This is a genomic window from Humitalea rosea (assembly GCF_003253705.1).
Lineage (GTDB): Bacteria > Pseudomonadota > Alphaproteobacteria > Acetobacterales > Acetobacteraceae > Humitalea > Humitalea rosea.
In genome coordinates, this window is sequence record NZ_QKYU01000014.1 from 57,672 (window position 1) to 145,947 (window position 88,276).

The window sequence follows — 88,276 nt, forward strand, 5'->3', positions numbered from 1 at the left end:
GGCGACATCCAGCACCGGGATGACGCTGACGCGCAGCTTGGTCAGGTTCTGGCCAAGCAGCGGCGGGGCGGCGAGCGGCAGGGCAGCGAGGGTGAGCGCGGCGCGGCGGGTGATCTGGGTCATGGGCGGGTTCTCCTCATGGGACATCATGGACGAAGCGCCGGCTGCCAATGCAGGGCCCGGCGTTCGACGAACAGGAACAGGCCGTTCAGCGCGAGCCCGACCACGGCCAGGATGACCAGCCAGGCATACATCTGCCGAATGAGAAAGCTGCGCTGCATGTCGAGGATGAGGAAGCCGAGCCCCCCCTGCCCCGTCAGCATTTCGGCCAGCACCGCCAACACCAGCGCAAGGCCGAGGCTGATGCGCATCCCCGCCAGGATGAAGGGCAGCGCCGCGGGCAGCACCAGATGCAGCAAGGTATGCGCCGGCCCCCAGCCATGGGTGCGCGCAGCATCGAGCATCACCCGATCCACCCCACGCACGCCCTGCAGCGTGTTCACCAGCACCGGGAAGAGCACGGCGAGCGAGACCGAGGTGATCTTCATCGTCTCGCCGATGCCGAGGAACAGCATCAGCGCCGGCACCAGCGCCGCCTTGGGAATCGGGCGCAGCAGTTCCACCAGCGGCTCCAGCAGCCGGAACGCCGCCGGGAACCAGCCCATCGCGAGCCCCACGGCGATGCCAAGCACGCTGCCGATGGCAAAGCCGGCAAAGACCAGGCGCAGGGTCGCGAACAGCGGCTCCAGCACCTCCCCCGATTCCAGCAGCCCCCAGAGCACCGGCGCGATCGCCGAGGGCGCAGGCATCAACGCGCGGCGGATCAGGCCGGCATTCACCGCCGCCTCCAGCCCCGCCAGCAGCAGCGCCAGCACCACGAGGCCTGGCCAGATCCGGCTAAGCTTCATGGCGCGCCAGCAAGGTGTTGAGCAGTTGGTGCCGCAATTGCAGGAAGCGCGGCAGCTCGCGCGTGGTGACCGGATCGCGCGGGCGGGCAATGCCGACCTCCAGCAACTGCGCCACGCTGGCCGGGCGCTGGGTCAGCACGGCGATGCGGTCGGCCAAAGTGATCGCCTCCTCCACATCATGCGTCACCAGCAGCACCGTCAATTGGCGCCGCGTCCATATGTCGAGGATCAGCGCCTGAAGGTCGAGCCGGGTCAGCGCATCCACCGCGCTGAAGGGCTCGTCCATCAGCAGCATCGCGGGCTCGGCCGCCAGCGCGCGCGCGATGGCGACCCGCTGCTGCATGCCGCCCGACAATTGCCAGGGGAAGTGGTCGCCGAACCCCGCGAGCCCGACCTGGCCCAGTTGCACCTCCGCCACATCGCGTGCGCGGCGGCGGCCGAGGCGGTGTTCCACGGCGAAGCCGACATTGTCGCGCACATTGCGCCAGGGCAGCAGCGAGCGGGTGTATTGCTGGAAGACATAGACCGCTTCCGGCGGTGGCGCGGAAATACGGCGGCCGGCGATGCGGACCTCGCCCGCACTGACCGGCAACAGCCCGGCCGCCATCTGCAACAGCGTGGATTTGCCGCAGCCGGAGGGGCCGAGCACCGCCATGAACTCACCCTGCCGCACCGCAAGCGAGACGCCATCCATCACCCGCGCCGGCGGACCGGAACGGCTGGGGAAGTCCTTGGTAACGGCGTTCAGTTCCAGGAAATCCACGATCGCTCCTGACCTGTTCGCCGTGTACTGCGCCCCTGTCGCGGGCCGGGTCTGTCGCCCGGCGCCGTTTCCTCAAAACAGTTCGAAATACTCGCGGTGTTCCCAGGCGGTCACCTCTGCCTCGAAGCGCGCGATCTCGGCGCGCTTGATGCGAAGGAGGTAGTCGATGAAGCCGCTGCCGAATTTTTGCCGCGCGACGGTGCTCTGCGCCAGGGCCTCGACGGCCTCCGCCAGGCTGCGCGGCAGCATCGCGGCCTCAGTTTCATACGGCGTATCGGCCGAGGGGCCGGGGTCGCGTTTTTCCGCGATGCCATCCAGCCCGAAGGCCAGTTGCGAGGCGAGATAGAGATAGGGATTCGCCGCCGGCTCTCCGACCCGGTTTTCCAGCCGCGTCGCGGCATCGCCCGGCGTGCCGAGCGCGCGCACCATCACGCCGCGATTGTCGACGGCCCAGATCGCGCGGTCCGGCGCCAGCGAATAGGGCCGGTAGCGGCGATAGCCGTTGATGGTCGGCGTCGAGAAGACCGCGGCCGCGCGCGCATGGTGCAGCAGCCCGCCGAGGTAGTGCATCGCCGTCTCCGACAGCAGCGCGCCATTGTCGCCGATGAACGCATTCATGCCCGTCGCGCGGCTGACCAGGGACTGGTGCAGATGCCAGCCGCTGGACATGACATTGGGGATCTTCGGGCGACACATGAAGGTCGCGTGGTAGCCATGCCGCCGCGCGACCTGCTTCACCGCCGAGCGGAACAGCATCATCAGATCGGCCGAGGCGAGGCCCCCCTGCGCCTGGAAGGTGAATTCGACCTGGCTCGGCCCGTATTCGACCTCCATGGAGCGCAGCGGCAGGCCGAGCGCCTGCACCTCGCGCCGCAGGATCTCCAGCGCCGGATCAAGCTGGTCGTAGCGCAACTCAGTCAGGTAGTTGTAGCCCTGGGTCAGCAATTCCACATCCGGCGGCGTGCCGGGCTGGCCGGAATCCTCGGGCGCGAGACGAGGGTCGAGCAGCTTGAAGAGATGGAACTCCACCTCGATCCCGGCGATGTAGTCGAAGCCCGCCGCCTCGGCCTCGGCGATGATCCGCTTCAGCAGCCCACGGGTGGAATGGGGCACCACGCGGCCATCAGGAAAATGCGCCTCGCAGAGCATCCAGCCGCTGTGCGGCGCCCAGGGCAGCACATGGAAGGTCGAAGGGTCGGGGATGAGCAGCACATCGGCGCCGCCCTCCATCGCCTTGTCGCCAAAGGCGCCGCCGGCGGTGAAGACCGGGAAGACGGTGCGGTGCGAGGTATCCTTCAGCAGCAGGGTCGTGGTCATCGCCACGCCCTCGCTCAAGGTGCGCTTCGCCTCGGAGGCGACGATCGTCTTGCCGCGCAGCATGCCATGCTGATCGGGGAAGACGAGGCGGATGACGCCGAGTCCGGCCGCCTCGATCTGGCGGAGGACATCGGCACGGGCGGCCTCGCTGTGCAGCCCGTGGCGTTCGGAAAAGCTCACTCCGCGGCGAGCGCCGGAGGAGCCCAGGGGGCGGCGCCGCGGCGGCGGGTCACCGCATCTTTCCAGTGCTGTTCCCAGATCGCCTTCGGCGCCATGCCATCGATGGTGCCGGGGCCGGTCAGGCTGGCGGTGGCCGCATCCTGCATCAGCGCCGGGCGGCGGCCCTCCTCGATCGCGGCCATGGCGCGCAGCAGCAGGCGGCGATTGGCGGCGATGGCCTTGTCGGTGCTGGCCAGATGCTCACGGGTGCGGTCCTGGATCTTGCCCTGCGATTCCACCGCCCATTGGTCGTGGGTGTTGATGTCCTCGCCCATGCCCGTGTAGGTCGCGCTGGCCTGCTCCTCGGCATCGAAGCCGTAGTCATCGTGCCGCCCGCGCTTCGGCAAATAATCCGGCAGGCTGTAGGAGGCGAGGCGCTGGCCACGCATCGCCGCATGGTCCACCGGACCCGCGAAGCTCGTGAAGATCGCGATCCAGTAGCAGCTCTCATCATCCACCGGCATGTGCCACTGGGTGATGGTCATCTCCGAACTCATCGGGATGACGAAGGCCTGCGGGAAGAACAGGTTCGTCACCCGCACATGCATCGTCGCATCGTTGATCTCGCGCAGCGCGAACAGCCGCAGCCCGTAATCGGTGTTCTCCACCTCGATCCGCGGGCGGGAGAACTCGCGCAGCACATAGGTCATCGGCAGGTCGGAGCCATCCGAGGTCGCGCGGAACTGCTTGCCATAGGCATCGGCCGCATCGCCGTCATCGAAGAAGCGATGCAGGAAGGAGGCATGCGCGGGGTCGATGCCGACCTCCAGCGCCTGCAGCCAGTTGCAGTCGATCAGCCCCTTGAAGGCGAAGGTATGTGTGGCCGGTGCCGCGAAGCAATCGAAGGCGGGAAAAGGCGGCGCCTCGCCCTCACCGAGGTAGGCGAAGACGATGCCGCTGCGTTCCTCGACCGGATAGGCGCGCTGGTGGATGCGGCTGCACAGCGTGCTGCCCACCGGTTCGGCCGGCGTGTCGAGACAGGCACCCGCGGCGTCGAACAGCCAGCCGTGGAAGGGGCAGCGCAGCCCGCCATCCTCCAGCCGTCCAAAGGCCAGGTCCGCGCCACGATGCGGGCAGTCGCGATCGAGCAGGCCAAGGCGCCCCGTCTCGTCCCGGAACAACACAAAGTCCTGGCCAAGCGCGCGCACCGCGCGCACCGGGCGCTTGGGGTCCAACTCGTCGAGCAAGGCGATCGGCTGCCAGTAGTGGCGCAGCACGTGGCCGCCCGGCGTGCCCGGGCCAACACGCGTCAGGCGCTCATTCTGTTCGGCGGAGATCATCGCGGGTGCCCCCGGTAAACGACGGTCGGAATAACAGCTGTTCGATGACCGAACACTTGTGCGATATTAGCAATCGCCGCGCGGCAGGCGCAAGCCTCCCATGCGAGGAGAAGTGGGCAAAAAGGAACGCAGACCATGGCGCGGCTTCGCCCGCAGGACGCCGAACGCCGGCGGGCCGCGGGGCCGGATTTCCTTGAAGCGCTGGCACGCGGCCTCGCCGTGCTGCAGGCCTTCGGCCCGGAGCGGCGGCAAATGACGCTGGCCGAGGTCGCGCGCGTGGTGGACCTGCCGCGCGCCACCGCGCGCCGCGCGCTGCTGACCCTGGCCCAGCTTGGCCATCTGGAGACGGATGGGCGGCTGTTCCGCCTGACGCCGCGGGTACTGCGGCTCGCGGCCGGCTACCTCGGCGGCAATGGCGCCTCCACGATCCTGCAACCGCGCTGCGAGCGGCTGAGCCTCGCGATCGGCGAACCCTGTTCGGCCGCGGTGCTGGATGGTGAGGAGATCGTCTTCATCGCCTATGGCCAGCCGACGCCGATGCTGAACGTCACCACCATAGTCGGCTGGCGCCTGCCGGCCTTCTGCACCGCGCTCGGCCGCGTGCTGCTCGCCGGGCTGCCGGATGCGGAGCTTGAGGCCTTCCTCGCCAGGCTGCGGCCCGAGCCAGTGACGCGGCTCACCGAACTCGACCCGGCCGCGATCCGCGCCCAGGTGCTGGAGACGCGGGCGCAGGGCTTCGCACTCGTGGATCAGGAGGCGGAGATCGGCTTCCGCTCCCTCGCCGTGCCGCTTCGGCGCTACGATGGCCGCGTGGTCGCGGCGCTGAACCTCGGGATGCATACCGAGCGCGGCTCGGCGGTGATCCTGCACGAACGGGTGCTGCCCTTGCTGCGGGCGGAGGCGGAGGAGATCAGCGCGCAGCTGGTGTGATCTCGTCCTCAGGATGAATTTCTCTCATCCATCACTGAGTTCTTCTGGTTTGACCCCGCCCCGGCCGGCCGTGAGTGTAACACGTCGAAGGCGGGGGCAACGGGCTCTCGCGGCTGATCGGCGGAGCCCCCATGACCGAACCCAACGCCACGACTCCCGAAATCCCCGTCATCGACCTCGGCGCCTTCCTCGCCGGCGAGCCAGGTGCGGCCGAGGCCACCGCGGCCAAGTTGCGCGAGACCTGCGAGACGGTCGGCTTCATGTACATCAGCAACCATGGTGTGCCGCAGGAGCTGATCGACCGCACCTTCGCGACCGCCGCGGCCTTCCATGCGCAGCCGATCGAGAAAAAGATGGAGCTGATGGTCGACAAGGCCATGCAGGGCTATCTGCCGATCCGCGGCAGCACCTCGCGCGCCTCGGCGATCGTGACCAACCCGGAGCCGAACGAAAACGAGGCCTTCTTCATCAAGCGTGAGGGCAAGGACGCTGAGGAGAGCAACCGCTGGCCCGACCTGCCCGGCTTCCGTGAATCGGCCCTCGCCTATTACGCGGCGCTTGAGACGCTGGCGCAGAAGATGCTGCCGCTCTACGCGCTGGCGTTGGACCTGCCGGCCGACTACTTCGCCGAAAAATGCGACGCGCCCTTCAGCACGCTGCGCCTTAGCCATTATCCGCCGGTGAAGGCCTATGCCGAGAACCAGTTCGGCATCGCCCCGCACACGGATTCCACCTTCCTCACCCTGCTCGCGCAGAACAAGGTGCAGGGCTTGCAGATCCGCCGCCAGGACGGCGTCTGGATCGACGCGCCGGTGATCGAGGGCACCTTCATCGTCAATACCGGCGATATCCTGAACCGCTGGACCAATGGACGTTTCCTCTCGACGCCGCACCGCGCCTTCAACGTCTCCGACCAGCCGCGCTACGCCATTCCGTATTTCTTTCATCCAAATGCGAACACGCTGGTGGAATGCCTGCCGAGCTGCGCCATCGAAGGCGAGGCCCCGCGCTTTCCTGCCCAGACCACGGCGGAATACATGGCCTGGTTCCGTGGCCGGAACTACGATCACCTGCGCAAGGCCGAGCCGGCCATCGCCGCGGAATAAGGTTGCCTATCCGGCCCGGCACAAAGCCTGGGCCGGCATCTGTTCGGCGCAACGACGCCAAAGCCACGCCCCACACGGCCTTCCAGATGCAGCCCACAGCTTTGATGGAGAGGCCCGTTATGATTCTGCGCCGTATGGCCCGCGCGCTCGCGCTTGTGCCGATTGCCCTGTCCGCGGCCCTGGGGGCCGCGCGGGCGGAGCAAACCCTGCGGGTGTCGCTGAACACCGAACTTCAGGTGCTCGACCCGATCGTCACCACGATCAATGCGACCCGCGTCTTTGCCTACCTCGTCTACGACACGCTCTTCGCGATCGACGCCGATGGGAACTACCAGCCCCAGATGGTCGATACCTACACGATCAGCGACGACAGCCTGACCTATCGCTTCCATTTGCGCGACGGGCTGGAATGGAGCGATGGCAAGCCGGTGACGGCCGAGGATGCCGTCGCCTCCATCCGCCGCTGGGCGCAGCGCGAGGCCTTGGGCGTGCAGATCATGCGCGTCGCCGAAAGCCTGAACGTCATCGACGCCCGCACCTTTGAGCTGAAGCTGCGCGAGCCCTATGCCTATGTCCTCGAAGCGCTGGGCAAGCCTGGTCACACCATCCCGGTGATGATGCCGGCGCGGCTGGCCAATCTGCCTGCCTCCGCAGCGGTGCCCGAGGTGGTCGGTTCCGGCCCCTTCCTGTTCGACCAGGCGGGCTGGCGGCCAGGCGAGCGTGCGACCTTCCGCCGCAACCCGCGCTACCACCCCCGCGCCGAACCCGCCTCGGGCCTCGCCGGTGGCAAGGTCGTGCATTTCGACCGGGTCGATCTGATCTCGATGCCTGACCAGGCGACGCGCGTCGCAGCACTGCAGGCCAATGAGATGGACTTCCTGGAGATCATCCCGGCCGACTTCATCGCGCCGATGCGGCGCAACCGGAACATCACCTTGGCCCAGCCGAGCGGCGCCGGGCAGATCATGGCGATCATCGGCCTCAATCACGCGCAGCCGCCCTTCAACAATCCGCTGGTCCGCCGCGCAGCACAGGCGGCGGTGATCCAGGAGGAGGTGGTGGCCTCGATCGGGCTGCCGCCGGAGATGTACCTGAACTCCTGCGAATCCCTCTACATGTGCAACACACCGAGCCAGTCCAGCGCCGGCGCCGCGATCTTCCAGAATGCGGGGACCGAGCGGGCGCGCGCCTTGTTGCGTGAGTCCGGCTACAACAACGAACCGGTGGTGTTCCTGCATTCGCAGAGCTCGGCGCTGCTGAACCCGATGGGCCTGGTCATCGCCGACCAGATGAAGCGAGCCGGCTTCAACGTGCAGCTGGCGACATCGGATTACGCGACCGTCGCCCAGCGCCGCTTCAACCGTGGCCCGGTCAACGAAGGCGGCTGGAGCGTCGTCAACATCATCTGGAATGGTGTCGACCTCGTGAACCCGCTGGCCAATCCTGGCGTCGCCTACAACTGCGCCGATTATTCGGGCTGGACCTGCGATGAGCGCCAGACCGAGCTCATCACCAAGCTGGCCCGCGCGCGGACGGCGGAGGAACGCGCCAAGCTCGCCGACGAGTTGCAATTGGCCTTCCACGACAACGTCAACTACATCCTGGGCGGCCAGTTCTCGGCCCCGGCCGCCTATCGGGCGGAGCTGCAGAACGTGATCGAATTCCCGATCGCGGTGTTCTGGAACATGTCCCGCCGCCAGTGAGCCGCCCGCCGGGGCTCAGCGATCGCGCTGGCGATCGTTCTGGGCCTCGGCGAGCAGCCAGTCGCGCAGCAGCAGCGTCGCCTGCGCCTTCTCCGGCGCGGGCGTCGTATAGACGAGCCAGTCGGGCTCCTCGGTCAGTGCGACATCGAACAGCATGACGAGCCGGCCGGTCTGCAGATCCTCCGCGACCAGGTTCGCGAAGAACAGCATCACCCCCATGCCCGAGACAGTCGCGATATAGGCGAGGTTCATATCCTCGAACTTGATGCCCCGGCTGGCATCGACCTCCGGGACCTTGGCCAGCCGCAGCCAGCGCCGCCAATCGCCCTTGCGCTTGCGCGAATGGATGAGGCTGTCCGGGTCGAGCTGCGCGGGCTGGGTGATCGGCCCGCGGCCGGCGAGGTAGCGTGGGCTGCACACCGCAACGAGCCGCCCATCGAACAGCCGCGCCGGCTCCGTTTTGGCCAAAGGCGCCGCGCCATGGGTGATGGCGAGGTCGAAGCGCCTCGGCTGCAACGCCGGCGGCGGCCCGCCCTCGGCGGACAGCTCCAGGGTGATCGAGGGGTGACGTGCGGCGAGCCGCGGCAGCCGCGGCACCAGCCAGCGCATGGCAAGGTTGGTCGAGGCATAGACCCTGAGGTTGGCCGGGTCGTTCGCGGCGAAGAGCACCCGCGTGTCATCCTCCATCCGCCGGAACGCCTCGGCGAGGGAGCGTTGATAGGCCTGGCCGCGTGCGGTCAGCGTGACCTCACGGTGCTGCCGATCGAACAGCCGGGCGCCGAGAAACTCCTCCAACTGGCGGATCTGGTGGCTGATCGCACCGGGGGTCACCCCCAGCTCCTCGGCGGCGATGGTGAAGCTCAGGTGCCGACCAGCCGCCTCAAAGGCGCGCAGGCTGCGCAGGGGCGGCAAGCGGGTGACGATGGGGGCGGCTCCTTCGATGAAGGGGCGAGTATCGTCGCCTTGGCGCAGGCATCAACGCGCAATGCGTGGGGGTCAGGATAAAACCCCTGGCCCCCCATGAAGGCCATCAGCCCGGCAGGATGAAACGCCGCGCCTGATCATCGTAGTCGGCATAGCCCAAGGTCGTGCGAAGCTCCGGCGGAGGCATCGCGCTGGCTGCCTCCGCCGCGCCGGCGGCCAATGCCGCGAGCCCGGCCTTCATGCCCGCCGCCACAGGTGCGAGCAGCCCGGTCGGGTAGGTGCCGATCTTGAAGCCCAGCGCGGCGGCTTCCGTCTGCGACGGCGTCGCGCGCGGGGCGCCGGGGGAGAGGACGGCGAAGGACGGCCGCCCGGCCGCGGCGGCCACAGCGCGCAGAACCTCGGCGTCATCTGCGGGGGAATCGAGGAACAGGATATCGGCGCCCTCCTCCACGAACATCTCGATCCGCACGACCGCTTCATCGATGCCCCGTGTCGGGCGGCAATCGGTCCGCGCCAGGATCAGGATGCCGGACTCCTTGGCCGCTTCCACCGCTGCCCGCAGCTTCATCCGGGCCTCCTCCCGCGGGAGGCAGGGCTTGCCAGCCGCGGTCAGCGCCCGAGGGGTGATCTTGTCCTCGATCAGGATCGCGGCGGCGCCGGCGCGGCCATAGGCGCGCACCGTGCGCTGTACGTTCATGGCATTGCCGTAGCCATGGTCGCCATCGGCCAGCACCAGCAGGTCCGGCGCGGCGCCGCGCACCATGTTGAACGAGTCCATCATCTCGCCGAAGGAGATCAGATCGAGGTCCGGCCCGCCGAGGCGGCTGGCCGCCACGCAGGACCCGGAAAGGAAGGCGGTGCGGAACCCGGCGTTGGCTGTCAGCTTGGCGCTCAACCCGTCCCAGACGGCCGGCATCACGACAAATCCAGGTTCGGCCAGCAAGGCGCGCAGGCGGTCAGGGGGGGTCATGGCGTTTCCTCAGAATGATGTCTTGGCGTGACGGTATCGCCATCGCGGCTCCTCACCAAGACACCCCGGCCGGGGGATTTTCGTATGCGGGCCACCCTGTAGCGCCTTCTGCCGGGCATGCCGGTTCTCCGGGCGAGGCAGGTTGAGATGGCTGCGCAGTGTCGCCCCTTCATACTCCGCCCGAAACAGGCCGCGATTGACCTCGGGCGTGGCTTGCCGCACCTCCATCGGACAGGCGAAGGTGAGGAGACGCGGTTGGCAGTGACCAAGACGCCTGCTGAGCGGCCCTGGCCACTGGCTCAGCGGCCAGGCTTCCTTATCCGACGCCTTCACCAGATCCATGTGGCGCTTTTCACGCGCAACTGCGCCGAGTTCGGAATCACGCCGCTTCAGTACAGCCTGCTGGGCGCGCTCGCGCGCCGGGGGGAGGCCGATCAGACCACCTTGGCCGAGGATGTCGCGCTCGACCGGACGACAACCGCCGGCGCAATCCGGCGACTGGAGACGCGCGGCCTGGTTCGTCGCACGGTCTTCGCCGATGACAGGCGCGCGCGACTCTGTGCCTGTACCGAGCCAGGGCTGGAATTGCTCGCGGCAATCGAACCCTCGGCGCGCGCGGCGCATGACGAAACCTTGGCCGGCCTCAGCGCCGCTGAGCAGAAGGTCTTGGTGGCGTTGATGCGACGGCTCGTGGCGGCGGCCGGCTGAGACCAGCCGGCATCGACCCGTCGCTGCTCGGCTCGGCGTACTCCGGCAAGGATGCCGCAAACAGCGCCATATGCCTCAATACCGGAGGCAGATCCCGCGCGCCCTGGCACATGCCCGGGTCACCCGCGGCTCACACATGGTTGGTGCGCGCGGCGGTGCCAGGGCATGACGAGGGCTATGGCCATGGCATGTGTGGCGGGTAGCGCAAATCGTTCTGTCATCGGCGATGATGACGCAATGGCCCGGCCGCGCTCCTCGGGGCGGCGTCGCCCGTCAGAGGCGTCCGCCGACTTTGACGTGCTGCACACCAGCCTTCCAAACGGCCAGGGAAAGTGCACTGCGAAACATTGGCACGAATTGTGCTTTCCCGACTTGTGAAGTGTGCGCGATAAATTATCGAGTATGCGTGATAATTGAAGGCTCGTCCGACATCTCTCGGCGGGTCCCAGCGGGGGCTAGGACATGCGGGCGTCGAGGGACATCGCGACTGTCGCAACAAGAGGCGGGGCTGTCGTGCTTGGCGGGTGGCCCTGCTCCGCGGCGACAAGATCCCTGACCCCGCCACGGCTCCCGGCCATCGGCCGCATCACGAGCGTGTCCCCACCGACGGGACGCTGAGCCCGGACGCATGTTTGACGAGAGAGGCGCCATGCACATCACATTGTCGATCAGCGGCCACGGGCACCATCCTGCGGCCTGGAGGGTCTCGCCCCTCGTCGACGAGCCAGGCGGCATGCCGCGCTATGAGGCGCTGCTGCGCCGGGCCGAGGCCGCGCTGCTGGATGGCGTGCTGTTCCTGCCGCCACGCGGCGGCCCGGCCGCCTTGATGTCGGGCGGCCAGGATGTGCTCCAGTTCGACACCTTGCCGCTGATCGCCGCGATGATCGCGCACACCGGGCGCCTCGGCCTGGGGGCGACCGTCTACATGGCGCATACCCAGCCCTTCCACACGGCACGTGCCTTCGCGGTGCTGGACAATCTCTCCGCCGGCCGCACGGCCTGGATCGTCGATCTGGAGGGAGAGGATCAGCAGGAGGCGGATTTCGGCCATGTGCTGCCGAGCCTGAGCAGCGCCGAACGGTACGACCGAGCGCGCGAGTATATCGACGTTGCCATGAAGCTCTGGGACAGTTGGGAAGATGATGCGGTCATCGCCGACAAGGCGGCCGGCATGTTCGCCCTGTCGGAGAAGATCCACCCCATCCACCACGTCGGCACATACTTCTCGGTGCGCGGCCCGCTGACCGCGGTGCGGCCGATTCAGGGACATCCGGTCGTCATCATGCGCGATGCCTCGGATGCCGGGCTCGCCCTGGCCGCGGCATCGGCGGATGTGTTCCTCGCCGATTGCGGCGATCCGGCGCAGGCAAAGGCCTTCGCAGCCAGGCTGCGCGGCATGGTGGCGAAGGCGGGCCGGTCGCCGGATGCGCTGCGGATCCTGGTGAATGTCGCCCCGATCCTGGGTGACAGCGATGCGGAGGCAAAGGCGCGCGGCAATCGGCTGGATGCGATGGCACCCACAACGGGCGATCCGGTGTGGCGCTTTGTCGGCACGGCCGCGGCGTTTGCGGCAGCGCTGTCCAACTGGCGGGCCGCGGCGGGGATCGACGGCGTCAACATCCTGCCCGCCGTGCTGGCCGAGGATGGCGAGCGCCTGATCGCCGATGTCATGCCGATCCTCCGGCAGCAGGGGCTGGCCCGCACCAGCTACGCCGGGAGCACGTTGCGCGCGCATCTGAACCTCGCGAAGCCCGCCAGCCGCTTCGCCGAACAGGCCGCAGCCGTCCTGCTCGAACACCAGGGGGCGGGAGACAGCCGATGACCAGGCAATTGCACCTCGGGCTCTTCATCTATCCGGGCGGCCATCACATCGCCGGCTGGCGCCATCCGAGCGTCACGGCAGCAGGGCTGAGCACGCTCGACTTCTACCGGACAGCGGCGCAACTCGCCGAGCGCGGCAAGTTCGACCTGTTCTTCGTCGGCGACACGCTGTTCACCCGCGAGCGCGACGGGCGCTTCTTCGGGCGGCAGGCGATCTCCAATCTCGACCCGGTCTCGCTGCTCTCGACGCTGTCGTCGGTGACGGAACGGCTGGGCCTCGTGGGCACGCTTTCGACGACCTATCACGAGCCCTATGCCATCGCTTCCAAGTTCGCGACGCTGGACCATCTCAGCCGTGGCCGCGCCGGATGGAACGTCGTCACCACCTGGGAAGACAAGGCCGCGCTGAATTTCAGCCGCGACCGTTCCATGGAGAAAGCGGATCGCTATATCCGCGGCCGCGAGTTCATCGATGTCTGCACGGCCTTGTGGGATAGCTGGGATGATGCGGCCCTGCTGCGCGACCAAGCCACGGGCCAGTTCTGTGACCCGGCGCTGATCGACCGCATCGATCACCGTGGCGACAGCTTCACCGTGCGCGGCCCCTTGCGCCAACCACGCCCACCGCAAGGCTGGCCGGTGCTGGTGCAGGCCGGCGGATCGCCGCCGGGGCGGGACTTCGCCGCCGCGGTGGGCGAGGCGATCTTCACGGCCCAGAGCCGGATCGAGGAAGCCCGCGAGTTCCGCTCCTCGACCCATGCCCGGATGGCGGGCTATGGCCGCCGGCCGGAGGAGGTCGTGATCATGCCCGGCCTCTCGCCGCTGCTTGGCTCGACCGAGGCGGAGGCGCTGCGGCTGGAACGGGAGACGGGCGACCTGGTGCATCCTGACGTCGGGATCTGGATGTTGAGCGAGAACCTGAATTTTCCCCTCTACGAACGCGACCCGCACGATCTCCTTCCGATCGAGGAGATCCGGCGCGTCAAGAAGCCGACGGCAAACGCCGACACGCTGCTTTCTGAGGCGGCGCGGCAGAAGCTGACCATCGATGGGGCAGCCCGCTTCATCGCCCGGTCGCGCGCGCACCAGAACTTCGTGGGAACACCGGAGCAATTGGCCGATCTGATGGAGCTGTGGCTGAAGGAAGGGGCCTGCGATGGCTTCAACCTGATGCCGCCCTACTTCCCCGACCAGCTCGCGGTCTTCGTCGACCAGGTCGTGCCGGTGCTCCAGCGTCGGGGCCTGTTCCGCAAGGAGTATGAGGGCACCACGCTGCGCGAGCACCTTGGCCTCGCCAAACCGGTGCGCGGACAGTTCCAGCGCCGACTGGCGCGGAGTGCTGCGTGACCGCTGGCATAGCGATTGCTTTGTTTCACCAAGCAACGGCGCTGCAGCCGCCCAGGCTGTCTTCGCGTGATTACCAAGCATGCTTGATAATTTGCCGGCGCCTTGGCCGGCAGGATTTCATCCGATTGACCGCGACGGATGGCCGCGCGGGATGACCTCAAGCCGGCCGAGAGAGAGTACCCGATGCCTTACGAGACCATCCAGATCGATCACCTCGATGCCGTGACGACGATCACCCTTTCGCGCCCCCCGGTGAACGCGGTGACGGTCACGCTGCTGGAAGAGGTGCTCGCCGCGTTCGACGCGCTGGAGAGCCGTGACGAGACGCGTTGCGTGGTGCTGACCGGTTCCGGCACCAAGGCCTTCAGCGCCGGTGCCGATCTCAAGGCGTCGGCACGGACATCGCAGTCCAGTACGCGGTTTCGCGATCTTGGTCGTGCGGTGGTGGACCGGCTCGAAAGCTTTCCCAAGCCCGTCATCGCCGCCATCCAGGGCTGGTGCATCGGTGGCGGCTTCGCGATCGGCATGGCCTGCGATGTGCGCCTTGCCGCCTCGACGGCGCGGTTCCGCACGGGCGATGCCTATCTCGGCGTCATCCCGAGCTGGGGCATGAGCCTGACACGGCTGACCCATTTCATCGGCCGCAACCGCGCGCTGGATCTGCTGATCCTGGGCGAGGATCTGAACGCCACGCAGGCCCATGAGATGGGGCTGGTCTCACGCGTCATCCCCGAGGCGGAGTTCGTGACCGAGGTCGCGCGCATCGCCAAGCGGGTCTCCGGCGGCGCGCCCATCACCTTCAAGGCGATCAAGGAAACCGTGCGGGCGCAGTATGTCCATTCGCCGGGCGCGGCCCAGGCGCTGGAGACGCATTGGTCCGAGATCGGCGGCAAGTCCGAGGACATGCGCGAAGGCATCGCCGCCTTCAACGAGAAACGCCAACCCGTCTTCAAGGGGCGCTGAGATGACCGTCTTCGATACCCCCGCGACGCGGGAGCTTCAGGCGGCGGTGGCCGAGGTGGTGCAACGCGTGATCGCGCCGATCTCCGCCGCCACCCCGCCCGGCACCAGGCTGACCGCCGAGCAGATGCGGACCTGCCTGCGCGCCTTGCAGCCGCTCGGCTACCTCGGCAGCACCATCCCGCGCGACTTCGGTGGCGCCGGGCTGAGCTACGTCGAATACGGCATGCTGCTGGAGCAGGTGGCGAAGGGGCCGGTCCTGTTCGGCGAGGTGGTGCCGCCGCGCACCATCAACTACCTCGGCACCGCCGAGCAGAAACGCCGCTGGCTGCCGAAGCTTTTCTCCGGTGACTGGATCGCCACCGCCGCGATCACCGAGCCGCAGGCGGGGTCCGACATGCGCGCTTTCACCACCACCGCGGTGCTGGACGGCGATCACTACGTCGTCAATGGCCGCAAGCGCTGGCTGAAGCTCGGCAGCGTCGCCGATCTGATGACGCTGATGGTGGTGGACCCGGCGAGCGGCGGCCTCAGCCGCCTTGTCGTGGAGCGCGACATCTCCCCCTGGGTAAGCCGCGACATCGACACCGTGGGGCTGCGCCAGCTTTCGCTGGCCGAGGTCACCTTCGACGGCACCCGCGTCCCGCGCGACAGCATCCTCGGCGAGGCCGGCGCCGGCGGTGAGCAGTTCCATCGTGGCATCGAGGCCTCGCGCGGCTTCATCGGCATCCAGGCGGTGGGGATCGCGAGCCATGCGCTCGACCGTGCCCTGGCCTATGCGCGGGAGCGCGTGGCCTTCGGCCGCCCGATCGGCAAGTTCCAGGCGATCCAGATCGTGCTGGCCGATGCGGCCACGCGGCTGCAGGCGGCGCGGCTGCTTTGCTTCAACGCCCTCGCGATCCTGGACAGCGGCAAGCGTGCGCCGCGCGACGTCTCGATGGCCAAGGTCTTCGCCGTGGATACCGCGCTCGCCGTCTGCCAGGCCGCCATGGAAAGCATGGGCGCCTGGGGGACGGCGGAGGAGGCGGAGGTCGAACGCTGCTGGCGCGACGCCGCCATGCTTTCCGCCATCGATGGCACCGCCGGCATCCAGCGCCTGATCATCGGGCGCGAGACGCTCGGCATGTCCGCTTTCCTCTGACGGAGCCCGTCATGGACACGATCCCCCCCCTGTCGTCGCCGCCCTGGGTGAAGCCCCGCCTGTCGATCCGCCAGATCCTGGAGCCGGCCTCGATCGCCGTCGTCGGTGCCTCCGACAGCCGCGCGAAGTTCGGGGGGCGGATCATGTACCACCTCGTCCACCACGGCTTTGCGGGCGACCTCGTGCCGATCAACCGTGGCCGGCCAGAGGTGCTGGGCCGCACCGCCTATGCGACGCTCGCCGATGTGCCGACCCCGCCCGAGGTCGCCATCCTGGCGGTGCCCGGCGAGACGCTGGTGCAGAATGTCGCCGCCGCCGCGACGGCCGGCGTCGGCTGCTGCGTCATCATCTCGACCGGCTTCGCCGAGGCCAGCGAGGAAGGGGCGGCCATGCAGGCGGAGATGGTGGCGATCGCGCGCCAGTCGGGCATGCGGATCGTCGGCCCGAACTGCATGGGGCTGATCGTGCCGCATCATCGCATGCCGCTCTGCTCCTCGGTGGTGCTCGATACCGATCGGCTGCTGAGCGGCTCGATCGGGCTGATCAGCCAGTCGGGGGCGCTGATGGTTTCGGTCTTCGACCGCGCCAGCACCGATGGGATCGGCTTCCGGCACTGCGTCTCGCTCGGCAACCAGGCGGATCTGGAGATCTGCGACTTCCTGGAAGTGATGGTCGAGGACCCGGAAACCAAAGCCATCTGCCTGTATGTCGAGGGGCTGAAGGACGGTGCTCGCTTCCGTGCCGCCGCGGCCGCCTGCCAGGCCGCCGGCAAGCCGCTGCTGCTGGTCAAGACCGGGCGGACCGAGGCCGGGGTGAAATCCGCACGGTCCCATACCGCAAGCCTCGCCGGCTCCTACGACGTGTTCGAGGCGATCTGCCGGGAAACCGGCGTGGTCCTGGCGCGCGATCCCGACGACATGGTGCGGGCGGCCAATATCCTGGTGCGCCATCCGGGCGCGCGAAGCCCGGGCGGGGTTGGGGTCTATTCCACCTCGGGTGGCGGCGCCGGCATCGCCTCGGACCGCGTGACCGAAATCGGGCTGGGGATGGCGGTGCTGTCGGAGGCGACGCGGGCGCAGCTTGGGGAAATCCTGCTGCCGCCCCAGGCCGACAATCCGATCGACCTCGGCGGCCGCAAGGCGCCCGACAGCCTGGACATCACCAAGCTCGCGGCGGACATCCTGCTCGCCGATCCGGCCGTCGCCTATGGCCTCGTGGTGCTGACCTCGATGCCCTTCTTCGCCGAAAAGACCCGGCTGATCGGGGAGGTGGCCAAGGCCTCGCCCAAGCCCTGCTTCCTGGCGCTGACCCCAGGGGCCGCGGCCGACCGCCCGCGCGCGGCCCTGCGCGAGGTGGACCAACCCTATTTCGACCGCTTCGAGGATGCGCTGCGGGCGATGGAGCTGGTCGCGCAATTCGACCGGCTGCGGGCCGAGGCGAGCCCCATGGCGCTGCGCCCCGCGGGCCTGCCGGCAATCCCGGAATTGCCCGATGGTGTGGCGACCGAGGGCGAGGTGAAGGCCGCCCTCGCCGCCTATGGCGTGCCGGTGACGCGGGAGAGCTTCGCCGCGACCCCCGAGGCCGCCGGTAAGGCCGCTGCGGCCCTTGGCTTCCCGGTGGTCCTCAAGGCCGTCTCACGCGACATCGCGCATAAGAGCGACGTGGGGGGCGTAGCCCTCGGCCTGCGCGATGCTGGCGCGGTCGCGGCGGCCGCGGTCGCCATGCAGGCGACCGTCGCCGGACATCTGCCGCAGGCGCGGATCGATGGCTTCAGCGTGCAGGAGATGATCAAGGGCGCGGCCGAGGTGATCATCGGCGCCCGGTACGATCCATTGTTCGGCCCGGTCGTGCTGGTCGGCCTGGGCGGCACCATCGTCGAGATTCTCAAGGACGTCGCCATCGCCCCGGCGCCCGTCGCGCCGGAGCGGGCGCTGCGGATGGTGGAGTCGCTCCGCCTCGCGCCGCTGCTGCAAGGCGCGCGTGGCATGCCGGTGCTGGATGTGCCGGCGATCGTCGATGCCGTGGTGCGGATAAGCTGGCTGGCCCACGACCTCGGCGGCAGGCTCATCGAGTTGGAGGCGAATCCGCTCCTGGTGCGCCCCGTTGGCCTCGGCCTCGTGGCCGTCGATGGCCGAGCGACCCTGGTCGGCTGAGCATGGACGGCGCCGACGGCCACTCCCTGCCCGTGATGCCGCAGGCCGCGGCAGCGGCGCCGCTGTTGCAGGTGCGCGACCTGTCGGTGTCCTTCGCCGGCGAGGCCGGCATCATGCCCGCGGTTCGCGGCGCGAGCTTCGACGTGCCGGCCGGCGGATGCCTCGGCATCGTCGGAGAATCCGGCAGCGGAAAAAGCGTCAGCTCCCTCGCCATCATGGGGCTGTTGCCGCCGCAGACGGCGCGCATCACCAGCGGGAGCATCCTGTTTCAGGGGCGCGACCTGCTGGCGATGTCGGCGAGCCAGGTGCGCAGCCTGCGCGGCAGCGCCATCTCGATGATCTTCCAGGAGCCGATGTCGTCGCTGAACCCCGCCTTCACCATCGGGGACCAGATCATGGAGGCGATCCAGGCGCATGAGCGTGTCAGCCGGCGGGAGGCGCGCGACCGTGCCATAGGGCTGCTGCGCCAGGTGCGTATCCCGGCGCCGGAACGCCGCTTCAGCGATTACCCGCACAAGCTTTCGGGCGGCATGCGGCAGCGCGTGATGATCGCGATCGCACTGGCCTGCGAGCCGAAGCTGCTGATCGCCGATGAGCCGACCACCGCGCTCGATGTCACGGTTCAGGCCCAGATCGTCGAGCTGCTGCGCGACATCCAGCAGGAGCGCGGCACGTCGATCATGCTGATCTCCCATAATATCGGTCTCATCGCCGGCCTCGCGGACGAGATTGTCGTGATGTACGCTGGCGGTGTGGTGGAACGCGGCGCCACCGCGCGCGTCATCGGCCACCCCGAGCACCCCTATACCGTCGGGCTGCTCGGCGCGGTGCCGCGGGCGGAGCCGGGCGACCACCCTCTGGTCGGGATCGACGGCGCTGTGCCGGATCTGCGCCACCTGCCGCCCGGCTGCGTGTTCGAGCCGCGCTGCCCCTTCTCCGCCGCGCCCTGCCGGCAGGACGAGCCCGCGCTGCGTTCGCTGCTGCCTGGGCACCTCGCCGCCTGCCACATGGCGCCGCTGGACGCTGTGCCATGAGCGCGGCGCGGATTGCCCCGGTGAGCCCTCCGCCGCTGCTGCGCGTGGCCGGGTTGAGCAAATATTTCGACGTGGGCGGCCTGTTCCAGCGGCGCGGCCGGCTGGCCGCGGTCGATAACATCTCCTTCGACCTGGCCGAGGGCGAGACCCTGGGCCTCGTCGGTGAAAGCGGCTGCGGCAAGTCCACCACCGGGCGGCTGATCCTGCGCCTGATCGAGGCCAGCGCCGGATCCGTGGCCTTTCGCGGCGAGAACCTGCTGAAGCTCGATGCGACAGCCATGGGCTCGCATCGGCGAAACCTCCAGCTGATCTTCCAGGACCCGTTCAGCTCGCTGAACCCCAGCATGACCGTGCATGAGATCATCGGCGAGCCGATGCATGTGCATCACATCGATGCCGGGTCGGGAATCACGCGGCGCGTCGCGGAGCTTCTGCAGATGGTCGGGTTGAATCCCGCCCATATGGCGCGCTACCCGCATGAATTCTCGGGGGGCCAGCGCCAGCGCATCGGCATTGCCCGGGCGCTGGCGCTGTCCCCGCAGCTGATCGTGTGTGATGAGCCGGTCTCGGCGCTCGATGTCTCGGTGCAGGCGCAGATCCTGAACCTGCTGCGGCGGTTGCAACAGGACATGCGGCTTGGTCTGCTGTTCATCTCCCATGATCTGATGGCCGTGCGCTACATCGCGCATCGCGTGGCGGTGATGTACCTCGGCAAGCTCGTGGAGGTCGCGCCGACCGATGCGATCTTCGCCGCACCGCGCCACCCCTATACCCGCGCGCTGCTCGATGCCGTCCCGGCGCCGGAGCCGGAACGCCGCGCGCGCCTCGTGCTCGACGGCGACCTGCCGAGCCCGCTGGATCCGCCGACGGGCTGCCATTTCCATCCCCGTTGCCCCTTCGCCACCGCACGCTGCGCGACGGAAGCGCCGGCCTTGGTGGCGGATCCGGCGGGCCATGCGGTGGCCTGCCATAACTGGCGTGAGATTCCGGCCTGGTCCGGTCTCAGCCCCGCACTCACCCGGCCTGTTGAGCCGCGCCTGGCCCGGCTGCTGGAACGGTTTCGTCAGCCGCCGATCCTGCCGGTCGATCACCCCTGACACCATCACAAGGACAGGATGAATGATGCATAAGCTCCGCCTTCTCGCCGTCATTGCTCTGGCCACAGGCTGGGCCTTCGGCGCTGCCGCCCAGGGCACCTTGCGCATCGGGATCAATGAGGACCCCGATGCGCTCGATCCCGCCACCAACCGCCTCGCCAGCGGACGGCAACCGCTGACCGCGATCTGTGACAAGCTCTTCGATGTATCCACGGATCTGGATCTGGTGCCGCAGCTCGCGGAGAGCTACGTCGTCGCGCCGGACGGGATGTCGGTCACGCTGAAGCTGCGGCCTGGCGTCACCTTCCATGATGGGGAGCCGATGAACGCCGAGGCGGTGCGCTTCACCCTGGAGCGGAACGTGACGCGCACCGGCTCGCTGCGTCGGTCGGAGCTGACGGCGCTCGATCATGCCGAGGTCGTCGATCCGCTGACCCTGCGCCTGGTCCTGAAGGAGCCACAGAGCAGCCTGCTGCTGATCAACCTGGCCGAACGGGCGGGGATGATCGTCTCGCCCAAGGCGTCGGAGGCGCTCGGGGATCGCTTCGGCACGGCGCCGGTCTGCGCGGGACCCTATCGCTTCGTCGAACGCGTGCCGCAGGGGCGCATCGTGGTCGAGCGATATGCCAATTACTGGGACAGGGCGATGCAGGGCCCCGATCGCATCGAATACATGCCGATCACAGATTCGACGGTCCGGATTTCCGCGCTTCGCTCGGGAGAGTTGCAGATCGCCGAGCGCCTGACGCCGACCGACCTGCCGCAGCTTGACGCTGATCCCAACGTCAATGTCGTCTCAGCCCCCGACCTCGGCTACCATGTGATTCGCCTGAATACCAACAACGGGCCGCATGGTGCGTTGCTCGGCCGCGACGTGCGTATCCGCCAGGCAATCAACCTCGCGATCGATCGCAACGCGATGGTGCACGCACTGTTCGAGGACAAGTATACCGCGGGCAACCAGTTCGTGAATCCGTCCAACCCGAATTACGACACCAGCCATCCGGTGCCGGAGCGCGATGTCGCCGCATCCCGCCGCCTCCTCCGCGCGGCCGGTGTGCCGAACCTTACCTTCACTTTGCTGGTTCCGCCGGAGCGGGAGCGCCAGGAGGCCGCGCAGTTCATCCAGGCCATGCTGAGCGAAGCCGGCATCACGATGAACCTCGAAACCCAGGAAAACGCGACGATGCTGCAGAACGGCCGTCGCGGCCAGTTCGAGGCCCTCTTCACCTTCTGGAGCGGGCGCCCCCATCCGGATGGGAACGTCTTCACCCACTATAGCTGTACCGGGCCGCAGAATGACTCGAAGTACTGCAATGCGGCACTTGACGAGATCCTGGTGAAGGCACGCCAGACCGACGACGCCGCCGAACGCCAGCGGCTGTACCGGAGCGCCAATGCCATCCTGGCCGAGGAACTGCCGAGCCTGATCCTGTGGCACCGCCGAACCTTCACCGGCGTCAGCACACGTGTCCGTGGCTTCGTGCCGCATCCGGACAGCACGATCCGCGTCCGCGGCATCACGCTGCAGTAGCCGCGCCACGCTTCGGATCAACGAGGAGACCCGTCCATGCGCTTTCTGATTTTCTTCGGTCAGCGCCTGGCGCTCGCGGTGCCCACGGTACTGATCCTGAGCGTGCTCGTGTTCCTCCTGCAGCGCCTGCTGCCGGGGGACCCTGCCCTGGCGATGGGCGGGGACGAGATCGACCTGCAAGGACTTGAGGAGATCCGGCACAAATACGGGTTGGACCTGCCGATCCACCTCCAATATTTCCGCTGGCTCGGCAGCGCCCTTGTCGGCGATCTCGGCATCTCCCTTCGCAACAGCATGGGTGTGACCGAATTGCTGCTGGGCAAGCTCGTCATCACGCTCCAGCTTGCCTTCGCGTCGATGATCATTGCCGTGGTGGTCGGCATTCCCCTCGGCGTCCTCGCGGCGTCCCGTCATGGCACTTGGCTCGACACGGCGACGAGCGCCGTATCCCTTACCAGCATCTCCATCCCGCATTTCTGGTTGGGGATCCTTCTCGTCCTGGCTTTTTCGGTGAACCTGCAATGGTTCCCCTCCTCCGGCTACGTGCCGTTCTGGGAGGATCCACGGCGGAGCGCGATGGGCTTTGTTCTGCCTTCGATCGTGCTCGGGACCGGCATCGCCGGTGTGCTGATGCGCCATACGCGCAGCGCGATGTTGCAGTCGCTCGGCGCGGATTACGTGCGCACCGCCCGCGCCAAGGGGCTGAGCGAGCGGCGGGTGGTGCTACGGCACGCGCTGCGCAACGCGCTGGTGCCGGTCGTCACGCTGGGTGCGATCGAATTCGGCCATCTGCTGGCCGGCGCCGTCCTGACCGAACAGATCTTCTCCATCCCCGGCTTCGGCAAGCTGCTGGTCGATGGGGTGCTGTATCGCGACTACGCGGTCGTGCAGGGGTTGGTGCTGGTCTCGGCGGTGCTGTTCATCCTCGTCAGCCTGACGGCCGATGTCCTCTACTTCGTCATCAATCCTCGGCTGCGGGGCTGAACCATGGCCAGCGTGACACAGACCCCCGTCTTCGTGCGGCCGGAAAGCCGGCTGCGCCGGGTGCTGCGCCGCCTTGCGCGGCGCCGCGTCAGCCTGGTCGCCGGCGCCATCGTCCTGTGCTTCATCGCGATGGCGCTGCTCGCGCCCCTCATCGCGCCCTATGACCCGACCAAGGCAAGCTTCATGCTGGTGCGCAAGGCACCATCCGCCGCGCATTGGCTTGGCACGGACGAGGTGGGGCGCGACGTGCTGTCCCGCATGATCTGGGGCGCGCGCAGCTCGTTGCTCGCCGGCGCCATTCCTGTGGTTGTCGCCCTCCTGTTCAGCGTGCCGCTCGGCGTCATCAGCGGCTATGCCGGCGGCGTGCTCGACATGGTCGTGATGCGCGTCACCGATGCCATGCTCGCGATCCCCTTCCTGATCGTCGCGATCACGCTTGCGGCTTTCCTCGGTCCTGATCTGAAGAATGCGATGCTGGCCATCGGTATCGCCTCGCTGCCGGTGTTCGTGCGTCTCGCACGCGCCGCGGCGATGAGCATCAGGGCTGAGGATTACGTCGAAGCCGCGCGGGTCATCGGCAGTTCTCACCTGCGCATCGCCTTTCGCCACATCCTGCCCAATATGCTCCCCCCCCTGCTGGTCCAGGCGAGCGTCATGGCCGCCGCGGCGATCATCGCGGAGGCGTCGCTGTCCTTCCTCGGGCTGGGCCAGCAGCCCCCGGCGCCATCCTGGGGCAGCATGCTCAATGCGGCGCAACGGCATATGGCGGCCGCGCCCTGGATGGCGATTGCCCCAGGCGCGATGATCTTCGTGCTGGTCATCGCACTGAACATCTTCGGCGACGGGTTGCGGGACGCGCTCGATCCCAAACGCCGCTGACACCCCCAACAAGAGGAGACGTCCATGAGCATGGTCCTTACACAGCCGGTCACGGGCCCCCGGGCCTGGCGCGGCGCCGAGCTGGGCCAGGATGGTCCCTGGCTGCTGGAGCTGACCCCCGCCGAGCAGCGCGAAATCGCCATCGCCCTGGCCCATGCCGTGCGGACCGGGACACCGATGTTGCATTGGCAGGAGGCGACCTTCCCGCTCGACGGGCTGCGCGAAAAGCTGCGCGCCATCGCGCACCAGCTTCGCGATGGCCTGGGCTTCACCATCCTGCGCGGCCTCGACATCTCCAACTACTCGGATGAGGAGGTCGGGATGATCTATTGGGGCCTCGGCCTCTACCTCGGCGAACCGCTGGGGCAGAATCCCAAGGGTGATCTGCTTGGCCATGTCTTCGACCAGGGGCGCAAGTATGGCGGCCTGGACGTCCGCGGCTACGAAACCAGCGCCTATCTGCCCTACCATACCGACAGCTGCGACTTCCTGGGGCTGATGTGCCTGCGGCAGGGCCTGTCGGGTGGGCTAAGCAGCCTGGTCAGCTCCGTCTCCGTGCACAATGCCATCCTGGCCGAGCATCCCGAGTATCTCGGCCTGCTCTACAACGGCTTCTACTACATCCGGCGGGAGGAGGCGCTGGGCGGCAAGGGCGTGTCCGAGGCGCCGGTGCCGGTCTTCGGCCAGACGGACGGGATCGTGAGCTGCCGTTACCTGCGCAACCAGATCAATGCCGGCGCGGTGAAGCGCGGCGTGCCGTTGACGGCGATGGAGACGGAGGCGCTCGACTTCCTCGATGCCCAGACGCAGCGGGAGGATCTGCGGTTGGATTTCATGCTGCGGCCCGGCGACATGGAATTCTGCAACAACTACACCGTGCTGCATTCGCGCACCGAATTCGCCGATGGTCCGGAGCGCAGCCAGCAGCGCCACATGCTGCGCCTTTGGCTGAAGTTCCATGAGCGCTGGCCGGTCTCCGAGCATTTCGCCGAGCATCGTGGCTATGTGCTGACCGCGCGCGGCACGGTCCTGGCTGAGGCCTGAGGGCGAGGGGCGGTCGTCCGCCTCGGTGCCGCCCCAGCTCCGTCTCGGCTCGACAGGCGGCTGAGGCGGACACTGCCTGAGCGCCTGGGAGAACGCGGTGTAGCGCATCGGTTTGGAGCGGTTGGCGTCGGTTCATCCCCGCGTGCGGGGGGAATGCACGTCGCGACGTGATGCCGGGCCACGGCTCCACGGTTCATCCCCGCGTGTGCGGGGAACGCGCGCGTTCGGCACGCGCCCCGGCGCGGAACGCCGGTTCATCCCCGCGTGTGCGGGGAACGCACCCTGGCAGCTAGCGGGAACCAGCCGAGCGCCGGTTCATCCCCGCGTGTGCGGGGAACGGGTCGTGTCCCCGGTGGTGGTGTAGGAGGTCCAGAGCCTGGGGCGCGTAGCGAAGCCCCTGGCTGAGCGGAGCGGAGCGCCCCCGGGCGGCCACCGCGGTGATCTTCGGTAGGGTTGGGTTGCTGAGACCTGCAACCCCAAGCCTTGGATCGACCACGATGACCGACGACAAGATCGCCCTGCGGGACCTCCTGGAAAAGGGCTCCGACGCCACCTTCCTGCGCGAGATGATCGGATTTGCCGCCCAGCGCCTGATGGAGTTGGAGGTGGGCGAGGTGACCGGCGCCGCCCATGGCGAGCGCAGCCCGGAGAGGCTGCTGCAGCGCAACGGCTACCGGGACCGCGACTGGCAGACCCGGGCCGGCACTGTTGAACTGCGGATCCCCAGGCTTCGCCGCGGCTCCTACTTCCCGGCCTTCCTGGAGCCGCGCCGGACAGCTGAGAAGGCGCTGACGGCGGTGATCCAGGAGGCCTACGTCCAGGGCATCTCCACCCGCTCGGTGGACGACCTGGTCCGCGCCATGGGCATGGAGGGCATCAGCCGCAGCCAGGTCTCGCGCCTCTGCGCCGAGATCGACGATCGTGTGCGCGACTTCCTGACCCGCCCCATCGAGGGCGATTGGCCCTATCTCTGGCTCGACGCGACCTACGTGAAGGTCCGCGAGGCAGGCCGCATCGTCCCTGTCGCGGTCACCATTGCGGTGGGTGTGAATGCCGACGGGCGGCGCGAGGTGCTCGGCATGGCCCTCGGCAGTTCGGAGGCCGAACCCTTCTGGCTCGATTTCCTCCGCACCCTCAAGCGCCGCGGCCTGGCGGGCGTGAAGCTCGTCATCTCCGACGCCCATGAGGGGCTGAAGGCGGCCGTGACCAAGGTGCTGCGGGCCACCTGGCAGCGCTGCCGCGTCCACTTCGCCCGCAACGCGCTCGCCCATGCCGGCAAGACCCAGCGCCGCATCGTCTCCGCCTGGATCGGAACCGCCTATGCCGAAGGGGACGCCGCCGCGGCCCACGCCCAGTGGCGCACCGTCGCCGACCAGCTCCGCCCCAAGGTGCCCAAGCTCGCAGCCCTGATGGACACCGCCGAGGAGGACGTGCTGGCCTATATGCACTTCCCCGCCGCACATCGGGCCAAGTTGCACAGCACAAACCCGATCGAGCGGCTGAACGGGGAAATCAAGCGCCGAACGAATGTCGTCGGCATATTCCCCAACGAGGCCGCCGTGCTCCGCCTCGTCGGGGCCATCCTGCTCGAGCAATCCGACGAATGGGCCACCCAGCGCGCCCGCTACATGACCCTGGAAACCATCGGCTCCGTCAGCAACACTGCCCCCGTCAGCCTGTCCGCCGTGCCAGCCTGACGCGGCGGCCCAACCCGCCGAGGATCATCGCTCCTACACCACGCGATGGGACACGATCGGGGAACGCCGGGGTGGGCGGCGGAGATGGCTGCTACAATCCGGTTCATCCCCGCGTGTGCGGGGAACGCGCGGTGGGCCAGACCGGCACCCAAGGCAGCGCCGGTTCATCCCCGCGTGTGCGGGGAACGCACCGCGCTAATGGAGACCAGGCGCTGGAAATCCGGTTCATCCCCGCGTGTGCGGGGAACGCGGATATGGATGAGGAAGGTCATACCCAAGTTCCGGTTCATCCCCGCGTGTGCGGGGAACGCGCGCGGCCGGCGCCGGCCGTAGAGACGGAGACCGGTTCATCCCCGCGTGTGCGGGGAACGCCGCGGCTCGTAGGCGCGGCCCTCGGCCATCTCCGGTTCATCCCCGCGTGTGCGGGGAACGCACAGAGTAGAGGCGGCCGTTCTCGGCATCCAACGGTTCATCCCCGCGTGTGCGGGGAACGCCAAGCTCAGCAGGTCGAATGTCACGGATATCCCGGTTAATCCCCGCGTGTGCGGGGAACGCGTCACGCGCTCGTAGGTATCGGTTCCGAGCATCGGTTCATCCCCGCGTGTGCGGGGAACGCGAGCAAGCTCCACCGTTGAAGGTCGATCTGTCCGGTTCATCCCCGCGTGTGCGGGGAACGCGCCTGAGCGATGGCCGACCTGCAGAGCATCACCGGTTCATCCCCGCGTGTGCGGGGAACGCAGGCGATCGGCCGCGATGCCTCCAGGCTGGCCCGGTTCATCCCCGCGTGTGCGGGGAACGCGTGTTCCTGGGCAAGGGCGATGCGATCTGCGTCGGTTCATCCCCGCGTGTGCGGGGAACGCACGATGGCGCGGACGGTCGGATCAGCCAGGGCCGGTTCATCCCCGCGTGTGCGGGGAACGCACGGCGTTTGTGTGGGCGATTGCGGCACTCGGCGGTTCATCCCCGCGTGTGCGGGGAACGCTTCATGCACCGCGACGCGGCGGCCGGAGCTGTAGGTTCATCCCCGCGTGTGCGGGGAACGCAAGGGGCGCCCGAAGTTCAGCCGCGCCGGTGCCGGTTCATCCCCGCGTGTGCGGGGAACGCAGCTCCCGCATGGCCCGTTCCTGCGCCAGACGCGGTTCATCCCCGCGTGTGCGGGGAACGCGCGGCGCGGTTCCTTTACCTGCAAAGGACGGCCGGTTCATCCCCGCGTGTGCGGGGAACGCGTGGTGCTGCTGATCGAGCCGTTGATCTGCAGCGGTTCATCCCCGCGTGTGCGGGGAACGCGCTAACCCCGGCTTCGTCGCATCGCACCCCACCGGTTCATCCCCGCGTGTGCGGGGAACGCTTCCCAGGTTCCTAGCCGGACCTGGGATTTTTCGGTTCATCCCCGCGTGTGCGGGGAACGCGCGCAAGCCTATGCCGTGGGGATGCTCCGGGCCGGTTCATCCCCGCGTGTGCGGGGAACGCCACCGCGATACGGCTGGGGAGGAAACGAAAAACGGTTCATCCCCGCGTGTGCGGGGAACGCGTGGCGGCGCGGGCCTGGGCTTCACCCTTCTCCGGTTCATCCCCGCGTGTGCGGGGAACGCACTCTGCTCGACCGTAAATGAGATCGCGATGACGGTTCATCCCCGCGTGTGCGGGGAACGCGAAGTGCGTGCGGCCCTTCGGCTGGCGGGGTGCGGTTCATCCCCGCGTGTGCGGGGAACGCAGAGTCGGCGGAGGGCATGCATCCCGGTGCACCGGTGCATCCCCGCGTGTGCGGGGAACGCGGCGGCGACTTCTTCTGCCGCAAGTTTTGGGTCGGTTCATCCCCGCGTGTGCGGGGAACGCCTCGATCGCCCACTGACGCAGCGCCAGTTGGTCGGTTCATCCCCGCGTGTGCGGGGAACGCGAAGTGCGCGTGCGCGGCTACGACGATTCCTACGGTTCATCCCCGCGTGTGCGGGGAACGCCCCGAAGGGGCGGATCAGGTTTCCCTCTACGCTGGTTCATCCCCGCGTGTGCGGGGAACGCACCCCACGAGTGCCCGATGTTGGGTAGTCTGCCGGTTCATCCCCGCGTGTGCGGGGAACGCCAGGGCGAACCGATGAACGAAGGAGCGGCAACCGGTTCATCCCCGCGTGTGCGGGGAACGCGCGCTGATCGAGATGGTGAAGGGATTCGAGAGCGGTTCATCCCCGCGTGTGCGGGGAACGCGCCCGGCCTAACCTCCCCCGCCTCATCGAATGCGGTTCATCCCCGCGTGTGCGGGGAACGCCGTCAGATGCCGGTCGAAAATCTCATCGGCAGCGGTTCATCCCCGCGTGTGCGGGGAACGCGCGCCCGTTATGGCCCGACCAGGCGATCTCTTCGGTTCATCCCCGCGTGTGCGGGGAACGCGGGGAGTTCCCACGCTGGAATCTGTCCGGCGGCGGTTCATCCCCGCGTGTGCGGGGAACGCTTGGTAAGGGATGCCTCTACGGGCGCAAACCCCGGTTCATCCCCGCGTGTGCGGGGAACGCGACCCCATACCTCTGCCCGCAGATCAGCGCCGTGGTTCATCCCCGCGTGTGCGGGGAACGCGCTCACCGCCATTCCTCCATGCTGATGCGGACCGGTTCATCCCCGCGTGTGCGGGGAACGCGGCAGCCCGAGCCGCTGCAACACAACCACCACCGGTTCATCCCCGCGTGTGCGAGGAACGCAGGCGCTCTCGCCGGCCTCGGCATCCCGATGACGGTTCATCCCCGCGTGTGCGGGGAACGCGACGTTGGCTTCGTCACCAGCGACCGTTGGGGCGGTTCATCCCCGCGTGTGCGGGGAACGCGCGCGGCACGGCGGGGATGTGGAGCGGCTGTGCGGTTCATCCCCGCGTGTGCGGGGAACGCTCACCCGCGATCCGCGCCCATGGCGCCTCGACCGGTTCATCCCCGCGTGTGCGGGGAACGCATCGCCTGGTCGGCGTCGGGATAGGATCCAACCGGTTCATCCCCGCGTGTGCGGGGAACGCCCCCCCGCGCCGCGGCCGGGCAACCTCTCGGCCGGTTCATCCCCGCGTGTGCGGGGAACGCCGTGACGCTCGGGGAGGTGTCGTCGATCGTCAAGGTTCATCCCCGCGTGTGCGGGGAACGCTTGTTGGGGCGCTCAGTGTTTCGGTTTGGCGCCGGTTCATCCCCGCGTGTGCGGGGAACGCATACCCACCGCCTGCGGCCCCTATAATCGGGCCGGTTCATCCCCGCGTGTGCGGGGAACGCGTCGTAGGTAATGCCGAGGGCCAGCAGGCGGTCGGTTCATCCCCGCGTGTGCGGGGAACGCAACCCTGGGAACTCCGTCCCAAGCAGGCAAACCGGTTCATCCCCGCGTGTGCGGGGAACGCGCATTACGGCCTCGACCAATGACTGGCGCAGTGGGTTCATCCCCGCGTGTGCGGGGAACGCGTCTGGTTGATCGGCGGGACAGCATCCGCCCTCGGTTCATCCCCGCGTGTGCGGGGAACGCTCCGTGAGCATCTGCGATGCATTGCCGACCTGCGGTTCATCCCCGCGTGTGCGGGGAACGCCTTGTGCATCTGTTCCGGCCGCAGGCCGGGGACGGTTCATCCCCGCGTGTGCGGGGAACGCCCTGAGCGCCTGCGGAATTAGAGGAACCTGCACGGTTCATCCCCGCGTGTGCGGGGAACGCGGCATTATTTAGGGCTCTGGCATTCGCCGCCTCGGTTCATCCCCGCGTGTGCGGGGAACGCACGAGCGCACTCCCGAAACCACGTTTTTTAACCGGTTCATCCCCGCGTGTGCGGGGAACGCGAGCCATTGCCGACCTGCTTGCCCAAATAGACCGGTTCATCCCCGCGTGTGCGGGGAACGCACCCGCGCCCGGACGGCGGGGGTATTCTGGATCGGTTCATCCCCGCGTGTGCGGGGAACGCGCAGCACGGAGCGCGTCGGCGGCAGTTTGTGCCGGTTCATCCCCGCGTGTGCGGGGAACGCGCTGGTCTACGGGGACCAGTTCGTGAATTTCGCGGTTCATCCCCGCGTGTGCGGGGAACGCCACGCCTCCCGCACCCATAGCCGATCTCCAGCCGGTTCATCCCCGCGTGTGCGGGGAACGCGGCGCCATGCCCTGCCGCTGCTGCCGCTCTGCCGGTTCATCCCCGCGTGTGCGGGGAACGCCATCTATGCACAACGGACCTGATGTGAAACGGCGGTTCATCCCCGCGTGTGCGGGGAACGCGTCCCCGGCCTACGGCCGAACTCTGCACAAATGGGTTCATCCCCGCGTGTGCGGGGAACGCATCCTTCCAGCTTTTTCCCACGAGCCATATACCGGTTCATCCCCGCGTGTGCGGGGAACGCATCTGGCCCATTTCCTCGGCCCATCCGATCGGCGGTTCATCCCCGCGTGTGCGGGGAACGCTCTCCCGGCTGCATGAGCGGCCAAGGGTATTCCGGTTCATCCCCGCGTGTGCGGGGAACGCTTTCACCGACCACAAGACGGCGAACGCTGAGACGGTTCATCCCCGCGTGTGCGGGGAACGCTTGCGCAGGGTGCGCTGCGCCGCGCCCCAGTCCGGTTCATCCCCGCGTGTGCGGGGAACGCGTCTCCTTCGCGCGCTCGATGCTGAAGGACGCCGGTTCATCCCCGCGTGTGCGGGGAACGCACGACCCTGGACCCCGACACGAAGAAGGAAATCGGTTCATCCCCGCGTGTGCGGGGAACGCCTCTGCGTGAGCACGTCCGGCCAGATCATCACCGGTTCATCCCCGCGTGTGCGGGGAACGCATGACCTGCCCATCGATCAGATTGCGGCGCTGCGGTTCATCCCCGCGTGTGCGGGGAACGCGTGTTGAGTTGCAGCCCAACCACCAGCCCGGGCGGTTCATCCCCGCGTGTGCGGGGAACGCGCGAAGAAGATGCGCTTCGTCGCCCTGACCTGCGGTTCATCCCCGCGTGTGCGGGGAACGCTCCGGCAGCACCTCCACCGTCAACAGCAGTGGCGGTTCATCCCCGCGTGTGCGGGGAACGCGTGCGCCAGACATCGGCGGTCGCGGTGTAGCCCGGTTCATCCCCGCGTGTGCGGGGAACGCCATTGCGATGCTGATCCCGGCCAGCATGCCCTCGGTTCATCCCCGCGTGTGCGGGGAACGCACCAGCGCGTGCTCCGCCACCGCCGACGCGCTCGGTTCATCCCCGCGTGTGCGGGGAACGCGAAGGCGCGCATGCTATGATCCCCTCCCTCTACGGTTCATCCCCGCGTGTGCGGGGAACGCTGGATGAAGACGGGATTGGGAGCTCCGGCCCCCGGTTCATCCCCGCGTGTGCGGGGAACGCTCACCGCGACCCCCTATCGGATGGACAGCGGGCGGTTCATCCCCGCGTGTGCGGGGAACGCTGGCCGGCCGCGCAGCGCACCCTGCGCAACAGCGGTTCATCCCCGCGTGTGCGGGGAACGCGTTGGTCTGCCGCGCTCAGCAACCCCCGCCATCGGTTCATCCCCGCGTGTGCGGGGAACGCGGCATCGTGCTACCGTGAGCCTCCTCCTCCACCGGTTCATCCCCGCGTGTGCGGGGAACGCTCGGCATCATGCACGACGCAGAGCCGTATGGACGGTTCATCCCCGCGTGTGCGGGGAACGCTCTGACCAGAGCCTATTGATTTACAAAGCCTATCCCCATGTCAAACAACTCACCGAAATCGCGCCGCGTTAGCCTCGCCCGCGGCCTCGTCCACGTGAAGGCACCGAGGCGGGACCAGCCTCCGATGGCAGCGCTGCGTCGGCCGTGAAACTCACCAGCCGCAAGCCATCCAGGTCGATCGGAACGCGCCTGTTCTTGCCACAGGTATCGAAGTGGAAGCCCACCTCATTCGGGGCCGACCAGGCCAGCACGGCATTGCCGTCCTCAATGTATCCGCAAACCTCGCCCCAGATCATCTCCCGGACCCGTCGCCCGTAGTCGCCGATATAGACTCCCGCCCGCACCTCCAGCAGCCAGACGGCCAATCGGCCACGCAACCTGGGCGGCGCGTTCTCAACCACGATGACCAGCATCGCCCATCTCCTCCGGCCCATCGATCGCAACGGGCATGGCCTCGGGCGGCGCCCCCGGCATCGGCAGGCCACCGGCCGTCAGCACCTCCTCGATCAGGGGGATAAGCCGGGCCAGGATATTCGTGCGGCGGAAGGCGTCGCGGCACCTTCGGCGCACCTCGGCCACCGGATCGGTGACGGGGCGGCCGTCGAGGGGCCGGCCAAGCTGCACCGCAGCCGCCACGCGGAAGGCCTCGGGCACCACGGTCTCGAACTTCAGGATATCGGCGATGTCATAGACGAAGCTCTGCGGCTTCCCCGTATGGAGAAATCCGATCGCCGGCGCGTAGCCCGCCGCCAGCACAGCCGCCTCGGCAATGCCGTAGAGCGCGGCCGTCGCGGCCGAAAGGCAGCGGTTCACCACATCGGCCGAAGACCATTCATGCGGGTCGTAGTCCCGGCCATTCCATGTGGCGCCATGGCGCTGTGCCAGCAGCCGATAGGTCTCCTTCACCCGCGCGCCTTCAATCCCGCGCAACTGGTCCACCGATCGCCGCAGCGGCGCATCCTCCTGGAAGCGAAGCGCATACATCTTGCGAACCACGCGCAGACGCGCCTCGTCATCCAAAGCCAAACGCGCCTGCAACAGCAGCCGGTCCGCGCGCGCACCGCCCGGCTGGCCCGCGGCGTAAAGCCGCACCCCCGCCTCCCCCACCCAGATCAGCAAGGTCCCCGCCCGTGCGGCCAGGGCGACCGCTGCATGGCTCACGCGGGTGCCCGGCTCCAGCATCACGCAGGTCAGGCCGCCGATGGGGATATGGACGCGCACCCCCGCCTCATCGACCAGCACAAAGGCGCCATCGATCACATCCAGCCGCCCTTTCTCGACGAAGACGATCGCGGCGCGTTCGCGGATCGGGATCGGCCGGGGCGGCGGCAGCCCCGGCAGCGTCATGGCACCCGGCGGATGAGCATGAGTCCGCAGCCGAAGGCCCGCGCACGCCCCAAGCCGGCGCCGAGGGCCGCCAGGAAGGCCGCCGGGTCGGTCACGGTCAGGATGCCCTCGAAGTCGAGCACGCCGAAGCGCAGCGCGGCCGTACCCGGCCTCGTGATCCGGATGGTCTCGTAGCCATCCACAGCGACATCGCCTAGCAGGGCAAAGCCATGCGCGGCGCCTTGGCGGGCGAGCCAGGCACGGCCGGCCGCAAGCATCACATCGTGCCGCGCCGCCGCCCGGGCCTCGCCCGGCGGATGCTGCCGCAGCGCGTCCATCACCACATCATGGCGCTGTCCGCGTTTGCCGGGCGCCGTCTGCCGCGCGATCACCGGATTGGCGTGCAGCACGAAACCCAGCCGATCCCCCACCCCAAGATTGGGCGCAAAGGGCTTGGTCTCCAGGTCGAAGATGTCGTTCAGTGGATTGGGGGGCCGCGAGGAGAGCGCCAGAAACTGTCCCGGCCGGTCCTGGCGCCACAGAAAGTCGCGCCGCCGGTCGGCGCCATCGGAAAACAGCGCCCAGACCAGCTGGTGGGCGGCCGCGGCCTGCGGGCCGGTCTCCTCGGGCACCAGCAGCCGGGCCAAAGCGGCAACCGGTGCCTCACGTCGCAGCCTGGCGCGAGAGAGGAACAGGCCGGTCATGGCGCGGCGAGCTGCAGCACCAGCTCCTCACGAAGGTCGAACTGCCAGCACCGGCGGGATCGCGGCTGGTCACGGCGCAGCTCGATCCAGCGCCGGCGGCTGTCATCGGCCGGAATGGCGTCGGCGTCGCTCGCATCCAGCGTCACCACCGGCGCTGTGAGCCGCTCCGCAGGCAGGTCGCGCAGCCAACCGTCAAGCGCGCGCAGCCTGGCTTCCGGGCCAGCCTCATGGCGCTGCACCAGCGCTGCGGGCGCATCCGCCGCCGCGATCAGCTCCGGCGCCAGGGGCAGCCCCAGCGGGCAGGATTTGCGCCCGAGATAGGTGACGAAACCCGGGCAGCGCATCGCCTCGGCGATCTCGGCCAATGACCAGCGCGGTGCGGGGTCACGGGGCCACAAAGCGCCGAGATGCCACGCCCCACTGCGATAGTCGCGACGCGAGAGCACGGTGTTCAACCCGGGCTGTGCCAGCTCCTCGGCACGGGTGGCGAAGCGCCGGCCCCGCGCGGCCGAAGGCATCTGCGCCGTGTGGTAATCGGCCAGCAGCCGCCCTGGCGCGTGGCACAGCAGCGCCAGCCCATAGCCGGTCGCGAGCGCGGCCTGGGCGGCATCATCCTCCCGCTCCAAGCCAAGGCAGGCGCCGATCAGCCCGAGCACGGCGGAGCGGGCCGGGCGGTCCCAGCCGGAGCGCCTCTCGCCCACCGCGATCGCCCCGAAGGAGGCGATCGGCGCGACCAGAGCGAAGGTCAGATAGTCAGCCATGCCGGGTCAGTCGCGGCAGAAGGCGATGACATCGGCGAGGCTGCCCTTGGCGCCGACATGCATGATCCGATCGTCGTCGCTGCCGGGGCCATAGGCGTCTTTGAGGGCACAGCGGAATTTGGTCAGCGCGGTAATCGACTGCGCCATCAGATCCTCCCCAGTGACCGGGCGCGCGAAGGCGCCAGCCAGGGTCCGCGGCTGCTGGTCGCCCCGCTCGGCCAGCAGATATTCAGCCCGGCCATGGGCGGCAAAGCTGTTCTGCTTGCCGCGAGGTGCGGCCGTTGCCGCGGCCTCCACCAGTGCTCCGACTGCGGTCGCCGCCAGGGCCGCATCGCCGCCGAGGTTTTTCAGCAGCAGCGCCCGATCCACGCAGAGGTAGAGGTAGAAGACGCCCGAGCCGAAGGCAGCCTCGCCCAAGAAGCCCGCCCCAGCATCCTCGGCCGAGGTCTTCAGGTCATCGACGGCGGTGTAGTAGTCATCCTCCACCGTCACGCGATGGGTGGTGATGGCATGGGCCACCTGCGCCGCCGCCTCGCGGTTGTAATCGGGGTCGGCGGCCAGCATCCGGCCGAACAGCGCGATGTCGGCCGCGGTATCGGCGGTCCGCAACAGCCCCGCCGCCTTGGCATCCAGCTTCTCTCCGGCAAGGAGGCGGTCGGCCAAGGCGAGGGCCGCGGTGCGTTCCTCCGGCGCGATGAAGGCAAGCTGTTCGATCCGCGTCGGCTCCTTGTCCTTGGCGTCCTTGATCTTGCCGAAGACGCCGGCGATGTCGCGCGCCGCCGCGATGGCCGCCTCCGCCACCATGCCGCCGGCGAGCAGGTGGTCGCGCACCACCTCCCCCATGCGCTGGGTGCGCTGACCCATATGGCCGGCCAAGGCAGTGGCGAAGATTGGCGAGGTGCGCCAGGCCCGTTTCAGCGCCTGGGAGGACAGCCGCAGCCGTGGCGCGCCGCCGACGATGGCGGTCTTCGGGCGGCCGGTGTCGTCGCGGTTCATATTGGCCGGCGGGAAGAAGGTCAGCAGGTGCAGTTGCAGGAAGCGGCTCATGCGGCGGTGTCCTTGGCGGGCGTGGCGGGTGGCGCCGGCTCGGCGTTCCAATAGGTGAAGATCCAGCGGCGCTTGGTCTCGGGGCCGCGATGCAGGTCGGGCCAATCGAACAGGGCACGGGAGAGATCGGCGACATTCGCCTCGCCTCCGGCCAGGGCGACCAGTCGGCGGAACACGATCAGGCATTCCTCGGGCTCGCTGGCTTCGAGCAGGCGGCGGAAACGCAAGGGCTTCAGCGTCGCGGTCTCTGGCTTGTCGGGGCTGTCCGGGCCGATCTGGCGGGCCAGCCGTTCGCCCGGCCGGTCGCGCCGGACATGGGCGAGCACGGCGGCGGCGAGCGCGATGGCGACAAGGTCCTTCTCATCCGTGGCGCCGCATTGGCGGAACAAGGCGATGGTGGCGGGTTCCTGCATCGCCTCGGCCAGGCTGGCGCAGCGTCGCAGCCGGGCCAGGGCGGCGCGATCGCCGGCGCGCTCGGAGGGGTTGGGCCGGCTCTGGTCCGGCACCAGCCCCCGCCACCAGCCGATGACGCCCTGTGGCGTGCGGATCATGCGCTCTTGCCCTTTGCGGTCTTCGGTTTGGCCTCGACGGCCGGCAGCCCGAGGGTCTGGAACAGCGCCGCGCCTTCCTTGCCATAGCCCAGCAGCGCGAAGACCAGGTTCCGCCGGGCGCGGCTGATACGCGGTGCGGCGCCGCCGTTTTCGGGCGTCATCGGCGCAGCCTCATCGAACAAGGCGAGCGCGATCCGGCGAAGCTGCGTGAGCCAGTTCAGCGGCGCGGCATCGGGCGGGGTCTGGAGGAGGGCGAAGAACAGCGGCTCGGTCTGCTCCCAGAGCCTTTCGCGCGGGGTCGAGAGCAGCTCGGCCTCCAGCTTCACCGTGGCCCCGGCGCTGAACAAGGCAAAGCGGATGGCGGAGCGCAGCAGCCCGGCGATCTGGTTGGCGGACACCACGAGCCTTGCCGCCAGCGCGTCCATCGCCTCCCGCGCGGCCTTGTCGGGGGCGGCGGGCAGCGGCATCTCGCTTTCGACAAAGGCGCGGGCCTTCATATTGTCCATGTCGTAGCCAGCGGCGAGCAGGCGGGCGCGGCCGCCTCCGGCGTCGATCTCGCGCGTGTCGCGCCAGCTGGCGATGGCCTTGGCCGGCAGTCGCAGCCCATCCGGGGTCGCCACCACCAGGCCCAGCCAGTGGCGATAGCCGACACCCCCCGGCTGTGGATGCAGCGGCAGGTATTCCGCGGCCGCCTTCAGCGCGTAATGTGGCGTCAGCGGATGCACCCGGCCCCAGCCAGCATAATTCGCGCCGCGCGGCCGCTGCCGCCAGGACCGCACCTGCACCGCATCGGCCGCACCGGTCAGGCCGCAGGGCTCGGTGGCAGAGCCCTCGGAGAAATCCAGCCGGATGCGGCGCGGCATCCCCCACCATGCTTGCAGCGGATGCGCCGTCTCCGGCGTGACCACACGCGCGCCTTCGGAGGTCACGCTGGACGCCAGCCAAGGCAGGATGCGGGGCAGATCCTCGGGGCCGGGGATTTCGCCACGCGGCACATTGGCCCAAATCTGCTGCCACAGGCTCGGGCGGTCGCCAGGGCGGACCAGCGTGGTCATCGGCCCGCCGCCGCGCAAGCCGGTGCGATTGCCGGCGCCACCGGCAGGCGCCCAGCTCTGGAAGGTAAAGAGGGCCATGGCCGCGGCCGGCCGGCCGAGCGTCGCGATCCGTCCGCGATGGACCAGAAGATCGGTGTTCTGCCGTTGCGTGCTGGCGCCGGGCGCCTCGATCAGCAGGCGTTCGATGGGCTCCGCATCCGAGACCAGATCCTCAAGATCCTGCAGGAAGCGAGGGCCCTGCCCGTCCAGGTTGAAGGCATGGGCCAGGGGCGCGAAGGCGGCGTCCAGCGCATCGGGATCGGGCGGCGCCTCCCACCCCTCGCGCCAAGCTCCATGGCCTTCGGGCGGGCAGGCGGTGGCGAGCAGGCCGATGAGGAATTCGAGACTGGCAACGCGGAAATCGGCGCGAGGCCAGTCGAGCGCAACGATCGGATCTGTGGTTTCGGTGATCTGGGCGGGGCGGATGGTGCTTCGCAGACCGCTGGCGCGCCGAATGGGAAGCCAGGGGAAGGTGATGAGGTTGAACAAATTGGGCGACCTCGCAACTCGACACGAAACTGGCGTCAGCGTAATCATCTCCCAGGTGCCGTTTGGTTACCTGGGAGATGCGTGAGCAGGAGGCGATCTCCCGATCAACGTCTTGAGCGTCGCGCTAGCTGCACGCGGAATCTCCTCCTCTAAAGTGACGGCCGTTACAGGGGCCGACGGGATTCCCCCCCGTCGGCCCAACTTCCGTAGCATTATCGAAAGTTCCCGGTCAACGAGATTCTCTTGCCACACCTCCACGTTGGACCTTAATCCCCGCGAAGCGGGGAACCGAAAGAAGAACCTTGCAACACCACAACGGTGGACCGGTTCATCCCGCCGAGGCAGGCACGCACAAACTCAAACCAACGGATTCCTGATAGAATATTCGGACCGCAGTGCCCGATTCCGTGCGTCCCTCAATCATATAGGCGTCGCGGCTCGCCGTCATCACCGCCAGCACCACGCGCTCGGACTCCCGCTCCCACCGTCCCCAGCCTGCCTTCGCCGCCTCCACCGCCGCTTCCAGGCCGGCAGGCACCGGGCAGGCCGCGATCCGGTGCCGCGCGACCAAAACCTCCGACAGCGCCCAGGCCCTGGCGGGATCGGCGTCGGCGGCATAGGGCACCACCGCGCCATCACGCAGCAGCGCCAGCCGCAGCGTGACCTGCGGGCGGTCCTCCAGCCGCGTCGGCGTCTGGGTTTCCGGCTCCCACAGCCCGGCGTTGCGATCGTAGCATTCGGTGAAGACCAGCAGGTTCTGCCGGGCGATGCCCGTGGCCGCCTGCGCCTTGCCCAACGCTTGGCCAGCGGCATCGGCAAGGGCTGCCGGGATCGCGCCAGGCGCCTGCGTGTCGAAAGCGGTTTCGATCAGCGGGCGCATGTCCTGCGGCGTCGTGATGGCGCCACGGCCGAACACTGCCCGTGCGCTGCGCCAAAGCAGGGCCGGATCGCGATAGACGGCAGCGGTTCCCGGCTGCGTTGCCTTGATCCAATCCGCCGCAGGCTCGTCAACCGGTTCTGGCGAGATGATCAGCAATTCCGGCCCGGAGATCGGCCGCGCCCCCCGTGCGTGACGCCACAAGCGTCCAGCGCGCTGGATCAAAAGATCGGCTGGCGCCAGATCCGTCACCAGAAGATCGAAGTCCAGATCCAGGCTTTGCTCGATCACCTGCGTCGCGATCAGCACGCCGGCCCGGGTGGCACCGTCGCTGCCGCGGCCGAAGCGGCGCAGTACCTCCGCCTCGATGTCCAGCCGGTCGGCCATGGCGAAACGTGCATGGAACAGCAGCGGCGTCACGCCCTGCGCGCGCACAGCAGCCGCGGCCGCAATCGCGTCATCGACGGTGTTCCGCACCCAGGCCACCGCTGCCCCCGCTTTGGCCGCCATCAGGACGCGCTCCAGCGCCGCTGCCGCATCGGGCAGGCGAGAGACGACGACACGCCGCGCCAGCCCCGCGCGAACGTCGCATGGCTGCTCCACCACACCATCCGCCCCAACCAGAGTCGCCAGCGGATAGGCGGTCTGCGCGAGCGGCAACGCCCTGGCCTGCAGCCCCTTGCGGAAGGCCGTCACCAACTGCTGCCGGACATGCTTCGGCAAGGTCGCCGAGAGCAGGATGACGGAGCCGCCGAGTGCGGCGTGGAACTCCAGCAAGGTGAGTATCTCGCGCCGCATATAGGCATCGAAGGCATGCACCTCATCGACGACCAACACCTTGCCGGCCAAGCCCTGCAAGCGAAGGGCCGCGTGGCGCACCGGCAGCACCGCCAGCAAAGCCTGGTCCAACGTGCCGACGCCGACCTGGGCGAGCAGGGCGCGACGGCGGTCCTCAGCCAGCCAGGCGGCGCAATGCGCCTCGGCCGGTTCATCGGCCGGATCGGCGGGGCTGTTGCGCGCTGGAGGGGCTTCGGCGGGAATGCTGTTTATGAAGCGCGGATCCAGCGTGGCACGCGCATGGGCCAGGACGAGAGAGGGGTGGGCCTCTGCGGCGAAGAGGCCGCGATAGGCCTGACCCAGGCGCCCGAACATCGCATTCGCCGTGGCCATCGTCGGCAGCGCCAGGAACAGGCCGGTGGCGCGGCCTTCGGCGAGCAGCCGATGCGCCAGGATGACGGCGGCTTCGGTCTTGCCACTGCCGGTAAGGTCCTCGATCACCGCCATCACCGGGCCTGCCGGAAGAGTGACGGTTTCGGCCCAGGCCTGGATGGGCGAGGGCACCTGGATCGCCGGGAACAGCCGCCCCATGCCGGTGAAGCGCGAGGGCCGTGCGGAGGCCATGCCCGCGGCCGCCAAGGCGGAGGCCGCTTGTGGCAGCGCATGGTCCCACCAATAGGCCGCGGGGTCCGCTACGGCCGCCGGCGCCACATACGGGAACCACGCCTGTCGCGAGCCGATCCAGTCGGCCAGCGTCACCACCCCCGCAAGTTGCCAGCCCAGCCGAGCGATGTCGTGGTCGGAACCAGGCCGTGGGAGTGCGGGCGGCGAGAAGAGCCGCCGCATGGCATCGATGAAATCCACCGCGGCATCCAGACAGCCGGTGCAAATTTCGGAGGACCCTGGCGTAGTCAGCGGGTCGGCCGGTGGGCGGCCATGGTGGCCGGCAAGGGCACGCAAAAGCGGCCCGCGGCTGCCATCATCCCAGGCGTAGCGTCCCGCGATGCGAGGCGGAAGAACGTCGTCCAACGTGGACCCGAGCGTCGTCCGCAGCATCTGCAACCCCAGCACGTCGTGCTTCGGGCCGGAGGGCACTCCATTGGGCGGCAGCGGGCCAAGTGCGGCTGCGGGCCAAGCGGCGGGCGCCATGCCCTGAAACACTCGCGAGAATTTCCCGATGTCATGAACCGCGGTCAGGAACCCGAGGGTCTGGCCGGCGAGCGTGAAATGCGATGACCTGGGCAGCAGCATCGCAACCGCGGCGACATCAAGGGCATGGGCGACCAGCGGGTGCATGGCTGGTAGGCCATCGGCCTCCGGCCGGGCTTTGCCCCAGAACAGCGAGGTTTCGCTTCGCAATGAGCGCGCCCCATTTCTGGTTGTTTGTGCGAAGGGCTAACGTTGTCCCGGTTCAGTGGACCGTTTGCGGGTATGGATCAATGGGTCTCGACCATCGGCCCTGTTTCGAATTCGATGGGGCTCGATAGCCCAGGGCTGAATATCCGCAGGCTTGGTTGTGGCGAAGAGTTGTCGGGCAGACGTCGCCAAGCGTCACGCGATGGTGGATGCCGATGGGCGCGGCCTGGTGCTGCACGCCCATCCGGCGTCGATCCAGGACCGCGATGGCGCACCGCCTTTGCTGCGTGCCTCACGCCGTCGCTGGGCCTTCGTCGAACTCTGCCTTACCGACAGCGGCTACGCCGGGGAGCGTGTCGCCAAGGCCAGCCGCATCCGTGTCGGGATCGTCCGCAAGCGGCGGATCGCACGCCAAAACACTGATTTATCTGAGGAAACTTGGTAGCGGCGGGCGGACTTGAACCGCCGACCCCGGCATTATGAGTGCCGTGCTCTAACCAGCTGAGCTACACCGCCACACCGGCCCGGTCGGAACCGGACGGGAAACTTGGTTGCCGCGCTTAGGCCGCCACTCGCGTCGTGTCAACGCGCGCGCGTCCCTTGATGAACCCGCCACAGAGCAAGCGCCCCTCGGCATCATACAAAACCATGGCCTGCCCGGGGGCCGCGACCGCCGGGTTGCCCGGCACCAGCCGCAGCAGACCCAGCTCCGGATCCCAGGACGCAATGGCGGGCTGGGGCAGTTCCCGGGCGCGAAGCTTGGCAAAACAGGCGAACGCCCCGACGGGCGGCGCGATCAGCCAGTTCACCTCGCCGGCCATCACCTCATCGGTCGTGGTGGCCGCACGGGGGGCGACGATGATGCGGCGGGTGGTGGACTCCACACCGGTCACAAACAGGCGCTCCTGCCCGTCCCTGGAGGCCATGCCGAGGCCGCGGGACTGCCCCACGGTGTAGCGCGCGATGCCGGCATGGGTGCCGAGCACCCGGCCATCGGCATGCACGATCTCCCCCGGCTCTGCCGCATCCGGCCGCAGCTTGGCGACCAGGTCGCTGTAGCGCCCCTCCGGCACGAAGCAGATGTCCTGGCTGTCCGGCTTTTGGGCCACGGCCAGACCCAGGCGCTCGGCCATGGCACGGACGGCGGTCTTGTCGGGCATGTCGCCGAGCGGAAACCGCACCTGATCGAGCTGCGCCTGGGTGGTGGCGAACAGGAAATAAGACTGGTCGCGCGCCACATCGGCGGCCATGTGCAGTTCGGCGCCGTCGGGCCCTTCCACGCGGCGGGCGTAGTGGCCGGTGGCCAGCGCCTCGCAGCCGAGGTCGCGGGCGAGCCCGGCCAGATCCTGGAACTTCACGGACTGGTTGCAGCGGACGCAGGGGATCGGGGTTTCGCCGCGGGCGTAGCTGTCGGCGAAATCGGCGATCACCGCCTCGCGGAACCGGGCCTCGCGGTCGAGCACGTAATGCGGGATGCCGATGGTGTCGGCGACCATGCGGGCGTCATGGATGTCCTGGCCGGCGCAGCAGGCGCCCTTCTTGGCCGTGGCCGCGCCGTGGTCATAGAGCTGCAAGGTCGCACCCACGACCTCGTGCCCCGCCTCATGCAGCATCGCCGCGACGACGCTGCTGTCCACGCCCCCGGACATGGCGACCAGAATGCGCATCAGCTTGCGTCCAGCCCCATCTGCCAGAAATCCGTCTCCAGCCGTGCCGCCTCGGCAAACCCACGCGCGAGGGCGGGGAAGCGCGCATCGCCGCCATGGCTCACGCCCAGGCTGTCCAGCCGCGCCGCGGCGGCGCGGGCCAGGGACTGGTAGCCTTCGCCCGCATACATCGCGATCCAGGACTCATAGGGGTTGTTGGCCCGCGACCGGGAGGGATGCGCCTCGATCTTCAGGGCGATCTCGCCATAGCCGATGGTGCAGGGGGCCAGCGCCACTTCCAGGTCCAGGATATCTCCGGCCATGCCGCGATCCAGCACCCAGCGGGTGTAGCAGACGGTCTGCGCGGCCTCGGGCGTCGCCACGACGGCGGCCTCGTCCAGGCCCCATTCGGCGCAATACTTCAGATGCAGCTTGGTCTCGTCCAGGATCGCCAGCACGGCGGCGGCCTTGTCGCGCATCGCGCCCAGGCTCTCGGCCTTGAACACGCCGAGCGCCTTGGCGCGGGCGAACTGGATCAGGAACAAATAATCCTGCACCAGATAATGCTGGAAGGCGGGCAGCGGCAGGGTGCCATCCGCCAGTCCCTGAACGAAGGGGTGCCAGCAATAGGCCTCCCAGGCCGGGGCGGCGGCGCGCAGGCGCCGGAACAGCCCGCCCTCGGTCCCATAGTCCATCAGCCGGCGTTCCGCGTGCCCGCCGGCAGCTTCACGACCAACCCGTCCAGCGCCTCGGTCATGATAAGCTGGCAGCCCAGGCGGCTGGTTTCCTGAAGGTCGAAGGCCAGGTCCAGCATATCCTCCTCATCCTCGGTCGGCTTGACCAGGCGGGGGAACCAGGGGCTGTCCACGATCACATGGCAGGTCGAACAGGCCAAAGAGCCCTCGCACGCACCCTCGATATCCACACCATGCCGATGCGCGATCTCCAGCACCGAAAGGCCGAGGGGGGCCTCGACCTCCCGCCGCGTTCCATCGCGCTCAATGAACGTCATCTTCGGCATGATCACTCCGCGGACACTAGTGGGGCTGCGTGGGGGGTGGTGGTCGCGATCCAGGCGGCGCCAAGCATAGCCGCCGCGCGATCCGCATCGGCCGGCGAGGTAAAACGCCCGAACCCGATCCGCAAGGTTTTCCGTGCGGCGTCTTCAGGCAGGCCGATGGCGCGCAGGACGTAGGAGGGCTCGATCGCGGCCGAGGAACAGGCCGAGCCGGTGGAGACACAGACCCCCGGGGCCGCCGCCATGATGGCCTGGGCCGAGGTATCGCCCGGAAATGTCACGTTGAGATTGCCCGAGACCCGCTGCGCGGCATGGCCGTTCACGACAAGGTCAGGCACAAGGACGCGGAGCTTTTGCAGGAATCGGTCCCGCTGCCCGGCGATCCGGCCCGCGTCGAGCCGGCCCTCGGCGGCGGCGATCCGCGCGGCGGTGCCAAAGCCGACGACCAGCGGCGCGGGCAGCGTGCCCGAGCGCAGCCCCCGCTCCTGCCCACCACCGGAGAACAGCGGCGCCAGCCGGACGCGCGGGCGGCGGCGGACGTACAGCGCCCCAATCCCCTTCGGCCCATACAGCTTGTGGCCGGAGAGCGAGAGCAGATCGATGCCGATGCCCACATCCAGCGGAATGCGCCCCGAGGCCTGGGCCGCATCGGTGTGGAACAGCGCCCCCGCCTCCCGCGCCAGGGCCGCGAGGGTCGCCAGATCCTGGGTGACGCCGATCTCATTGTTCACGGCCATCACGCTGACCAGCAGCGTCGGCACCGCCAGCGCCTCGCGCAGCGCCTCCGGGTCCAGCAGCCCATCCGCGCCGACCGGCAGGATGACCGGCTCGAACCCCTCCGCGGCAAGGTCGCGGACGCTTTCCAGCACGCATTTATGCTCGGTCGCGACGGTGATGATCCGCCGGCGCTCGCTGCCCTGGCCGGCGGCGAAGCGGGCCGCGCCCTTGATGGCGATGTTGTTGGCCTCGGTGGCGCCGGAGGTCAGCACGATCTCCCGCGCCTCGGCCCCGATCAAGGCGGCGATCTCCGCGCGGGCGGTCTCGATCGCTTCCTCGGCGGCACGGCCCATGGCGTGCTCGATGCTGTGGGGATTGGCGAAATTCTCCTCCCACCAGGGCCGCATCGCCGCGAGGACCCGTGGGTCCAGCGGCGTGGTCGCGTGGTTGTCGAGGTAGATCGGGCGGTTGGCTGTCGCGGACATGCGCCCAATGTGGCGCGGATCAGCCCCCGGTTGAAGGACCGGCAACGGGGGCCAGCCTTGCGCCGACGCGGGCCAGGGCGGCGAGGAAGCGGGGCGCCACATCCTCCGGCGCATCCCAGGGCAGGCTGACGCGGATCGCGTGGCCCGCTGCCTCACCGAGGCCCATGGCGGTGAGCACATGGCTGCGCGTGACCTTGCCAGAGGAACAGGCGGAGCCGGCCGAGACCCGCACGCCCTCAAGGTCCAACGCGATGACCAGCGTCTCGGCCGGCATCCGGGGGAAGATCAGGCTGGTGGTATTGGGCAGGCGCGGCGCCCCCTGCCCCGCGACCGAGAGGCCCGCGCCGGCCTCGATGGCATCGCGCAGGCGGCCGAGGCGGGCGGCGTCCTGCGGCCGGGCGGCGGCGGCGGCGGCCCCCATGCCGGCGATCGCGGGCAGCGCCTCCGTCCCCCCACGCCGGCCGCGCTCCTGCCCGCCACCTGCCAGCAGCGGTGCCAGGGTCAGACCGGGCCGGAGCAGCAGCGCCCCGGCGCCCTTGGGCCCGCCGAGCTTATGGCCCGAGAGCGCCATGGTATCGGCGCCCAGGCCTGCGAAATCCAACGCCATGCGCCCCGCTGCCTGGACCGCGTCGATATGCAACAAGGCGCCGTGGCGGCGGCATAGGGCGGCGATCTCGGACAGGGGGTGCAGCACCCCGGTCTCATTATTGGCCGCCATGACACAAACCAGCGCCAAGTCAGAACAGGTGAGCAACGTATCGAGCGCCGCCAGATCCAGCCTGCCGTCGGCCAATACGGGGATGGGGGTGGCACCGGGGGTGGCGGCCAGGACGGCGGGATGCTCGGTCGCCCCCACCAACACCGCCCGGCCGGGCGCGAGCGCGTGGATGGCGGCGGCATTCGCTTCGGTGCCGCCCGCGGTCAGCACGACATCCTGGGCGCGGGCGCCAAAGGCATTGGCGATCTGGCTCCGGGCCGTCTCCAGCACCCGCCGCGCCGCTCGCCCATCGGCATGGACCGAGGAAGGGTTGCCGCGCAGATCGAGCGCCACGAGCACGGCCGCGCGTGCCTCCGGCCGCAACGGTTCTGTGGCATTCGCATCCAGGTAGAGGTCGTCGCTCACCGCATGGCTCCGGATCACTGCAGCCACGCCGGCATGGGCCTATGCGCTAAGGGCTTGCCAGCCATGCAACTTCATTGCAGGCGCAGTGATTCTGGTAGGATTCGTCGTCCCGCATCTGTATATCCGTCCAACCCTGGGAAACGGGAACCTTTCCCGGGGAAGCCACGAACGACCGGTACATGACGGGAGATGCGTCGCGTCTCCATCGACAGGGTATTGTTCCTCGGCGGGGCCGTCAACGACAGCCCCCGAGACCTCCCCTATCGCCGTCGGTCCGCTGCGTGCGCTGGCCTGGTTTCCCGAATGGATGCCGGCGGCCCCACGCCGGCACCCCAAGCGGATGCGAAGAACGATGCCTGAAGTTATGTTCGCCGGCCCCGATGGGCGGCTCGAGGGCCGCTACCACCATGCGGGTAAGCCGGGCGCGCCCGTCGCGCTGGTGCTGCACCCCCACCCGCTGCATGGCGGCACCATGAACAACCGTGTCACCCACGCGCTGTTCGAGCGCTACAAGGCGATGGGCTTCTCCACGCTGCGCTTCAATTTTCGGGGCGTCGGGCGGAGCCAGGGTCGCTATGATGGCGGCATCGGCGAGATCTCCGACGCGGCATCGGCGCTGGACTTCCTGCAGGCGGTGAACCCGGGCGCCTCCATGCTCTGGGTCGCGGGCTATTCCTTCGGTGCCTATGTCGGGATGCAGTTGCTGATGCGGCGGCCGGAAATGGGCGGCTTCGTCTCCATCTCCGCCCCCGCCAGCCACTACGACTTCGGCTTCCTCGCCCCCTGCCCGTGCAGCGGGCTGATCCTGCATGGCGCGGATGACGAGCTGGTGCCAGAGCCTTCGGTGAAGAAGCTCGTGGACAAGCTGAACACCCAGAAGGGCGTGAAGATCGACTACCGCGTGATGGCCGGGGCCGGACATGTCTATACGCCGGAGCAGACCGTGCAGGTCGCCAATGCGGCCGAAGACCATGTCATGAGCATCCTCAACCGCTCGCGCATGGCCCTCGCCGCCGACTGATCCACGGCCCCCGCCGCCCAATACGTGGCGGCGGGGGCATGTGACTTCCCCGCTACAGCAGGGACCCCACCAGCCGCCCGCCGGTGATCGGCCGTGGCGCCCCGGTGGTTGACGGGTAGGTCAGCGGCAGTCCACGTGCGACCCGCGCCGCGAGGAAGCCGAACGCCTGCGCCTCCAGCGCATCCCCATCCCAACCAGCGACCTCCACCGGCCGCAGCGGCGCCTCCAGCGCCCCCTGCAAGGCACGCATCAGCCCGGGATTGCGCCGCCCGCCGCCCGCCACCAGCCATTGCAGTGGTGGCTCGGGGAAGTGGCGCGCCGCCGCCGCGACGGCACAGGCGCAGAAGGCCGCCAAGGTCGCGGCCCCGTCGGCCGGTGAGAGCGCGCCCGCCCCGGCCTCACGCAAGGCGCGGTCGAAGTCGAGACGGTCGAGGCTTTTGGGCGGCGGCGCCGCCAGATAGGGGTGCGCCAGCATCCGCCCCAGCACCGCGCCATCGGGCTGCCCGGCCAGGGTCAGGTGTCCATCGCGGTCGTAATCCGCGCCGATCGAGCGCCGCGCCCAATCATCCAGCGGGCCATTTGCCGGGCCGGTATCGAAGGCCAGCAAATCCCCGCCCGGCCCGATCCAGGTGACATTGCCGACCCCGCCGAGGTTGAGGATCGCCAGGGGCTTGGGCAGCGGCGCGGCGAGGGCGGCGTGGAACACCGGCACCAGCGGCGCGCCCTGCCCGCCGGCCGCGACATCCGCGCTGCGGAAGTCCCAGGCCACGGTCATGCCGCAGCGCTTGGCCAGGGTCGCGGCGTCACCGATCTGCCAGGTCCGCGGCGCGGCGCCGCCAGGGGCGTGCAGGATCGTCTGGCCATGGAAGCCCACCACATCGGCGTCCAGGCCGATCGCCGCCACGGCCTCGGCATGGCGAGCGGTCAGCCGCGCCTCGCAATGGCGCAGGAAGGGGTCATCGGGCGAGAGTTCGGGAGCGCGGTCCAGCAACAGTCGCAGATCGCGCCGCAGGGCCGGGTCGTAAGGCAAGGTCACGGCCGGGCCGAGGCGCGAGATATGCTCGCCATCCGTCTCCACATAGGCCGCATCGACGCCATCGAGCGAGGTGCCGCTCATCAGCCCGATCGTCCGCAGCATCACGGCACCTGGGGAGGCCAAGCGTCCCGTCACGACATTCGCCCCACCGTCCATCCGCGACTCCACCAAGGCGACGCCTGTCAGCCCGGCATGGTGACGCCTCGCACCGCCGGTGCAAGCATTCCGTCACATGAGGCGGATTCGGCAAGAGTCCCTTCACCCCCCCCGTGGCAAAGCCTCCGCGATCCGCATGACACTGGAGGCCCTGTGACGCCACCCCCCGCCGAGCCGCCGTCCATGCCGCAGGCGGAGCTGGCGGCCCAGTTCGCCGATCTGCGCGGCTTCATCGACCGCCGCATCGCGGAGTTGAGCGCCGAGGTCCATGCCAGCGTCCAACTGGCCGACATGACGGAGGAAAAGCTCTCGGCCGAGCTGCAATCGGTGCAGCAGCAGATCGCCCGCCTGGTGACGGCGCCCAGCGCCAGCACCCGCAACAGCGGGCTGGAGCTGGAAGCCGTGGTCCAGGCCACCGAGACCGCCGCCAATACGATCATGGAAGCGGCCGAGGCGATCCAGGACTGGATCGCCGATGGGCAGAAGGACACCGCCTCGATCCAGACGCTTTCAGCCAAGGTCAATTCGATCTTCGAGGCCTGCAGCTTCCAGGACATCACCAGCCAGCGCATCCGCCGCGCGATCCAGCACCTGCAACAGGTGGAGACGATGCTGGACGGCATCCTGCCCGGCGGCGGCGCAACCGACAAAGCCCATAGGATGGAGATCGCGACCTCCATGCACACCGTCGCCGCCCCTGCTCTGGCCGGGCGGGACCTGGCGCAGGATGATATCGATGCGATGCTGAACATGTAGGCGCCCAGCGGCGGGGCGCCGCCGGATGGAGGGCCTCATGGACGCAACCCGGGCAGTGAAGCGGATCGGCATGCTGGTGCCGTCCTCGAACACGGTGGCGGAGCCCGCGACCGCGGCGATGCTCGCGGGGCTGCCGGGTGTCAGCCTGCATGTCGCCCGCTTCCGGGTGACGCGGCTCGATACCTCGGAGGAAGCGCTGGCGCAGTTCCGGCTCGCTCCACTGCTGGCCGCGGCGGATCTGCTGATGGACGCGCATATGGATGCGATCTGCCTGAATGCGACCTCCTCCTGCTACACCGGCATGCAGAACGATCGCGCGCTGGTGGCCGCGTTCGCGGCGCGGGGCATCGCCGCGGATACGCCGATGCTGGCGCTGTTCGACCTGCTGCGCGCGATGGGGGCCAGCCGCATCGGGTTGGTGACGCCCTTCCTGCATGACGTCCAGGCGGCGACCATCCGGATCCTTGGCGAAGAGGGCTTCGAAACCGTCGCCGAGCGCCATCTGAACGACCCCGGCAATTTCAGCTTCGCCCGCTTTACCGAGGACGCAGTCGCCACCCTGGTCCGGGAAGTGGCGGCGAGCCCTGGCGTGCAGGCGGTGGCGGTGATTTCCACCAACCTGCGTGGCGCACGCCCGGCGGCGATGGTGGAGGCGGAAACCGGCATCCCGGTGCTTGATACGGTTGCGACGGCGCTTTGGGGCGCGCTGCGGCGGGCCGGTGTCGCACCCTCGGGCGTGAGGGGTTGGGGACGGATGTTCCAGGTGCCGCCGACCTAGGCCCACGCACCAAAAAAGCGCGTGCGGTCAGGAAAGATCGGGCGTCTCATGCGATGGCGGCCGGTGCCGCCCGATTGGCATGACGCTTGCGTAAGCGGTTCCGGGCTGGGTGACGCGTTGACCAGCCGGAACTGCGTCTTGTGGATTTTCTATTTCGAGCCTTAAACTGCCTCCACATGTCGTGAATTGCGAATTCCACAAACACAATTCACCACCCCCGCCCGAGCCTGAGGAGAAATCCCATGTCGCTGCGCCGTCGATCCATCCTGACCGGAACTGCCGGAGCGCTCGCCGCCGCTGCGATCGCCCGCCCCTCCTTCGCCGCCGATTCTGTCATGGTCGGTGTCAGCGGGCCGCTGACCGGCCCCAATGCGCAATATGGCGCGCAGTGGAAGGACGCCTTCGAGCTGGCGCTGGAGGAGGTGAACCCCTCCGCCGCCCACAAGGTGCAATATCAGTTCGAGGACAGCCAAGCCGATCCGCGACAGACCGTCGCGATCGCCCAGAAGTTCGTGAATGACTCACGGATCATCATGGAACTCGGCGATTTCTCCTCGACCGCCTCGATGGCGGCCTCGCCGATCTATCAGCGCGCCAAGCTCGTGCAGTTCGGCTTCACCAATTCCCACCCGGATTTTACCAAGGGTGGCGACTACATGTGGAGCAATTCGATCAGCCAGGCGGAGGAACAGCCGAGCCTCGCCGATTACGCCATCACCGATCTTGGCCGCCGGCGCCTCGGCGTGATCCACCTCAACACCGATTGGGGCGTCACCAGCAAGAACCTGTTCGTCTCCGCCGTACAGTCCAAGGGCGCCACGGTGACGCTGGCCGAGGGCTTCCTGCCGAATGAGCGCGACTTCCGCTCGACCCTGGTGCGCATCCGCGACAGCAACCCCGATGGCATCGTCATCATCGCCTATTACGCCGATGCCGCGACCATCATCCGCCAGATCCGCACGCTCGGGCTGACGCAGACGATCATTGCCGTCAGCTCGGTCTATTCGCCGAAGCTGATCGAGCTTGGGGGCGATGCGGTGAACGGGGTGCATACCCTGTCCAACTTCTTCCCCGGCGAGCCGCGGGCCGAGGTGCAGCGCTTCGTCACCGCCTTCCAGGCCAAATACGCCCGCGAGCCGGACAACTTCAACGCCACCGCCTATGACACGATGGTCCTCGTGTCCAAGCTGGTGAACACCTATGGCACGACCCGGGCGGCGATCCGCGAGGGCCTGCCCCAGGTCGAATCGCCGAGCGTGATCTACGGCACCATCAAGTTCGACCCGGCGACCCGCCGCGTCAGCGGCGCGCAGTACAAGAAGCTGGTCGTGAAGGACGGTGCCTTCGCGATGTTCCAGGGCGGCACGCCGGCCTGATGCGCGCCGCCATGATCGGGATGCGCTCCGCATGAACATGCCGGGTCTCGGCGCTTGGTTCGACTACACCGTCAACGGCATCGTCATCGGCAACATCTACGCGATGCTTGCCGTTGGCTTGGCGCTGATCTACGGCGTCGCCAACCTCGTGAACTTCGCACATGGCTCCGTCTACGTGGTCGGCGCCTATGTCGGCTGGGCGGCGATCACCTATCTCGGCACACCGTTGCCGGTGACGATCCTTTGCGTCGTCGTGGTCTGCGGGCTGGTGGGGGTGGGGATCGAGCGGCTGGGGCTGCGGCCGCTGCATGGCTCCTCCCGCATCGCGCCGCTGCTGGCCACCATCGGGATCGCGCTGGTGCTGGACCAGGTGGTACAGCTTATCTTCTCGCCCGATCCGCGCGCGGTGCCGATGCAGGTGCCGGAATGGCGCATCCCCATCGGCGGCGGGACCATCGGCCCGCTGGATTTGCTGATCGGCGGGATCGGGCTGGCGTCCGCGGCGGTGCTCTACGGCTTCCTGCGGTTCACCAAGCTCGGCTGGGCCGTGCGCGCGACGGCGCAGGATTCCGACGCCGCGCAGCAAATGGGCGTGGACATCAACAAGGTGAACATGGCGGTCTTCGCCATCGCCTCGGCGCTCAGCGGCATCAGCGGACTGCTGGTCGGCATGTATTACAACCAGATCAACCCGGCGATGAGCTTCGAGGCGACGCTGAAAGGCATCGTCGCCCTCATCATCGGCGGGCTCGGCAACGTGCCGGGAGCGATCGGCGGCTCGCTGATCCTGGGGCTGACGGAAAGCTACGGCATCGCGCTGTTCGGCACCTCCTATCGCAACCTCTTCGCCTTCGTGCTGCTGATCGCGATGTTGCTGTGGCGTCCGAACGGGCTGTTCTCGGGGCGCAGCTCGCTGCCGCCCGAGCCGATGACCGGCACCTTCATCGCCCGCTCCCGACCCTTCCGTATCCCGCCCTGGGCCGTGGCGGGGCTGATCGTGGCGGCGGCGCTGCTGCCGTTGCTGAACAACCCCTACGTGCTGCAGATCGGGGTGAACTCCCTGCTCTATGGCATGCTCGCCCTCAGCCTCACGCTTGTTGCCGGCACCGTCGGGCAGATCTCGCTCGGCCATGCCGCGTTGCTCGCGATCGGCGGCTATACCTCCGGGCTGCTGGCGATGGATGCGGGATGGCCAGTGGCGGTGACCATTCCCATCGCCGGGATCGTGACCGCCGGGCTCGGCACCTTGCTGGTCTTCCCCGCCTTCCGGCTGACCGGGCATTACGTCTCGATCGCGACCCTCGGTATTGGTGAGATCGTGTCGCTGGTGATCCTGAACTGGAGCGGCCTGACCCATGGCGCCATCGGCCTCGGCGGCATCCCGCCGCTGGAGGTTTTTGGCTACGACCTCGGTTCGGTGGAGGGCACCTATTGGCTCTGCCTTGTGATCCTGGTGCTGCTGGCGCTGTTGCAGCTGCGGCTGCTCAGCTCGCACCTTGGCCGCAGTTGGCGGGCGATCCGCGATGACAGCGTCGCCGCCCGCTCCTATGGCGTCAGCGGCAATCGCTACAAGGCGCTGGCCTTCGGCTTCGGCGGCTTCGGCGCAGGGATCAGCGGCGCCATCACCGCCCATTCCTATTCCTACATCAACCACGAGACCTTCAACGCCACGCTCTCCGTGCTGGCGCTGACCATGGTCATCCTGGGGGGCTTGGGGAATGTGATGGGCGCGGTGCTGGGCGCGACCCTGCTGATCGCCCTGCCCGAAGCCTTCCGAGGGCTGGCCGAATACCGGATCCTGATCTACGGCCTCGTGCTGCTGCTGCTGATCCGGTTCCGCCCCCAGGGCCTGATGGGGACGGTCTGATGGCCGCGATGCTGGAAGTGCGCGGCCTGGTGAAGCGCTTCGGCGGCGTCACGGCGGTGAATGACGCGTCGCTCGACCTGCGCGAGGGCGAGCTGCTGAGCATCATCGGCCCGAACGGCGCCGGGAAGACGACGCTGTTCAACCTCATCAGCGGGCTGGAGCCACCGGATGCCGGCAGCGTCCGCTTCATGGATCAGGACGTCACCGGCACCGAGCCGGAACGCCTGGCCCGGCTCGGCATGGCGCGCACCTTTCAGCACGGGCGGGTCTTCGCCAACCTCAGCGTGCTCGATAATGTTCTGGTCGGTGCCCATACCCGGCTGCGCGCGGTGCGCCCGGCGATCCCACTGCTCGGCCCCTTGCTGGAACTCGGCCTGGCCGCCATCCGCCCCGCCGCCGTGCGCGCCGAGGAGGAGGCCCTGCGCGAGGATGCCAAGCGCATCCTGACCCTGTTCGGCGACCGCCTGCTGCCGCGCATCGACAATCCGGCCTTCAGCCTCTCCTACGCCAACCGCCGCCGGGTGGAGATCGCCCGCGCCCTGGCGCTGCACCCGAAGCTGCTGCTGCTGGACGAACCCACCGCCGGCATGAACCAGACCGAGACGGTGGAGATGCAGGAGGTCGTCCACGACCTCAAGCGCAGCGGCCTCACCATCCTGCTGATCGAGCACAAGCTGGAGATGGTGATGCGCCTATCGGACCGGGTGATCGTGATGGACAACGGCAGCCGCATCGCCGAGGGCCTGCCGCAGGAGGTCCGTTCCGACCCCGCGGTGATCGAGGCCTATCTTGGCCACCGCGAAACCGGTGCCGCGGCACCCGCCCGGGAGGATGTGTCCTGATGTCCGATCCGGGCGAGGCCCTGCTGCGGCTGGACAACATCAACTCCTTCTACGGCCCGGTGCAGGTGCATTTCGACCTGAGCCTGTCGGTGCAGGCGGGGCAGATCGTCTGCCTGCTCGGCGGCAATGCCAGCGGCAAATCCACGACGATGAAGACCATCCTCGGCTTGCAGCGTCCGCGCTCGGGCACCGTCTTCTTCGAAGGGCAGCCGCTCACCGGCCTCACCACGCCCCAGATCATCCGCCGCGGCATCGGCTCGGTGCCCGAGGCGCGGCGGCTGTTCGGCCAGATGACGGTGCGGGAAAACCTGCTGATGGGGGCCTATACCCGCAGCGACAAGCCCGCGATCGCGCAGGATGAGGAGCGCGTCCTCACTTTGTTCCCGCGCCTGCGCGAACGGCTGAAGCAGCGCGCCGGCACCATGTCCGGCGGCGAGCAGCAGATGCTCGCCATGGCCCGCGCGCTGATGGGCCGGCCGAAGCTGATCTGCATGGATGAGCCGACCATGGGGCTCTCCCCGCTCTTCGTGGATCGGGTGCTGGAGCTGATCCAGGCGATCAACAAGGAGGGCGTCACCATCTTCATGGTCGAGCAGAACGCAAGCCTTGCCCTTGGCATCGCCCATTACGGCTATGTGCTGCAAACCGGGCACATCGCGCTGGAGGGCCCGGCCGACGAGCTTCTGCGCGATCCGCGCATCCGCGACGCCTATCTGGGCGGGGCGGCGGCAGCCTGATCGAATGGGGCGGCTGGATGGCCAGCCGCCCGCCGATGTGCTGCCATTCCAGGCAGGAACGAGGGCCTAGGCATGACCACACTGAAGCGGCTGGGTTTTTTCACGCGCCTGCTCGACGACGCGCCGCCCGCCGAACGCTATCGCCTGGCGACGGCACAGATCGCCCATGCCGAGGCCTGCGGCTTCGATTCCGCCTGGGTCGCCCAGCATCATTTCCACGAGGATGAGGGCGGGCTGCCCGCCCCCTTCGTCTTCCTGTCGCAACTGGCCGCGCGCACCTCGCGTATCCGCCTCGGCACCGGGATCGTGACCCTGCCGCTGGAACTGCCGATCCGCGTGGCCGAGGACGCCGCGGTGCTCGACCTGCTGGCCGATGGCCGGCTTGAGGTCGGCATCGGCCCCGGCGGCAACCTCTCCGCCTTCCACGCCTTCGGCTTGGAGAGCGCGGAGCGCGGGGCGATCTTCTCCCGCAACGCCGCGCTGCTGCTGGATGCCTGGTCGGGGCGGCCGCTGCCCGGCGGCGACCGGCTCTACCCCACCAACCCGAGCCTCGTGGACCGCGTCTGGCAGGCGACCTTCACGGTCGATGGCGCGCGCCGCGCCGGGGCGGCCGGCGATGGGCTGATGCTGTCCCGCACCCAGCCGCGCACGGCGGAGGCGCCGAACGCCACCTTGGCCGATATCCAGAACCCGATGGTCGATGCCTATCTGGGCGCCCTGCCCGCTGGGCGGGAACCGCGCATCATGGCCTCGCGCTCCGTTTTCGTCACCGATGAGCGCAAGGAGGCGATGCGGCTGGCCGAGATCGGCCTTGGCCGGTTCCGCACGCGGCTCGAATCCGTGGGGCGCGACACACGCGGCGGCGCCACGCTGGCGGAAATGATCCACACCTTCGATGTCCATCTTGGCACGCCGGCCGAGGTGATCGCCTCGCTCCAGGCCGACAGCACCATCGCGCGCGCCACGGATCTCGCGGTGCAGGTACATTCCATCGACCCGCCGCATCCCTTCATCTTGCGTTCGCTGGAACTGGTGGCCGAGGTTGTGGCGCCGGCGATGGGTTGGGTACGCGACGGGGTGCCGGGGATGCGCCACGTCGCCTGAGTTGTTTTCGCCGTGGGCAGCCCCGCGGCCAGGGAGAGACTGAGATGCCGGAAACGGACACCATAGACATGCTGGTCGGGATCACGCCGGGCTCCGCCCTGGACGCGATCCGCGCCCGCCGCCCGGAGGCCCGCAAGCACGCCGAGGTCAGCTACCGCGTGCTGTTCGCGCCCGAGGCCCTGGCCGGCGTCTCCGCCCAGGAACGCTTTGCCCTGGGCAGCTTCGTCGTCGAACTGCACGGCGAGGTGCAGACCGGCGCCTTCTACCTCGCGGGGCTCGTCGCCAGCGGTGCCTCCGACGCACTCCTGGCCGCGGTCGCGGCGGCGGTCGGAGAAGCGACCACCACAGGCCCCTTCGGCAGCTACCCCGAGGGACCGCTGAGCGCCGAGAACACCGAAGGCATCATCTACAGCGTCAGCGCCGAACTGCGCGCGGCGCTCGGCCCGCGTCTCACCACGGCGTTCGAACATGCCCATATGCTGGTCTTCCACCCGCGTGACGCGGCGCCGGAGAGCTTGCAGGCGATGCTCGATGCCGGCTGGTCCACGACCGATATCGTGACGCTCTCGCAGATTACCGCCTTCCTGTCCTTCCAGATCCGGGTGGTCAGCGGGCTCCGCACCCTCGCCGCCAGCGCCTGAGGTTCGCCATGCCCGAAACCACCCTCACCCCGCCCGCCCATACCGTCCCCACGGTCTTCACCCGGGCACAGCTCGACTGGCTGCCCTGGATCGAGCCGCTGGCGATCGAGGAGCTGACCGACCGGCACCGCACCGCGCTGATGGAGGTCGCGCGCATCAAGTCGCCCTATTTCCGACTGCTGGCGCGCGACCCGGATGCGCTGGAGGCGCGGACGCGGACCGACAAGGACATCTTCTACAACACCGATGCCGGGCTGCCGCGCGCCGAGCGCGAACTCGCCGCCGCCGCGACCTCGCGCCTGAACGGCTGCATCTACTGCGCCTCGGTCCATGCGCGGTTTTCCGCGACCTATTCGAAGCGGGTCGATGATGTCGAGAAGCTGCTGGCGGAAGGTGTGGGCGCCGATCTCGGCGAGCGTTGGAATGCCGTCGTCGCGGCCTCGGTCGCGCTGACCAGCACGCCGATCGCCTTTGGGCCCGAGCATGTCGCGCGGCTGCGGGCCTCCGGCCTCGACGATCTGGCGATCTCCGACGTGATCCAGGGCGCGGCCTTCTTCAACTGGGCCAACCGGCTGATGCTGTCGCTGGGCGAGCCCGCGCTGGAGGGGTGATCCGTCAGTCCTTGCCGAGGACGCAGATCAGCGTCTGCGAGGCGGTGGCGCAAAGGTGTTCCGCACCTTCGCGCACCGCGAACACCTGTACCTCGGAAATGGTCAGGGTCCGGCCGCTGCGCACCACCGTCCCGCGCGCGCGCAAAGCCTCGCCGCGGGAGGGCGCCAGGAAGTTGATCTTGTACTCGACCGTCAGCACCGTGCTGCCGGGCGGGAAGAGCGTGAAGCCGGCATAGCCGCCCGCGCTATCGGCAATGGCCCCCACAGCGCCGCCATGCACATGCCCGTGCTGCTGCGTCACCTCGGGGATGCAGGGCATCTCAACCTCGACGATCCCGGGCTCGACCCGGGTCATCCTGGCGCCGAGATGCGCCATCAGCGGTTGACGCGCGAAACTGTCGCGCGTCTTGGCCTCATAACCCGGATCGCGCGGTGCGATCATCCCAGCGCCTTCACCATCGGCTTGCGACCGTTCAGCAGGATCGCCCCCGCCAGCAGCGCGAAGCCGATCAGATGCGGCACCGGCAGGTAATCCTCGACCAGCGCCGGGAAGACCAACAACAGCCCGGCGATGGTGAAGGCGAGCCTCTCCCCGACAGCCAGCGCCCGCAGCGCCATCCCCTGGCACGCGGCGGCCAGCGCCGCGAGCCCGACCGTGGCCAATACCGTCTGCCAGACCACATCCATCCAACCCATGCCGGGCTTGAAGGACAGCAGCAGCGCCACGCCCTCAGGATCGGTCACGAAGACGAAGGGCAGCACGAAGGCCGGCAGCGTGTACTTCCACGCCATCAAGGTGGTGCGATACGGCCCCGCCCCGGTGATCGCCGCCGCCGCGAAGGGCGAGAGCGCCGTCGGCGGCGAAACCTCTGACAGCACGGCATAGTAGAAGACGAACATATGCGCCGCGTAATCCGGCACGCCGAGCTTGATCAGCGCCGGCGCCGCGACGACGGCGCAGATGATGTAGCTCGCCGTCACCGGCACAGCGAGGCCGACGATCCACACGATCAGCGCCGTGAAGATCGCCGTCAGCAGCAGCGACCCGCCCGCCGCCTGGATCGCGATGTCGGAGAACTTCAGCCCCAGCCCCGTCAGCGTGATGCAGCCGACGATGATGCCCGCGGCGGCACAGGTGGCGGCGATGCCAACCGCCTGCACCGCGCCATCGGCCAGCGCCTTGATCAGCTTCATGGGCCACAGCGCGCCTTCCTTCGACAGGAAGGACAGCAGGACCGCGACCCCCATGGCGTAGAGCACCGCCATGGTCGAGGAATAGCCGACCGCCATGAAGGCGATGATCGCGATCAGCGAGGAGAAGTGGAACCAGCCGCTGCGCAGCAACTCCCGCACCGGGGTCACCGGCACGGTGATGTCCGGCACGCCGGACTGGTTCAGGCGGCGCTGATCCAGCTCCACCATGAAGAACAGGCTGGCGTAGTAGAGGCAGGTCGGGATCGCCGCCATTTTCAGGACGTCGAGGTAGCCGATCTTCAGATACTCGGCGATCAGGAAGGCTGCGGCCCCCAGCACCGGTGGCGAGATGATCGCCCCCAGACCGCCTGCCGCCAGCAGGCCGCCGGCATCATCCGGCCGATAGCCCACGCGCTTCATCATCGGCCAGGCCACGGTGCCGATGGTGACAGTCGTCGCCACCCCCGACCCTGATGGCCCTCCGAGCAGGAAGGAGGACAGCACCACGGTGCGCCCCGCGCTCGCCGCCTTGCCGCCCGTCGCGGCGAAGGAGAAGTCCACGAAGAACTTGCCCGCGCCCGAAGCGGACAGCAGCGAGCCATAGATGGTGAACAGGATGATCAAGGTCGCCGAGACATCGACGGCGGTGCCGAAGATGCCCTCCAGCGTCGTTGCCAGATGCGGGATCAGCCGGTCGGCGCCGTAGCCCTGGTGCGTCCAGGGCGCGGGCAAATAATTGCCGAAGAAGGCGTAGAGCATGAACAGGCCAGCGACGAAGGGCATCACCGGCCCGGTGGTGCGCCGCGTTGCCTCCAGCACCAGTCCAACGAGCATCCAGCCGACCACGATATCCATGGGCTCGGGGAAGACGTAGCGGTCGAGCAGGTCGTCGCCGCCGTTGATGAGGTACCAGATAACATAAAGGCTGGCGGCGATCAGCACCGCATCCCAGGCTATGAACCGGTCGCGGTAACGGGCCGCGACCGGGAACAGGAAGAAGCCGAGCACGAGGGCGAAGCCCACATGCACGAAACGCAAGGTGGTCGTGGGCACGATGTCCCACGCCGCCCAGAGATGGAACAGCGACATGGCAAGCGCCACCGCGGTGCCAAAGACACCCAGCCAGCCGCTGTAGCGGTTCTGGATTCCCTCTTCAGCCTCGATCAGGCGTTCGACCTGTGCGGCAGTTTCCCGATCGAGTTGCGCAGCCTCAGGCGGCAAGCCAGTCGAGTGGCTCACGCGAGGGTCGCACCCTGGGCGCGCCAGAACGCTTCAGCGGCCGGATGCCAGGGGACGCCGGCCGCGGCGGTCTTCTGGGAGTCCAGCTTGAAGTTGCGGCCTTCGGCATGCACCTGCGCAAGCTCGGCGCGGTACTGCCAGGCGACCTGCAGAATGGCGGTGACCAGCTCGGCCGGCGCGTCCTCGCGCATGCCGAGGATGTTGGCGACCGACATTTGCTTGTTGTCGGTCGTCTGGCCGGGATAGGTGCCGGCCGGAATCACCTCGGGGAAATACACCGGGCCATATTTCTCGATGATGCTCGGTACGTACTGATCATGGTCGACGAGTTGAATGGTGACACCGGGGCTGGCGGCGAGATCGGTGACGGCGCTGGTCGGCACGCCCGAGACGAAGAAATAGGCGTCGATCTTGCCGTCCTTGATCGCATTGGTGCTCTCGGCCGGCGACAGCCGCTCACGCGCGCGGAAGTCCTTGTCGCGGTCGAGGCCAGCGGCTTCGATCAGGCGGAACGCCATCAGCTCGGTCGCCGAGCCGGGCGCGCCGGTCGAAATGCGCTTGCCCTTCATGTCGGCGATGCTGTGGATGCCGGTCGAGGTCGTCGTCACCACCTGCATGCGGTTGGTGTAGAGCACCGCGATCGCACGCACCGGCACCTTGCGGCCACGATACGGGCCATTGCCGGCGAGGCCATCGACCGACGCATCGACCTGGCTGAAGATCAGCCCGACCCGGCCGGCACCCAGAAGCTGGTTGTTGGCGACGGAGCCGCCGGTCACTTCGACCGTGGCACTCATGCCCGGGATATGGCGGGACAGCAGGTTCGCGAGCCCGCCACCCAGCGGGTAATAGACACCGCCCGTGGTGCCGGTCGCGATGGCAAGCTGCTGCGAGGTCTGCGCGCGGGCCAACCCCGGCAAGGCAAGGCCGGCGGCGGTGAAGGCAAGAGCTTGGCGACGTGTCGTCTTTATCATCTTATTTATTCCTCCCTGTTTGGACGTTACGGCCTTTTTGCCCCAGCTGGCGCACCAAGAACAATCCCGTCATTTCCGCGGCGGCAGGACAATGAAGCTGCTGCCCGGGGCAAGCGCGCCAGCCAGCGTGCCGCCGGCGCGGGTCGCGGGGTCGTCCATGCTGTAGCCGATGATGTGGCAGGGAATGCCTGCCGCCGCCGCCAGCACGACGCCGAAATCCGTTGTGGTGACAAGGGCCGAACAGCGCCGGACCAATCCGGCGAGGCCTGCCGGTGTCGCGTTCTCCAGCCACCAACGGGTATCCAGCAGGGCCGGCAGCAGCGCCGCCTCCCCGGGGCGCGCGGCGCGCATGGCGCGGCGGGAGGCCAGGACGGCATCGCCCATGACGATGCCGGTCAGCCCAGGCGCCGTATCGGGAATCGGCAACAACGGTCCGCTGCCCGGCGACCCCATCACGGCGGCGAAGGCGGCGGGATTGTCCTCCAGGCAGTCGAGCATCAGGGGCGTGCCGTCGAACATCAGCCCCAGCGGGGCCGGCCCTTCGGGCAGCAGCGCCGACAGGCTGTCATCATGGCCAAGCGTGCGTTCAGAAAAGCAGGCGAAGTCCGGGAACCAGGGCAGGCGGCGCCGCATCAGCACCAGCAGGCTGGTGTGGTCGCGCAGACTCCCCGTGGCATCCGCGAACTCGACGGCGATGCCGGCCGTCTCCGCCGGCTCCAACCCGGGCGGCAGCGACAAATTGTGCAGTCGCGGCGTCGCACCCGCCGCTTTGGCGGCAGAGAACGCCTCGACCAGCGCCAGCGTGCGATCCCGGCGGAAGATGGGGCCGGCCAGTACCACCTGGCTGACCGCGCGCGGCAGGGGATCATCTGGCGCGATGCAGGTGATGCCGGGCACGCAGCGCTCGGTATAGGCCGGCGTTGCCGAGACGACGATCGGATCGACCGCGCCGAGGCTGCGTATCGCCTCGGCCAAGGCAGCTTCGGCGGCGATCAGCCCGTGGCCGAAATCACCGAGGAAAAGGCTCGTCATCGCCATGCGCCTGTCACTGGTGGCGCAGCCCGATGCAGGTGCTGCCCCGCGGCAGGTTGTCCGCCACCGCCACCATGGTCCGCGGCACGCTGTTGTCCTCGGCCGGGTGCAGCCCGATCGTGCGTATCCCGGCGCCGATGCCATGGATGACATTGTGTTTGCGCTGGCTGATCAGCGTATCCAGCCGCCCGATGACGCCGCGCAGACGCGCCGGCGTCATATTGGCCTGCCACCAGACCGGGTCGAGCATCTCGGTCAGCGCCATGTCCCAGCCGTCCAGAAAGCGGTCGGCGAAGCGGCGGAAGCCGGTGGCGTCATCCTCGTCGCCGGTGTCGCGATGGATCGTGCTGACGATCGGCACCACGACATGGCCGGTAAAGGGCAGCAGCAGCGCACGGACCCGTGCCGCATCGACCCGCAGGCAGCGGTCCATCAGCGGGTAGGGAATGATGGAAATGCCAAGCAGCGGCCGCCCCGTTGGCAGCATCGCCGTGGCGATGGAGCGGTCCGGCACCAGCGCCCGTTCCGGAAACCGGCTGAGCCCCGGACGGACCGGCAGCCCCCAGGCCGCGACCGACACCGCCGAGGCCGGGTCGCGGACCGTGAAGCTGGTGAGGCGGCGCAGGGCGGCGTGGCTGTCCTCGCCGATCCGATCGTCCAGAACGGCGCTGGAAACACCGATATTATGGATATGCAGCTCGGCCCCGGCCTCGGCGGCCCGGTTCATCCAGGGCAGGAAGGCGGCGAAAGCCTCCACGGTCCCGACATGGCCCCCCCCCAGCACCACGCGTTCCGGCGTGAACTCCATCATCGCATCGCCGGTGCGGAAGCAGCCGGACAGCCCAGGGGCGCAGCGCATGGTCCACTCGGCGCCCGTGCTGAAGGCCTGGGCCTCGGTCGAGGGAAAGCTCTGCATGGCCTCGATCAGGCAGAGTTCGTCCCCGAGGTTGCCGAACCCATAGGAGCCGAGAAAAGCAGTTCGCATGGAATCAGGGTGCCCGCTCCCCTCGCCCATCGCAACAGGACCTATCGCAGCAGGACCTATCGCAGCAGGACTGGCAGCATCGCATCCAGCCGCAGCAGCCCCTCGACCGTGGTCGCGAGGTGCCCGGTCTCGGTCCAGTGCAGGTAGCCCTCATCCATGCAGGCCACCAGCATGGCGGGATCGGTGGCCTCGGCCAGGGTCAGGCCGCTGCGGGTGGCCAAGTAGGCGGGGTCCACACCCTCCGTCAGCCGCAGCCCCATCAGCATCACCTCGCGGGCGAGGTCGATGGCGGAAAGCGCCTCCTCCTCGGTACGGGCATGGCCGTCGCGCTCGACGCGGGCGCGCCATTCCTCGGGCGCCCGGTGGCGGCGGGAGGCGGTGATCCGCCCGCCCAGGGTCAGGCGCTGATGCGCCCCCGCCCCGATCCCGAGGTAATCGCCATGCCGCCAATAGGCGAGGTTGTGGCGGCTTTCGGCACCAGGCTTGGCGTAGTTGGAGACCTCATAGGGCGCGAGGCCGAAGCGCGCGGCCTCCTCCGCCGTTGCCAGATACAGAGCGGCGGCGGCATCGCCCTCGGGCAAAGTGAAGGCGCCACGGCCGAACAAGGTCGCGAACTGCGTGCCAGGCTCGATGGTCAGCTGGTAGAGGCTGAGATGGTCGGCGGCCAGGGCTAGCGCCTGCCGCAGCTCCGCCCGCCACGAGTCCAGCGACTGCCCGGGGCGGGCGTAGATCAGGTCGAAGGACACGCGTGGAAAGATGGTTCGCGCGGCTTCGAGGGCTGCAATCGCCTCGCCCACGTCATGCCGGCGGCCCAGGAACGCCAGCGCCTCGGCATTCAGCGATTGCACGCCGAGGCTGATGCGGTTCACCCCCGCCGCGTGGAAGGCGCGCAGGCGGCCGATCTCGACACTGGTCGGGTTGGCTTCGAGGGTGATCTCGATATCGGCCGTGGCGTCGAACAGGCGCCGCGCGTCTTCGATCAGCAGGGCCACGCCCTCGGGCGGCATCAGGCTCGGGGTGCCGCCCCCGAAGAAGATGCTGGCCAGCGGCCGGCGGCCGGCGCGGGTGGCCTCATGCGCCAGCTCAGCGCGCAGGGCGGCGACGTAGCTGGCGCCGTCCACCCGCTCGCGGACATGGCTGTTGAAATCGCAGTACGGGCACTTGGACGCGCAGAACGGCCAGTGGATGTAGAGGGCGAGGGTCTCGGTCACACCGCGACGATATACTCGGCCTCGGTCTTGGCGGCGATCTCTTCCAGTGTCACGCCCGGGGCAAGCTCGGTCAGGCGGGTGGTGCCGGCCCGTTTGTCGATCGAAAACACGCCGAGTTCGGAGATGACGGTATCCACCACCCCCTTGCCGGTTAGCGGCAAAGAGCAGGATTTCAACAGCTTGGGCTTGCCGCCGGCAGTGTGCTCCATCAGCACGACCACCCGCTTGACCCCGGCGACCAGATCCATGGCGCCGCCCATGCCCTTCACCATCTTGCCCGGGATCATCCAGTTCGCGAGGTCGCCGTTCTGGGCCACCTGCAACGCACCCAGAATCGACAGATCGATATGCCCGCCGCGGATCATCGCGAAGGAGGTCGCGCTGTCGAAATAGGAGGAGTTCGGCAAGGCGGTGACGGTCTGCTTGCCGGCATTGATGAGGTCGGGGTCTTCATCGCCCTCGATCGGGAAGGGCCCGATCCCGAGCATCCCGTTCTCGGACTGGAGCTGCACCGTCATGCCCTCCGGCACGTGGTTGGCCACCAGGGTCGGGATGCCGATCCCGAGGTTCACATAGAAGCCGTCTTCCAGCTCGCGGGCGGCGCGGGCCGCCATTTCGTCGCGCGTCCAGGCCATCTTCGGGTCTCCTTACGCCGCGACTTTGCGGGTGGTGCGCTGCTCGATCCGCTTCTCATAGCCTTCGGGGAGCACGACGATGCGGCTGACGAAGACGCCGGGGGTGTGGATGTGGTCGGGGTCGATCTCCCCAACTTCCACCAGATGCTCCACCTGCACGACCGTGGTCTTGGCGGCGGTGGCCATCATCGGGTTGAAGTTCCGCGCGGTGCGGCGGAACACGAGGTTGCCCTCGGTATCGGCCTTCCAGGCATGGATGATCGCCAGATCGGCGAAGATGCCGCGCTCCTGGACATAGGTCTGCCCGTCGAATTCGGCATGGGGCTTGCCCTCGGCGACCGCGGTGCCGACGCCGGTCTTGGTATAGAAGGCCGGGATCCCGGCGCCGCCGGCGCGGATGCGTTCCGCAAGGGTGCCCTGGGGGTTGAACTCGATCTTCAGCTCGCCGGCCAGGAACTGGCGGGCGAATTCCGCATTCTCCCCGACGTAGGAGGAGATCATCTTGGCGATCTGCCGCGTCTTCAGCAGCAGCCCCAGCCCCGCATCGTCGATCCCGGCATTGTTCGAGACCACGGTGAGGTCACGGACCCCGGAGTCCCGGATCGCCGCAATCAGCGCCATCGGCACGCCGCAGAGGCCGAAGCCACCGGAGTGGATCAGCAGCCCGTCCTGCAGCAGGTCCGAGAGGGCGGTGGCGGCATCGGGAAAAATCTTACGGCGGCTGCTGCTCATTCGGGCGGCTTCCTCTCCAAGGCGCCGCAACCTAGTGGTCACACGGCTTTCACTCAAGCGGGCGGAGGGGCTTGCAGCCCGGAACAAGCCGGGTTAGAGGACCGCCTCCCGCAGGGGAACCAGAGTGGGGCCATAGCTCAGTTGGTAGAGCGCTTGAATGGCATTCAAGAGGTCGGCGGTTCGATTCCGCCTGGCTCCACCAGGTTCCCGCGGTTAGCGCATCGATCGATTGAGGTTCTTGGTTTTCAGACCCGGGTGGTCCGAACATAAGCCCCAACAGCCCTTCCGGCAGACCCCGAAAGCGCAGCCACACGCTGTGTCTCATCGCGCGCCGAGACGTCAGGGGTCGCGCCAAGGTCTGTGGCTCGCTTTGGCCGTTTGCTTTCGATGGCAGGCGCCGGGAGCCCTGCCGGTATCCCGGTCCGGCTCGATACACCGCAGCCGCAAAACAAGAGCCGGTTTAGCGTTCGCCCGCTAACCCCCTTGCAGATCGTCAAAGATCCAACCGCAATCCGCCACGACCTCGAGCGCGAGAAATTTTTCGGCATAGGTCGCCGCCGCCGCGGCAGACAGCCGGGACGCTGACAGGCGCTGGAATTTTTGGATCACCTCGGCATCGGCCATGGGGTTCTGGGGCGATCCCTTCGGGGCATCGGCGCGGATATGACGCGGCGCCAAGCCCGGGCTGTCGAAGTCCAGGATGCATTGGTGGTAGTGGGTCAGTTCGGGCGCCGCGACGATCTCGATTGCGCCCAGGATCTGCCGCAGCTCCGGACGTGAAATCTCCTCGCGAAACCCCAGGCTGTGTTCCGGCAGGATGACGTCGAGCCCGCAGGCCGCCAGCGCAATACAGTATTCGGCGTGGAAACGCGCCTCGTTCGGCGTCTGCGGCAGGCGGGTCTTGGACACCGCGGGCAGCACATAGGCCGGCATCCCGATCCGCAGCCGCCCCCGCTGCATCGCCGCCGTGCCGACCTCCCGTCGCAGCGCGGCCACGGCGTCGATCGCCGAATGAGTGTAGCCACAGCAGGCGTGCAGCTTGCGTCGCGGCTCGGCGAGGTACCAGCGCGCATCATCGGTGAAGACGGCGGGATCGTAGCCGCGGCTGAGGGTCTCGCAGAACCCCATGGGGCTTTCCAGCAGCCGCGCGGGCCCGGTCATCCCGTGCCCCGCATAGCCTGCGGCGCGGATGCCGATGGCAGCGGGCCAGGCGCCGAACAACATCGGCTTCACGGTGCCGCCATCGCCGAAAATTACCTCGGCCGGGCACCAGGTGGCGAGGGTACCGGCGATCGCCAGCGCCTCCTGCAACCTCGGCTCCGAAAAGCCCTGCAACGACCCCGCGACCGCCGCCGCGCCGAAGGCGGAGACGAGGCCCGGCGTCACCATCCCGACCTCGGTATAGGGCTTCAGCTGCGGATAGACGGCGGCGTAGATGCGCGTGGTGATCTCGATCCCCGCGATCAGCGCCCGCAGCAGATCCGCGCCGGAACTGCCGCAGGGCTCCACCAGCGCCAGCGCCGCCGTGACATTGCCGATGCTGGCATGGCCGCCGATCAGGTCGTTCAGCTCGAAGATATCGCCCCAATAGCCATGCACCCGGGCCGCCGCTTCCGGCCGCAATGCGATGGGCGAGCCGAGGATGCGGGCGGCCCCGTCGCCGCTCGCATCCCGCTCGGCCGCCAGCACCATGGCGGCCTCCGGCGTCTCCGCCCCGGCCAGCATGCAGCCGATGGTGTCGAGGATGCAGAGCCCGGCCTGCCGGCGCACCGCTTCCGGCACCCGGGCGAGATCCAGCTTGGCCGCGAAATGCGCCAGCGCGCCCAGCAGCGGCGGGGTTTGGGTCGTCGCCATCAGTCGAGCACCAGCCCGCGACGGCCGATCACCTCGGCCCAGCGGGCCCGGTCGGCGGCGAAGTAGCGCGCCGTGGTGGCGGCATCGCGGGTCGGCTGCATCACCATGCCAAGCTCGGCGAAGCGCGAGCGGAACTGCGGATCCTCCAGCACCTGGCGCAGGGCGTCGCGCAGCCGTGCCTCCACCGGGGCCGGCAGCCCCGCGGGCGCCGCAACCCCGATCCAGGAGGCGGTCTCGTAGCCGGGATAGCCGCTTTCGGCGATGGTCGGCACATCGGGCAGGGCGGCGACCCGATCGGCCGTGGTGACCGCCAGCGCCCGCAGCCGACCCTCGCGCAGATGCGGCAAGGAGGTGATGACGGTATCGAACACCGCCGTCACATCCCCCGACAGCACCGCGGTCAGCGCCGGCGCATTGCCGGCATAGGGAACATGGGTCAGCTCCACCTCGGCCATCATGCCCAGCATCTCGCCCGGCAGATGCGTGGAGGTGCCGACCCCCGCCGAGCCATAGGTCGTCCGCCCCGGTTCCGCCCGCGCATAGGCAATGAATTCGGCAAGGCTGTTGATGCCGAGGCGCGGGTTCACCACCAGCACGAAGGGCACCTCCACCAGCACCGACAGGAGGGTGAAGTCGGTCTGCGGATTGTAGGGAAGCTGCCGCCGCAGCAGACCGTTCAGCACCAGGCTGCTGGCGCTGCCGATCAGCAAGGTATAGCCGTCCGGACTGGCCCGCGCCGCCGCCTGGGTGCCGATGATCATGGAGGCGCCGCCGCGGTTCTCGGTGATCACCGGCTGGCCCAGGATGTGTTCCAGCTTGGCGGCCACGGTACGGCCGAGCAGGTCGGTCAGCCCGCCCGGCGCGACCGGCACGAGCAGCCGCAGCGGATGGTTCGGCCAGGCGGCCTCGGCATGCGCCAGCCCAGGCGTTGCAAGGCCAATGGCGGCAAGTGTGAGGCCGCGTCTTGTGAGATGGCCATTGGACATTCTTGATTCTCCCAGAGATGTGGATTCAGCTCGGCGACGCAGGTTCCGGCCGCGCGGCGAAGAGCGCGCCATCCGCATGACGCAAGGCGACCAGGCGGACCGCGCCATCCAGGGGAGCCGCCGCATCGCCCCAGAGGCGGGTCGCCAGGCGCACGCCTTCCTCCAGATCGACGATGCCGACGCGATAGGGCGCATCCCCTCGGAACACCGCGGGGGCGGCGTGGATGGTGGTCGCCGCGTAAAGCCGGCCGCGCCCCGACAGATCCGCCCAGGCGACGTTCCGCGACCAGCAATGCGGACAGAAGGGCTTGGGCGGAAAACTCCATTTGCCGCAGTCGTCGCAACGGGTGGTGGTGAAGCGCCCCTCCAGCAGCCCGTCCCAGAAGCGCCGCGTGAAGGCGGTCACACGGGGCGGATAGAGGCGGGGCCCGACGACGGGAATGATCGCCAGCATCAGCGCACGGCCTCCAGCACATGGACCAGCGCCGCGTTGTAATTGCCGAGCTCGGCGCTGGTCAGGGCGAGTTCTGCATTGGCGACCTGGCGCGGCCCGGCGCGGCCGCGCAGCTGCTCCATCGCCTCGACGAAGCTATAGAAGGGCGTGACATAGGCGGGGTGGCCGCGCGACTGCAGCCCGCCGGAGGTGCAGATCGGAATGCGGCCGCCGAGGCTGGTCTCCCCCTCCACCGCCGCCCGTGCCCCAGCCCCGCGCGGCACCAGGCCCAGCGCCTCGCTGACCAGGACCTCGACGATGGTGCAGGGCGCGTAGAGCTCGGCGAAATCGATATCCGCGGGGGTCACGCCGGCGGCCGCGAAGGCCGCGCGCCCGGCGGTCTGCGCCGAGGCCAGCGCGATCATGTCGTTCGGGACTTCGCTGATCTGATGCGCACCTTCGTGGAAGAAGCCGCGCGCGCGAACCCGGACATAGGGCCGGCCAAGCCCGCGCGCGACATCTTCCTCGGCCAGCACCAGGCAGACGGCGCCGTCGCTGCGCGGCGGTACCTCGAACAGCCCCAAGGGCTCCACGATCATCGGCTGCGCCAGCACATCGGCAAGCGTGATCGGCTTGCGGAACTGCGCCAGCGGGTTCAGCGCGGCATGTGCGCGGTTCTTGACCGCGACGCTTGCCAGCGCCTCCCGCGACGATCCGAATTCATGGATGTAGCGCGCGGCATCCATCGCGTACCAGGCGATCGGGGTGATGCCGAAAGGGACCTGGAAATCCACGTCACCGACCGCGCGCATCGAGCTCATCATGTGCTCGGCGGCCGAGGTCGCGGTCTCGAAGTTGACGCCGAGCGCCAGCGCGACCTTGGACCGGCCGAGCAGGATGTCATTGGCCGCCTGCTCGAAGGCCAGCCCCGCGGTCATGCCATTGCCGAGGATCTCGGACACCGTGCCGGAACAGGGCAGGCGCAGGTAATGCGCCATGAAGGTCGCGAAGTATTTCTGGGCGGTATAGGGGCGGCATTGCGAGAAGGCGAGCGAGCCGATGTCGCCCCGATCGACCCCGGCATCGGCGACCGCATCCAGCACGAGCCCAGCCAGGAGCTCATGCTCTAGCACCTGTTCCTCGGCCCCCGCAGGCGTCTGCCATTTGCCCACAGGCACGGCGGCGGCGCCGATGATGGCAACAGTTCTTGTCATGTCGGACGCCCCCCCCCGCGCGCCCCGGCCGTGGCCGTGGCCGCGGAAGCGGGCTTGACGATCCTTCCGGCGGATGTATTTGTCAATGGACGGTCCATTGAAGAACATCCGAGGCCAGGGGGAAACACCGCGCATGCTGATCGACAGACCCGCCTATCGCAGGGCCGATCTCCACCGGCTGGTCGACCCGCGGGTGATTGCGGTGGTTGGCGCCTCGGAGACGCCGGGGTCCTTCGGGCAGCGGACGCTGATCAACCTTGCTGGATTCGATGGCAAGGTTTTCGGGGTCAATCCGAAGTATCGCGAGACCATCGGCTTCCCCTGTGTCCCCAGCCTCGGCGACCTGCCCGAATCGCCGGATTGTGTCGTGCTCTGCGTCGCGCGGCCCCTGGTCGCGCCGAGCCTGGAAGAAGCCGTCGCGGTCGGCGCCGGCGGCGCCATCGTCTATGCCTCGGGTTTCGCCGAGACCGGGGCAGAGGAGCGCATCGCGGCCCAGGCCAGCCTGGTCGATATCGCCAGCCGTGGTGGCGTCCGCATGGCGGGTCCGAACTGCGTGGGCCTGGCCAATGTGCGCAGCGGCGCCGCGATGAACTTCATGTCGGACTGCGGCAGCATGATGCGCGGCCACGCCGGGCGGGTCGCTGTGGTGTCGCAGAGCGGCGCGCTTGGCTACACCGTGCTGCAATCCATGATGCGCGGCGTCGGCATCAGCCATTACCTTGCGGCCGGCAATTCCGCCGATGTCGATGTCTCCGACTACATCGCCTGCCTCGCCGAGGACCCCGAGGTGCGCGCGATCATCTGCCTGTTCGAGGGCGTGAAGAGCGGGCAGCGCTTCCTTGAGGCCGCGCGGCTGGCGGATGCCGCCGGCAAGGCGCTGATCGTCTACAAGGCCGGTAATACCGAAGCCAGCGGCAAGGCGGCGCTGTCGCATACCGGTACGCTGGTCGGCTCCGTCGGCGCCTATCGCGCGGCCTTCGACGAAGTGGGCGCGATCCAGACCGATGATCTGGAGGCGGTGCTGGAACTCGCGAGCTTCTTCGCCAAATCCGGCCCGCCACGCAATGGCCGAGGCGTCGGCATCATGGCAACCTCGGGCGGGGCCGGCGTGATCAACGCTGACAAGGCGGAACAGAAGGGCCTGCAGCTTCCCGCGCTGGCGCCGCAGACGCGGGCGGTGCTGGAAACCGTCGTTCCCGATTTCGGCTCGGTCGCAAATCCTTCCGACCTCACCGCGGAAGTATTGAAAAGCTCCACCACCTTTGCTCTCTGCCTGAATGCCTTCGTCGATGATCCGGGCTTCAGCGCCGTGGTCGTCCCCCTGGTCTTCGCGCATCCCGGCGCCACCGGATCGCGCGCGCCCACGCTCTGCGAGGTCGCCGCGCGCACCGATTGCGCGGTCGCCGCGATCTGGATGAATGAATGGCTGGAGGGCCCCGGCAGCGCGCTTCTGGATGCCGATCCGAAACTGACGCTGTTCCGCTCCTCCGACCGCTGCTTCGCCGCCATCCGCGCCTGGTGCGACTGGCATGAGCGGCGCGGCCGGCCCGCCGTCCTGACCTCGCGGCTCTCCCCCGCCGATGCGGCGGCGGTCGCGCGGAACATCATCGCCGGGGCCGGCCAGAAGGCGCTCGGCGAGCAGGAGTCCAAACGCATCCTGGCCGCCTATGGCATCCCCGTGCCGCAGGAGGCGCTGGCGGCGACCCCCGAGGCTGCCGCCACGGCGGCGGCGGCGATCGGCTTCCCGGTGGTGGTGAAAATCGCCTCGCCCGACATCCTGCACAAGACCGAGGTTTCGGGCATCCGGCTGAACCTGCGCAGTGCCGAGGAGGTGCGTGCGGCCAGCGCCGAAATCCTCGCCACCGCAGGGCAACACCGGCCGGAAGCGCGGCTTGAGGGCGTCAGCATCCAGAGCATGGCCCCCCCGGGCACCGAACTCGTCATGGGCATCCGGATCGATGCGCAATTCGGCCCGCTGCTGGTGGTCGGCCTCGGCGGGGTGATGGTCGAACTGCTCGGCGATGTCGCGACCAGCCTTGCCCCCGTGGGGCCGGACAAGGCGCGGCGGATGCTGGCCTCGCTGCGCGGCTACCCGCTGCTGACCGGGTTCCGCAAACAGCCCCCCTGCGACATCAATGCTGCCGTGGAAGCGATCTGCCGCTTCTCCGAGCTTGCCGACGATCTCGCTGATCTGATCGAGGAAGTCGATGTGAACCCGGTGATCGTTGCCCCCGTGGGTGCGGTCGCCGCCGATGCCCTCATCGTCCTGTCCTGAAGCTGGAGGATACCATGCGCGGAAAATGCATCGAGGATTTCGTGGTCGGCGCGGTTGATGTCAGCCGCGCCCGGACGGTGACGGAGACCGATGTCGTCACCTTCTCCTGGCTGTCGGGCGATGTGAACCCGATGCACACGGATGCCGAGCACAGCGCCCGTTCGCCCATGGGCCAGCGCATCGCCCATGGCGCGCTGGGCCTGTCGATGGCCACGGGGCTGAGTGCCGGTCTTGGCTATCTGGAAGGCACCGCCATTGCCGCCCTCGGCGTCGATGAATGGAGGTTCCTCAAGCCGATCCTGTTCGGCGACACCATCCATCTGCGCGCCACGATCGTCTCGGCGCGGCCGACCTCCAAGCCTGACCGTGGCGTGCTCGTGCGCCGGATGGAACTGCTCAACCAGCGCGGCGAGGTCGTGCAGACAGGGCTGATGACGACAATGGTCTTGACCCGTGCCGGCGCCGCGGCCGTCGAGGAAAAGGAAGCTGCACGATGACGCTGATGAACCTGTTCGGCCTGTCCGAGGAACAGCGCATGATGCGTGACAGTGTGATCGCGCTTTGTGAGCGGCATCTGCCCTGGGACCGCATCCGCAAGATGGATGAGGCGCGGGAATTCCCGCATGAGGCCTATCAGGCCCTGGCCGAGGCCGGCTACCTCGGCCTGTTCTACCCCGAGGCGCTGGGCGGCATGGGCGGCAGCCACAAGGATCTGACCGTCCTGCTGGAGACCCTCGGCTACTACTACACCGGCATCGCCCAGGCGGTGACGACGACGCTGATCTATGCCGGGATGCATGTCGTGAAATTCGGCTCGCCGGCATTGCAGCGGGAGATCGTGCCGAAGATCATCGCCGGGAAGATCAAGCTGGCGCTTGCGATGTCCGAACCCGGCACCGGCTCGGACGTCGCGGGGATCAAGACCAACGCGATCCGCGACGGCGATGACTATGTGCTGAACGGCAACAAGGTGTGGATCACCTGCGCCCATGTCGCCGACTACCTCGTCGTGATCGCCAAGACCGATCCCGCCGCCGGCCGCCACCAGGGCATGAGCACCTTGCTCGTGGACGCCAAGGCGCCCGGCGTGACGATCCGCCCGCTGTCGATGCTCGGCCGCAGGACCACCCATGCCAATGAGGTCTTCTTCGAGAATGTCCGCATCCCCGCCACCAACCTGATCGGCGGCGAAGGTCAGGCCTGGCGGAACATCATGAAATGCCTCGGTGTCGAACGGCTCGGGCTGGCGGCGATCTCGGCCGGGCATTGCTTCAAGATCACAGAATACGCGCGGGATTACGCCAAGGAACGCATCCAGTTCGACCAGCCGATCTCCAGCTTCCAGGTCATCCAGCACAAGCTGGTGAACATGGCGATCATGTCGGAGACCGCGCGGCAATCGGTCTATCGCGTGGCCGATCTGCTGGATGGTGGCGAGCTTGCGATCGAGGAGACCTCGATGGCGAAGATCATCTGCACGGAGAACAATTTCCGTTGCGCCGACGAGGGTTTGCAGATCCTGGGCGGTGCTGGCTACTCGATGGAATACGACATGCAGATGTTCTTCCGTGACTCGCGCGTCGGCCCGATCGGCGGCGGCAGCAACGAGATCCAGCGGAACGTGCTGGCCAAGCGCATGGGGCTCTGAGGCCTATGCCCCCTCCACCGCGATGAAATCCGCGACGGCGGCATCGCGGCGCAGGGCCCGCGCCTCCATGTATTCCGGGGAATGATAATAGCGCTCGGCCGCCGCCAGCGACTCGAATTCGATCACGACGTTGCGGCTGCGGCCTTCGCCTTCCAGGGTCCGCACGGGGCCGCCACGCACCAGCACCCGGCCGCCATATTGCGCGATGACGGGCGTGGCCGCGCGAACGTAGCGCATATAGGCGACCTCGTCGGACACCTCGACCCTGGCGATGATGTAGCCCTTCGGCATCTGCGGTCTCTCCGGTGTTGGCGTCAGGGCACGCCCCAATCGGCGAGGATGCGTGCCACGTCATCGATCTCGGCGATGCGGGCCTGGCCTGGCGTACGGCTGAACCGCGGTGCCGGCGCCGGCTGCATCACCCCGTCGCGTTCGAGGAAGTTTCCCCGCGCCGCCATCTGCGGCTGCGCGGGTGCCTCGGACAGCGCCACCACCGGGGTGACGCAGGCATCGGTCTGCGCGAAGACGGCGGTCCATTCCGCTTGCGTCCTTTGGCCGAACACCGCAGCCAGCGCCGCCCGGATCGCCGGCCAGCCAGCACGGTCCTGACGCGGCGGCAGCGCCTCCGCCTTCAGGCCAAGGCCGGCCAACAGGGCCTGCCAGAACGGCTCCTCAAGCGCGCCGACCGCCATATGGCGGCCATCGGCGGTGGCATAGGTCGTGTACCAGGGCGCGCCGCCGTCCAGCAGGTTGTCGCCGCGCCGTTCGTTCCAGCCGCCGCGGGCGCGCAGGCCCCAGACCACCGACATCAGGGTCGAGGCACCATCGATCATGGCGGCATCGACCACCTGGCCCTTGCCGCTGCCGCGCGCCTCGATCAGCGCGCAGAGCACGCCGAAGGCCAGGAACAGCGCGCCGCCGCCGTAGTCCCCCAGCAGGTTCAGCGGCGGCACCGGCGCGCCATCGGCGGGGCCGATCGCATGCAGCGCACCGGTCAGCGCGATGTAGTTGATGTCATGCCCCGCGGTCGGGGCCAGCGGCCCGTCCTGGCCCCAGCCGGTCATGCGGCCATAGACCAGCGCCGGATTGGCCGCCTGGCACGGCCCGGGGCCGAGGCCGAGGCGTTCCATCACGCCCGGCCGGTTGCCCTCCAGCAGGATCTGCGCGCCCGACACCAGCGCCAGCGCGGAGGCCCGGTCCGCCTCGTGCTTGAGGTCGAGCGTGACCACGCGACGCCCGCGCAAGGTGATGTCGCGGGTCAGGTCGCGCGGCGCTCCTGGCCGCGCGATATGGACGACCTCCGCCCCCATATCCGCCAGCAGCATGGCGCAGAAGGGCACCGGGCCGATCGCCCCGAATTCGACGACCCTGACGCCGGCCAAGGCGCCGGCGCTGCTCACCCCTGCCATGCCAGCACCTCCTCCAGTGGAGCCCGGCTGGTGCGGAAGCGATTGGCCGGATGCGCCGTGTCCTCATAGCCGAAGGAGATGCCGCAGACGATGCTACGATCCTCGGGAATGCCGAAATGCCCGTGCAGGAAAGGCGAGAAGGCGGTCAGCGCCGCCTGGGCGATGCTGGCGACGCCAAGCGCCTGGGCCGCCAGCATGAAGCAGGTGACGAAGGCGCCGCAATCCACCGCACCATAGGCCCCGAGCGCCGCATCGCTGGAAACGATCGCGACGTGCGGCGCCCCGAATAGCCGGAAATTCTCCCGCGCCTGGCGGGCGGAGGCCTCGCGGTCGCCATGCGCCACGCCGACCGCGTCATAAAGCTGGTAGCCGCAGGTCCGGCGCCGTTCCTGGTAGATGCCGCGATAGGCGGCGGGAAAGGCGATATCCGGCGCGGACCCGGTGTCGTGCATATGCGCGCGCAGCGCCGTCCGGAACTGCTCGGTCGCTGCTCCGCGGGTGATGGTCACCCGCCAGGGTTGTGCGTTGCACCAGGAGGGCGCGCGCTGGGCCATGCCAAGGATGCGCTCGATCACCGCATCATCGAGCGGATCGGGCAGGAAGCCGCGGCAGCTGTGGCGCTCGCGCAGCACGTGCTCCAGCGCAGTGACATCCGCCGTGGCGGTCATCAAGTCCGCTCCCCCCGCCCCGCCGTCATTCCGGCTTGATGTCCGCTCGCGCCAGAACGCCGCGCCACAATTCCGCATCGGCGTTCAGCCGCGCCGCGAAGGCCTCGGGCGTGCTGGCAGCCGGCTGCATCCCGGCCCCGCGTAGCGGCGCCTGGACCGCCGGCATCGCCAGCGCGTCGCGAACGGCGTCATTGAGCTTCGCGACGATCTCCGCCGGCGTATGGGCGGGCGCGAGCAGGCCGAACCAGACCTCGGCCGAATAGCCCGGCAGGACCGAGGCAATGGGCGGCGTGTTGGGCACCAGACTGGAAGGCTCGGCCGAGCTGACGCCGAGGCGCCGCAGCTTACCGGCCTCGATATGCTCGTTCATCGCCTGGGAGTAGCTGGTGAGGGTGAACTGCACCTCACCCGAGAGCACCGCCAGCGTCATCGGCGCCTGCCCGCGATAGGGCACATGCACCGCCTGGAGCCCCGCCATCTGCGCCATCAGCAAGGTGGCCACGTGGCCGAAGGAACCGACACCGGCGGTACCGTAGTTCACGCGGTCCGGCCGCGCGCGGACATAGTCGAAGAATTCCCGCAGGTTCGTGACCGGGACTGCAATGTTGGTGACCAGCACCAGCGGCGTGCTGGTGAGCAGGGAGATCGGCGCCAGCGCGCCCGTGGCCTCATAGCCGATGTTGGCGCGGATCAGCGGCAGGATGGTGGTGGGGCCGTTGTTGCTGATCAGCAGCGAATAGCCGTCGGCCGGCGATTGCAGCACCTCGCGCTGACCGGTGGCGCCGGCACCGCCGCCGCGGTTCTCGATGATGATGGGCTGCCCCAGGGACAGGCGCAGCGGTTCCTGCAGGGCGCGGGCGATGATGTCGGTGGTGCCGCCCGCCGGGTAGGGAACCACGAGCCGGATGGGCCGGTTGGGATAGTCCTGCGCCATGGCCGTTCCGCACCCAAGGCTCGCGACGACGGCCAGGCCGGCGATCATTCTCCGCATCCGCATGTCTTTTTCCTCCCGTGACGATCGCTGCCAGCCGGCACATTGATCCGCCCCGCATCGTTCCCGAATTTCTAATGCCAATGGACCGTCCATTCAAGTGCCGGGCGCGCCGCAGCGGTCGACCATGCGGCATGGTTCGGGTATGGACGGTCCATTCGAAGGCAGTTCTGGCGTGGAAATCGAAGTGGAATGAAGAAGCCTGCGACCAGCCGTACAGCGAAGCCGAGCGTCGCCCCGCCCCCCGGTTCGAAGACAGCGGCGACCAAGCCTGCGCCAAAGCCCGCGCGGCCGGCTGGGATCGCGCCGCGCGACAGCATCGCCTTCAGCCCGATCAAGACGCGCCGCATCTCCGAGGAAATCGGCGCCCGCATCCGCCAGCAGATCGCGGCCGGCGAGTTGCAGCCCGGCGATCGGCTGCCGACCGAGCGCGAACTGGCCGAACTTTTCGCCGTCAGCCGGATGGCCGTGCGCGAGGGGATGCGCAACCTCGAGGTCGCGGGGCTGATCTCGCTGCACAAGGGCCGTCATGGCGGCGCCTTCGTCAGCGACGGCAGCCACAAGCTGGTGACGCAATCCTTGCGCGACATGCTCGATCTTGGCCGCGCCTCGCTGCCGATGCTGATGGAGGCGCGACGCCACATCATGGATATCGTCGTGCGCCTGGCCTGCGAGCGCGCGACGCCGGCGAGCCTGGCGGCGCTTGAGAAGAACACCGACGAGACCGAGGCTCTGACCAAGGCCGGGCGCTTCGAGGAACGGACCTATACCGCCATCGAATTCAACCGGGTGTTGGCGGAAGCAACCCGCAACCAGATCCTCTGCGCGATCGTCGAGGCGCTGAGCGAGGTGCTGCGCCATTTCGTCTCGGTGGCGGGGGTACGGCCGCATGACCCCGTGGTCGCCATGCGCCGCGCCCTGACCCAGCAGATCCGTGCGCGCGACGCCGATGCAGCGGTCGCGATCATGATGAATTACCTGGATGGGCTGGAAACCTACCTCCAGGCGCATGGCGAGGCCTCCGGCGGGTCGCAACCCGGGGCCTGACGCGCAGGGGGGCCATATTCCCCGATCGGCGGGATTGTGGCTTTCTGCACGGCGGCTCACGCCAACTCCGCCGGTCCCGCGATGCATTGGCAGGATCCGACCTCAGCCCTACGCACGGATGGCTTGCCCATGCAGATTGCCTTGTTCAACCTGATGGCCATGCACCACCCCGACCAAACACCGGCCGAGGTGCTGGCGACCACCGTCGAGCACGTGCGCCTCGCCGAACGCCTCGGCTTCGATGCAGCCTGGTTCGCCGAGCACCATTTCAGCAATGCCTCGGTCTGCCCCTCGCCGCTGCTGATGGTCGCCCATTGCGCGGCGGTGACGCAGCGCATCGCGCTTGGCCCCGCGGTGATCGTGCTGCCGTTGAACAATCCGCTGCGCATCGTCCAGGAATTGGGGATGCTCGATGCGCTGACCGGCGGGCGGCTGCTGCTCGGCCTCGGCACCGGGCACCAGCCGCATGAGTTCCGCACCTATGGCGTGGACATCGGCAACCGCAGCGCCCTGCTGCAGGAGGGCTGGGACATCCTGCAGCAGGGCCTGACCACCGGCCGCGTGGCGCATGACGGCCGCTACATCACGGTGCCGGCCGCACCCTTGGCGGCAACCCCGGGCCGCATGCCGCCGCTGTTCCTGGCCGGCGGCGATGCCGGTCTGCTGGAGCGCGCGGCACGGTCCGGGGCGACGCCGCTGGTCGGCCAGGGTTTTCGGACCGCGCAGATGACGTTGAAGTCGCTGGACCCGATCCGCAGCGCCTATGCCGCCGCGGGCATCCCGATGGAACGGATGCCGCTTGGCCTGCAGCGCTACATCTTCGTCACCGATGACGCGGAGGAGGCGCGGGAAGCAGCGCGCGGCCTGCTCCGCATGGGCCGCATCCTGCAAGGGCTGCGCCTGCCCGATCCGCCGCGCGATGGCGTGCATCTGCGCGACATCCCGCTCGACAACGAACCCAGCGAGGCCTGGTTGCTGGAGAACTGCCCGATCGGCCGCATCGAGCACGTCACGCAGGTGCTGGCCGAGGATCTGCGCCTGCTTCGGCCGACGCATATGAGCATCTACACCAGCTTCACCACCCTGCCGCGCCCCGCGGTGCTGCGGGCCCTGGAACGGCTCGGCACCGAGGTGCTGCCCTTCCTGCGGCGGGAGGCGATGCCGCTGCGCCTGGCGGTGTGAGCCGCCGCGCTCACGCCTCGCTGGCGGCATCGCCGGCATCGGCGAAGGCCATCCAGCCGCCATCCACGCAGAGGATCGCACCGGTCACGTAGCTTGCGGCCGGCGAGCACAGGAACAGGATGACCGCGGCAATCTCCTCCGGCCGGCCCAGCCGGCCCATGGGAATCCGCCGCCGCAGCTTGGCAGCATCGATCGACCCGTCGGCGGCGAGTTTCTGGACGAGTGCGGTCTCCACATAGCCGGGGGCCACGGCATTGACGCGGATACCGGCCGCGGCCCATTCGCAGGCCAGCGACCGGGTCATCGCAGCGATTCCGGCCTTGGCCGCGCCATAGGCGTTGCGCCGCGGGAGCCCGCCGAGCCCCGCGATCGAGCTAATGTTCACCATGGCGCCGCCCTGCGCGGCCATCAACTTGCGGGCCTCCCGCGAGACCAGGAAGGTGCCGGACAGATGCGTGTGCAGGACACGTTCGAATTCATCCAGCCGCTGGTCGGTGGTCGGCAGATGCGGGCTGCCGATGCCGGCATTGTTGACCACCGCATCCAGCCTGCCGCAGTCCCGTCGGACCTGTTCGAGCATGGCCACGACATCGGCCTCGACGGTGACGTTGCAGCCGACGCCGATGTGCTCCGGCCCGAGGTCCCGGGCCCGTGCCGCGGCGGCCTCGGCGCGCAGGTCGGCCAGCACCACGCGATAGCCGGCATCGGCGAAGGCGCGGGCGGTGGCCCAGCCGATGCCGTCCGCGGCACCGGTGACGAGGGCGACGGGGGCGGTCACGTCGCGGCTCCGGGCTGGCGGGCGATACGCATGGCGTTCTCCTGGATCGGGTGGGGAGGCTTGCGGCTGGCCTGCCGGTGGCGCGGGCTGCTACAATTGGCGCGCCTGCGGACTAGCGCATTTGGATTGGGGTGATGGACGAAACGACGCCGATGCGGGGCCCGATGCCGGACAATGTCATGGCGCCCACGCGCCAGCCAGGCATGTCCGACAGCAGCCTGGAGCGCATGCTCGGCCTGCTCGACCTGTTCACCGAGGACCGGCCGAGCTGGTCGGTCGAGGAGATCTGCGACCATCTCTCGATGTCCCAGGCCACCGGCTACCGCTACCTCAAGCTGCTGTCCCGCACCGGGCTGCTGGCGCCGGCCGAGGGCAGTGCCTTCATCCTGGGGCCGCGCATCGTCCAGCTCGACCGGCTGATGCGCCGCACCGATCCGCTGTTGCGCCACGGCGTGCCGGTGATCGAACGGGCGCGCCCCGAACTGCACGGCATGTTCCTGCTCTCTCGCCACTACGGCGACCATGTGCTCTGCGTGCACCAGGACATGACCGATCCGACCTTGCGGACCAGCATGGAGCGCGGCCGCCCCATGGAGCTGTTCCAGGGCGCCGCGCCACGCGTCGTGCTGGCCTTCCTGCCGACCTACCAGCTGCGCAACCTGATGCTGCGCCACCCGGACCGCATCCGCGCCGCCGGCCTCGGTGCGAGCTGGGAGGAGTTCCGCGCCCGGCTCAAGGCGGTGCGCAAGGAGGGCACGCGTATCGCGATCGGCGAGGTCGATGCCGGCATGGTCGGCGTCGCGGCGCCGATCTTCCGGGCGCCGGGGGCGGTGGTTGGGGCCATCTCCCTGGCGCAGAGCGAGGAGCGCTTCCGCACCGAGGACCCCGCGCGGCTGCGTGCGCTGGCGCTGCGCATCGCCGATGAGATCTCGGCCGGCTTCACCGGCGGCGGCCATCAGCCGAACGGCAGGCCGACGTAGTTCTGCGCGAGCGACGTCGCCGCCGCAACCGTGCCGGTGACCAGGTCGAGTTCAGCAAGCTGGCGCCGGTCGTCGAAGGCGCTGGCGCCATCAGCACGATGCAGCATGGAGGTCATCCACCAGGAGAAATGCTGCGCCCGCCAGACCCGCCGCAGTGCCGCCGCGGAATAGCCATCCAGCAGATCGGTCGCGCCGGTCGCGTAGTGGTGGCCGAGCGCGCGATCGAGCAGGAAGACATCGCTGATCGCAAGGTTCAGCCCCTTGGCGCCGGTCGGCGGCACGGTATGCGCGGCGTCGCCGGCCAGGAACAGCCGGCCATGCTGCATGGGTTCGCAGACATAGCTGCGCATCGGCACGATGTTGCGCTGGAATATCTCGCCCTCGATCAGGCGAAAGCCATCCCCGCCCTGCACGCGGGCCTGTAGTTCCGACCAGATGCGGTCGTCGGACCAGTTCTCGATCTTGTCGTTGGGATCGCACTGGAAATACATCCGCTGCACATCCGGCGTGCGGTTGCTGATCAGGGCGAAGCCGCGGTCGTGCCGGGCATAGACCAGCTCCTCGGAGGAGGGCGGCGCCTTGCACAGGATGCCGAACCAGCCAAAGGGGTAGATGCGCTGGTAGTCCTGTCGCAGCCCATCCGGCATCGCCGCGCGGCCGACACCATAGGCGCCGTCGCAGCCCAGGATGAAATCGCAGTGCAGCCGGCTGTCGGCGGCATCGGCGCCGATGAAATGGATCACGGGCTGCTTGCTGTCCAACCCACTCACGGCCGTGACCTTGGTGCCGAAACGGATCTCACCGCCGACCTGCAGCCGGGCCGCGATCAGATCCTTCAGCACCTCATGCTGCGGATACAAGGTGGTGACGCGGCCGCCGGTCAGCCCTTGGAAGTCGATGCGGTGGTTGCGGCCGCCGAAGCGGAGGATGGTGCCGTGATGCGGGACGCCCTCGCGCTTCAGGCGCTCGCCGACGCCCGTCTCGACCATCAGATCGACGGTGCTCTGTTCCAGGATGCCGGCGCGGATCGTGGATTCGATGGCCTCGCGCTGCCGGGATTCGAGGATGACCGTCTCGATCCCGCGCAGATGCAGCAGATGCGCCAGCATCAACCCCGCAGGGCCCGCACCGATGATCCCGACCTGTGTGCGCATCCTGCTGTTCTCCTGACTGGGCTGCTCTTAGACGTCGAGGAACACGGTCTCCGCCGCGCCATCGCCCTGCAGGCGGATATCGAGCGACCAGACGCCCTCACCGGTCGCATGCGCCAGCAGCGTGGCGCGCCGGGCCGGATCCTCGATGGCGGTCAGCAGCGGATCGGTCGCGTTCAGCGCCTCGCCTTCGAAATAGACGCGGGTGACCAGGGCCTTGAGCAGCCCGCGCGCCAAAATCGTGATCGCGATATGCGGCGCCTGCTGCGTATTGCCGCGGCCAGGCACCGGCCCCGGCTTCAGCGTGGTGAAGCGGAAGCGGCCCTTGGCATCGGTGGCGGCGCGGCCCCAGCCGAGGAAATCGTCGCTGGCCGGCGGGTCCGCCTGCCAGATCTCGACGCAGGCATCGGTGACCAGGGCACCATCGCCATCGGTGATGGTGCCGGTCAGGGTGATGCGCTCAGCCCCATCAGGCCCGAAGCGGGTCAGATCCTCCCAGTCCGGCTCGGCCAGCAGGTGCCAGTAGGGGCCGATGGTCTGGCTCGCGGTGGCGGTGGGCATGTCAGCGCGGCTCCTCGAAAGGCGTGGCGCCACGGCCACGCAGCACGATGTCGAAACGGTAGCCCAACGCGTATTCGGGCTGGGTGATCTCCAGGTCGAAATCGGCGATCAGCCGGTCGCGCGCCGCCACATCGGGGACGCAGTTGAAGATCGGGTCGAGCGGCAGCAGCGGATCGCCCGGAAAATACATCTGCGTGATCAGGCGCTGCGCGAAGCCCTGGCCGAACAGCGAGAAATGGATGTGGTTCGGCCGCCAGGCATTGGCGTGGTTCCGCCAGGGATAGGCGCCGGGCTTGATGGTGACGAAACGCCAGCGCCCCTCCGCATCGGAGAAGACCCGCCCGACGCCATGGAAATTGGGATCGAGCGGCGCATTGTGCTGGTCGAGGGCATGGGCGTAGCGGCCGGCGGCGTTTGCCTGCCAGATCTCGACCATGGTGTGCGGGACCGGCCGGCCATCCTCGTCCAGCACGCGGCCGCCGACGATGATGCGCTCGCCCTGCGCCGCCTGGGCGCCGGTGCCGGAGATATCCGCAAGGCTCGGGAAGCGCGCCGAGGTGAAGCGCGGCCCCGTCGTCTCCGTCACCGTATGCGGGGCAAGGACAAGCGCTTGGGTCGGGTGGCGCGCCCGCGTGCTCAGATAGGCGGGGGTGTCGTAGGAGGGCTGGGTTCCGGCCGCGGGCGGGCGGAAGGGCTGAGGGTCACGCGCGGACTCCTGCATCTTTTCGGTCTCCTGGGACTTGTTGATGTCTCGGACCTGGCCGGCGGCGCGGGTGTCAAACCGTCGCGGACGGGACCGCCACGCCTGGACAACGGCTTCCTCCGTCTCCTTCCCTGGCCTCTATAACAGGCCATAATTTGTCCGCACAATATGCGAAAATTTATCCTTCTTGTCGGGTCACCGTCACGCCCCCCGCGCAGGCGGTGCGCCGCTAGCCGCCCGGACCTTCGACAACCAATAAAATTCTCATATTGTGCTTATCGCTTCGCTTCTGATAAGGCGGCTGACAATGGCAAGAGAGAGGGAACCCATGGACGGCCACAGCGACACGCGCCGCGCAGGCGCGGCCTGGCTCGACCTCACCGGCCGGCGCTGCGTCGTCACCGGAGCCGCCGGCGGCATCGGCCTGGCCATTGCCACGGCCCTGGCGGGCGCGGGCGCCGCCGTCGCCCTGCTCGACCGGGACGGTGGCGCCTGCGATGCCGCCGCGATGGAGCTCGTGGCCGGCGGCGCCACCGCCATCGCGGTGCCCTGCGACGTCACCGCGCCCGAGAGCGTGACCGCCGCCGCCGAGGCGGTCGCGGAGCGGCTCGGCCCCTGCGAGATCCTGGTCAACAACGCGGGCGTGCTGCGGCCAGCACCGCTCGCCACGCTTCCGCTCGCCGAATGGAACGCGATCCTTGCGGTGAACCTGACGGGGTATTTCCTCTGCGCGCAGGCCTTCGGGCAGCATATGCGCGATGGTGGCGGCGGCAGCATCGTGCATGTCGCCTCGATCGCCGGCAGCCATCCCCAGGGCCAGAGCGGTGCCTATAGCGTCAGCAAGGCCGGGGTGATCATGCTGTCGCGCCAGCTCGCGCTGGAATGGGGGCCGGCCGGCATCCGCAGCAATGTCGTCAGCCCCGGGCTGATCCGTACACCGCTTTCGGCCGCCTTCTACGCCAGCCCGGGCGTGGCCGAGGCGCGTGCCGCCATGGTGCCTCGCCGCCGCGTCGGCGCCCCGGTGGATGTGGCGGATGCCGTGCTCTGGCTGGCCAGCCCGCGCGCCGATTACGTGACAGGTGACGAGATCACCGTCGATGGCGGGCTCGACACCATGCTCATGGGGCTTGTGCCGCGCCCGGGGTTCGAAGCCGCCAAGCCCCAAAGCTGAACGACGACCGCCGCCCAACGAAAGACCGATCCGGATCATGCAAGACACGCCTTCGACGAGCCTGACCTGCGACCTCCTGGTGATCGGCTCCGGCGCCGGCGGTCTGTCCGCGGCCATCACGGCGCGCAAGGCCGGGCTGGATGTGCTGGTGATCGAGAAGGCGCCGGTGTTCGGCGGCACCACGGCCTTTTCCGGCGGCATCCTCTGGGTGCCCGGCAATCCGCACGCCAAGGCCCGCGGCATCGCCGATACCAAGGAGGCGATGCGCACCTATCTGCGCCACGAGGCCGGCAATCATTATCGCGAGGATGTCGTCGAGGCATTCCTCGAGAATGGTCCACGCATGCTGGAGTTCTTCGAGGCGGAAACGGATGTCCATTTCATCGCCTATGACTACCCCGACTACCACCCCGATGCGCCGGGCGGGATTTCGCGTGGGCGTTCGGTGGCGACGGTGCCCTATGACGCGCGCGAACTCGGGCCGGAGCTGAAGCGGCTGCGGCCGCCGCTGCGGACCATCACCTTCCTCGGGATGATGTTCAACTCCGCGAACAACGACCTGAAGCATTTCTTCAACATGACGCGGTCGCTGGCCTCCGCGCTCTACGTCGCCAAACGGCTTGGCCTGCACATGACGCATCTCGCGCGCTATGGCCGCGGCGTGCAGTTGACCAGCGGCAATGCGCTGGCGGCGCGTCTCGCGAAATCCGCCTTCGATCTCGGCATCCCCATCCATACCGGCACGCCCGCGAAGGAGCTTTGGGTCGAGGAGCGCCGCGTAGTTGGCGCCGTGGTGGAACAGGACGGCAAGCCGGTCCGTATCGCCGCGCGCCGCGGCGTGATCCTCGCCGCCGGCGGCTTCGCGCGGGATGTCACCCGGCTGACCCGCGTCTACCCGCATGTGAAGCGCGGCGGCGAACATGTGACGCCGGTGCCGGAGGACAACACCGGCGACGGCATCCGCATGGCCGAGGCGGTAGGCGCACGGTTCGACGACAGCTTTCCCAATGCTGCCGCCTGGATGCCGGTCTCGAAAGTTCCTTTGGGCGACGGCAAGATCGGCGCCTTTCCGCATCTGGTGGACCGCTATAAGCCGGGCTTCATCGCGGTGAACCGCCAGGGGCGGCGCTTCATCAACGAGAGCCATTCCTACCACGACTTCGGCGCCGCCATGATCCGCACCTGCGAGGGCGAGGCGGAGACGGCGGTCTGGCTGATCGCCGGCCATCGCACGGTACGGAAATACGGGATGGGCTTCGCCAAGCCGGCGCCGATGCCCTTGGCGCTGTATCTGCGCAGCGGCTATCTGCAACGCGGCAAGACGCTGCGCGAGCTTGCCGGCAAGATCGGCGTTGATGCCGCGACGCTCGAAGCGACAGTGCAGCACTACAACGAAGGCGCCGTGGCGGGCGAAGATCCGGAGTTCGGCCGCGGCAGCACGGCGTTCAACCGCTACCTCGGCGATGCCGACCACACACCGAACCCCAACGTCGGCCCGGTCACGCCTGGCCCCTATTACGCGCTGAAGCTGGTGATGGGCGACCTCGGCACCTTCGACGGCATCCGCACCGATGCGCAGGCCCGCGTGCTGGATGCCTCCGGCGCGCCGATACCGGGGCTCTATGCCGTCGGCAACGACATGGCGAGCATGATGGGCGGCGCCTATCCCGGCGCCGGCATCACCCTCGGCCCGATCATGACCTTCGGCTACATCGCCGGCCGGCACGTTGCCGGTCTCACGGATGAAGATACCGGGGACGCGCCGCCCGCCGCTGCGTGAAGAAACCCCAGACCCAGTCAAACACAAAGGGAGGGAACCAAGAAATGAAGACAACCCGACGCGTCCTGCTCCAGGCCGGGGCCGCGACCATCACCCTGGGTGGCGGCGCTGCCCGCGCGCAGGCGGATGACACCATCCGCATCGGCGTGCTGACCGATCTTTCCGGCCCCTACAAGGATGGGCAGGGACCGGTGAGCCTTGCCTGCGCCGAACAGGCCGCCGCCGAATTCACGGCCGCCAATCCGGATATCAAGGTGGAGGTCATCTCCGCCGACCATCAGAACCGGCCGGATACCGGGCTCTCCATCATCCGCCGCTGGATCGACCAGCGCGGCGTCGATATCGTCACCGACATCGGCAACAGCGCCATCGCCATCGGCGCCCGCACGATCGTCATGGAGAAGGACAAGATCGCGCTGGTGACCAGCGCGGGATCGTCCGACCTGACGGGAAAGCATTGCGGCCCCAACTCGATGCATTGGGGCTGGGACTCCTGGTGCCTGGCGAAATCCAACGGCACCGCGCTGGTGGAGGCCGGCGGCGACAGCTGGTTCTTCATCACGCCCGACTACGCCTTCGGCCATGCCGCACAGGCGGATCTGACCTCCTTCGTCGAGAAGGCCGGCGGGCATGTCGTGGGGGGCGTCAAATACCCCTTCCCGCAGACGACGGATTTCTCCTCCTTCCTGCTGCAGGCGCAATCCAGCCGCGCCAAGGTGGTCTGCTTCACCAACTCGGGGTCGGATCTGGTCAACAGCCTGAAGCAGGCGCGGGAATTCGGCGTGAACCGTCGCGGCGTCAGGCTCGCCGCCGCCGTCGCCTATGTCACCGACGTCATCCCGATGGGCCTGGAGGTGGCGCAGGGGCTGACCGTGACCGAAACCTTCTACTGGGATCTCAATGATCGCACCCGCGCCTTCATGGCGCGCATCGCGCCGCGGATGCCGCAAGGCCGCTTCCCGAACATGAGCCAGGTCGGGAACTACTCGGGCGTGCTGCACTACCTCAAGGCGGTGAAGGAGGTCGGCGTCGCCCGCGCCAAGGCCTCCGGCCGCGACGTGGTAGAAACGATGAAGCACATGCCAACGGATGATGATTGCTTCGGCCCCGGCCTGCTGCGGGAAGATGGGCGCAAGATCCACCCCTCCTATCTGTTCGAGGTGAAGACTCCGCAGGAAAGCCGCGGCCCCGGCGACGTCTACAACCTGCTGGCGACGACCCCGGCCGAGCAGGCCTTTCGCCCCCTCGCCGAGGGCGCCTGCGTGCTGAACCACAGCTGAACCCGACCACCGCCGCCCGGCCCTGTTGGGGCCGGGCCTGGGGTCTCGCCTGAGGCCCGCTTGCGCGTCGCGCGGGATGCGTCCGTGGGCGGAAGCATCGACCGGCCGCCCAGCGCCATGGCCGGCGTGACGGCGCCTATGCGCGGGCCTTCCCCACGACACCGGCCTCCCCTTCGGGTGACCGGCCCGCATTGGCGCGGCCTTGGCCAGGGGCCGACAAGTCCTGCATAGCTTCCGGCATACACCCTGCCCTGGCAGGCAGCAGATGGCCGAAAAGAGGGGATGCCGATGACCGTCCAGGATTTCGCGCGTGAGACCGACCCGGCCGAGATGCTGGAACAACTCCTGCGCGACCGCCACAGCTGCCGCGCCTTCCTGCCCGACCCGGTCGATGACGAGGTGATCGAGCGCATCCTTGGTATCGCCCAGCTCACCCCCTCCTGGTGCAACACCCAGCCGTGGCAGGCGATCGTCACCCGTGGCGCCGGCACCACCCGGTTCCGCGACGCGCTGCTGGAACAGGCCCGCGGCGGTCCGCCGCAGCCGGACTTCGCCTTTCCCACCGGCTTCCACGGCGTCTATCAGGCCCGGCGGCGGACCTGCGGCTACCAACTCTATGACGCGGTCGGCGTGGCGCATGGCGACCGCGAGGCTTCCGGCCGCCAGGCGCGGGAGAATTTCCGGCTGTTCGGCGCACCCCACGTCGCCATCGTAACCAGCGACGCAGCACTGGGCCCCTATGGCGCGGTCGATTGCGGCGCCTTCGTCACCAGCTTCATGCTCGCGGCCCGGGCGCTTGGCATCGCCAGCATCGCCCAAGCGGCACTGGCGGGTTTCGCGCCCTTTCTACACACCTATTTCGGCATTCCGGAGGACCGCATGGTGGTCTGCGGCATCTCCTTCGGGCTGGAGGACACGGCGCATCCGGCCAATTGCTTCCGCACGGGCCGCGCGCCCCTGCCCGAGGTGCTGACCTGGCACGACTGAGCCAGGCCGAAGCCCCATCTAGCAGTCTGTCGGATTCACTTTGCCTTTCTGATTTGTCAAACTGCGGTTATGGCGACCTTCGTATCCTACAATCGCGACCAGGCATTCCTGTTGCCTCCGGACCTCAAGGCGTGGCTGCCCGA

77 protein-coding genes, 2 tRNA genes, 1 pseudogene and 1 CRISPR repeat array (1 of these 81 running past the window's edge) are annotated in these 88,276 nt (G+C 68.5%); of the genes and pseudogenes, 38 read left to right on the forward strand and 42 right to left on the reverse strand.

Annotated features, from left to right (window positions below):
• The 5 genes from C8P66_RS13180 to C8P66_RS13200 form a co-directional block, all read right to left on the reverse strand.
• A protein-coding gene (locus C8P66_RS13180; protein ID WP_158537243.1) for an ABC transporter substrate-binding protein crosses the window boundary here: on the reverse strand, positions 1–123 show its start. It extends 843 nt beyond the left edge of the window; 123 of the gene's 966 nt are visible here — the first part of the coding sequence; the start codon lies at positions 121–123; the stop codon falls past the left edge of the window.
• A 23-nt stretch (positions 124–146) separates the two neighbouring features.
• Entirely contained in the window at positions 147–908 is a 762-nt protein-coding gene (locus tag C8P66_RS13185; protein WP_111398741.1) for an ABC transporter permease, read from the reverse strand.
• Entirely contained in the window at positions 898–1,671 is a 774-nt protein-coding gene (locus C8P66_RS13190) for an ABC transporter ATP-binding protein (RefSeq protein WP_146422852.1), read from the reverse strand. The genes C8P66_RS13185 and C8P66_RS13190 overlap by 11 nt, the downstream gene beginning before the upstream one ends.
• Positions 1,672–1,743: 72 nt before the next feature.
• Positions 1,744–3,168 (reverse strand): glutamine synthetase family protein, encoded by a 1,425-nt coding sequence (locus C8P66_RS13195; RefSeq protein ID WP_211314136.1) that lies wholly within the window; start codon positions 3,166–3,168, stop codon positions 1,744–1,746.
• A complete protein-coding gene (locus C8P66_RS13200; protein ID WP_111398743.1) occupies positions 3,165–4,487 on the reverse strand; it encodes an aromatic ring-hydroxylating dioxygenase subunit alpha in 1,323 nt (440 codons plus the stop codon). The genes C8P66_RS13195 and C8P66_RS13200 overlap by 4 nt, the downstream gene beginning before the upstream one ends.
• A 135-nt stretch (positions 4,488–4,622) precedes the next feature.
• Between C8P66_RS13200 and C8P66_RS13205 the strand changes: the two genes are divergently transcribed.
• The 3 genes from C8P66_RS13205 (at position 4,623) to C8P66_RS13215 (ending at position 8,226) form a co-directional block, all read left to right on the forward strand.
• Positions 4,623–5,417 (forward strand): IclR family transcriptional regulator domain-containing protein, encoded by a 795-nt coding sequence (locus C8P66_RS13205; RefSeq protein WP_111398744.1) that lies wholly within the window; start codon positions 4,623–4,625, stop codon positions 5,415–5,417.
• 131 nt (positions 5,418–5,548) lie between these two features.
• Positions 5,549–6,523 carry an isopenicillin N synthase family dioxygenase gene (locus C8P66_RS13210; protein ID WP_111398745.1) on the forward strand — a complete coding sequence of 325 codons (975 nt, stop codon included), beginning with the start codon at positions 5,549–5,551 and terminating at the stop codon, positions 6,521–6,523.
• A gap of 119 nt (positions 6,524–6,642) precedes the next feature.
• A complete protein-coding gene (locus tag C8P66_RS13215) occupies positions 6,643–8,226 on the forward strand; it encodes an ABC transporter substrate-binding protein (protein WP_158537244.1) in 1,584 nt (527 codons plus the stop codon).
• Between the two features lie 15 nt (positions 8,227–8,241).
• Here C8P66_RS13215 and C8P66_RS13220 read toward each other — a convergent pair whose 3' ends face one another.
• A complete protein-coding gene (locus C8P66_RS13220; protein ID WP_111398747.1) occupies positions 8,242–9,138 on the reverse strand; it encodes a LysR substrate-binding domain-containing protein in 897 nt (298 codons plus the stop codon).
• 118 nt (positions 9,139–9,256) lie between these two features.
• Positions 9,257–10,120 carry an isocitrate lyase/PEP mutase family protein gene (locus C8P66_RS13225; protein ID WP_111398748.1) on the reverse strand — a complete coding sequence of 288 codons (864 nt, stop codon included), beginning with the start codon at positions 10,118–10,120 and terminating at the stop codon, positions 9,257–9,259.
• Positions 10,121–10,381: 261 nt separating this feature from the next.
• Here C8P66_RS13225 and C8P66_RS13230 point away from each other — a divergent pair, with 261 nt between their 5' ends.
• The 13 genes from C8P66_RS13230 to C8P66_RS13290 all read left to right on the forward strand — a co-directional run bounded on the left by C8P66_RS13230 (position 10,382) and on the right by C8P66_RS13290 (position 26,519).
• Positions 10,382–10,828 carry a MarR family winged helix-turn-helix transcriptional regulator gene (locus tag C8P66_RS13230; RefSeq protein WP_211314137.1) on the forward strand — a complete coding sequence of 149 codons (447 nt, stop codon included), beginning with the start codon at positions 10,382–10,384 and terminating at the stop codon, positions 10,826–10,828.
• A 649-nt stretch (positions 10,829–11,477) separates the two neighbouring features.
• The gene (locus C8P66_RS13235; RefSeq protein WP_158537245.1) at positions 11,478–12,650 is read left to right on the forward strand and encodes an LLM class flavin-dependent oxidoreductase; all 1,173 of its coding nucleotides are present in this window, start codon (positions 11,478–11,480) and stop codon (positions 12,648–12,650) included.
• Complete coding sequence (locus tag C8P66_RS13240) at positions 12,647–13,996, forward strand: LLM class flavin-dependent oxidoreductase (protein ID WP_111398750.1); 1,350 nt, start codon at positions 12,647–12,649, stop codon at positions 13,994–13,996. Before C8P66_RS13235 ends, C8P66_RS13240 begins: the two co-directional genes overlap by 4 nt.
• A gap of 138 nt (positions 13,997–14,134) precedes the next feature.
• Entirely contained in the window at positions 14,135–14,959 is an 825-nt protein-coding gene (locus C8P66_RS13245; protein WP_211314138.1) for an enoyl-CoA hydratase/isomerase family protein, read from the forward strand.
• Position 14,960: 1 nt separating this feature from the next.
• On the forward strand, positions 14,961–16,097 hold the full coding sequence (locus tag C8P66_RS13250) for an acyl-CoA dehydrogenase family protein (protein ID WP_111398751.1): 1,137 nt from the start codon (positions 14,961–14,963) through the stop codon (positions 16,095–16,097).
• Between the two features lie 11 nt (positions 16,098–16,108).
• Positions 16,109–18,250 (forward strand): acetate--CoA ligase family protein, encoded by a 2,142-nt coding sequence (locus C8P66_RS13255; protein ID WP_111398752.1) that lies wholly within the window; start codon positions 16,109–16,111, stop codon positions 18,248–18,250.
• 2 nt (positions 18,251–18,252) lie between these two features.
• On the forward strand, positions 18,253–19,284 hold the full coding sequence (locus C8P66_RS13260) for an ABC transporter ATP-binding protein (RefSeq protein ID WP_245903503.1): 1,032 nt from the start codon (positions 18,253–18,255) through the stop codon (positions 19,282–19,284).
• 20 nt (positions 19,285–19,304) lie between these two features.
• Positions 19,305–20,381 (forward strand): ABC transporter ATP-binding protein, encoded by a 1,077-nt coding sequence (locus tag C8P66_RS13265; protein WP_245903504.1) that lies wholly within the window; start codon positions 19,305–19,307, stop codon positions 20,379–20,381.
• A gap of 22 nt (positions 20,382–20,403) precedes the next feature.
• On the forward strand, positions 20,404–21,915 hold the full coding sequence (locus C8P66_RS13270; protein ID WP_111398754.1) for an ABC transporter substrate-binding protein: 1,512 nt from the start codon (positions 20,404–20,406) through the stop codon (positions 21,913–21,915).
• A gap of 36 nt (positions 21,916–21,951) precedes the next feature.
• On the forward strand, positions 21,952–22,899 hold the full coding sequence (locus C8P66_RS13275; protein ID WP_111398755.1) for an ABC transporter permease: 948 nt from the start codon (positions 21,952–21,954) through the stop codon (positions 22,897–22,899).
• A 12-nt stretch (positions 22,900–22,911) separates the two neighbouring features.
• Complete coding sequence (locus C8P66_RS13280; RefSeq protein ID WP_245903505.1) at positions 22,912–23,778, forward strand: ABC transporter permease; 867 nt, start codon at positions 22,912–22,914, stop codon at positions 23,776–23,778.
• Positions 23,779–23,802: 24 nt separating this feature from the next.
• Positions 23,803–24,822, forward strand: coding sequence for a TauD/TfdA family dioxygenase (locus C8P66_RS13285; protein ID WP_111398757.1), 1,020 nt, complete (start codon positions 23,803–23,805; stop codon positions 24,820–24,822).
• A gap of 497 nt (positions 24,823–25,319) precedes the next feature.
• On the forward strand, positions 25,320–26,519 hold the full coding sequence (locus C8P66_RS13290) for an IS256 family transposase (RefSeq protein WP_111398758.1): 1,200 nt from the start codon (positions 25,320–25,322) through the stop codon (positions 26,517–26,519).
• 99 nt (positions 26,520–26,618) lie between these two features.
• A CRISPR array of direct repeats spans positions 26,619–32,137; the repeat unit is 29 nt; unit sequence CGGTTCATCCCCGCGTGTGCGGGGAACGC.
• A gap of 68 nt (positions 32,138–32,205) precedes the next feature.
• Here the strand turns inward: C8P66_RS13290 and cas2e are convergent.
• The 8 genes from cas2e to cas3 all read right to left on the reverse strand — a co-directional run bounded on the left by cas2e (position 32,206) and on the right by cas3 (position 41,122).
• Positions 32,206–32,550, reverse strand: a complete 345-nt coding sequence (cas2e, locus tag C8P66_RS13295) for a type I-E CRISPR-associated endoribonuclease Cas2e (RefSeq protein ID WP_111398759.1) — start codon at positions 32,548–32,550, stop codon at positions 32,206–32,208.
• A complete protein-coding gene (gene cas1e, locus C8P66_RS13300) occupies positions 32,531–33,484 on the reverse strand; it encodes a type I-E CRISPR-associated endonuclease Cas1e (protein ID WP_111398760.1) in 954 nt (317 codons plus the stop codon). Before cas1e ends, cas2e begins: the two co-directional genes overlap by 20 nt.
• A complete protein-coding gene (gene cas6e, locus C8P66_RS13305) occupies positions 33,481–34,167 on the reverse strand; it encodes a type I-E CRISPR-associated protein Cas6/Cse3/CasE (protein ID WP_111398761.1) in 687 nt (228 codons plus the stop codon). The genes cas1e and cas6e overlap by 4 nt, the downstream gene beginning before the upstream one ends.
• Complete coding sequence (cas5e, locus tag C8P66_RS13310; RefSeq protein ID WP_111398762.1) at positions 34,164–34,928, reverse strand: type I-E CRISPR-associated protein Cas5/CasD; 765 nt, start codon at positions 34,926–34,928, stop codon at positions 34,164–34,166. The genes cas6e and cas5e overlap by 4 nt, the downstream gene beginning before the upstream one ends.
• Before the next feature lie 6 nt (positions 34,929–34,934).
• Complete coding sequence (gene cas7e, locus C8P66_RS13315) at positions 34,935–35,975, reverse strand: type I-E CRISPR-associated protein Cas7/Cse4/CasC (RefSeq protein WP_111398763.1); 1,041 nt, start codon at positions 35,973–35,975, stop codon at positions 34,935–34,937.
• Positions 35,972–36,526, reverse strand: a complete 555-nt coding sequence (casB, locus tag C8P66_RS13320) for a type I-E CRISPR-associated protein Cse2/CasB (RefSeq protein WP_111398764.1) — start codon at positions 36,524–36,526, stop codon at positions 35,972–35,974. Before casB ends, cas7e begins: the two co-directional genes overlap by 4 nt.
• Positions 36,523–38,109 (reverse strand): type I-E CRISPR-associated protein Cse1/CasA, encoded by a 1,587-nt coding sequence (gene casA, locus C8P66_RS13325; protein WP_111398765.1) that lies wholly within the window; start codon positions 38,107–38,109, stop codon positions 36,523–36,525. The genes casB and casA overlap by 4 nt, the downstream gene beginning before the upstream one ends.
• A 328-nt stretch (positions 38,110–38,437) precedes the next feature.
• Positions 38,438–41,122 (reverse strand): CRISPR-associated helicase Cas3', encoded by a 2,685-nt coding sequence (gene cas3 / locus C8P66_RS13330; RefSeq protein WP_281271349.1) that lies wholly within the window; start codon positions 41,120–41,122, stop codon positions 38,438–38,440.
• Between the two features lie 187 nt (positions 41,123–41,309).
• On the opposite strand from cas3, the pseudogene C8P66_RS13335 reads away from it, so the two are divergent.
• Positions 41,310–41,516 (forward strand): annotated as a pseudogene (locus C8P66_RS13335) (transposase); the annotation flags it as partial.
• 42 nt (positions 41,517–41,558) lie between these two features.
• Here the strand turns inward: C8P66_RS13335 and C8P66_RS13340 are convergent.
• The 6 genes from C8P66_RS13340 to C8P66_RS13365 all read right to left on the reverse strand — a co-directional run bounded on the left by C8P66_RS13340 (position 41,559) and on the right by C8P66_RS13365 (position 46,108).
• Positions 41,559–41,635, reverse strand: a tRNA-Met gene (locus C8P66_RS13340).
• Positions 41,636–41,679: 44 nt separating this feature from the next.
• Positions 41,680–42,786 (reverse strand): tRNA 2-thiouridine(34) synthase MnmA, encoded by a 1,107-nt coding sequence (mnmA, locus tag C8P66_RS13345; RefSeq protein ID WP_111398767.1) that lies wholly within the window; start codon positions 42,784–42,786, stop codon positions 41,680–41,682.
• On the reverse strand, positions 42,786–43,460 hold the full coding sequence (locus tag C8P66_RS13350) for a TenA family protein (RefSeq protein ID WP_111398768.1): 675 nt from the start codon (positions 43,458–43,460) through the stop codon (positions 42,786–42,788). Before C8P66_RS13350 ends, mnmA begins: the two co-directional genes overlap by 1 nt.
• Positions 43,460–43,786 (reverse strand): ferredoxin family 2Fe-2S iron-sulfur cluster binding protein, encoded by a 327-nt coding sequence (locus C8P66_RS13355; RefSeq protein ID WP_111398769.1) that lies wholly within the window; start codon positions 43,784–43,786, stop codon positions 43,460–43,462. The genes C8P66_RS13350 and C8P66_RS13355 overlap by 1 nt, the downstream gene beginning before the upstream one ends.
• A gap of 2 nt (positions 43,787–43,788) precedes the next feature.
• Positions 43,789–44,985, reverse strand: a complete 1,197-nt coding sequence (locus C8P66_RS13360) for a cysteine desulfurase family protein (RefSeq protein ID WP_111398770.1) — start codon at positions 44,983–44,985, stop codon at positions 43,789–43,791.
• Between the two features lie 19 nt (positions 44,986–45,004).
• The gene (locus C8P66_RS13365; protein ID WP_111398815.1) at positions 45,005–46,108 is read right to left on the reverse strand and encodes a cysteine desulfurase family protein; all 1,104 of its coding nucleotides are present in this window, start codon (positions 46,106–46,108) and stop codon (positions 45,005–45,007) included.
• A gap of 352 nt (positions 46,109–46,460) precedes the next feature.
• On the opposite strand from C8P66_RS13365, the gene C8P66_RS13370 reads away from it, so the two are divergent.
• The gene (locus C8P66_RS13370; RefSeq protein ID WP_111398771.1) at positions 46,461–47,129 is read left to right on the forward strand and encodes an alpha/beta hydrolase; all 669 of its coding nucleotides are present in this window, start codon (positions 46,461–46,463) and stop codon (positions 47,127–47,129) included.
• 52 nt (positions 47,130–47,181) lie between these two features.
• Here the strand turns inward: C8P66_RS13370 and C8P66_RS13375 are convergent, their stop codons facing one another.
• A complete protein-coding gene (locus C8P66_RS13375) occupies positions 47,182–48,264 on the reverse strand; it encodes an anhydro-N-acetylmuramic acid kinase (protein ID WP_211314144.1) in 1,083 nt (360 codons plus the stop codon).
• Positions 48,265–48,474: 210 nt separating this feature from the next.
• Here C8P66_RS13375 and C8P66_RS13380 point away from each other — a divergent pair, with 210 nt between their 5' ends.
• The 9 genes from C8P66_RS13380 (at position 48,475) to C8P66_RS13420 (ending at position 57,033) form a co-directional block, all read left to right on the forward strand.
• Complete coding sequence (locus C8P66_RS13380) at positions 48,475–49,077, forward strand: hypothetical protein (protein WP_211314140.1); 603 nt, start codon at positions 48,475–48,477, stop codon at positions 49,075–49,077.
• A gap of 37 nt (positions 49,078–49,114) precedes the next feature.
• Positions 49,115–49,855 (forward strand): maleate cis-trans isomerase family protein, encoded by a 741-nt coding sequence (locus C8P66_RS13385; protein WP_111398817.1) that lies wholly within the window; start codon positions 49,115–49,117, stop codon positions 49,853–49,855.
• Between the two features lie 242 nt (positions 49,856–50,097).
• Positions 50,098–51,231, forward strand: coding sequence for an ABC transporter substrate-binding protein (locus C8P66_RS13390; protein WP_111398772.1), 1,134 nt, complete (start codon positions 50,098–50,100; stop codon positions 51,229–51,231).
• Between the two features lie 31 nt (positions 51,232–51,262).
• Positions 51,263–53,098 (forward strand): ABC transporter permease, encoded by a 1,836-nt coding sequence (locus C8P66_RS13395; RefSeq protein ID WP_211314141.1) that lies wholly within the window; start codon positions 51,263–51,265, stop codon positions 53,096–53,098.
• A complete protein-coding gene (locus tag C8P66_RS13400) occupies positions 53,098–53,940 on the forward strand; it encodes an ABC transporter ATP-binding protein (protein WP_211314142.1) in 843 nt (280 codons plus the stop codon). Before C8P66_RS13395 ends, C8P66_RS13400 begins: the two co-directional genes overlap by 1 nt.
• Entirely contained in the window at positions 53,940–54,677 is a 738-nt protein-coding gene (locus tag C8P66_RS13405) for an ABC transporter ATP-binding protein (RefSeq protein WP_111398773.1), read from the forward strand. Before C8P66_RS13400 ends, C8P66_RS13405 begins: the two co-directional genes overlap by 1 nt.
• A 72-nt stretch (positions 54,678–54,749) precedes the next feature.
• Positions 54,750–55,781 carry a putative FMN-dependent luciferase-like monooxygenase gene (locus C8P66_RS13410; protein WP_111398774.1) on the forward strand — a complete coding sequence of 344 codons (1,032 nt, stop codon included), beginning with the start codon at positions 54,750–54,752 and terminating at the stop codon, positions 55,779–55,781.
• Between the two features lie 44 nt (positions 55,782–55,825).
• A complete protein-coding gene (locus C8P66_RS13415) occupies positions 55,826–56,422 on the forward strand; it encodes a CMD domain protein (protein ID WP_111398775.1) in 597 nt (198 codons plus the stop codon).
• Positions 56,423–56,430: 8 nt separating this feature from the next.
• Complete coding sequence (locus tag C8P66_RS13420) at positions 56,431–57,033, forward strand: alkylhydroperoxidase domain protein (protein WP_111398776.1); 603 nt, start codon at positions 56,431–56,433, stop codon at positions 57,031–57,033.
• Between the two features lie 4 nt (positions 57,034–57,037).
• Here C8P66_RS13420 and C8P66_RS13425 read toward each other — a convergent pair whose 3' ends face one another.
• The 8 genes from C8P66_RS13425 to C8P66_RS13460 form a co-directional block, all read right to left on the reverse strand.
• A complete protein-coding gene (locus C8P66_RS13425) occupies positions 57,038–57,475 on the reverse strand; it encodes a PaaI family thioesterase (RefSeq protein ID WP_111398777.1) in 438 nt (145 codons plus the stop codon).
• A complete protein-coding gene (locus C8P66_RS13430; RefSeq protein ID WP_170141575.1) occupies positions 57,472–59,466 on the reverse strand; it encodes a TRAP transporter permease in 1,995 nt (664 codons plus the stop codon). The genes C8P66_RS13425 and C8P66_RS13430 overlap by 4 nt, the downstream gene beginning before the upstream one ends.
• Positions 59,463–60,440, reverse strand: a complete 978-nt coding sequence (locus C8P66_RS13435; protein WP_111398779.1) for a TAXI family TRAP transporter solute-binding subunit — start codon at positions 60,438–60,440, stop codon at positions 59,463–59,465. Before C8P66_RS13435 ends, C8P66_RS13430 begins: the two co-directional genes overlap by 4 nt.
• A gap of 69 nt (positions 60,441–60,509) precedes the next feature.
• Entirely contained in the window at positions 60,510–61,472 is a 963-nt protein-coding gene (locus C8P66_RS13440; protein ID WP_146422856.1) for a hypothetical protein, read from the reverse strand.
• 13 nt (positions 61,473–61,485) lie between these two features.
• Positions 61,486–62,457 carry a hypothetical protein gene (locus tag C8P66_RS13445; protein WP_111398781.1) on the reverse strand — a complete coding sequence of 324 codons (972 nt, stop codon included), beginning with the start codon at positions 62,455–62,457 and terminating at the stop codon, positions 61,486–61,488.
• A gap of 56 nt (positions 62,458–62,513) precedes the next feature.
• Positions 62,514–63,668 carry a radical SAM family heme chaperone HemW gene (gene hemW / locus C8P66_RS13450; RefSeq protein WP_111398782.1) on the reverse strand — a complete coding sequence of 385 codons (1,155 nt, stop codon included), beginning with the start codon at positions 63,666–63,668 and terminating at the stop codon, positions 62,514–62,516.
• Entirely contained in the window at positions 63,665–64,303 is a 639-nt protein-coding gene (locus C8P66_RS13455; RefSeq protein ID WP_111398783.1) for a CoA transferase subunit B, read from the reverse strand. Before C8P66_RS13455 ends, hemW begins: the two co-directional genes overlap by 4 nt.
• Before the next feature lie 12 nt (positions 64,304–64,315).
• Positions 64,316–65,035, reverse strand: coding sequence for a CoA transferase subunit A (locus C8P66_RS13460; protein ID WP_111398784.1), 720 nt, complete (start codon positions 65,033–65,035; stop codon positions 64,316–64,318).
• A gap of 126 nt (positions 65,036–65,161) precedes the next feature.
• Here C8P66_RS13460 and C8P66_RS13465 point away from each other — a divergent pair.
• Positions 65,162–65,237: transfer RNA gene (locus C8P66_RS13465), tRNA-Ala, on the forward strand.
• Positions 65,238–65,509: 272 nt separating this feature from the next.
• Here the strand turns inward: C8P66_RS13465 and C8P66_RS13470 are convergent.
• From C8P66_RS13470 to C8P66_RS13485, 4 genes are read right to left on the reverse strand one after another with little or no spacing between them, the layout of a single operon-like run.
• Positions 65,510–66,889 carry an MmgE/PrpD family protein gene (locus C8P66_RS13470; protein WP_111398785.1) on the reverse strand — a complete coding sequence of 460 codons (1,380 nt, stop codon included), beginning with the start codon at positions 66,887–66,889 and terminating at the stop codon, positions 65,510–65,512.
• Complete coding sequence (locus tag C8P66_RS13475) at positions 66,889–67,875, reverse strand: Bug family tripartite tricarboxylate transporter substrate binding protein (RefSeq protein ID WP_158537246.1); 987 nt, start codon at positions 67,873–67,875, stop codon at positions 66,889–66,891. Before C8P66_RS13475 ends, C8P66_RS13470 begins: the two co-directional genes overlap by 1 nt.
• A 25-nt stretch (positions 67,876–67,900) precedes the next feature.
• Positions 67,901–68,329, reverse strand: a complete 429-nt coding sequence (locus tag C8P66_RS13480) for a Zn-ribbon domain-containing OB-fold protein (RefSeq protein WP_111398787.1) — start codon at positions 68,327–68,329, stop codon at positions 67,901–67,903.
• A complete protein-coding gene (locus tag C8P66_RS13485; protein ID WP_111398788.1) occupies positions 68,329–69,522 on the reverse strand; it encodes a thiolase family protein in 1,194 nt (397 codons plus the stop codon). The genes C8P66_RS13480 and C8P66_RS13485 overlap by 1 nt, the downstream gene beginning before the upstream one ends.
• A gap of 133 nt (positions 69,523–69,655) precedes the next feature.
• Here C8P66_RS13485 and C8P66_RS13490 point away from each other — a divergent pair, with 133 nt between their 5' ends.
• From C8P66_RS13490 to C8P66_RS13500, 3 genes are read left to right on the forward strand one after another with little or no spacing between them, the layout of a single operon-like run.
• The gene (locus C8P66_RS13490; RefSeq protein WP_158537247.1) at positions 69,656–71,797 is read left to right on the forward strand and encodes an acetate--CoA ligase family protein; all 2,142 of its coding nucleotides are present in this window, start codon (positions 69,656–69,658) and stop codon (positions 71,795–71,797) included.
• Between the two features lie 14 nt (positions 71,798–71,811).
• Positions 71,812–72,294 (forward strand): MaoC/PaaZ C-terminal domain-containing protein, encoded by a 483-nt coding sequence (locus tag C8P66_RS13495; RefSeq protein WP_111398790.1) that lies wholly within the window; start codon positions 71,812–71,814, stop codon positions 72,292–72,294.
• Positions 72,291–73,445 (forward strand): acyl-CoA dehydrogenase family protein, encoded by a 1,155-nt coding sequence (locus C8P66_RS13500; RefSeq protein ID WP_111398791.1) that lies wholly within the window; start codon positions 72,291–72,293, stop codon positions 73,443–73,445. Before C8P66_RS13495 ends, C8P66_RS13500 begins: the two co-directional genes overlap by 4 nt.
• Before the next feature lie 3 nt (positions 73,446–73,448).
• On the opposite strand, the gene C8P66_RS13505 is transcribed toward C8P66_RS13500, so the two are convergent.
• From C8P66_RS13505 to C8P66_RS13520, 4 genes are read right to left on the reverse strand one after another with little or no spacing between them, the layout of a single operon-like run.
• Positions 73,449–73,736 carry a DUF1330 domain-containing protein gene (locus C8P66_RS13505; protein WP_111398792.1) on the reverse strand — a complete coding sequence of 96 codons (288 nt, stop codon included), beginning with the start codon at positions 73,734–73,736 and terminating at the stop codon, positions 73,449–73,451.
• Positions 73,737–73,759: 23 nt separating this feature from the next.
• Positions 73,760–74,854 carry a CaiB/BaiF CoA transferase family protein gene (locus C8P66_RS13510; RefSeq protein ID WP_111398793.1) on the reverse strand — a complete coding sequence of 365 codons (1,095 nt, stop codon included), beginning with the start codon at positions 74,852–74,854 and terminating at the stop codon, positions 73,760–73,762.
• Positions 74,842–75,522: a nitroreductase gene (locus C8P66_RS13515; RefSeq protein WP_111398794.1), complete on the reverse strand. Its 681-nt coding sequence runs from the start codon at positions 75,520–75,522 to the stop codon at positions 74,842–74,844. The genes C8P66_RS13510 and C8P66_RS13515 overlap by 13 nt, the downstream gene beginning before the upstream one ends.
• Positions 75,523–75,547: 25 nt before the next feature.
• Entirely contained in the window at positions 75,548–76,504 is a 957-nt protein-coding gene (locus tag C8P66_RS13520; RefSeq protein WP_158537248.1) for a Bug family tripartite tricarboxylate transporter substrate binding protein, read from the reverse strand.
• A gap of 201 nt (positions 76,505–76,705) precedes the next feature.
• Between C8P66_RS13520 and C8P66_RS13525 the strand changes: the two genes are divergently transcribed.
• Both C8P66_RS13525 and C8P66_RS13530 read left to right on the forward strand, forming a co-directional pair.
• Positions 76,706–77,560, forward strand: a complete 855-nt coding sequence (locus C8P66_RS13525) for a FadR/GntR family transcriptional regulator (protein WP_111398796.1) — start codon at positions 76,706–76,708, stop codon at positions 77,558–77,560.
• A gap of 129 nt (positions 77,561–77,689) precedes the next feature.
• Positions 77,690–78,742 (forward strand): LLM class flavin-dependent oxidoreductase, encoded by a 1,053-nt coding sequence (locus C8P66_RS13530; RefSeq protein WP_158537249.1) that lies wholly within the window; start codon positions 77,690–77,692, stop codon positions 78,740–78,742.
• Positions 78,743–78,752: 10 nt separating this feature from the next.
• Here the strand turns inward: C8P66_RS13530 and C8P66_RS13535 are convergent, their stop codons facing one another.
• Positions 78,753–79,520, reverse strand: a complete 768-nt coding sequence (locus C8P66_RS13535; protein ID WP_111398798.1) for an SDR family oxidoreductase — start codon at positions 79,518–79,520, stop codon at positions 78,753–78,755.
• A 134-nt stretch (positions 79,521–79,654) separates the two neighbouring features.
• On the opposite strand from C8P66_RS13535, the gene C8P66_RS13540 reads away from it, so the two are divergent.
• Positions 79,655–80,500, forward strand: coding sequence for an IclR family transcriptional regulator (locus C8P66_RS13540; RefSeq protein WP_111398799.1), 846 nt, complete (start codon positions 79,655–79,657; stop codon positions 80,498–80,500).
• Here the strand turns inward: C8P66_RS13540 and C8P66_RS13545 are convergent.
• From C8P66_RS13545 to pcaH, 3 genes are read right to left on the reverse strand one after another with little or no spacing between them, the layout of a single operon-like run.
• Positions 80,476–81,654, reverse strand: coding sequence for a 4-hydroxybenzoate 3-monooxygenase (locus tag C8P66_RS13545; RefSeq protein ID WP_111398800.1), 1,179 nt, complete (start codon positions 81,652–81,654; stop codon positions 80,476–80,478). The two genes, C8P66_RS13540 and C8P66_RS13545, sit on opposite strands and share 25 nt — an antisense overlap.
• Positions 81,655–81,681: 27 nt before the next feature.
• Positions 81,682–82,212 carry a protocatechuate 3,4-dioxygenase subunit alpha gene (gene pcaG, locus C8P66_RS13550; RefSeq protein ID WP_111398801.1) on the reverse strand — a complete coding sequence of 177 codons (531 nt, stop codon included), beginning with the start codon at positions 82,210–82,212 and terminating at the stop codon, positions 81,682–81,684.
• A 1-nt stretch (position 82,213) separates the two neighbouring features.
• On the reverse strand, positions 82,214–82,933 hold the full coding sequence (gene pcaH, locus C8P66_RS13555; RefSeq protein WP_111398802.1) for a protocatechuate 3,4-dioxygenase subunit beta: 720 nt from the start codon (positions 82,931–82,933) through the stop codon (positions 82,214–82,216).
• A gap of 310 nt (positions 82,934–83,243) precedes the next feature.
• Here pcaH and C8P66_RS13560 point away from each other — a divergent pair, with 310 nt between their 5' ends.
• From C8P66_RS13560 to C8P66_RS13575, 4 genes are all read left to right on the forward strand, one after another.
• Positions 83,244–84,086 carry an SDR family NAD(P)-dependent oxidoreductase gene (locus C8P66_RS13560; RefSeq protein ID WP_111398803.1) on the forward strand — a complete coding sequence of 281 codons (843 nt, stop codon included), beginning with the start codon at positions 83,244–83,246 and terminating at the stop codon, positions 84,084–84,086.
• A 37-nt stretch (positions 84,087–84,123) separates the two neighbouring features.
• The gene (locus C8P66_RS13565) at positions 84,124–85,866 is read left to right on the forward strand and encodes an FAD-dependent oxidoreductase (RefSeq protein ID WP_111398804.1); all 1,743 of its coding nucleotides are present in this window, start codon (positions 84,124–84,126) and stop codon (positions 85,864–85,866) included.
• Between the two features lie 44 nt (positions 85,867–85,910).
• Positions 85,911–87,146: an ABC transporter substrate-binding protein gene (locus C8P66_RS13570; protein ID WP_111398805.1), complete on the forward strand. Its 1,236-nt coding sequence runs from the start codon at positions 85,911–85,913 to the stop codon at positions 87,144–87,146.
• A gap of 282 nt (positions 87,147–87,428) precedes the next feature.
• A complete protein-coding gene (locus C8P66_RS13575; RefSeq protein ID WP_211314143.1) occupies positions 87,429–88,133 on the forward strand; it encodes a nitroreductase in 705 nt (234 codons plus the stop codon).
• The last annotated feature ends 143 nt before the right edge of the window (positions 88,134–88,276 follow it).

Excerpts from the sequence above, each read along its gene's own strand:
- C8P66_RS13185 (WP_111398741.1), bottom strand. The coding sequence starts at position 908 with ATGAAGCTTAGCCGGATCTGGCCAGGCCTCGTGGTGCTGGCGCTGCTG.
- C8P66_RS13200 (WP_111398743.1), bottom strand. The coding sequence starts at position 4,487 with ATGATCTCCGCCGAACAGAATGAGCGCCTGACGCGTGTTGGCCCGGGC.
- C8P66_RS13205 (WP_111398744.1), top strand. The coding sequence starts at position 4,623 with ATGGCGCGGCTTCGCCCGCAGGACGCCGAACGCCGGCGGGCCGCGGGG.
- C8P66_RS13210 (WP_111398745.1), top strand. The coding sequence starts at position 5,549 with ATGACCGAACCCAACGCCACGACTCCCGAAATCCCCGTCATCGACCTC.
- C8P66_RS13215 (WP_158537244.1), top strand. The coding sequence starts at position 6,643 with ATGATTCTGCGCCGTATGGCCCGCGCGCTCGCGCTTGTGCCGATTGCC.
- C8P66_RS13225 (WP_111398748.1), bottom strand. The coding sequence starts at position 10,120 with ATGACCCCCCCTGACCGCCTGCGCGCCTTGCTGGCCGAACCTGGATTT.
- C8P66_RS13235 (WP_158537245.1), top strand. The coding sequence starts at position 11,478 with ATGCACATCACATTGTCGATCAGCGGCCACGGGCACCATCCTGCGGCC.
- C8P66_RS13240 (WP_111398750.1), top strand. The coding sequence starts at position 12,647 with ATGACCAGGCAATTGCACCTCGGGCTCTTCATCTATCCGGGCGGCCAT.
- C8P66_RS13245 (WP_211314138.1), top strand. The coding sequence starts at position 14,135 with ATGGCCGCGCGGGATGACCTCAAGCCGGCCGAGAGAGAGTACCCGATG.
- C8P66_RS13250 (WP_111398751.1), top strand. The coding sequence starts at position 14,961 with ATGACCGTCTTCGATACCCCCGCGACGCGGGAGCTTCAGGCGGCGGTG.
- C8P66_RS13255 (WP_111398752.1), top strand. The coding sequence starts at position 16,109 with ATGGACACGATCCCCCCCCTGTCGTCGCCGCCCTGGGTGAAGCCCCGC.
- C8P66_RS13260 (WP_245903503.1), top strand. The coding sequence starts at position 18,253 with ATGGACGGCGCCGACGGCCACTCCCTGCCCGTGATGCCGCAGGCCGCG.
- C8P66_RS13270 (WP_111398754.1), top strand. The coding sequence starts at position 20,404 with ATGATGCATAAGCTCCGCCTTCTCGCCGTCATTGCTCTGGCCACAGGC.
- C8P66_RS13275 (WP_111398755.1), top strand. The coding sequence starts at position 21,952 with ATGCGCTTTCTGATTTTCTTCGGTCAGCGCCTGGCGCTCGCGGTGCCC.
- C8P66_RS13285 (WP_111398757.1), top strand. The coding sequence starts at position 23,803 with ATGAGCATGGTCCTTACACAGCCGGTCACGGGCCCCCGGGCCTGGCGC.
- C8P66_RS13290 (WP_111398758.1), top strand. The coding sequence starts at position 25,320 with ATGACCGACGACAAGATCGCCCTGCGGGACCTCCTGGAAAAGGGCTCC.
- cas2e (WP_111398759.1), bottom strand. The coding sequence starts at position 32,550 with ATGCTGGTCATCGTGGTTGAGAACGCGCCGCCCAGGTTGCGTGGCCGA.
- cas1e (WP_111398760.1), bottom strand. The coding sequence starts at position 33,484 with ATGACGCTGCCGGGGCTGCCGCCGCCCCGGCCGATCCCGATCCGCGAA.
- cas6e (WP_111398761.1), bottom strand. The coding sequence starts at position 34,167 with ATGACCGGCCTGTTCCTCTCTCGCGCCAGGCTGCGACGTGAGGCACCG.
- cas5e (WP_111398762.1), bottom strand. The coding sequence starts at position 34,928 with ATGGCTGACTATCTGACCTTCGCTCTGGTCGCGCCGATCGCCTCCTTC.
- cas7e (WP_111398763.1), bottom strand. The coding sequence starts at position 35,975 with ATGAGCCGCTTCCTGCAACTGCACCTGCTGACCTTCTTCCCGCCGGCC.
- casB (WP_111398764.1), bottom strand. The coding sequence starts at position 36,526 with ATGATCCGCACGCCACAGGGCGTCATCGGCTGGTGGCGGGGGCTGGTG.
- mnmA (WP_111398767.1), bottom strand. The coding sequence starts at position 42,786 with ATGCGCATTCTGGTCGCCATGTCCGGGGGCGTGGACAGCAGCGTCGTC.
- C8P66_RS13350 (WP_111398768.1), bottom strand. The coding sequence starts at position 43,460 with ATGGACTATGGGACCGAGGGCGGGCTGTTCCGGCGCCTGCGCGCCGCC.
- C8P66_RS13355 (WP_111398769.1), bottom strand. The coding sequence starts at position 43,786 with ATGCCGAAGATGACGTTCATTGAGCGCGATGGAACGCGGCGGGAGGTC.
- C8P66_RS13360 (WP_111398770.1), bottom strand. The coding sequence starts at position 44,985 with ATGTCCGCGACAGCCAACCGCCCGATCTACCTCGACAACCACGCGACC.
- C8P66_RS13370 (WP_111398771.1), top strand. The coding sequence starts at position 46,461 with ATGCCTGAAGTTATGTTCGCCGGCCCCGATGGGCGGCTCGAGGGCCGC.
- C8P66_RS13385 (WP_111398817.1), top strand. The coding sequence starts at position 49,115 with ATGGACGCAACCCGGGCAGTGAAGCGGATCGGCATGCTGGTGCCGTCC.
- C8P66_RS13390 (WP_111398772.1), top strand. The coding sequence starts at position 50,098 with ATGTCGCTGCGCCGTCGATCCATCCTGACCGGAACTGCCGGAGCGCTC.
- C8P66_RS13395 (WP_211314141.1), top strand. The coding sequence starts at position 51,263 with ATGAACATGCCGGGTCTCGGCGCTTGGTTCGACTACACCGTCAACGGC.
- C8P66_RS13400 (WP_211314142.1), top strand. The coding sequence starts at position 53,098 with ATGGCCGCGATGCTGGAAGTGCGCGGCCTGGTGAAGCGCTTCGGCGGC.
- C8P66_RS13405 (WP_111398773.1), top strand. The coding sequence starts at position 53,940 with ATGTCCGATCCGGGCGAGGCCCTGCTGCGGCTGGACAACATCAACTCC.
- C8P66_RS13410 (WP_111398774.1), top strand. The coding sequence starts at position 54,750 with ATGACCACACTGAAGCGGCTGGGTTTTTTCACGCGCCTGCTCGACGAC.
- C8P66_RS13415 (WP_111398775.1), top strand. The coding sequence starts at position 55,826 with ATGCCGGAAACGGACACCATAGACATGCTGGTCGGGATCACGCCGGGC.
- C8P66_RS13420 (WP_111398776.1), top strand. The coding sequence starts at position 56,431 with ATGCCCGAAACCACCCTCACCCCGCCCGCCCATACCGTCCCCACGGTC.
- C8P66_RS13425 (WP_111398777.1), bottom strand. The coding sequence starts at position 57,475 with ATGATCGCACCGCGCGATCCGGGTTATGAGGCCAAGACGCGCGACAGT.
- C8P66_RS13435 (WP_111398779.1), bottom strand. The coding sequence starts at position 60,440 with ATGATAAAGACGACACGTCGCCAAGCTCTTGCCTTCACCGCCGCCGGC.
- C8P66_RS13440 (WP_146422856.1), bottom strand. The coding sequence starts at position 61,472 with ATGACGAGCCTTTTCCTCGGTGATTTCGGCCACGGGCTGATCGCCGCC.
- C8P66_RS13445 (WP_111398781.1), bottom strand. The coding sequence starts at position 62,457 with ATGCGAACTGCTTTTCTCGGCTCCTATGGGTTCGGCAACCTCGGGGAC.
- C8P66_RS13455 (WP_111398783.1), bottom strand. The coding sequence starts at position 64,303 with ATGGCCTGGACGCGCGACGAAATGGCGGCCCGCGCCGCCCGCGAGCTG.
- C8P66_RS13460 (WP_111398784.1), bottom strand. The coding sequence starts at position 65,035 with ATGAGCAGCAGCCGCCGTAAGATTTTTCCCGATGCCGCCACCGCCCTC.
- C8P66_RS13470 (WP_111398785.1), bottom strand. The coding sequence starts at position 66,889 with ATGGCGACGACCCAAACCCCGCCGCTGCTGGGCGCGCTGGCGCATTTC.
- C8P66_RS13475 (WP_158537246.1), bottom strand. The coding sequence starts at position 67,875 with ATGTCCAATGGCCATCTCACAAGACGCGGCCTCACACTTGCCGCCATT.
- C8P66_RS13480 (WP_111398787.1), bottom strand. The coding sequence starts at position 68,329 with ATGCTGGCGATCATTCCCGTCGTCGGGCCCCGCCTCTATCCGCCCCGT.
- C8P66_RS13485 (WP_111398788.1), bottom strand. The coding sequence starts at position 69,522 with ATGACAAGAACTGTTGCCATCATCGGCGCCGCCGCCGTGCCTGTGGGC.
- C8P66_RS13490 (WP_158537247.1), top strand. The coding sequence starts at position 69,656 with ATGCTGATCGACAGACCCGCCTATCGCAGGGCCGATCTCCACCGGCTG.
- C8P66_RS13495 (WP_111398790.1), top strand. The coding sequence starts at position 71,812 with ATGCGCGGAAAATGCATCGAGGATTTCGTGGTCGGCGCGGTTGATGTC.
- C8P66_RS13500 (WP_111398791.1), top strand. The coding sequence starts at position 72,291 with ATGACGCTGATGAACCTGTTCGGCCTGTCCGAGGAACAGCGCATGATG.
- C8P66_RS13505 (WP_111398792.1), bottom strand. The coding sequence starts at position 73,736 with ATGCCGAAGGGCTACATCATCGCCAGGGTCGAGGTGTCCGACGAGGTC.
- C8P66_RS13510 (WP_111398793.1), bottom strand. The coding sequence starts at position 74,854 with ATGGCAGGGGTGAGCAGCGCCGGCGCCTTGGCCGGCGTCAGGGTCGTC.
- C8P66_RS13515 (WP_111398794.1), bottom strand. The coding sequence starts at position 75,522 with ATGACCGCCACGGCGGATGTCACTGCGCTGGAGCACGTGCTGCGCGAG.
- C8P66_RS13520 (WP_158537248.1), bottom strand. The coding sequence starts at position 76,504 with ATGATCGCCGGCCTGGCCGTCGTCGCGAGCCTTGGGTGCGGAACGGCC.
- C8P66_RS13525 (WP_111398796.1), top strand. The coding sequence starts at position 76,706 with ATGAAGAAGCCTGCGACCAGCCGTACAGCGAAGCCGAGCGTCGCCCCG.
- C8P66_RS13530 (WP_158537249.1), top strand. The coding sequence starts at position 77,690 with ATGCAGATTGCCTTGTTCAACCTGATGGCCATGCACCACCCCGACCAA.
- C8P66_RS13540 (WP_111398799.1), top strand. The coding sequence starts at position 79,655 with ATGGACGAAACGACGCCGATGCGGGGCCCGATGCCGGACAATGTCATG.
- C8P66_RS13545 (WP_111398800.1), bottom strand. The coding sequence starts at position 81,654 with ATGCGCACACAGGTCGGGATCATCGGTGCGGGCCCTGCGGGGTTGATG.
- pcaG (WP_111398801.1), bottom strand. The coding sequence starts at position 82,212 with ATGCCCACCGCCACCGCGAGCCAGACCATCGGCCCCTACTGGCACCTG.
- pcaH (WP_111398802.1), bottom strand. The coding sequence starts at position 82,933 with ATGCAGGAGTCCGCGCGTGACCCTCAGCCCTTCCGCCCGCCCGCGGCC.
- C8P66_RS13560 (WP_111398803.1), top strand. The coding sequence starts at position 83,244 with ATGGACGGCCACAGCGACACGCGCCGCGCAGGCGCGGCCTGGCTCGAC.
- C8P66_RS13565 (WP_111398804.1), top strand. The coding sequence starts at position 84,124 with ATGCAAGACACGCCTTCGACGAGCCTGACCTGCGACCTCCTGGTGATC.
- C8P66_RS13570 (WP_111398805.1), top strand. The coding sequence starts at position 85,911 with ATGAAGACAACCCGACGCGTCCTGCTCCAGGCCGGGGCCGCGACCATC.
- C8P66_RS13575 (WP_211314143.1), top strand. The coding sequence starts at position 87,429 with ATGCCGATGACCGTCCAGGATTTCGCGCGTGAGACCGACCCGGCCGAG.